The following is a 115,343-nucleotide window of genomic DNA, read 5'->3' as shown; positions in this document are numbered from 1 at the left end:
CAGAATCCATATAAAAAATATAGACTTATGGAGGGACGGACCTTGAAGAGACTATTCGCTTTAAGTTGTGCTTTCTATCTGCTAATCGGCATTACTAGTGTGGTGCTTGGAGCATTACTGCCGGTTCTACTGCCTTACTATGGACGGGGGTACAGCGATGGCGGATTATTGTTGTTCCTTCAGTTTTTCGGATTTCTTGTCGGCGTTCTGTTCTCCCCCTTCATGGCTCTACACATCGGTCGCAAGTCTATGCTGTCCATTGCTCTGGTTAGTATCGTGGCAGGGTATGCCTTCTTGGGTGTACTCCCCTCATGGACCTGGGTTATCGTGATGACCATCTGGGTTGGCTTCGGCTCAGGCATCATTGAGTCGTCCATCGGAGCGTTCACGATTGAGTTCACCGAAGAGCAGAAAGCCGTAGCCATGTCCAAGCTGGATGTCTATTTTGCACTTGGTGCACTGCTCATTCCCGCAGTGGTAAGCCTGTATATCTGGCTTGGAATGTGGTATCTGACCTTCTACACCATCTCCCTTCTGACGTTTATTCTGGGACTGTTCTGGATTACCATGCCTGCTTCCTCCTCTTCCCACCTTATCCAAGCAGATCTCCAAACCTCTGAGCGATCGGTCGAACAAGCCCGGTACTCGGTACAGCACCGTGTGTTACTGGGAATATTCATTGTATTCTTCTTTGTTTACATGGGGCTTGAACTGGGGCTCATGAACTTCCTGCCCTCTATTCTGATCGAGACCCTGCAGATTCGGGAATCCGTAGCCTCGTTGGGTGTTAGCATACTCTGGATTGCGATGATCATCGGCCGCATGTTCTCAGGGAAGATTGCTGAGTCAGCAGGATATATTCCTTTCCTGCTGTGGAGCGGAATCGGAACTTTCTGCTTTCTGGTTGCAATGGCGTTTGTATCCAGTCAGTGGGCTACATACCTTCTGATTTTTGGTGCAGGGTTATTCATGTCCGGTCTCTTCTGTATTGCCCTCGTCTATGCGAACCTGCTGATTCCGGGAATGACCGAGAGAACGACCAGCATTCTGATTGCGTCAGGCGGAATTGGCGGAGCAGTTCTTCAATATGTAACAGGCTGGAGCATGAGCGAATGGTCGGTGACGACTACCCTTTGGATTTTGGCGGCTTTCAGCCTAATTTTACTGCTGGCAGTCATTCTCTCGCATCTGTGGAATGGCAGGAGCAGACGGGTAGTTGACTCCCTTGTCCATCAGGGCAAGGAAGGATGAGATTCTTTATTCTTGAGGGAGGTGAGGCCCGCCGCGTTATGTTGTAGCAGGGCAGTACAATTTTTAAAGAATGTACTTAATGAGAATGTATATTCTGATATGGAGGGAAACATCGTGCATACCTTAACCAAAGAACGCTTCAGATACGGAAAAGGCATTACTCTGATTGACGATTCCGGTAAGGAATATTTGGATGGCGTGTCTGGCACCTTCAATCTATCGCTCGGTTATAATCACCCTCATGTCGTCACCAAGGTACAGGAACAAGTCGCCAATCTTGCCCACATGTCCTCATCCTTTACCGAGCCTTACGTCGAGGAAGTCCTGGATCATCTGATCCAGTATACGCCGAACGGCATCGACGCGGGATGGATGAGAGATATTACCGGCTCCACGGCGAACGAATGCGCTGTGAAGCTAGCCCAGAAATATACAGGAGCGCTCGATATAATCAGCCTGTATTTATCCCATCATGGGCAGACCCAGTTCGCAACAGGCATATCCGGCAACGCCTTCCGGCGGAGGAAATTTCCCAACTCGGCTGCAGCAAATTCCCTGCATGTACCTGCTCCCTACTGCTATCGCTGCCCGTTTAATTCTTCGCCTGACAAGTGTGGTTATCAATGCGTCGAAGCCATATCGGATGCCATTGAGTATGCAAGCTCAGGCTCTGTGGCCTGCATGATTATTGAACCCATCTTGGGCAACGGAGGCAATATCATCCCACCTGCAGGATATTTTAAGCGTCTCCGTCAGCTGTGCAACGAGTATGGGCTGATCCTGATCGCTGATGAGGTGCAGACCGGGATTGGGCGGACAGGCTACATGTTCGCAAGTGAGTTGTTGGATATCCAGCCAGATATCATTACTCTCGCCAAGGGTCTCGGCGGCATTGGTGTACCGGTAGCAGCGGTATTAATGCAGTCTCGTCTTAATGTCTTGGAGAAGCACGAGCACTCCTTCACCTCAGGCAGCAATCTAATCTCGGTTACGGCAGCCAAAGCCACGCTGGAGGTTGTATCTGAGCCCGGTTTTCTGGAAGCCGTTCGGTCCAAAGGAAGCCTGCTCGGAACCCTGCTGACAGAGATGGCCAACAAGCACGATTGCATCATCGGTGAGGCTCGCGGCGTCGGATTGATGTGGGGACTGGAAATTGTCAACGAGGATGATGCCCCAGATGCAGTTAAGAGCAATGCGATTATCGACCGCGCTTTTGCCGAACAGCAGCTAATTCTCAGAGGCTCCCGCTACGGTTATGGCAATGTGGTCAAAGTGAGACCTTCCCTCACGGCTACAGAAGACGAGATTGTAGAAATTGTTAAGCGGCTTGACACTGTTCTGACCACCCTACACTAACCATCTGCCTAACAGGCAAAAGGAGGACTATTTATGCTTGCACTGGTATACAAATCAGCTTGGGATGTCGCACTTGAGGAAAGACCTGTCCCGGAGATTAAAAAAGATAACGATGTACTCGTCCGGATCCGGGCGACAGGCGTATGCGGTACGGATTTAGGCATCATCAGTGGCAAATATCATGCCGTGTCGTCCACTATCCTGGGCCACGAATCAGCGGGGGAAGTAATCGCTGTAGGATCAGCCGTCAGTTCAATGCAGCCCGGGGACCGGGTCGTGATTGATCCAACGTACTACTGTGGTCAATGTGATATGTGCCGGACAGGAAGACAGAATCATTGCACACATAAATCCGTAACCGAGACCGGAGTCAGCGCCGACGGGACGTTCACCGATTATTATGTGACGGAGGATCGTTTTCTGTACAAGCTGAAGGATCATATCAGCTACGAAGAAGCAACACTGACCGAACCGCTGAGCTGTATGCTGACCGGAATCAACCAGATTCACCTGCTGCCGAACTTCACAACCATCATTCTTGGTGCAGGCCCAATTGGAATTCTGTACAGTTATGCTCTTGCTTCCAAAGGTGTCACAGGCTGCCTCGTTGACATCTCGGAGGAACGGCTCGCCATAGCGGATTCCGTGGCCCCTGATCGGTGGTCCGTGCACGCCACACTGGAATCAGCCATTCATGAGCTGGCACCGTTAAAAAATCAGGTAGACATGATTGTGGATACCACAGGCGTGGTCGGTACACAGGTACTGTCCCAGCTTACAAGCGGCGGATATCTGATGCTGGTGGGGCTGAGAGATGGGACAAGCACGTTCAATCCGAAAGAGGTAGTTGACCGTAGCCTCAAAATCATCGGCTCGATTGATTCCCTAGGAACGTTCTCCACGGCTCATTACCTGATTGAGCAGCAGATCGTTCCCGCCAAAAAAATCATTACCCACTCCTATCCGCTGGAAGACTACCGTGAGGCTTTTCTGACCCTCGGATGCAATATCAACGAGCGGACCCTTCAGCCTTCTTCACAGGCAATCAAGGTTGTGCTGCAATCGAACGGCTCCGGTAACTAATCCAGATACGAACAAGGAGGAGAATGGACATGACAACCATTCATCATGATGCGCAGCCAAATAATGAATGCTTGGGAGGCCCATCAGCGTCCGTTCCGGTCAAGGCAGTCATCTTCGACATGGACGGGGTCCTAGTAGACAGCGAACCGATTTATTTTGAGATCGAGCGTAATTCCTTTACCCATTTCGGTGCGTCCATGACGGAAGAAGAGCACCATACCTATGTTGGAGTGACACTCGAATCTATGTGGCGTCAGGTACTGGACAGACATCAGCTCACCAATACGGTAGAAGAGGCCCTGTCCTATCACCGAAAAAATGTGATGCAGACGATGATTGCACACGAGGGCCTTGTGGCGATCGACGGACTGGAACGGTGGCTAGACTGGCTGCAAGAGAAGGGGATTCCGGTCGCGGTAGCCTCTTCCTCTCCACGGGCGCTAATTGATCTCATTATGGAAAAGACAGGACTTGGCCGTTACTTCGACATTCGAATCACCGGTGAAGAGGTATTGCAGGGTAAGCCAGCACCGGACATCTTCTTATACGCCGCCGAACAGCTAGGCATTGCACCGACCCATTGCATCGTTATTGAAGATTCACAGAACGGGGTCCAGGCAGCCAAAAGTGCAGGAATGCACTGCATCGGCTTCCACAACCCCGGCTCCGGCCGGCAGGATCTGTCTAGAGCCGATCGCTGGATTCTCAGCTATGACGACCTGTGGGCGATCAGAGAGAATCTGCCGTTTGATGAGCAGTTGCTTGCTAAGAGCAAGAGCCGAAATGTACCGGAAGACATACCCCCTTTATAATCATATGGAATCGTCCAATCTTTACTATGATTGAGGGTATTAAATAATGCCCCTTGGAATATACACTGGAGAATGTATTTATCCTTCCCTGTGTGTACTCTAAGGGGCGTGCTTTACATCGAAGTGGTCTAGTTGAAACGAGTAATTTTCCCGGTTCAACACACAATCGTCGTAAAAACTGTCTTTTTGACATATAACTGATCTCCTGACGGTTTTAAATCCTCTATTCGTATGCAGCAAAACTTATATAGAAAAATGGGGTGCTGTTAACACCCCAAACTGGATTCATCGATATATATCCTGCTTCATCTGAACAGTAATTTTGCCGTATATTCAGCTCTTTCTGTCTTCTTCGGTAATTAGAGAACTGTAAGCCGGAATTGTAACTGTTCCTTTCTTCACCTTTACATTCTTTGAGGTGGAGAAGACCACTTTCCATTTACCCTTATCGAAATCTTTCATCTGCAGGGTAACCGGCTCTCCAGACAGGTTATGATATACATATAGTGTTTCTTTGCCTGAAGTACGTTTAAATGCGGTCACGCTGGCAGAACCTGCTTGTATAGGTTGCAGACTGTCGCTGCGTAAAGCTTCATGTTCTTCCCTCAGACGGATGAGTGTGCGATAGCTTTCCAGCAGGGAATCATCGTCCCTCAGCTGCGCTTCCACTGATACCTCGCCTGTGTTGTATTTGGGTTTCTCCCACGTCGTTTGACCAGGGCCATCTCCCTTGTACCAGCGCATAGGCTCACGAAGATACTCATCAGGTTTCTCTCCCTTCATACCGATTTCTTCCCCATAATAGAGGAACGGCTGACCCGGAAGCGTCAAAAGAATGGAAGCAGCCAGCTTGGCTTTTCGCACATCTCCGCCCACTTCGCTCATGACACGGGTCTGGTCATGGTTGCTCAGGAACGGAGCATCGAGTGCCGCCTTATTATACGATTTGTACAGTTGCAGCGTTTTCTCGGCGAATGCCGCGATACCCTGATCTCGGCCGTTTTTCACGGAGTTCAAAATCTTTCCACCCAGGTCAAAATTAAACAGGGAATGGAGCGGTCCGTAATAAGGAGCTATGGTCTCCGGTTTGTCCCATACCTCTCCTGCCAGATATACATTTGGATTTACCTTCTCCATCTCGGAACGGAATTCATTCCACCATGCGATGTTCTTATCCGCACCATCCTTCGTCTGTCCTCTAAAAATATGCATCGCCGCGTCAAGCCGGAACCCGTCTGCACCCTGCTGCAGCCAATACTTGCCGACTTTGATCATTTCTTTGCGGACTTCGGGATTGTCAAAGTTCAGATCCGGCATGCCCGACCAGAATGTACTGTAGAAATACCCTTCGCCATTCGGGTTCTTATGCCATACCTGCTGACCCCACGAGCCCTTTTCTTCCAGATCTGTGTTCTCATCCGCCCATACGTAATAGTCGTGGTATTTGCTTTGTGGGTTGGCACTGGCCTCCTTAAACCATGGGTGCTCGCTGCTCGAATGATTGATAACAAGGTCCATGATCACCTTGACGCCCTTTCGGTCCGCTTCTTTCATCAAGGTGCGGAAATCATTTAGACTCCCATACTGCGGGTCCACCTGATAGTAATCAGTTACATCATATTTATGGTAGCTTGGAGATGGATTAAGGGGCATAAGCCAGAGGCCGCTGACCTGCAAATCCTTACCCGAATGGGGTTTGCCATCGTTTAAGTAATCAAGTTTTTGTGTGATTCCTTTCAAATCACCGTGTCCGTCTCCATTCGAATCATAAAAAGAATTGATATAAATTTCATAAAATACGCCGCTTCCAGTAGAAACCGGAGGCTTATGTCCGTTCATTTCCTGCTCTGCCATTGCACCTGAAGCGAACATCGTGAGCATAGGCACCGTTAACATGGCGGTGGACAATCTTCTTAAGCGTTTGTTACGTGTCAAAACAAATCAGCTCCTTTGATTGTTATGGGTGCGTTTTCATTATAAATAGAAACAATCCAAAAAAAGGGGATATTTATTATCTATTATGGTGGAAAATATCGATCTTATTGCTTTATCTCTGTATCGAACGAAAGAGGAGCAGACTCTATGTCTACTCCTCTTTCGGAAATTATTCTTTTTCTTAGATTTAGTACTTTCGATTTGCTGAATAAAAGATTGTCTGCTGTCGTCCAAATCAGTTCAGGAAATATATCTTAATTTAATGCGTTTTGAAGCTCTGTGCAGCGAAGACTTTACTGAATTTTCACTCTTGTTTAAGATTCTAGCCGTTTCTTTTATGGAGTATCCTCGGACTAAACGCAATTCAAGTACCGTCCTTTGCTCGGTATTACTTGCCATCAAAAGAATTCGATTGACCTCCTCCTGAATTTCAAAATCGAGGATATCCCAGTGATAATAAAGCAGTTCCTTGCGTAAGTTGTATTCATCCATCTTTTTTCGTTTTCTGATTAAATCTATAGCTAAATTTTTGGCAATTCTCAAAAGGTAAAACCGAATACGATCTTGAGGCAAGTCAGGTGAAGCTCTTATAAACCGAATAAAGCACTCATGCAACAAATCTTCGGCATCCTGTTTGTTATGCAATATCCTTAATAGATAGCCAAAGAGATCTGATTTGCAAGATAAATATTGATCCTCCACATCTTTAATATCCATATTACTGCTTGTCCCTTCTGTTTTGATTGGAATCGGTAAGTCACTTTATAGTCTTAAATTCATATCCCTGCTTTTTTAAATATGTTATGATTTCAGGCAAGGCTTTGGCAGTTTCTTCTTTCCCATAAGTGTCATGCATGAGTACAACTGCTTTTTCTCTAGTCCCCATGTTCCTTATGAATTCGCGAATTAATTGTTCAGCATTCTTAGGTGCACCTTCTGCATCTTTAGGTAACACATTCCAGTCAATCTGATGGTAATCCTTATCATGTAGAGCTTTGTCCAGCACTTCCATACCATTGGGATCATTTCTCTGCCATGTCATATGGCCACCTGGAAAACGAATTACTCTTGTGGAGAAATTCTGCCCCAATATTTGCTTTAAAACTTGATTTGTTTTTTCAATATCCTTCATAAAAATGCTCGAATTCACAGTTTGATTAGGATATAAATAACTGTAGTCATGTGAGTAGGTATGATTTCCGATAGCATGTCCTTCTTTAACTACTCTTTTTGTTATTTTTTTAGCCACTTCATTTTCTTCTACTGCCTTTCCTACCACAAAAAACGTTGCTTTCACATTTTCTTCTTTAAGAACATCCAATATTCTAGGCGTTACGGCGACCGATGGGCCATCATCAAAAGATAAATAGACTACTTTTTTACCGTCTATCCCCTCAGGCCGATGTCCTTGCATTTGCTGATTCAAGTATTTTTCAACAAATGCTGCATCTTCAACACCCGAAACATTTTTTAGAGGTGATTCGCTCCCTTTGGATTCGTTATTTAATACCGGCTGTTGTTTACTACTAAAGATATCAAAGAGTTTTAAAATAATTAGAACAATACAAATGATAATAATAAACAGTAGTCTTCTTCTATTTCTCTTCATCCGATGAGCTCTGGTTCTATTATGCGTATAGCTTTTTTCCATTAGTATATGTTCCTCCAAAAATCTAGAAGCTGTTTACGTTTCATTTTGCGACCATGTGCCAATTGAAATTATTCGTATCTCAATGCATCTATAGGCTTTAAACTTGCTGCTTTATAAGCCGGGTATACTCCAAATAGGATGCCTGTGCCCGCAGAGCTAAGAAACGAATATATAATAGGCGAGATCGTAAATTCAATGGTCATATGTGTCGTTGCTTCGATTATTTTGGACGCTCCTATGCCTGTTACAACCCCGATTGTACCTCCTAACAGACCAAAGATGACCGCTTCAGATAGAAATTGAATCATAATATCTCTCGGCTTGGCACCAATGGCTTTCCGAATACCGATTTCTCTTGTACGCTCTATAACCGAAACCATCATAATATTCATAATTCCGATTCCCCCTACCACGAGCGATATCGCGGCTACACCACCCAGTAAGCTGGTCATGATATTATCTACACCGGAAGCTGCACCTGCTGCCTCTGACTGACTCATAATTTGAAATTGATCCGGTTCCGAGGGTTTTAGCTGATGCGTCACACGCAAGCTTTCCAATATGTCTAGACGAGCCTGATCCATCAAAGCTGGTGACTTGGCAGACACGTCCAATCCCGTAATGTTTTTCTCACCCAGACGGTTCATCATGGTTGTAGCAGGGATGTAAATTTGTTCATTAGTACTATAGCTTAAGTTCGTAACTGGCTGAGTATTCAATACTCCGATCACCTTGAAAGGAATCTGTTTAATTTGAAACGTTCGTCCCAATACATTTTGGGTATCTCCACCAAAAAGACGTTGAACCGCTTGGCTTTCAAGAATGGCGACATTCATGCGTTTATCCATCTCATCGTTGGTAAATGTTCTGCCCTCAGCAAAGGAAAACTTTTTGACCTTATAGAATGAAGTGGAAGTCCCTACAATAGTAGCGTTATAGTTATATCGCCCCCACGCAGCTTTTGAATTGCTCGATATATTTGGCATCAATGCATCTATAGAATTCTTTTGTTCCAACGCCTCGACATCAGCCCAAGTAAACGAGGGCGTGTTGTCCAAATCTATTTCACCATCGACCATTGTCATAGCTGGAGCAACCATCAATACGTTATTCCCTAATTTATTAATTTCTGCTTTTATGCGGGCTGTAGAGCCGTTTCCGATCGCCATAATGGCAATAACCGCTGCCACCCCGATAATAATACCGAGAATCGTTAAAAAGGAGCGCAGCTTATTGGTCGTTAAACTATTAATTGATACACGGATCGTTTCCATCAAATTCATAGGCTCGCCATCCTTGATGAAATTCTTCTATTGGTAATGCTTTCATCACGCTCAATATCTCCATCCCGAAAGCTGATCAACCGCTTGGCATATTCAGCGATTTCCAGCTCATGAGTAACCAAGACGATGGTTTTCCCCTGCTCATTCAAACCCTGAAATAGCTCCATAATCTCGACGCTCGTCTTCGTATCCAGTGCCCCCGTTGGCTCATCCGCCAGCAGAATAACAGGATTATTCACCAACGCACGCGCAATAGAGACACGTTGCTGCTGACCGCCAGAAAGCTCGTTAGGTTTGTTGTACATCCGTTCTGCAAGGCCTACACTTCGAAGCGCCTCCACGGCTCGTTCCCGGCGTTCCTTGGCAGGTATACCTGCATACATCATAGGTAGCTCTACATTTGCTAATGCTGTAGTTCGGGAAAGTAGATAGAATTTTTGAAACACAAAACCCAGTTTCTGATTTCGAATCTCGGAAAGCTCGTTCTCACGAGCATCCAATATGGAATACCCATCCAGATAATACTTCCCGGTATCAGGATGATCGAGGCAACCAATGACATTCATCATGGTGGACTTACCCGAACCAGAGGGACCCATTATGGCAACAAACTCACCTTCGCTAATAGATAAATTCACACCACGTAGAGCCTGAATCTCCTGTCCGCCTACCTCATATATTTTTTTTAATGCTTTAATTTCAATAACGTTTTTATTTAATTGGACTTCGTTCATTGTGCCTGACCCCCATCAGGGTCCTGGCCCTCTTGACTGCCATTCGAACCAGCACCGTCCTGAGGCGGAATAATAATGGTCTCGCCTTCCTTAACACCGGACTTGATTTCGGCCTGATCCGCTGTATAAACACCCAGCTTCACAGGTCTGAATTCATAATCTGCAGGGTTTGCTGGGTTCTTCGCTACATATACTCCGTCCACTCCACCTTCGGATCTCAATGCAAACAATGGAACGGACAGCGCGTCTTTACGTTCAGCCAAGAGGAGTGATACATCCATGTTCATCCCCGGTTGCAGCCTTATTTTTTGGCTATCCAAAGACAATTCAATTTTGTATGTAGTCACATTCGATTCCGTCACCGGCTCTGGAGAAACGAAGCGTACTTCGCCTTTAAATTGTTTGTCCGGGAATGAATTCGAGTGCATTGTAGCCTGAAGTCCGGTCTTCAATTTAGCAATATCACTTTCGTTAACCTTGGCAAGAACCTTCATAACGCCTGTATTGGAGTTATTCATTACAATAAAAGGTGCAGTAGGACTAGTACCCACATCGCCGTTGACCTTCAAAATGATCCCGTCCCACGGTGCCGTAACCTGTAATTTGCTCAGGACACTTTTCTTCTGCTCTAATGCCGTTTCAGCCTGCTGTAAAGAAGCCTGTGCAGATTGGATGTTGGAAGCTTCAGGCGGGGACTGTGCAGCCTTTAATTGTATTAAAGCTGTTTTAAAGCCCATTTCTGCCTCCTCAATTGCCTCAGTCTGTTTGGTCTGTGCCTTCTTGTACTGCAGCTCCGCATTGCTCATATCCAGTTTTGCCTTATCCAGATTTTGCTTGGCTGTCGCCAGGTCACTTTCTGCTGCCGCATCATTCTGAACCAGATAAGCCTGGTCATCATAATCCTTCTGGGCCTTATCCAAAGTCACCTTGACTGCCACCTTTTGTGCAGCGGCTTCCTCTAACTCCATATCGTTCTTGGCTGTTTTAATCGCCATTTGTGCCTTTAAGACATTGGTTTTCTGGAGCTCGATATCATTGGTTTTGGGTCCGCGCTTGGCTTCCTCCAGCTTGGCCCTTGCAATCGCGACATTGGATTCGGCATCCTTAATTTGCAGCCTGGCATCCGAATCATCTAATCGTGCTAGAACCTGACCTGCTTTGACACTATCTCCTGCTTTGATATTGACAGCGATGAGCTTGGCACCCTCGACATTTGTAAAATTAATATTTACTTCCTTGGAAGCCTGAACGGTCCCAGTCACTTTAAGCGAATCCGTCATGTTTGTTTTCTGTACCTGTACAATCTGGTTCGCAGGACTCTCCACGGGCTTTTCCTGCCCCTTTTTCATATAAACAAAACTTCCAATTCCCGCTATAATGATCAAGACAAGAATACCTATAATCCCTTTCAATCTTTTTTTCCTTCTTAACACTTGCAATGCATCTTTCTTTTCTGTTTCCGACAATGTTATATCCCCTTAAAATGTATTTTTTCTAAACCCTATACGCTCCACGGTTTGTTTAAAGCATGTTGCAGCAGCGTTATTTGAACAATTAGTTCATCCTTATTCCGTTCAATTTGCTTCACTTTTAACTGATTCGTGGCTACCTCCGTACCTGTAGCAAATCCTCGTTCCTTTTTTTTACGAGATATATCTAATACTTTATTGGCGTTCTGTAGATTACTTTGCATTTGTTCGTATTGTTCATAACTCTGCTGTAAGTTAAAGTACATATTCTTCAGTGTTTCTGCTAATTGATCCTTGGTATTTTCCAATCCGCCTTCCGCTGAGTCTACATCAATCTGTTTAATTTCATAATCGTCAGTTCCCGAGTTCCACGTGTAATATTTAATTTCCATCTTTGCCAGCTTGACTGCCTCCTCCTGTCTCCATACCGAAGGACTCGCCGAGATGGCACGCGTCACAAGCGTATCTAAATTCGTGTTATCCATCTTCCGGTAAACAGGTCGATCCACCAGTTCATACACCGTACCTTGAGGTTGGCCCATTTGTGTATTTAGTGAATCGATTGCTTTTCGCAGCGCTGCTTTTGCAATCTCCACATTCTTTTGTGCTTCTATACGAGTCTGAATAATCGTACTTTGATCACCTGGAGAAATTTTCCCACGGTTGGCTTTCGCCTCAGCAGCTTTTTCTTCCAGTAGTGCGAGCGAAAGTGCATCCTCACTGCTCTTCACTTTGTTATCAGCCAGAAGTACATCATAATAGTTTTTCATTGTAATGTAGTCTGTCTGATCTTGGGCAAGCTCGATTTGCTTCTTGGATTCCAGATAAGAAACCGTCGATGAGGCATACCCTTTCCAAGCTGAACTACTAGCCGCATCCTCTTCACCGTTGCCTGCACCTGCTGGGATGAAATCCAAATTCTTACCTGCATTTTTTAGGTTAATCCGGTTACGATCTATCGCTTGCTGAGCCTCCTTCAAGCTAAAGCTATTAGATCGTGCCCATTGCTGTGCTTGACTCAGTGTTATTTTCACACTTGCATTGGAAACCTGCTGCTGCTCTGCATGAACAAAGGACTCTGAAAAAGAACTGGCCGATAAGGCCAACAACAATAAAATGAACATACGTTTTTTCATAGAACCCCCCTCTTTCTAAGTTTCATCAAGTATAATAAATACGTTGTTATATGAATTTTAATTCTTCCTCTTCATTACAATTTCTTTGCACAACTCCCCATCAAGGATGTCGTGAATTGAGAACTGCATCTTCTATCATCCGTGCAGATTCCAGAAGGGAGGTATAATCCTGCCCTCCTGCTATTCTTTCACACACGGCTTATCGCTCTTTACAGCATCTTTAAATCCAATTGACGAAGGTACAGGAAACGTACAATAAGAAAGGAAAAGAATTGGATTGCCCAAAAGCAAAGCATAATCTGAATAAGCGTAAGATGAAAGGGTGCTACATTTATTCCAGATGGTTCTGACATAAATAAACAAAGCACTACTCCTACGGATGATACGACTAATGGCAGAAGAAATAGGAAAGCAATTTGTCTGGATGCAGCTCGTCTCATTTCCCTTGAGTTTAATCCGATTTTCGATAAAGCTCGGTATATTTCCTCATCCCGTTGAAGATCTACATACAATCTGAAATACAACAGACTTACAGTGCTTGCCAACATAATAATGGCGATAAATCCGCCAATAAATTCACTAATATTCAGATCCATCTCCGATGTCAAATAATCCACTGCTCTAGAGTTAAGTACCCCTTTGTTCACCTTGTTGGCCAACACGGAATACAACCATATCTCCTGTTGAGTTTCAGAAGTTTCTAATGAAAGTTGACCATTCTTCCATTTTGGCACAAAATAATAAACAGATTTGTATGCTAATGGAACATTGAAGTACCGTTGTTCAACTAAATGGTCGTAAGTTCGATCTGAAACAACAAGTAACCTTCCTAGTTCAGAGATGATGTTTTCAACAAACTTTATGCTGTGGTCTATCTTCTGAGTATCCATAATCTGAATATTCATAATCTGAGATTTTCCTTGATTGTAAGTTAGCTTTTTTTCAAAAAAGGTTTTCTGTTCTTCTAAAGACATTCCATTAGAATCAAAAATGAAAAAGCCTTGATGATCCCGAAGTGCGGCTGTCTGTTTTAGTTCCTTAAACCTGGAAGTAAGAGCTTCATAGTTGGATTGTTTCATCACAGGTGCGAACTGTTCACGAAAGGGAAAGATCAGTATTTCACTTTTCGAATAATCTACCCCAGCCGTATAAAGATTTTGGTCAATCTCTTTTTCAAGCTCTCTAGAACTTACTACATCAGAAGAAAGTGCAAATGAATAAGATTGCTCCCTTAGAAATCTTTTTTGCTGCTGCATGGAGTCAAAAGTTGACGCTGCTCCTACACAGGAAATGATAGAAATTAAGGTAATCAATGAAAATAACCCAGCATTATTCCTAATTTTGTATGTGATCTCAGATAACCATAACAAACGTGTTCCGCTCCAAGACCATTTCCTGTTAGCTCTAAGCAGTTGAATGAATAGTACACATAATTGAGTATAAAATAAGTAAGTACCAATAAACCCCATTACAATTGTGTATTTAAATGTGTCTCCAACCGAATAGTGCAATATATAAAAAGAAAGAGTCCCTAAACGATACGGTGCCAGATAAATGTATGGTGGAAAATCAAGCTTCATTAAATATACAGCCGCTCCTATTAACGCTATCGCAAGAAAGGAAAGACTCCATGAAGCTTTTAATTCCTTTTTGAGCTGTGGAACCTTGTTAAAAAGCTGCTGTAATTTAAAATGGCGTATGAAGAAAACAGACACAAGTGAGATCAATATAAACAAAAACATAAAGCCAATTCCTGTGAAAGCCAGTGCTTTCCAAGGAAAATAAAACGTTAAATACATTCCTATGACATTGGAGCCCAAAAGCAGAAAGAATTTCGCTGAAATAAATCCTCCGATAATCCCAGTAACCAAGGATAAAAAACCTATAATTAGATTTTCATATGCCACCAAAAAATAAATTTGTCTGTGATGTGTCCCTAAAATGGTCAGTATACCCAATTCTTTCTTACGTGCAGCAACAAAGATATGGTTTGTGTATAATACGAAAAAAAAGGAAAATACAAAAATCAACAGATCAGCAACTTGTAATCCTTTTTTTACATTAGCTGCTGTGATTGCATTTGAGACATCCGGGTGAAAAATAAATATCGCATATACGAAAAAAATCGAAATCATCAATGAACTGCTTAAATAATAAGGTACATAAGCACGTACATTGCGTTTGAGATTATTCCATGCTAACAGACGAAAGCTCATGTGCATGTCTACTTCCCCCCAAAAAGGAGAGCATATCTATGATTTCCTGAAAAAATATTTGCTGACTATGACTACGGTGGATTTCATTATATAACTCACCATCTTTTATAAAAATTACCCGATCACAATAACTGGCTTCCATTGCACCGTGTGTTACCAGCACGATTGTGGAATAATCTACACGGTGGATAAGTCCCAGCATTTCCATCACAACACGTGAAGACTTGGAATCGAGATTTCCAGTGGGTTCATCTGCGAGCAGGAGTGAAGGAGAGTGAATAATAGCCCTACCAATGGCTGCCCGTTGCTTTTGTCCCCCTGACACCTCATAAGGCCGTTTATCCAAAACATCAAAAATATCCAGTTTCTTCGCTACCTCTTCCAGTTTAAGCTCCATTTCCTTTAATCCTTTTTTATTCAGCATCAGAGGAAACAGTATGTTCTCTCCCAAAGTGAGGGTTTCCAGCAAATTAAAGTCCTGAAATACAAGTCCCAGCTCTTTGCGACGAAATAAAGCCAGCTTATCCTTCTTGAGCTGATTTAGATTTTCACCTTTAATGCAAACCTCGCCAGAAGTCGGCATATCAATGGTCGAAATCATGTTTAATAATGTGGTCTTCCCACTACCAGACGGCCCCATAATACCAACAAACTCACCTTGTTTGATCGTTAAATGGATGTTGTTAAGGGCTCGGTAGGGAACCTTGCCATAATATATTTTGGTGACTTGATCCATTCGTACAATCTCCATAATTCATTCCTTTCCTTGTTCTATGTTATGATCATAATCCATCCAGACAAGTGAAGCGATCGATTAACATTACAAAAACCTTAAATGTGTTGTAAGGTTTCTCATTTGTGAATTGAAAACAGGATTTGAACCGTTGTCCCTTCACCAACTGTCGATTTCAGTTGAATATCATGATTCAGTCTTTTGCAGATTTCAGACACCAAATAGAGTCCCATCCCGGTTGATTCACGATACTTCCGCCCATTTTCACCTGTATAATAAGCCTCAAATACCCGTTCTACATCTTTTTTAGGGATACCAATCCCCTCATCCTGTACTTCCAACACAATGACATGCTCTCTTACGTCAGACATTAGTTTCAGACTGTGGGCATGACCTGAAGAGTATTTCACCGCATTGGTCACCAATTGGTTAATTATGAATCTTAGCCACTTGGCATCGGTAATCACACTCAACTGCTCGTCCACTTCATTGGAAGGATAAATTTCGTTGCGAATCAATAATCTTTTGTTATCATAAATCACATCACTAACCAGTTTTCGTAATACAACAGGCTCCACATGAAAGTCAGGTTCAAAGGATTCCAATCGTGACATATACAAAATCATGTCCAGTCCTTTTCCCATTCGATCAATCTCATCGTGAATCTGATCCGATTCGGGATCTATTTTTCCTTTAAGGATTAAATGAATAACAGAAAGAGGAGTTTTCATCTGGTGAACCCACTGATTGATAAACGTAATATGATCGCGCTGCTGATGCTCTAACTGATGAATTCGGGACTGATACAATCGATAATATTGTAAAAGCAAATGTTGCAAAGAAGAGGCTAACGGATTAAGTACCTTCATCTGAATAAGCTCATCTAAATCTCTAATGTTTGCAGTGGATAATATGCGATATAAACCAGAGTACATGACATACCGGAAGAGCAAATAAACCAGCAATATGGAGGCCCCAAAAAAGACGGAATACAGGGCCGTCGACCAGTTACGGTAACCATCCATCCAATAGATACTTAACACAAGAAAAAGTTGAATGATATTAAAAATCACCAGCGAAAAATGGTCACGCCAAAAAAGCTTCACCGTTCTTCCTCCTCAGTCAAGTGAAGCCGATAGCCAGCCCCTCTAACCGTCTCTATGATATCCCCTAGTCCCAGCTCACTCAGCTTTTTGCGGACCCGAGTGACATAAACATTCAGTGTGTTTTCGCCCACATATTGGTGATCATCCCATAAAGCCTCTAAGAGATGAACTCTACCCACAACCTGCTTAGGATACGTCATCAATAGCTCTAGCAGTGCTGCTTCCTTCTGGCTAATTTCTACCTGCTTGTCATGGAATACAAGTTCCATAATATCGGGATATAGCGTCAAATCTGCCACTTTTAAGGAACGTGATTTTGGGGCAACAGCATAAGAGCCATAGGCACGTCGCAGATTGCTTTCTACTTTGGCTAACAGTACTTCGGGATAAAATGGTTTCGTAATGTAATCATCTGCTCCGTTTTGCAAAGCAATGACCTGATCCATTTTATCATCGCGTGCAGACACAAAAAGGATGGGGCATGTAGACTGAGTCCGTATTTGCCTGCACCAATAAAATCCATCAAAGCGAGGTAGATTCACATCAAGTAGTACCAAATCAGGCTTTACCTCTTGAAAGATAGCCAGAACTTGATCAAAATTTGAAACGTTAATCCCTTGATAACCATATTTCTCAAGATAGGATTGGAGCAAGGAACTGATTTGAGGATCATCCTCTACTATTAATATCTTTTGCATCGTGTTTTTTACCTTCTTAGTGCTTGAATTTTTAACAACTGATTTTCTCTATATAATGCCTTTATTTGATCGTTCAAGCAATAACAACAATCTAACCCCCTTGGTTGTAGATTTAGGAGGTTTTCATGGTGGTGTATATTGAATCCCGAATAATATGCATGGTGCCGAGCACCAGAGTAATTAACAATATAATTATAATAACAATAACGGTGACTGTTATAATGGTTCTTTTAGGAATTTTTAATGTTTCATTGAAACTTTGCTTTGGATCTTTCAAAATCTGCTCACTTCTTTCCTTGCCTAGCTGTTTACCAGCATAACAGCTTCTACATAATGAACAACAGTTGAAACTTACAAAAACCTTTATTTTGTTGTAAGGTTTCTGATTAGCCACAAACCATCGTCAGATTAAACTAGCGTATGTACATAACAAAAATGCCCGGCTAGAGAATCTTTTTTCTGATTCTCAAGCCCGGGCATTTTATCCTCTCTATCCTTTTACAGCGGAACCCACCGTCATTGCCCGCTCCACTTGTTCACTCAAGAACAGATAGACTAGTACCATCGGTAGGGAAGCGATAGTCATAACAGCTCCCATGGCCCCCCAATCCGTGCTGTAGGAGCCCTGGAAGAAAAGCAAGCCTAGCGGCAAGGTCTTCATATTCTCATCAGAAATCAGAATATAGGCCAAAGTGAACTCATTCCAGTTGTTCAAGAACTGAAAAATGGCTACAGTTGCAATTGCAGGCATTGCAAGCGGCATAATGATTTTCAGGAACAGTCTATAAATATTAGCTCCATCCATACATGCCGCCTCTTCAATCTCCTTAGGAATTCCTGCCAGGAACCCATAGAAAATCATTGACGAGAAAGGAAGGCCAATTGCGATATAGGGAAGAATAAGAGCTCCATACGTATTCGTAAGATGAAAATCGCGAACCAGAATCGCCAGCGGTATCATAATAACCTGTAGCGGCATAAACATTCCTATGATCATATAAGTTCGGACAGCAGAACGAAACCTCCATCTCATGCGAGCCACTGCAAAGGCAAACATCAGTGCCAATAAAAGGATGAACAGAGTCGAAATCGTTGATACGACCAGACTGTTTAGAAAGTAACGAGGAATATTAAATTGCGTCCAAGCATTGATGTAATTTTCGTAACGAAAATGCGTTGGTAGTCCGAATGGGTTGGTAACAAAGATCTCATCATTGTTCTTCAACGAGTAGGAAACCATCCAGAACAACGGATAAATCGAAACAATCACATACAACCACAGCGGTATCTGCAGGACAGCTTGTCTGAACTTGCTCACAGCGGTTTTACTCATTTCGTTCTCCTTTTCAATACGCACCTCATCAGGCGGTTTGTCCGCGATCGAACAGCTTATTGATAACTAAAGTTGCCAGCAGCGAGATCAGTACAAGCAGCACAGATACAGCACACGCATAGCCATAGTTGCTCTCCATAAAAGCATAGCGGTAAATCATGAATGTCATTGTATAATTTGTAGTACCAGGTCCCCCGTTAGTCATAATCAGCATCTGCACAAAGGCGCCTATCCCAGAGGTAATCGCGATAATAAAGCAGAATTTGTACGTTTCCCTCATCAGAGGAAGTGTAACATGCAGATGCGCTCTCCATTTGCTGCAACCGTCAATCGTGGCGGCTTCAAAATAGTCCTCAGGTACTGACTTAACCCCTGCATATAGCAGCGCGAATTGATACCCCATAAACTGCCAGGCATTAACGAAGGCGATGGCAATAATTGATGCTGTCGGGGAGCTCAGCCAATTTTGCTGATACGGGATATTCAAAAGATCGAACAGCCGGTTGATCAGTCCGTTGGTCGGGTCGTAAATGGCGATCCACAGCTGGCACACCACAGTTACCGACAGAACAACCGGAATAAAATAAGCCGTTTTCAGTATTTTCCGCCCGCGTGTACGCGGGTCTGCACAAATCAGCGCCAATAGCGTTCCCAGTCCAATCTGAAAGACCACCAGTACAATTGCAAATATCAATCCGTTCTTAAGCGAAGTGGAAAGTAAAGGATCGGAAAAGAGCTCCTGGTAATTACTCAATCCCGAAAAGATCGGCGTACTAAGGCCATCCCATTCATAAAAGCTACGAAGAACGGTCTGCAGAACAGGATAAATCAGGATCACACTGTACAGGATCAAAGCAGGGAGCAGAAACAGTGCCAGCGCCGGTTTGTTCCCCAAATATTTATTCATGTGTTGCTTCCACCCCTTATTTTCGGGACGGCTCCCCCCCAGCGACTTATGTCGCCAGAGGTTGCTTGTCCCTGGATTATCAGTTTTCTTTCTCCAATGTACTGTTCAGATTGTTCACAAAACCCTCTACCAAAAAGTTGTCCACCATCAGATTCTGGGTATTGTCATTGATTGTGTTCTGAATTTTGGTATTGCTCAGAAGCTGAGCATATTCCTTGGCGTTTGGCAGCAACTCTTTGGCGACTCGCTGCATCATTGCTGGAACATTGGAGGCGATTTGCTTATCCACTTTCGGCGAAACGATAGGACTTCCGAGTTGGGTATATTTGTACTCGGCTGACTTTGTCGCAAGGAATGCTGCTACCTTTACGGCAGTTTCCTTGTTCTCGCTACTCGACGATACTGCGTAACCCTGTGGCGAACCTGCACCGTCGATAAAATATTTGGACTTCTCGTAGGTTGCTTCATCCTTTGCTGGCCAGTACATCCAGTCGACCTGGTCGCCCAGCTTTTCCTGTGAACTGTAAATTTCCCATTGTCCGTTCACAAACATGGCAGCCTTTCCCTGATAGAACAGGGACGATGCCTGATCATAATTGGTGTTCGTGGCATTTGCGTCGAACAATCCGGCTTGCTGCAATTGCTTCATCTGCTGTGCTGCCGTTACAAACGCTTCTGGCAATGCTTTTACACCTTTCTGATCAAGTGCTCCGAATCCTTGTGGCTGCTCTCTTGTGACCAGCCCATTATAAAAAGCAGTCGTAATCCACTTTTCCTTGGCAAAGATCGACATGGGCACATAACCTGCAGCTTTCAACTTTTTAGCTGCTTCGCCCATTTGATCAATCGTCCTAATCGGCGTTTCGATCCCCGCCTTCTCAAAAATCGACTTGTTGTAATAGATAAGCTGGAATTCAATGCCTGTATCCGGATAAGCGTACACATGATTATCTGGAGCTACTAAACGAGATTCAACACCCGGATTAAGATTCTCCTTGAATTTAGCCGTTGTCTCATAGTTGTCCAGCACCTCGACATTTTTGGATTTTGCTAAAGTTTGCAGAGTTGGCCAATCCGTGAAATAAATATCCGGCATGTTTCCTGTCGCTGCATAAGTCTTCAGCTTCTGGTACCCGTCCTGAACGGCAGGATCCAGTTCAATCTCAACGTTTGGCATGTCCTTTTTGAGTTCTTCCACCGCATAATCGAACGGCTTGGTGGTATCGGCGTCAAAATGCTGCGCATATACCTTCAATTTGATCTTTGTGTCTCCCGTCCCGCCCTGGGAGGAAGCTGATTTATCTCCACCACAAGCGACCAATCCAATAGACATGGTGAGCACTAGCAAAGCTGCACCCCAACTTCTGTAAGTTTTTTTCATTTGTTTAATCCCCCTTATGCAGTGTGTTTTATGTTTGCGCTTTCATTTTCATAACTACAGTATACTCCCGCTTCTTTTCTTGATTAAGGAATAAAACGGGCATAATCAGTAAAAAACGGGACAAATAGAGCAGCGGTTCTCCATATAGGAAAACCGCCAGGCTTAAATCGATGTTGTTCTGCCTCGCAGGACAAGAGCTACCTTTTTTGGAGTTGCTCATATTCAGTCGGTGTCATGCCAAAGCGTTTCTTGAAGCATTTGCTGAAATAATTGGGGTCACTGTATCCAACACTTTCAGCGATTTCCGCCAACTTCCGATTTCTGTTCAGTAAGAGCTCCTTAGCCTTCTTCATCCGAATATGTGTAATATGATCCACTATGGAGAAGCCGGACTCCTTGCGGAAGACGCGCCGCAGATAGCTGGGATCGACGAAAACCCCGCACGAAACCTGCTCAGCAGACAACTCTGTGTCTGCATAATGCTCCTCGATATAGGTGATCGCCGCAGCAAAAAGATTGGAAGCCTTCGTAGAGTGCATATTCTCCATCAATTGGATCAGCCTGCGGTACAAAGCGAGCATCCATCCTTCAGCAGCCTCCCAGGAATCTAACTCCCGAAGCCGGTCATAAGGAGACTTGTTCAAACCTTCATCCCATAGCCGATCATAAGGAATGCCGCGTTCACTTGCAAAGGAAAGTGCTAGAGATACGATTCCCATAAGCATCGCGTCCGCGTATTCGTCCCCCCACTTATATATACTAAGCTGCTGGATTGCCTTACGGACTTCCTCTAACGTTTCACTGTCTTTCAATCGAAGGTCTAGCACGACTGCATCACGCAGATGGCCCAAATCAGGCATACTTGCTCTGCCGTGCAACGCTTCGCTACCATGACCCCACTCGGTACTTTCGCTCTCCTGCAGAAACACCGGTAGTTTCGGCTTAATACGTTCCAACATCGAGAGCATTTCTTCTGCATTGAATGGCTTCAACAAATAATCCTGCACTCCGGTTCGAACCGCCTTCTGTAGGTATTCAAATTCGTTATGTCCAGATATGAATACAATAACGATGCGTTCGAACTTGACTTTCAACCTCTCGGCTAATTCAATTCCATCAATGAAGGGCATATTGATATCTACGAGGGCGAGATGCGGCTGATGCCGCTCGGCTTCTTGAAGTGCTTCCTGTCCGTTCCTTGCTTCGCAGCAAACCCGAAAGCCATGACTTTCCCAATCTATCTTTATACGCAGAAAGTCTCGGAACAGCGGCTCATCATCGACAATCATCACTTTATACATCTTGGTGTTCACTCCCCTTTGGCAGCATCGGCAACGACAGGTCAACAGTTGTTCCCTCCGCGAGAATACTTTGAACGGATATCCCATACTCCTCGCCAAAATACAGACTCAGTCGTTGCTGAACACTGTAGGTACCGATTGATCGTATTCCTTCTTTCGGTAAATGTCTGGACATAATAGTCTGAACTTGGAATTCATCCATCCCCACACCGTTGTCCTCCACCCGAACGATCACCTTATCACCCTGTTTAAAGGCAAAAATACGGATAAAACCTTTTGTTCCTTTCTTCTTAAGACCATGGTAAATCGAATTCTCGACAAGCGGCTGAAGCGAGAGCTTCGGGATAGGTGTACCTGCAAGCTCGGCAGGGATATCCACTTCATAGCGAAACACATCGGGATAACGGATTTGCAAAATCGTCAGGTAATCATCAGTAATCTGAGCTTCCTTTTCTAAAGTAATTAATTCCCGTCCCTTGTTCAGCACCATTCGATAAAAATCTGCTAGCGCTTTTGTAGTATCTCTAGCCTCATCATTACGATCTAACTCATTGAGTGCATAAATGGTATCCAAAGTGTTGTACAGAAAATGCGGTTTAATTTGGGCGCTTATCAGTGCGAGCTCATATTCACGCTTACGGTTCTGTTCCTGCCTTACCTCATCCAGCAGCTCCCGAACTCTTCTTACCATAAAGTTAAACGCTTCAGCAATCGTACCGATCTCATCCTCTGTGCGGACTGTCGTAACCGCTTGCAAGTCACCAGTTACTACTTTTCGCATGGCCCTAGTCAGATGTTCGAGAGGGCTAACGACCATTTTGGATAGAAAGCTAGCGCCCAGCCAGGAAAAAACAAGGCACAATACGCCGATTAAGAGCGACAATCTAACATTTTGCCGGACATCAGCCGTAAGCAGGCTAAGAGATACGATATTGACCAACTTCCAATCCATCCGGGTATAATCAGTGACCGTTACCAGATTGCCCTCATCCTCGAATGAGCACGTTCCTTGGGATGCATTAGGCGCACAACGTTGGATGGCCTCACCTAGCTGTGGATTCACCGGATTCATAAGCATCTCATTGTCTTCTGCCACCGCCACGCGCATTCCGTTATCTAAAAAATAATAAGATTTGGGCGCATCCGGATCGCTGGAACGGAAGTAATCGGACAAACCTTCTTCCTTCACTAACAGAAAAAGGGTTCCATAGGGTTCGCCCGTGTCTATATTAATGACCGTCTTCCCCAACGTCAAAACCGGAGAGTTCGGATCTGGTGTTAGGAAATCCCTCTTCTCCATATCAAACCAGAGTGCCTGTCCATAACTTTCGGATTCCCTTACCCGCTTAAGCATGCTATAGATCTTGCGATCATCCCCGCTTTCGGTATAAGAGGCGAAAATTGTCCCTTCATTATCAATAAATACAGCGGCATCCACCTCACGAAAGATTGACAAATCAATGGATAGGCGGCTCTGCATCAAGTTTCCAAACTGAATAGACTCCATCGCAGTACCAGGTTTGGCACCGTATGAATCATACATCCGGTTAATATTCGTCACCATAATATTGGCCGCTGTTTCCACGCTGCTGAATATGTAATCGGTCCGAGACAAGATAAGCTGAGACTCATCGACCACGTTGCTGGTGGTTCGGTCTATCAAAGAACGGCTGAAAAGCTGGTTGGACAACAGTCCAAGAGTAAGCAGAGAAACAATAATTAGCGGAAGAAATACCGTTATAACCTTGCTTTTAAAGCGAAGTCGACCAAACCACTTACGAGCTAGTGACAGAATATTCAACTAGGACCCCTCCGTCATCAAGAGAATATTCATCATGTTAACACAAACAATCTCTACAGTAGTAGATCAAAAATAATGTTAAAAAAATTCAACCGTCCATCTTGAAAGTGCTTTAAAGATGTGTTAGGATAAAGTCGATTTTTAGTAAAATTATTAACTAAAAAGGTGTGAGCTCTTTTGGCAACCATTAAAGACATTGCCCGCGAAGCGGGTGTGTCTGCCGCAACCGTTTCAAGGGTTTTAAATAACGATCTGTCACTGTCCGTAAGCCCAGACACCAAAAGCAGAATTTTTTTGGTTGCCGAGCAACTCGGGTATAAGCCTACCCGGCTGAGGCAATTAAAGCAGAATACGGAACGTGCCGGGAAAACCGTCTCCCTCCTGCTGTGGTGTTCTATTGAGGAGGAAAGAGACGATCCGTATTACGCCTCGATCCGCCGTGGAATCGAACTGCGCTGTGAAGAGCTTGGACTGACGTTGGGCCAGACCTTGCGAGGCCGCTCATCCATCGGCACCCTGCAGAAGGCGGACGGTCTGATTGTTGTGGGCGGCGTTGATCCTGAAGAGGTATTCAAACTTCATCCTGACAAGAACACCATTGTCCTTGTCGACCAGTACCATGAACAGCTGGAGTATGATTCTGTACGACTTCATTTCCGGCAAGCTGTTGATCAGGCACTCGGACATCTACTTGAGCTTGGCCACCGACAAATCGGATTTATCGGCGGTAAGAGCGACGGTGAGCGAAGAGCGCATTATTTTGAACGATTCATGCGGGAACAGGGGTTGTACAATCCTCAATTCGTCCGTATAGGTGCCTGGAGTACCGCGGATGGTTATCTCATGATGAACGAGCTTCTAACCCAACAGGAACGACCGACGGCCTGCTTCGCTGCAAGCGATCCGCTCGCTATTGGTGCCCTCCGCGCCCTTCATGGACATGGAGTCAAGGTACCAGAGGATATGGCTGTTGTCGGCTTCGACGACATTGAGATGGCAGCCTTCGTGCAGCCTCCGCTAACCACCGTCCGTGCCTATCCTGAACAGATGGGAAAGGCTGCCGTGCAACTGCTCTCTGAACGGTTTGAGGGGCGTGAACCACCTGCGTATAGCGTGATCGGGACTAAGCTTGTCATTCGGGAGAGTTCATGCAAAAAAGGCTAAAATCAGTACTTGAGAGCCTTATTGTCATTGATCAGTATCCTTACGTAAAACAATAATGATAACCCCCTAAGGAGTGAATATCATGAACATTCATGTTAACGAGGCGCTTGGTTTGTTTCATTTGCAGTCCAAGGATTGCAGCTATATTATCCAGCTTGTAGAAGGATATCCCGCACATGTCTATTGGGGAGCTCAACTTCATCATGACCAAAGTCTCGCAAGTATATTGGAGCTTAGGGAGCGTTGCTCCTTCTCTCCCACTCCCGTTTCTTCCAGCCGTACAATTTCTTTGGACACGCTTCCACAGGAATACCCCCAGTATGGAACAAGCGACTTTCGTCAACCAGCTTACCAGGTTGCACTTGCGGACGGGACTCGGACTACGGAGCTGAAATATAGTGGTTACCGTATTGAACCGGGTAAACCAAAGCTCGAAGGACTTCCTTCCGTCTATACCGAATCGGATGATGAAGCCACAACCCTCTTTTTGATCCTTGAGGATCCATACTCTGGGCTTAAGACTACACTGCTCTATACTGTATTTGCGAATCACAGTGCCATTGCGAGGTCTACTCTTTTTGAACAAAAGGGAAGCGCTACCATGAATATTGAACACGCCATGAGCGCCTCTGTCGACTTCGCCGATTCCAACTACCAAGCTCTCTACTTACCTGGAGCCTGGGTTCGGGAAAGACATATCCAACGCCGCGATCTCGGACCCGGCTCCCTTCGGCTCGAGAGCCGAAGGGGTTCCAGCAGTCACCAAATGAATCCATTTCTGGCACTGCTTCGTCCTGATGCGACTGAAGATCGTGGGGATGTGTACGGTTTCAGTCTAATCTACAGCAGCAACTTCGTCGCACAGGCAGAAGTAGAGCAGTTCAACCAGACTCGTGTAAGTGTCGGAATCAATCCTTTTGACTTCTCCTGGCGGCTTGAGCCGGGTCAGTCATTCCAGACCCCTGAAGCCATATTGGTCTTTTCTGAAGAAGGTCTTGGGGGCATGTCACGCACCTATCACCGACTCTATCGCACACGCCTGTGCCGGGGGGCTTACCGTGACAAAGAGCGTCCTATTCTCGTGAACAATTGGGAAGCCACGTATTTCGACTTCGACGCCGATAAAATCGAAGCGATTGCCAAGGAAGCAGGGCCCCTTGGAATTGAGCTCTTTGTTCTAGATGACGGTTGGTTTGGTAAGCGCGACAACGACGACAATTCGCTTGGGGACTGGTTTGAAGACCGTCGCAAGTTGCCTGGTGGCCTTGCCGACCTGGCCAAACGGGTTAATGAACAAGGATTACAGTTTGGCTTGTGGGTTGAGCCGGAAATGGTATCACCTGATAGTGAACTGTACCGCAACCATCCCGACTGGTGCCTACATGCGGAAGGTCGGCGGCGGACGGAAGGCCGATCCCAACTGGTGCTCGATCTTTCCCGCAAGGAAGTATGCGACTACTTGTACGAGACGCTTAGCTCCGTATTCTCGATCGCTCCGATTACTTATGTCAAGTGGGACATGAACCGTAATATGACGGAGATTGCTTCGGCTACAGCTCCTAGCAAGCGACAAAAGGAAACTGCGCACCGTTATATGCTCGGACTTTACGATCTTCTGGAACGTCTGACTTCCCAGTTCCCGGACATCTTGTTCGAAAGCTGTTCCGGAGGCGGTGGACGATTCGATCCAGGAATGCTCTACTATATGCCGCAGACATGGACCAGTGACGATACTGATGCCATTGAAAGATTGGCTATCCAGTATGGCACAAGCATCGTGTATCCGGCCAGTACCATGGGCGCACACGTATCGAATGTACCGAATCACCAGGTGGGGCGAATCACCTCCCTCGCTATACGCGGCGACGTGGCAATGAGCGGGAATTTTGGCTACGAACTTGACCTAACTGCCTTTACAAATGAAGAAAAGGAGCTCGCTGCCAAACAAATCGCCCAGTATAAGGAAATTCGTTCCCTTGTACAGCAAGGAGATATGTATCGACTCCTTAGTCCATTTGAGGGCCGAGGCGACACGGCCTGGATGTTCGTTAGCGAGGACCAGTCCGAAGCTTTTGTCGCTTACTTCCGTGTACTAGCTGAACCAAATGGGCCCATCCGGCGACTAACTCTAAAAGGACTTGATCCAAATAAAAAGTATATAATCGAACACGGGGCGACGGGCAACACTGAAGTCCATACGGGTAATACCTTAGTGGAAGATAGCGGTTCCCCCTTCCGTGCAGCGTTCGATGGAGAAATTTTCGGAGGTGACCGCCTAATGAGAATTGGGCTTGTGGTCTCCGATCTCACTGGAGATTTCGCCAGCTCTACCTTCCGCCTTAAAGCTGTCTCCTGCTAATCATGGACCAGCCAGTGACGATAAAAAAATTAAAACAAGGCAGGCCGATTTTCCGGCCTGCCTTGTTTTATAACTTTGGTCCTTGTAGATTAAAGACACACAAGAGATTGCCAAGCAATTGATCATTTAATAGCATCCTTGACTTTGATTCTCCATATCATTTGATCAGAGCCTGCTCCCCAATAATCTTTTAATAAATAATCAGGAGTTCCAAATTTCTTTTTCCATATTTTCTGCGCAATACGATATCTACTATCTGTAGTCAGGGTGAACAAGTACAGTTCCTACCTCGCACAAATTTTTAAATGTAGCATTGGTAGATTTACTTATTAGTTCACTTACTGGTCCATATTCAATAGAACCTATTATATGATTCCCATCTACAGCGATTAAGAAGTATCGTTGTTCACCGTGACTCTCAAAGTCACGTTCCAAATATACCCTCTTAGTCTCAATTTCCTCATCTATGTCTTCCAGCATATGACCAATGCCTTCTTTAGCAAACGTGTCTATAATCACAATTCTAAACAATTCATTTATCTTTTCGATGTCCTTAATTTCTGGCCTTCTGATTTCGACATTATTCATCTAATTTCAGCCGATGTACGATTCAGTACGAGACGCTTTGAAAGCACACGATTCGATAACTCCATCAGGCTTTTTATTTCATAAGTGGGTTGAATACCAGACGCGTTTGTTTTCCCAGCAGGGTTGAACCAGCAGGTATCGATTCCGTATTGGTTCCCTCCTTGAATATCCGAGGTCAAAGAATCACCGACCATGAGAACCTTACTTTTATCTGAAATGGCTAGCTTAGTAAATGCGTAATCAAAAATCCCAGCTTGTGGCTTTTGGCAACCCACTTCCTCTGAAATAATTACCTGCTCAAATACATCACGCAGCGGTGAAAGCTGAATTCTGGAGGTTTGCACCTCTTTGATTCCATTCGTAATGATCGCCAAACGACAATCAGACAGCATATCACATAATTCAACCGCTCCGTCCATCAAAAAAGCACCTTCACCCAAATAACGTAAATATGCAGCACTAAAGGCATCTGGATTGAAGTCTAGATCATAAACAGTAAATAATCGCTTAAACCGTTCCACACGCAGTTGCGCTGAGGTAATGTGTCCTTCCTCTGCCTCTCGCCACAACGCGCCGTTGATTTCATCGTAACTGGATTTATACTCCGTGGCCCCTTGCGGCAATCCAAATTGGGTAAACGTATTATGTAGCGCATGACTTTCTGCCTTTTTAAAATCAAACAGCGTATCATCGACATCAAATAAAATAATTTCGTATTTCATAACGACCTCCGTATCATTGCTTTACTAAATTGTTCAGTTCTATGAGTCTTAGAGTTGTTTCTGATAGGGCATAAAAAACGGGAATTAGACTATCAATGTAACATGATCTCCCGGTTATTATACAGATCCTAGTTAAGCCGTCAAGTCACGACAACCAGGATGAAGTAATATTACCCAACAGTTTATTTACATTGTTTGTTTTATCAGATAAATCGAGATCGTATCTTTCTTCTAATATTTTGTCAATCTTGTTTATTGTTTATCATCTTCTATATGTTTTTGATTTTCTGGCTGTCCTAATTGAAATTAAAAGATTACCGTTGGAACCTATGATAACAATATTTCGCTAAAGTTGGATATTGGTGACGAACATGAACTGATTGACGATTTGAGCTAGTGAGAAGCGCATGCGTTTTGCCAAGCCGCTGACATATCGATTTATAAAAAGAGGAGAATGCTTCCTCAAGCTGCCCCTGATGAGACAAGCCTATAGGTAACCATTCTCCTTTTAAAAATTTAGTCTAATTGTTCTCCATTCGTAGCAATAACATTTTTATACCAATAAAATGATTTTTTCTTTATGCGACGTTTTGTACCTCTGCCCATATCGTCCTGATCTACATAAATATATCCATAGCGTTTTGACATTTGATTAGTTCCGGCGCTAATCATATCGATACAGCCCCAGCTCGTGTAGCCAAATATATCTACACCATCTGCAATTGCTTCTTTTACTTGTTTAATATGTTCTTTTAAATAAGAAATACGATAATCATCCTCAATTTTATCGCCCTCCTCTAATACATCTAAAGCGCCATATCCATTTTCAGCAACAAATAATGGTTTTTGATAAAGATCATACAATTGGTTTAAAGCAGTTCGTAGACCTTTAGGGTCAACCTGCCATCCCCAATCACTTGTTGGCAAATAAGGATTTTTAACTCCTCCTGTAAGTAGATTTCCTACCGCCCCTTCGATTCTTTCTGGATGTGCGCTGACTGCGCTAGACATATAGTAGCTAAAGGACACGTAATCAACCGGATAATCTCTCATAATTTGTTCATCTTCGGGTTCTGTTTCCAGTACTACATTCTTTTCTGCAAGCATTTTAGCTGTGTAAGCAGGATAATAGCCTCTCGCCTGAACATCTGTAAAGAACAATGAGGTACGCTGTTTATCTACTGTAGCTTGAACATCATCTGGATCACAGCTATAAGGAACAAGCAACTGATAACTAACCATGCATCCTACCATTGCTTTAGGATTACTCTCTTTGCATGCTTTGGTTGCAAGAGCACTTGCTACAAATTGATGATGAGCGCCTTGAAATTTTGCTTGTTCAATATTAGGGTGATTTTCCTCAATAACCCCTAAACTTACATATGGATGATGGGTCACACAGTTAATTTCATTAAAAGTCATCCAATATTTCACTTTGTTTTTATATCTGTCAAATACAGTTGAAGCAAAACGAACAAAGAAATCTATTAGTTTACGATTCACCCAGCCACCATACTTTGTTGAAAGATGTAGTGGCATTTCATAATGAGATAAAGAAACAACAGGCTCTATTCCATACTTATTCAATTCATCAAAAACACGATCATAAAACGCCAATCCTTCCTCATTGGGTACTAACTCATCACCATTCGGAAAAATACGAGTCCAAGCAATTGACATGCGATAAGCTTTAAAGCCCATTTCTGCAAATAATGCGATATCTTCTTTATAATGATGATAAAAGTCTATCCCATGTCTTTTGGGATAATATTTTTTACTTGCAGGATCTTGAGCTTCTTCTATTTGCTTATGAGTCATTAAATGCCACTGATCTGACCATTGCTCTTTCGGCATCTTTTCATCAAACGTATATACATCAGCCAGAGAAAGTCCCTTGCCGCCAACATCACTTGCTCCTTCTAGTTGATTTGCAGCCGTTGCTCCACCCCACAAAAAATCTTCTGGAAATTTTGTTTTCATTTGAAACATGATAACCCTCCTATTAGTACATAGATCCTATGTCAACAAACTATTATTTTTATGAACAGAAATGCATTAAGAAACTCTAACAGGCTTTAATTGATGATCTCATCTTAGCTTGCAAGCGCCTTCTGTTCTTCTTTATATTTCTGATTGTCCATGATCTTAAAGAACGGGAAGTAAATAACAAAGGATACAGCAAACAAAATAAGTTGTAAGACGATCCCCGAGACACTGCCAGTCATCAGATATCCGCCTATAAGTATTGGCATTGTCCCAGGAGGCAACACACCAATGGGGCTCGCTACCCATCCATAATACATAGATAGATAGGTTATCAACACGCTAATAACTGGTGTTATAAGAAACGGAATCAAAATGATTGGGTTTAATACGATTGGCATACCGAAGATTAACGGTTCATTGATATTAAATAGTCCGGGTCCAATGGCTAGTCGTCCCATTTGCTTCAATTGTTTACTCTTAGAAAAGAAAAACATTGCGAGCACAAGACCAAGTGTTGCACCGGATCCACCGATAAAGATAAGATATCTAAATTCTGCCGTAACAATATTATCGACGGGTAATCCTGCTGCGTAGGCAGCTGCGTTCTCTGATGTCAACTGTAACCAGATAGGTAACATGACAGAACCTACAATTGTAGAACCATGTAACCCAATCGCCCATAACAAATTGATTAATAAGAATACAAAGATTGTACCAACTAGGCTTGTACCAACATTGGTTAAAGGTTGTTGTAGAAGTTTTGCGACGATAGTGTGAACGTTTTCAAAATGAGTAAAGTTTTCAACAAGTAAACGTATAACCCATACACTCACGATGACAATAAAACCTGGAATAATTGCTGTAAAGGATTTTGCAACAGTGGGCGGAACTCCATCTGGCATTTTGATAACAATATTCTTTTGAACGACCCTACGGTAAATTTCTGTCGAGAATATTGCAATAAGCAATCCTACGAATAAGCCTTGACTCGAAAAGTAATTAACATTCATTGCTGTTGTGACCACTTTATCTACCGTAAAAGTTGTATTAGGCGTGACAACAAAATACGAACATAATGCTACAGCCCCTGAAGCAAGTGGGTCCACTTTATAACTCTCAGCTAGCCTATATCCGACAGCAAAGGTAGCAATTAATGCGACCAGATTAAATGTACCATTGTAAGGATAAAGTAAGGTTGCTTTGATATCTGGATGAGCTTTTAAGAAGTTTATATAAGCTGGAATTGGCAGATTTGCTAAGATTAGAAACACGGAACCGATAATAATAAATGGGATTGTTAGAACCATTGCATCGCGAAGTACTTGTAAATGCCGTTGACCAGCAATTTTGCCTGCAATTGGCATTACCTTTTCTTCTAAAAACTCAGTTATTTTACCCATAACATCGTGTCCTCTCCCGAAGATGTAATTTCTTGTAGCGATGCCACTTCTATTTGGCTTGAACAATCTCTATTTTGAACGCTTATATAGCTCGATCATTTCTGTAACAAGCAGTGAAATGGTTTCTACACTCATGAGTTGGTCTTCTGCATGCATTAATATCAGTGAGAAATCAAGTTGCTCTCCATTTGCTTCTCTTTTTACTAATGAAGAATGCGCTCTATGTCCTTCTCTAAAAAATTGCTTTGACTCTTCTAACTTTCCTTCTGCTAATTGAAATTCTCCTTCTTTTGCCGCATAAAGTGCCTCAATTACTAAGCTTTTAGCTGTACCTACGTTACTAATAATGTTAAACGCCACCGTATAGTATTCTTCTTTTACCATAACTTCTCCCCTCTTATCTTTTATTGTTTAGTAACAAATTCTTAATTCAAATCCTTTGTTATTTGCTTTTTATTAACTGTAATGCATCTTCTAACACTTTTTCACCGTTCATCATACCGTAATGTTGCATATTAATAGCTTCAATAAAAATATTTTTATCTGCCAATTTAGTTTCTAATTGCTTTTTCAAATATTTCACCTGAGGCCCTAATAATATGACGTCTACATTTCTCTCTTTCAAAGTAAATTCAATTTCAGAAGCCGATTTGGCAAAAATATCTACTTTTATGCCTTTTTCCTCAGCTGTTTTTTGCATTTTCGTTACTAATAAACTTGTACTCATTCCTGCTGCACATACTAACATAATTGTATTCATAATCTTTTCCCCCTTAAATTCCTTCATTTACTGAACAACTTAAGTTTACAATTAAATCGCTTTCTTTTTAACCGAACCTTTTTCCAAAAACAATAGGAAACGTTTGTGGTGTAAAAAACGGCTCCTTGTTGTTTCAGTTTAGTAACTGCATGATTTCTTCCACGGAGTCTTTGGCAAGAATTCGTTGGACGATCTCCTTATTTTCTATAAGCGAACCGAGTTTCTTATACATGTTTTCTAAATCGACATTGTTTCCTTCTTTAATGTTTAACAAACAAATCAACTGTACCATTTGCTTATCGTTCCATCGAATTGGGCGTTTTAACGTACATATGGTCCAGAAAGTTTCTGTCGTAACGGGAAGAGTCGGATGTGGAATGGCTACTAGATTACCAAAACTTGTTGGAGCCAATGCCTCCCTTTCTAATACTAAAGATACATAATCATCAGGTACAAGACCTTGTTTAACCAACTTACTACTTAAAAAATGAATAACGCTTTCCTTTGTTGTTAATTCTTTTTTCACAAACACCCGGGATGGATCAAGATAAGTATGAGCTTCTCTTTGCTGTTCTGAAGAGGATAAGAGGTTCCTGATTCGATTTAGATCCTTATCATCTAAAAAGGTATTTACTACATAGACGGGTATCCCTATATCCTCTTTGATCGGAACTGTACTGATTATAAAATCTATAGAGGATAAATCGGCTTCTGCTAATTTATAATAACTGATTGTATTTACAATTTGTAACTTATTTTCAAATGAATTAATTAATCGATAATACAGTAATTTTGCGCTTCCGACACCTGAAGCACATACAATAATCACTTTTTTTATCTTGTTGTTTTTATTTTTCATTCTTTCTAAAGCAACTCCAATGTGTAAAGCTATAAAAGCTACCTCATGTTCTCCAACTTCTAAATTCAAAAAATTATTAATACACTTGCTGGCTATAAGAGCTCCTTCAAATGCCGCTGGATAATTTACTTTAATTTCATTTAATAAGGGGTTTCTAATATTCATTTTGTACCTAAGTCTGTTCATTGCAGGCCTAATGTGAAGTGTGAGTGCTTGAATGAATTCAACGTCATGATTGAAATCCCAATTTAATTCTTTCTGTAATTTATTCAGAATACAACTCACAATGGATCCGACTTCATCCAACTTACTGTACTCTGACAAACTTTCTTTTGGAAGCAATTTAGTACCTACCAAATGGGTAATAACATAATTGATCTCCGAATCAGGAAATAGCAATCCTGTAATGTCTTCTATTTCTTTGACAATTTCATGGGCCACTATTTCTTCGAAAGGGTAGTCTTTTTGTAAATATACCGACGGATTATCAATTAAAAATCCCTCTTCGATTCTCTTACAAGCAATAATTAAATGAATAGCAAGGTTTTCTAAAGAAATATCTGATATTTCAATTTTGTATTTGTTTACTTTTTCGATTATTACTTCTTTAATTTTCTTGTATTCCTTTTTATCAAATAAAGGAAAGTCCTCATGAGATTGATCGAAGTTTTCTTCTCTTTTGTATAAATAATTTGATAAACATGTTCGTTTCATAAATTCATCACCCTCTATATACAAGCCGTAGTGGGGGCGATTTACTAAATTCAGGTTGTACTTTTCCAGTATTTTTCGCACTTCTTTTAAATCGTTTTGTATTGTAGATTTAGATACAAACATTTCTTCTTCAATAGTCACTAATTTTATATAGCTATTTTCTAACAAGAAACGGCTCAACAAATAAATAACTCGGTTATCTTGTTCAGAAAAGTCAATTGTAGAATGACTGAGTTTATCATTAGTTAAGTCATTGAAATTTTGATTAAACAAATCTTTATCGGTAATTTTTATGTCGTATCCTTTTCCCCTAATCAATTCTAAATTTAGACCCATTGGAGCAGACTTAATTTGTATATACTTCAAATCATTACGTATGGTTCGATCACTAACATTTAATTCTTTAGAAATCCATGCAGCAGTAACAGGATGATTTGAACTAATTAAGTATAAGAGTATTTCTTTTTGCCGTTTTGAAAACAATCTTATCCCTCTTTCTTTAAACTTACTTATTAAATTTAAGTCATGGAAATGACAGACGGAGTGTCATTTAGAATTCACAGTATTACTAATTTTATTCTCTGTCAAACAAATCACCGAACATGGCAGTGACATCCGAAGAAAACACTCGATATAAGCTCTGTTTGGGCGCAGCATGAAGTCAATTGCTAATGACCTTATTAAACGTGATTACAAGTTTCGTCAACTCCATGTTATACGCCTTTCCTAAGCTCAGTTATGATCTTTGTTAACATCAAAAAAGTCGACTCCTTATTAAATAGGAATCGACCGTTTAAAATCCTAGTGATCTTCATTAATCCATTTGGCTAATGTTTGATCAAAATAATGTGGTTCTTCAAACATCGGGTTATGCCCACTATGTTCAAAAATCACCTTTTTCACGTTCTCGTAGGTGTCATCGACCCTATCCCATAATGAAACAGGTGCAACCAAATAATCATACCTTCCCAAACCAATAAATACGGGTTTATGGATATCCGCCAGGGATTGTATCAAATTCATGTTACCGAAAGCTTCTCCCCATAAGTAATCAATGATAGGCATGTTCGTGTACACATCATTCCACGTGTAAGCCGCGTCATAGGCATAATCATAAAAGCTTTGGGCTCCCATTCGTATACACATGTGAACAAACCTTCTATCAGGGTCTCTTTTGATATCTTCCTCTAATAAAACAATGTCCTTTTCAAAACGTTCCTTTCTTTCTGGACTGGCCGTTTCATAAAAGAATGAAGCGCTTTGCCGCTGTCTTTCCTGGCTGTTCGTAGGTACTGAATTTAAAAGCACCACTTTTTGAACATAGTCCGGGTATTGTTTAGCATATTCCAAAGCCATAAAGGCATGCCCGGAATGTCCTAATATGATAAATTCGTTTAGATGAAGGCATTGTCTTGCTGTTTCTATATCATTAATAACTTTATCCAAAGTATAGTCTTCTGGTTTTAAAGCTCGAGTCGGTTTTGCAAACCCTCTATGATCCAGAAAAATAAACTGAAACTTTTTATATAAATGGTCTGAAAATAAGCGAGGATAATATACACTACTGCCGATCACCAATATCGGCCTTCCGTTACCTGTTATAGCATATTTCAACTCAAATCCATCACTAATAACTGTTTGATAAGTGCTCATTTATAATCTCCTTTTCTTTTTTAAATCACTCCCTTTCCTTTGTGTAATTCCCTTGTATTCTCCATAGAACGTTCCAACACTTCAACTCACCTCAGAAAGTACATTTATTTTTATGAGAAAAGTTTAACATGTTTTTTTCAAAAACAAAACTGGTTTACTCTTGTCTTACTTGTCTTTACTTATGGGATTCATACTTCATTTTTGACAAGCACATCTTTTTGGAAACAAAAAAACCGCGATAATCGCGGTTTTTTATGTAGAGGTCATACTTTTATTTGCTTGGCGACGTCCTACTCTCCCAGGACCCTGCGGTCCAAGTACCATCGGCGCTGGAGGGCTTAACGGTCGTGTTCGGGATGGGTACGTGTGGAACCCCTCCGCTATCGCCACCAAACATGAATTTACATCGTAAATTCTTCCGTATGGTTATTCGGTTCATCACTTATCGTGTGAATGAATAGCCATGCGCTTATCATATGTCACTTGTACATACTTTCAAGGTTACACCCTGAAAACTGGATCCGAAACTCATTGCGTTTTATTCTTAGGATAAGCCCTCGACCGATTAGTATTGGTCAGCTCCATGCATTACTGCACTTCCACCCCCAACCTATCTACCTCGTCGTCTTCAAGGGGTCTTACTAATTGGGAAATCTCATCTTGAGGGGGGCTTCACGCTTAGATGCTTTCAGCGCTTATCCCTTCCGTACATAGCTACCCAGCGGTGCTCCTGGCGGAACAACTGGTACACCAGCGGTACGTCCATCCCGGTCCTCTCGTACTAAGGACAGCTCCTCTCAAATTTCCTACGCCCACGACAGATAGGGACCGAACTGTCTCACGACGTTCTGAACCCAGCTCGCGTACCGCTTTAATGGGCGAACAGCCCAACCCTTGGGACCTACTTCAGCCCCAGGATGCGATGAGCCGACATCGAGGTGCCAAACCTCCCCGTCGATGTGGACTCTTGGGGGAGATAAGCCTGTTATCCCCAGGGTAGCTTTTATCCGTTGAGCGATGGCCCTTCCATGCGGTACCACCGGATCACTAAGCCCGACTTTCGTCCCTGCTCGACTTGTAGGTCTCGCAGTCAAGCTCCCTTCTGCCTTTGCACTCTTCGAATGATTTCCAACCATTCTGAGGGAACCTTGGGGCGCCTCCGTTACTCTTTAGGAGGCGACCGCCCCAGTCAAACTGCCCACCTGACACTGTCCTCGCACCGGATCACGGTACCAAGTTAGAACCTAGATACGATCAGGGTGGTATCCCAAGGATGCCTCCCTTCAAGCTGGCGCTCAAAGTTCTACGGCTCCCACCTATCCTGTACAGATCGTACCCAAATTCAATATCAAGCTGCAGTAAAGCTCCATGGGGTCTTTCCGTCTTGTCGCGGGTAACCTGCATCTTCACAGGTATTAAAATTTCACCGGATCTCTCGTTGAGACAGCGCCCAAGTCGTTACGCCATTCGTGCGGGTCAGAATTTACCTGACAAGGAATTTCGCTACCTTAGGACCGTTATAGTTACGGCCGCCGTTTACTGGGGCTTCGGTTCATAGCTTCGCCCGAAGGCTTACCACTCCCCTTAACCTTCCAGCACCGGGCAGGCGTCAGCCCGTATACTTCGCCTTGCGGCTTCGCACAGACCTGTGTTTTTGCTAAACAGTCGCTTGGGCCTTTTCACTGCGGCCCCCTCGGGCTATTCACCCTACCGAGGCACCCCTTCTCCCGAAGTTACGGGGTCATTTTGCCGAGTTCCTTAACGAGAGTTCTTCCGCGCGCCTTAGAATTCTCTTCTCGCCTACCTGTGTCGGTTTGCGGTACGGGCACCTTCTCCTGGCTAGAGGCTTTTCTTGGCAGTCTGAGATCATGACCTTCGCTACTACAATTTTCGCTCCCCATCACAGCCCAGCCTTAACGATGTGCGGATTTGCCTACACACCAGCCTCACTGCTTAGACGGACATCCATCAGTCCGCGTCACTACCCTACTGCGTCACCCCATCGCTCATAACGGATTACGGTGGTACAGGAATTTCGACCTGTTGTCCTTCGACTACGCCTATCGGCCTCGCCTTAGGTCCCGACTTACCCTGAGCGGACGAACCTTCCTCAGGAACCCTTAGGCTTTCGGCGGATCTGATTCTCACAGATCTTTTCGTTACTCATACCGGCATTCTCACTTGAATGCAGTCCAGCGCTCCTTACGGTACACCTTCAACCCGCATTCAACGCTCCCCTACCCCTGATGCAAGCATCAAGCCATAGCTTCGGTGGTGTGTTTAGCCCCGTTACATTTTCGGCGCAGAGTCACTCGACCAGTGAGCTATTACGCACTCTTTCAATGGTGGCTGCTTCTAAGCCAACATCCTGGTTGTCTGTGCAACTCCACATCCTTTCCCACTTAACACACACTTGGGGACCTTAGCTGATGGTCTGGGCTGTTTCCCTTTCGACAATGGATCTTAGCACTCACTGTCTGACTCCCGGAACTAAATCTATGGCATTCGGAGTTTGACTGAGCTTGGTAACCCTTGCGGGCCCCGCACCCAATCAGTGCTCTACCTCCACGATTCTTTTTTCCGAGGCTAGCCCTAAAGCTATTTCGGGGAGAACCAGCTATCTCCGGGTTCGATTGGAATTTCTCCGCTACCCCCACCTCATCCCCGCATTTTTCAACATGCGTGGGTTCGGGCCTCCAGTGCGTGTTACCGCACCTTCACCCTGGACAGGGGTAGATCACCCGGTTTCGGGTCTACGTCCACGTACTCATTCGCCCTATTCAGACTCGCTTTCGCTGCGGCTTCAGCTCTTCACCTTAACCTTGCACGGGAACGTAACTCGCCGGTTCATTCTACAAAAGGCACGCCATCACCCATAGATCGGGCTCTGACTTCTTGTAAGCACACGGTTTCAGGATCTATTTCACTCCCCTTCCGGGGTGCTTTTCACCTTTCCCTCACGGTACTGCTTCACTATCGGTCGCCAGGGAGTATTTAGCCTTGGCAGATGGTCCTGCCGGATTCATACGGGGTTTCACGTGCCCCGCACTACTCGGGATCCGTCTCGGAGAGAACAAGTTTTGAACTACAGGGCTTTTACCTTCTCTGGCGGGCCTTTCCAGACCTCTTCATCTAACCGGTTCCTTTGTAACTCCATGTGAGACGTCCCACAACCCCAAGGAGCAAGCTCCTTGGTTTGGGCTAATCCGCGTTCGCTCGCCGCTACTGACGGAATCACTATTGTTTTCTCTTCCTCAGGGTACTTAGATGTTTCAGTTCCCCTGGTCTGCCTCTATTCTGCCTATGTATTCAGCAGAAAGTGACTGTCGATGAAGACAGCCGGGTTTCCCCATTCGGACATCCCCGGATCAAAGCTTGCTTACAGCTCCCCGAGGCCTTATCGTTGTTCGCCACGTCCTTCGTCGGCTCCTGGCGCCTAGGCATCCTCCGTGTGCTCTTTGTAGCTTAACCTAGACTTTTCTTTCAAAGAAAGAAAATGTCGATGTTCGATAAAGAATGATTTTTGCCAAAGGCAAAAGATCTTTCCTTACCTGCTACCTTTATTTCACTTGTTTACACAAGATCAGCTTAAAGGAATATTCTAAAACGCAATTTCGTTTCGGTATCCAGTTTTCAAGGTGCAATTCGCCTCTTCGAAGCGAAATCCGATGAATATTTCGATTCCACACGGATGTGTGAATGAAACATTCGTCGAAGCTTGAGAGTTTGAGCTCTCAAAACTGAGCAACGAGTGAGTAAGTTAAGGATATTCATTTCATTCACACAAACGTGATGAACCGAATTGAATATCCAGTCGCAGGTACATTGTACCTACTTATTTGAATGTTTCCATTTCAGGAAACGATTCTCCATAGAAAGGAGGTGATCCAGCCGCACCTTCCGATACGGCTACCTTGTTACGACTTCACCCCAATCATCTACCCCACCTTCGGCGGCTGGCTCCCTTGCGGGTTACCCCACCGACTTCGGGTGTTGTAAACTCTCGTGGTGTGACGGGCGGTGTGTACAAGACCCGGGAACGTATTCACCGCGGCATGCTGATCCGCGATTACTAGCAATTCCGACTTCATGTAGGCGAGTTGCAGCCTACAATCCGAACTGAGACCGGCTTTTCTAGGATTGGCTCCACCTCGCGATTTCGCTTCCCGTTGTACCGGCCATTGTAGTACGTGTGTAGCCCAGGTCATAAGGGGCATGATGATTTGACGTCATCCCCACCTTCCTCCGGTTTGTCACCGGCAGTCTGCTTAGAGTGCCCAGCTTGACCTGCTGGCAACTAAGCATAAGGGTTGCGCTCGTTGCGGGACTTAACCCAACATCTCACGACACGAGCTGACGACAACCATGCACCACCTGTCTCCTCTGTCCCGAAGGAAAGGTCTATCTCTAGACCGGTCAGAGGGATGTCAAGACCTGGTAAGGTTCTTCGCGTTGCTTCGAATTAAACCACATACTCCACTGCTTGTGCGGGTCCCCGTCAATTCCTTTGAGTTTCAGTCTTGCGACCGTACTCCCCAGGCGGAATGCTTAATGTGTTAACTTCGGCACCAAGGGTATCGAAACCCCTAACACCTAGCATTCATCGTTTACGGCGTGGACTACCAGGGTATCTAATCCTGTTTGCTCCCCACGCTTTCGCGCCTCAGCGTCAGTTACAGCCCAGAGAGTCGCCTTCGCCACTGGTGTTCCTCCACATATCTACGCATTTCACCGCTACACGTGGAATTCCACTCTCCTCTTCTGCACTCAAGCTCCCCAGTTTCCAGTGCGACCCGAAGTTGAGCCTCGGGATTAAACACCAGACTTAAAGAGCCGCCTGCGCGCGCTTTACGCCCAATAATTCCGGACAACGCTTGCCCCCTACGTATTACCGCGGCTGCTGGCACGTAGTTAGCCGGGGCTTTCTTCTCAGGTACCGTCACTCTTGTAGCAGTTACTCTACAAGACGTTCTTCCCTGGCAACAGAGCTTTACGATCCGAAAACCTTCATCACTCACGCGGCGTTGCTCCGTCAGGCTTTCGCCCATTGCGGAAGATTCCCTACTGCTGCCTCCCGTAGGAGTCTGGGCCGTGTCTCAGTCCCAGTGTGGCCGATCACCCTCTCAGGTCGGCTACGCATCGTCGCCTTGGTAGGCCTTTACCCCACCAACTAGCTAATGCGCCGCAGGCCCATCCACAAGTGACAGATTGCTCCGTCTTTCCTCCTTCTCCCATGCAGGAAAAGGATGTATCGGGTATTAGCTACCGTTTCCGGTAGTTATCCCTGTCTTGTGGGCAGGTTGCCTACGTGTTACTCACCCGTCCGCCGCTAGGTTGTTTAGAAGCAAGCTTCTAAACAACCCCGCTCGACTTGCATGTATTAGGCACGCCGCCAGCGTTCGTCCTGAGCCAGGATCAAACTCTCCATTAAAGACCAACCGAAGTTGGTTTATAGAAAAGAGCGATAAGCTCATTTTGAAACTGACGAGATAAAAATATCTCTTGTTTGCTTCCATTTTATACAGCCCGATGGCATGTACCAAAATTTCAGCGTTGGATTTTGTAAACAAAATCCGTACTCACTCGTTGCTCAGTTTTCAAAGATCAAATCAACAGCCGTTTAACTGGCTGGATATATAATTTATCACGTGTATACCTATCAGGCAAGTTGTAATATTTCCCAGTTTGCTAATTTGTATTTCTACACGTTGTAGTTTTTATTAAAACACTCCAACACACGGTAATTTACCTGGAGCAACCAATGCTCTCTTATCTCCTACTTAAACTGCAAAGTTGATCAGGTATAAACGTCATAAATCAGAAAAGCAGGTGCTCTTTATGTATTGGAGGAGCCGCTGCTTTCGCTTTTTTAGATAAAATACTGAAATGTTCGCTTAGCTTAAAGCTGTAGCCAAATCCTGTATCAAAAGTTCAGCAGGCTCATGCCCTACAGCCAGGCGGATAAGCGATTCAGGCATGTGTTGTTTTTTTAGACTCTGCTTATTGAAGCCGTAGTTTGGTGAGATCACCTGGCTCTCCATAGACCCCCAAGATACACCGATCCGGATCAGTCGCAGTTTATTGATCACTCTACATATATCCTCATAAGTCGAATCCTTTAGTTCAAAACTGAATAATCCAGCATACCCTTTGAGCTGTCTACATGCCAGCTTATGTTGTGGATGAGAAGGAAGTCCGGGATGATTCACTTTGGAAATGGACGGATGATCTGATAGAAAACGAGCAACCAACAGAGCATTCCTTTGATGGGCTTCCATACGGAGCGGGAGTGTTCTTAGACCCCGAATGAGTAGCCAGGCTTCAAAAGGAGCTAACGAGCCGCCAATCAACTCATACTCTTCAGCATACATACGGTATATTATCTCTTTAGAAGCGATCACTGCCCCTGCAATTAAATCATTATGACCACCCAAGTACTTGGATGCGGAGTGAACAACGATATCTACGCCCCATTCCAATGGTTTTTGGAAAAGGGGTGTAGCCCATGAATTATCTATGATTGTACGTATACCCTTTGCTTTGGAAAGCGAAGTTACCTCCTGAATATTTACCATATCGAATGTGAATGAGGTAGGAGACTCCATAAGAATAGCACGGGTCTGCGATTTGATGGCATCAGCAACTGCTTCCGTAGAAGTCGAATGTACGATTGTATAGTCTATATGGAACCTCTTTAAATATTGGGCTAGGCTGACGGAGGTTTCATATATGTGTCCGACCAGAATCAGATGGTCCCCTGCGGATAAGCTACACATTAGAGAGGCACTGATAGCAGCCATTCCGGAAGCAAAGCACTTGCAATCCGCCCCACCTTCCAGCGCAGCAATCATTTGCTCTGCAATCTGAACGGTAGGATTGGTTCCCCTCGAATAGACATAATGCTCCTTTTCATTATTAGCCGCTTCAGCATAATCTTCGTAAGTATCAAAGAAAAATGGAGCAGTCTCATAAATAGGAGGAGCAGCAGCCTTAGCAAAATACCCTAGTTCGTCCTCAAATCGGAGACAGATAAGCTGATCATCCGAGAAACTCAAACCTGATCACCACTTTCTAAAAAATTTCAAACCTATAAGAGGTAGTCTCCTCAATCCGGGACTCAAATATTCTATACGTCAAACTCTTCTAGACCCTATGCTGGTTGATTTGCGAAATTCGGATAATTATGAGGCTTCCAAATGTCTTTCACTAAGTATCCAATTCATAAAAATAGCGTATATTTTTGGGGTGCAGGGCAAAGATATACTTTATCAATAAAGAGGGGGTTCACTTGTGTTGACACGTTGGATTAGAAATGTTCTGAAACCTGGAAAAAGGTACACACAGGATATCGAAAAATCTAAACAGCAGGCCTCTTCAGAACCCATAAATCCATCATTAGCACATACTCTATCAATACTTAAATTAAAACTCGGACAAAGCTCTGATTTTATCATTCGTGATTTTTCCGAAAGTCCTGTCCATGCTGGACATCTCGCCGTTTGTTATATCGAGGGGCTGATTGACCAAAACTTGCTTTCCGATTTAATGGAGGGCTTAATTACAGAGCCGGTCTTCGCAGCTTCTTTTAAGCTTGAAGAAAATACCGCAGTTTCGCTAATAAAGAGAACAATCCCGTCAGGAAATATTCAAATGATACACTCGCAAAATGAAATTTATCAATCCATCCTCTCCGGTAATGCTGTCATTGCTATCGATGGAAGTACATATGCCCTGACAGTTTCCATCGCCGGCGGAGTAAGACGAGCTATTCAGGAACCCAGTACTCAAACCGTAGTTCGGGGTCCTAAAGAAGGATTTACGGAGGATGTCTCAACCAACATCACACTGATTAGAAGAAAATTGCGGACACCTGACCTTAAGTTTGAAAGTCATATTATTGGGCGATATACACAAACTAAAGTTATATTAGCTTACATTGAAGGTGTCGCTAATCCAGAAGTCGTGCATGAAATTACTAAACGGCTTCAATCCATTGATACAGACAGTATACTTGAAAGTGGCTACATAGAAGAATTCATACAGGATGAACCACTTAGTCTCTTTCCCACCATGCTGAACTCAGAGCGTCCGGATACAGTCGCAGGAAGCCTTTTAGACGGACAAGTAGCTGTTCTGATTGATGGGACGCCATTTGCTCTGATTGCACCTGTAACCTTCTTTAATTTCTTTCAGACGGCTGAAGACTACTACCAGAGATATGACATTTCATCTTTTTTAAGGGCTCTTCGTGTGGTATCTTTTTTAATCACTTTGTTGCTCCCTTCTCTATTTATAGCCCTGACGACTTTTCAACAGGAAATGATCCCTACCACGCTGTTAATTACACTGATGGCTCAACGGGAAGGAACTCCTTTTCCCGCATTATTGGAAGCATTAATGATGGAATTGATGTTTGAAGTAATTCGTGAAGCCGGTGTGCGAATGCCTAGGGTCATCGGGCCAGCCGTTTCCATCGTAGGAGCTCTAGTTATCGGGCAGGCAGCGGTGCAAGCCGGACTGGTCTCAGGTGCAATGGTAATCGTTGTTGCCTTCACAGCTATATCGAACTTTGTGATCCCATATGTCACCTTGGCTTCAGCAGTCCGATTGTTGCGGTTTGCTCTTATGCTAATAGCGGGGGCTCTGGGCTTATTCGGTATTCTGATAGCACTTATCCCCCTTTTAGTTCATCTTGTATCACTCAAATCATTTGGAGTTGATTATTTTATGCCCTACAGCCCCTCCTTTAAGTCCAATATGAAGGATCTTGTCATTAGAGTACCGTGGTGGGCTATGAAAACAAGACCAAATGGAAAATCAGCTTCCAACAAAACCAGACAGGCAACTCACCAATACCCTGCCATTTCAGATGAAATTAGAAATGATGACAAGTCTGATACCGAAAAATAGGAGAGATCAATGGTGAGCCAATTTAGAGTTAGTTACGTTCTGTGTATTGCAGGATTATTACTTACAGGGTGCGTGGATCGAACAGAATTGAATGAATTAGGCATCACAACAGCAACTGGAATTGATGGACATCAAGGCGACTGGATCAATACTTATCAAATCATCATTCCATCAGCTATGACGACTGGCTCAGGTGGTTCTTCCACGGGGGCATCGCAAAGCGCTGTACATACTTTTTCTACACATGGAAAAACACTAAGAGAGACCGTTACGAAGAGTAGTCTGGAATACCCACGTAAATTGTATTTTGCTCAAAATAATGTAATCGTTATTGGAAAAAAAGCAGCAGAACAAGGCATTGAAGAAATTATTGATATTTACCTCCGTAACCTTGATTCACGGGAAACTGTAAAAGTATTTATTGCCAACGGAGAGGCTCGTGATTATTTAAAAAAGCTTGTACCACCAGAGAAAATTCCCGGTCAAGCTTTAGAAAATATTATAGAAAAAAACAGAAGATATGGATCGATTTATCCATCCGTATCTATGTATGAATTTATTTCGAAAATTAGCTCCGATAGTGGTGCAGCCGGAGTTCCAGAAATATCTCTTGAGGGCTCCGAGCCGGAGAAACTAGATTCTGTTGATGTGTTCAAGGAAACATCCGCTAAAAGTAAACTTAAGTTGTCGGGCCTAAGCATTTTCCGGAAAGACAAGAGAGTCGGACACCTAAATGAAAAGGAAAGTATAGGGGTTTCATGGTTAAACAACCAGATTAAAAACACCACTATAAACTATGTGGATGGGAATGCTACGGCTGCTTTCCTCATCCGGAAGGCCAAGGTTAAGATTACGCCAATAAAGAACTTAAATCATTTTTACCTAAACGTTGACGTTAAAACTACCGGAGATCTTTTGTCAGCCTCTTCGCAAAGAGAAATGAAAAATATGCAAAGTATAGACCAATTGCAGAAGCAAGCAGCAGAAATTATCGAGTTGCAAATCCGGGAAGGCTGGAAAGCCTTACAGCAAAATAATATCGACCTTATTGGTATTGGGAATAAAATTCATCAGAAGAACCCAAAAGACTGGAAAAAAATAAAGGAAACGTGGCCTAAGGAGTTAGCAAACATGGATATAAAAATAAATGTAAAAATGAAACTTGCACGTCCAGGATTATTTGGAGAGTCTTTTAACGAGCTATTGAAATGAATGGAATAAACAGGCAGAGGTGAATTGAAGCAATGCGTCAAAATTCAATCCGAGTATCAGAGCTGATCATTTGTATGTCTTTGTTTGAAGTTGGAAGTACAACTTTGTTTTTAATGGGAGCTGAAGCAAAGCAAGATGCTTGGTTAGTCATGTTGATAGGCGCCTTAGCAGGACTACTTCTGTTAATGCTCCATCTTGCTATCCATCATCAAGACCCTGAATTAGATTTGTTCATGTTGTTTCGCCGTTACATAGGAAAATATGTGGGTACAACGATTAACCTGCTTTTTGTGATGTACTTCACATATGAAGCTTCTCGGAGCTTACGCGATTTAGGCGAGGTGACAGTCCTGGCTTTGCTACGCCAAACCCCCTTGTGGCTCATCATGTTGATCACAATCATGGTTGTATCCAATACGATTCGTTACGGATACAAAGTATTGTTCCTATTTTCCTTATTCCTTTTCCCTTTTTTTGTACTTGGATATACTATAATTACTATACTAATTCCGGCAACCGGTCTCTTTCACTTTGAAAATTCTCTTCCGATTCTAGAGGAAGGATGGAAACCCATTTTTAAAGCCGCTATTCCTGAGCTTATCTCCTTTCCATTCGGACAGATTGTATTATTTCTTGTATTTTATCCGCTTGTACATAAAGACCGGAATCTCACAAAAACTGTGATCTTTGCCTATAGTATTACCGCCCTTTCTCTGATATTTATCAATCAATTGAATATTTTTGTTCTCGGACCTAAGATCGCCGTAGATAGTACACTTCCTCTGTTGGAAGCCGTTCAGTTGATTGAATTGGCGGATGTGTTCGAACGAATGGATGCCCTTTTCACCTTGCTTCTTTTTCTTGGATTGATCATCAAAATGTCCTTATTTTTTAATGGCGCCGTGATAGGACTTGAAAAAATAACTGGAGTCGGATTTAAAAAGTGGATTTTCCCCCTTGCAGCACTTATTTATGGGCTTTCTTCTTTGTCCCCTAACTTTACTCATCACATGGTAATCGGTCGAAAAATTGTAATTAATACTTGGTTCCCTATTTTTCAGATTGTACTCCCTTTGTTTCTGTTTACAGTTATTATTATTAAAAGAAGAAAAAAGACAAATAAACAGTCCTCTTCATGAGAAGATGGTAGTTCAATACCCCAAAGTTCTGCCTCTATCTCAGTAGCTACACCATACACGGTAAGAAGCGCAGAACTGTAGTAGCCTATCATTCAAATTTTATGATGCTTTTTCTCTTTCATCGGCACGATGTGAAGTGTTCCATCCTCGCTAAACTCTGCGTAGGCGATTTCGTCGATACTATCATATCCCTGCTCGCGCACCTTTACTTTAATCTCTTCAATATCGATTGACTTCCCACGCATAGATTCGTGCAGGAGCTTTCCTTTATCAATGACTGTAACAGAAAAAAGGTCAGGCTGTGCATCTATTCCCATATCCTGAGCGGCGGGTGGCTCGTATTCGGGTTTGCGCATGACTGACAATGAACCATTCGTTTCTAACGTGGCGTACCAGACCTCACGAAGAGAAAAAATATTTTGCTGGCGTAGCATGGAGAGCAGCTGGGTAAATTCTATATCATATTTTTCAAGCATCTCTTGATTGACCTGGCCCTTATCCACGAGTAGCACTGTTCGACCTTCTGCCATATATCCAAATTTCACAAAACGGGTCGTCGCCTTTTCAAAAAAGTAGGCCAGCGCGCACCATAGTGCCAAAGCAAATAAAAGCTGCCCAATGGTCACCTTATCGTCATATAACGTATTTCCCACAATTTCGCTTAACACCAATGATGTTAGGAAATCGAGTGGTGTTAACTGACTGAGTGTTTTTCGACCTGTAATAAAAGTAATGATCCACAAGCCAAAAAAGCTGATGATCAATTTGACACCAATCGTAACAAATACCTCCATAAATAGGCCTCCCGGAAGAAGTTGTTTTCCTTATGTGTTATTTACACCTGTCTACCTCAGCATAAACAGAGGGTTATTCCTAAAATGTCCGATTAAAAAAGCCCGCTACCAACTAGAGGCAGCGAACTTTAATTATGGCTAGTATATAATCTTAATCTTTCAGATGTTTATCAAAAAACTTCTTAACAACGTCCAATATATGTGGCTGGGTAAAGGCAATATGCCAGCCCCCATAATTTTGTACATAGTAACATCATTGCCCGCTAGCATGGACTCTGGAGACATGATTATCTACTTTTCACAAGAAGCTGAATCGCTTCTTTAACCAGCTTATCCGTGTCTCCTCCTGCCTCTTGCTCTTCCAATATACATCGTTGCAGATTCTCTGCTACAATTTGGGCAATCGCTTTATCTGATGCGTTACGTACGGCAGATAACTGGCTAACGACGTCTTTGCACGATTTACCTTCATCCATTAAACGAAGTACCCCACGTACCTGTCCCTCAATCCTCCTCAGGCGCGTTTTCAGTTCATCACTGTAATTGTAATCCATAAGTAATGCACTCCTTTTTTGACTTACCATATACACGTATAGGTATATTATAAACCAAAAAAATAAATAGGATACCCTAAATAAATAGATTCACCTTCCCCTGCGAAGCATCCCCCAAGTAGGCGGCTACTCCAGCATATTCCAAACCGTCGATTAGCTCTTCTTGCTGCAGTCCTAACAAATCCATGGTCATGGTACAGGCGACGAGCTTGATCCCCTGCTCTCGTGCCAACTCTATAAGCTGCGGCAAGGAAAGCGCATTGTGCTTTTTCATGACATGCTTGATCATCTGTGGACCGAGTCCGGCAAAATTCATTTTGGATAGTGCAAGCTTTTTGGGTCCACGAGGCATGATCCAGCCAAAGGCTTTTTCGAGCATTCCCTTATTGGTGCTCACGATTTCATCCTTGCGCAGCGTATTTAGCCCCCAAAAAGTAAAGAAAATAGTTACTTCATGATCATATGCTGCCGCTCCATTCGCAATAATGAATGCAGCAATCGCCTTATCCAGCTCCCCGCTGAATAATACAATCGTTGTTTTGGACTGAACATGTTCTTGATTATTTGTATAAATTCCTGCTGTCGTACTCATATGGATTCGCTTCCCTTAGTTTCTCCAGCCCATTCGGATATGCCTGAAAGCACAGATTTGACTTTTTTAGCGCCTTTGGAAACTAAGAACTGACAAGCCATTTCACTGCGTGCTCCAGCTTGGCAAATCACTGCGATCTCTTCTTCCAAGTTCAGCTCAGAAAGTCTGTTCTCCAGTTCGCCAAGAGGGATGTGCTTAGATCCAGGGATATGTTTAAGCGCAAATTCAGCGGGTTCACGAACATCAAGCAAAATGAAGTTCTCTTTTCCAGAACATTTTGCTTGTAGCTCTTCATGGCTTATCGTAGAAGAAAATATTTGCTCCTTCTTCACTTCAGCCGGATTTGCTTTGCGTAAATAATGTCGCATTACATCTCCTTCTTGGAGGGTGCCCAAATATTGATGTCCGGTGTTTTTAGCCCAGCTCTGAAAATCGGCTAATGAACCTTTGTCAGTCGCCTGAACCTCTATAATCTTTCCGGGAACGAGCTCATTCATAGCCTTTTTTGTTTTTACAATAGGCATAGGACAAGCTAGCCCTTTGCAATCAAGAATATGATCTGCTTGGATATTGTTAGTTGATGACATTCTATAACCTCCGTCTTTTTTTTGAGGGGACTTAGTTTAGTTAAACCTCTTTATACATATACCCCTATGGGTATTAGAATAACGAGACTCGCTTCTCTTGTCAACTTATTTGGCCGTTTTTTCTCAGAAGCAAATGAAATCATGTCTTGAACAAAATAAAATTAAAAGCAAAAAAAGCCGCGCAAAAACGCGACTCTAATGCATAAACCAAAATTAATCGTCTTTTTTCATCAGTTCTGGTAGATCCAGCGACATCGAAATATTACACAGCATACCTCTGGAGAGAAAAAGCATCGTTCTTTCCATTGCTTGTTCAATACCTGCCCGTCGGAAAGCATCATAAACCGTCGTATGAATTTCACGGAATCCTTGCTGCATCACGCTTACAACCTCATCCTCGCGGATCGTCTGCGCCTGCATTTGCAAAAGTGTTTCATTGCGGTATTCCATCATAATTTGCGAATAGGCTGCAATTAGCTCTTGCTCGAGCTGTTCAGATGAGGCCGAATGAATAACTCTGTGAAAAGAGTCTATGATACGTGCAAATGAAACCTTCAAGGCTTCAACAAGCAACGCTTCCTTGGTAGCGAAAAAACGAAAGACATAGGGCTGAGAAATATTGGCCCGTTCCGCAACTTTGGCTGTTGTAGCTCGGTAGTAGCCCATCTCTGCAAACACTTCAATGGCAGCAGATATGATTTCCTTTTGGCGATTTATAGATGTTGACGTAGCTTTAGCCATATTTTTTTCATCCTTTAATTTAGCACAGTTTTCTGATTAGTGATTAATCAATTACAAATCAGTATAAACGACATAACCTAAAAATGCAATGAGTTTGAACAAAGTCGCCTCCGCAATTCTGACGGAAACGACTCTGTTATATACATCCAATTATGGCGTCTTAGAGTTAAAATATAATCGGATATAATTGACCTTTTGCGTTTTGGTTTGATAGGAAAATACTAAATAATAACTAAGTCCTGATGTGTTATTGATCGTATAATTAGCTTCTGCTGTGTCAGGTATGTCTCTAGAGGTGTCAACGGTTTCCGTAGGTTGGCCCAATTCGTCAACAACTTGTTTGATAAGCAACTTCTTATAGTCTGGATCGGAAGATGTGATTTCTGTAACTTTATCGCTTCCATCCAGCACGATGTCTGTATGATACTTAGCGTAGCTTCTCATAGGACCTGTAGAACCTGACTCAGATTTCCCCCACAGCTCAAATAACAGATCGCTGCTAGTTCCCAAGCCAAGACCTTTAGGCAAATTCGGTAAGGTCCCCTGCTTGGCTGCGCTGAATAAAGCGGCTGCGGAGCTGTGTTTACTGTGAGATGAAGCTGTACTACTGGCAGGTTCTTGATGGGTAGAGGTTGTGCCTTGCCCATTAGTATTGGGATCCGTGTTTTGATCTGTAGAACTAGCAGGCGGTGTGACTGTTTCTGCTTTAGTAGGAGCAGTTGATTTTGCTTCCCCGCTATTGCTGCATCCTGTCATCACAGCAAAACCTATAGCCAAGAAAGCACTAGTGGTGATTAGCTTGCAAGCCAATTTTTTACGATCATAAGATTGATGTGTATGCTTCATTATAAGATCACTCTTTCCTTGTTCATGGGTACAAAGCAAGTGTAACCGAACCTCGTTTCCAGAATACCTCTACTTGTATCCAACTTGTAAACAAGGATATTGATGATTTTCTAACATACCCTATTTACGACCGTAAGCTCCCAGCTGTTGTTTAGAAAAGGAGTAAGGAGAGTCACTCTTCTTCAACCATATATTTCCTTTAATGATGAAAATGTATACAGCAAAAACAAAGTAGATCGTACCCGCAATCCAGTCTATTGCCGTTGGGATGTCTCGCTGTACTATTTCATGAATATACCAGATTCCGACTGGAACATGCAGGAGAAGTGCCGTAAACAAGCCAGGATTATATAAGGTTTTTGCTTTAATATTGACAACGATACCGTGCCAAACGACCTGAAAGAATCCCATAAAAATTGGTGCGAGTCCAAGCCAGACTACTTGCGGGAACCATACGGGGAGCAGATAAAACACGTAGGCAATTGCCACATTGATAATCATCGCTGATTGAGTGTTTAAGGGGTAATGATCCGGTGTATCACTTTTAAACATAACATTGTTAAATAAACCAGCAAAATATCCAGGCCAGCGGTACTCCTCAAATTGATGAAATAATATAGCTACAAAACTCAACCATAACATGCCTGTTATATCCGAAAGGATAGCTGGATTCATAAGTAAAACAATACATACAACCACACCGATTATAGCCCCTGCATCTTGCCAATATTTTCTTAAAAAATTCATATTAGTCACCCCTATGATTTATTTTGATCAAAATATCTTTCGAACAGCAGATTTAATTGTTCCTCTATTGAAGGTATTTCCACAACTGCCCCTGATTCAAGAATCGGACTCATCAGTGCAGGCAGAAAAATAGCTCCAAATATTTGCAGCATCATCGCTAACAAGCGCTCCGGCTGTTGCTCACCTGTCAGCTCCTTGATCGTGCTCTGAACCTTTGGAAATCCCATGATGTTTAAAAACCTTCCGTATTCCTGTTGAGATGTAAAGGGCGTGCTGCCCATGGCAATAATTCGCGAAAGAAGCTCTGGATATTGACGAATGACCTGTAGATAGTTAAGTAAAAATTGTTTCAGTCTATCTTGGGGGGGCATCGCTGTATTGTCCAAAATAGAAAAGGTGTGCTGAAAGCCATTTAATATCACTTCAATAGCTTCACTGAGCAGATTTTCCTTGGAGCCAAAATAATAATTAACTAAAGAAATATTAGTAGCAGATAGGTCGGCAATTTTTCTGATTGTAACCGCTTCAAAACCTTCCTTTTGAATAAATTCCAGCGTAGCGTCTAAGATTTTTTCTTTGGTTTGTTGTTTTTTGTCTGGGTGATTCATGTTTTTCCTCCTCCTGTTTCGTCCAATCATAACGGATGAATGAAATGGGACGATTTTATGTAAATGACTTTTCAAACAATAATTAAAACGTTGTTTAAATTACTGTTTGAACTCAGTTTAGCACTTTATATTTCACAAAACAAGGAGCAATTTGAGATTTAGGGAATAGAAAAACCCGCATAACGAATGAGATCGTTTGCGGGTCGATTGAATGGAGATTGAAAAAAGGCCTAAATAGCCCAATTTCCTTTGCGGAACACGGCTTCTTTGCTTCCGTCTTGCAATTCGCCGTCAATATCCAGTTCAGCTGAGCCGATCATGAAGTCCACATGAGTCAGGCTGACATTGGCACCGTTCTGGAGCAGCTCCTCCCGGTTCATTTGTGTCCCATTTTCCATATTAAATGGATACGCACTGCCTAGAGCCAAGTGGCAGGAGGCATTTTCGTCGATACCTGTATTGTAAAAAATGCGATTGAGATTGGAAATCGGTGAATCGTGCGGCACCAGTGCAACTTCTCCCAAATAGCTGGCCCCTTCATCCGTAGTGAGCAAATGAGTCAGATGCTGCTCGCCGGATTCTGCTGTATATTCAGTGACTTTACCGTCCTTAAAGGTAAACGTTATGCGATCCACCAGTTGTCCATTTAAATTGAGTGGCATGGTACTTGTGACATGACCATTCACACCTGTACGCTTAGGCATCGTGAACACTTCTTCTGTCGGCATATTCGCGACAAAATAATCTCCGTGCTCGTTCTCACCACCACCGCTGCGCCAAATATGACCGTCAGCCAGTTCAATTCTCAAATCTGTTCCTGGTGCACGATAATGGAGGCTTTTATACTTTTTATGATTCAGCTTGTCTTGTACCTGTTCAAGGTTTTTCAAATGTTTCTGCCAATTCTGAATAGGATCAGAGCCATCTACACGATTCATTTGGAAGATTGTATCCCACATGACACGTATACGATCCTCTTCTGCTACATCGGCAAATACTTTATCGGCCCAAGCCTTCGTCGGCGCTTTAATCAAACACCAGCTAATTTTATGATTTCGGGTATATTTGGAAAAACCTTCTCTCGCCGTAGCAGCCGCCTTGGTCGCACTGGAAACCTTTTGTGGATCAATGCCTTGATATAAATCCGGGTTCGGCACTTTAATCGTTAGTGTGGCTCCTCCCTCTTCGGCAAATTTCTCCATCATTTCTGCCTTCCAAGCAGGATAGTAATCAAAGCTGGCTTCGTCACCATGTTCAAAACGACTACGTGTAATGGAATCATCCTCAAACTCTACCTGTACATATTTAGCGCCTGCTTCATAGGCTTTACTGACAATCAGGCGTGTAAACTCAACAGTTTCCAGTGGTGCAGTTACCAAAAACACCTGTCCAGGCTGAATGTTAACCCCTACTCTTACGACCAGTTCTGCGTATTGCTCCAACAATGATTCAAATGTACTCATTTTTCCACGCTCCTGTTCCGTTTTGATTATATTGAATGATTTCATCACTACAGTACGGATTGCTTCTCCAGTTCACGCAGCTCCACTCTTCGTATTTTGCCCGAGCTAGTTTTAGGAAGCTCTTGAATAAACTCTATTTTTCGTGGATATTTATAAGGCGCCGTCCATGTTTTCACATGATGTTGCAGTTCCTTCACTAACGCCGGTGATCCTTCTACCCCAGCTTTGAGTACGACAAAAGCCTTTACAACATGTCCACGGATTTCGTCAGGGCTGGCTACGGCAGCACATTCCTGCACGGAGTCATGCTTCATAAGCGCTTCCTCTACTTCAAAAGGACCAATAGTATAGCCAGAACTGATAATGATATCATCACCACGTCCTTCGAACCAGAAATATCCATCCTCGTCTTTGCGAGCCCGGTCTCCCGTAACAAAATAATCTCCGTGGACACTAGCTAATTTGCGTTCTGGATCATGGTAATACGTATGGAATAATGCCGGCAGATCGGCACGCACTGCAATATCTCCCACTTGCCCCGGAGCCAGCGGAATGCCATCCTCGTCTACGACCTCAACGAGTCCCGGTGCAATGGATTTGCCCATCGAGCCTGTACGCAGAGGTGCATCCTTTAAATTACCAATAATTAATGTGCTCTCCGTTTGACCATAGCCGTCACGAATCGTAATGTTGAATTGCTCCTGAAACTTGTTAATGACCTCCTGATTGAGAGGCTCTCCCGCAGAAACTGCGCTGCGCAATTGGGATAGATCATATTGATCCAAACCATCCGTTTTCGCCATAATCCGATATTCTGTCGGCGTACAGCACAACACTTGGATTCCATACTGCTGCATAAACTGCAAATACCGACCTGGACGAAACGGACCATTATATACGAATCCGGTCGCTCCATTTCCTAGTACGGATAAAAACGGACTCCAAATCCACTTTTGCCATCCCGGTGCAGCTGTAGCCCATACTATATCTGAAGCTTGAATATCCAACCATGGTGATGTTATCCGCAGATGAGCATATCCCCAGCCATGGCTATGTACAACACCTTTAGGATTTCCTGTGGTGCCGGAAGTATAGGCCAGAATGGCCATGTCGTCACGGTGCGTCTTCACAGCTTCAAAAGTATCTTCCTGTCCATCCATCAGCTCATTCAGCACGAGCCAGCCAGATACATCTGCCGTGTCGTCCCCGGAGACCACGATGCGATAATCCAGAGCAGGCAAATCATCATTTATTTTGTCCACTTCGCTTGTTACTCCGGTCCAGGCAATGACTGCGCGCGCTTCTGAATGGCGAAGACGAAATGCAATATCCTTGGCACGTAGCATTTCTGAAGATGGAATGACAGCAAGCCCAAGTTTCAAGCAGGCCAGATAAATTACATACGCAATAATACGCCGTGGTACTACGACCAGAACTCTGTCACCTTTGTTAAATCCCAGATTTGCGAGTCCTCCAGCCAGTCGGTTAGCCTTTTTCAACAGCTCTCCATAGGTGATTTCTTCGTATTCTCCTGTCTCACTCAGCCACTTGAGTGCGGTTTTACCAGCATCATGGTGTTCCATTTCCGAAGTCATATTGTAATATTCAGGCGCAAGCCATTGTTGTTGATCTGTCAAATTATACCTTCCCCTTTATACATAAGATGAGATCCACTTTCTTACTGTAGTATAACACGTCTTAGTACCAGGTTCTAATACCAGAATCATTTTTTTGGAAAAAAATAAATTTGGTAAAGCGAACGACAAAAAGAAAGAGCCTAATTACAGACTCTTTTTCTTCACTACTATCGTGATTTACAACTGGAGTTCTACCACTGTAGAAGCCGCTTCCTGACCGTTTACGAGCAGTGCAATCCGGTGCGCTCCCGCATAATGGCGACGAGTGGTCAGGTCTGCAAAACGGTGTGTCCGTGTACCTGTAAGATGGGTTCCTCCAGGGACCGTTTTGTCAGATAGCAAAAACAGTTTACGTGAGACTTGTCCTCTCGCCTTCACAAAGTCGATGCCGTACTCGATGCGGACTCGTACCGGGTCACCTTCACGAAGCTGAAGCGCGTAGCTTAACTCACAGCTATCACCAAGCTTTAGCATGGCAGGGTCTGTGGTGAAAGAGGCTCCCGTGACTAACGGCGCCCCGTCTGTTACATCCGCATAGCCGAACATTGCCATCACTTCGGGGATGGATTTGCGAATCAGGGTCCGACAGCCATGACGCACAATCCAGTCGGTGTCAGGATGTGTTCCTTTCCACCGTTGAGCCGTAGCAATGACCACATCAGGATGATCCTTGGCAATATCGTTCAGGTTGTTGGCTACACTTTTACGTACATATAGTGATGGATCGGCCTTCAGTAGTTCCAATACGGCCAATACTGGAGCAGGATCGCGTTTAAACACAGGCAACGCCTGTCCCCAGGGTAGCCGTGGACGACAGCCTTCGCTGGCAAGTCGGCGGACGTGTTCACTTTGTTGTCCGGCCCAGGTCGTCATCTGCCGCATCATCCGTTCCGGTTCACGCAGAAGGAAGGGTCTCACGGCGAACTCCGCAGAGGACTTAGAGGTGAATCGCTCCAGTGCCTTCATGGACAGTTCCCAATGCTCTTCTCCCTGCCCATACACCTCCACAAAATCGGGGAAAAACAAGTATGGAAAACCACTGCAATGCTCGTCTATAGCAAAAAGAATATCCAGAGCTTCTTCATATTTACTGGGCAAAAATGCCCCTAATGTTAACGAAATACGTCGTATTCGTTCTTTTAGCTCCAGTTCATCCCATTTTTCATCCATCACTTGATGGATGAATCCGTTGGTATCGAACGGCCTGTACGCAGACTGTACTTTTTCACCGAATAGTTGAAGAAAATTCTCCGTGTACATATTTTTTAAGGGCTCGGCCATTATATATCTCCTTTTGTATGAGGTTGAGAGAATTGTAGCAAGGCATACTAAAAATGCCAAGTCCTATGGTTAGGACCTGACATTTTTACATTAATACAAGAAATCGATTTACTTATAATTCGTGTTGGGCAAACCAATTGGTAATACGTTGCAGTCGTTCCACGCGAAGCTGCGGGTGCCCTTTTCGTGAAAGCTCGTGACTTGAAGCTGGAAAACGGACAAATTGCGTAGGTTTCCCCAAGCGACGTAATGCTGTAAACAGCTGCTCTCCCTGCTCTATAGGACATCGCAGATCCTGCTCCCCGTGTAATATGAGCAGCGGTGTGTTGATTTGCTGCACATAAGCCAGCGGAGATTGCCTCCACAAAAGCTCGCAATCCTCCCACGGATTCCCGCCGACTTCATCTTCAGTAAACGAGTACCCTATGTCACTCACTCCATACATGGACAGCCAGTTAGATATGGAGCGCTGGGTCACAGCTGCGCGGAAACGATCGGTATGGCCGACAATCCAGTTTGTCATAAAGCCACCATAGCTGCCTCCTGTTACACCCAGCCTTTCCGGATGAATGAATGGAAATTGACGTATAGCCTCGTCCACTGCGCTCAGCAGATCGGTGTAATCGCGTCCGCCGTAATCTCCAAGGACGACATTGGTGAAAGACTGTCCATACCCTCGGCTTCCTCCCGGATTCGTGTAGATGACTGTATACCCCTGAGCGGCCAGCAACTGAAATTCATGAAAAAAAGAATTGGAATACATGGCATGAGGACCACCGTGAATCTCCAAAATAGCAGGATAGGATACCCCCTCCTTAAACCCAGCAGGCTTCATCACCCATCCCTGCACCCGTCGTCCATCCTCAACCTCAGTCCAGAAGCTCTCAGGCACACTGATCTCAATCTCATCAAACAGAGAGTCATTCACTCGTGTCAGCCGTTCCTCAGTTCCTGAATGGATCGCAATCCGGAACAAATCGCCTGGTAAAGAAACATCGGTGGAAGCCGCAATGATATGCCGCTCATCCGAAGTAAGCTCGAATTGGTAAATTTCCCGTTCTCCTTGCGTTAAAATTTTAAAAGTCCTATCAAGCGCAAACTGATATACGTGCACATTTCCTTCATGGGTAACCAGCGTATACAGAGATTGGCCGTCCGCACTGAAGCGTGGTGGTCCTACATGAAGATGTGAACGCATGTCGCTCATACCCGCATTACCGAGGTGAGCGTCAAGCGTCTCACTAACGCATACTGCCGTCCCCCCACTGGAAGGAACCGTGTACAGTCGGGTCTGAGTAGCGCCTTTGGCATGTCGATCATGACCGTAAAAGGCAATCGTTGAACCGTCAGGAGAATAAGCAGCACTCTCGATGTGCAGTTCAGAATGGGTCAGCTTAAGCGGTGCTGCTGCATCACCATTTGAAGTTGCAGGAGCTATCGTAAACAAATCATTCTGCTTACGTAAATCCGTATCCTCTTTCGAATGCTCTGCTATTCTGGCGACGAATAAAATACGTTGACCATCCGGTGACCACACAGGCTCCGCCACATCATAAGCGCCGGAAGTCAGTTGAACTGTGTGCCCCGAAGTCACATCAGTTACATACAAGTGATCACGAGTATCATCCCACAGTCCATATCCGTCGGATTTAGCTTTCGTTCGATTAACGACTCGTCCCTTAAGTTGTGCCTCCTGAGTTCCTCCATCGGATGTAGGGCTTGACGGGTTCTCGGCCGTTTTAGCTACAAACGATATGCAAGTCCCATCAGGAGACCAGGCTAATGAACGAACATTGTTCTCTACGTGTGTAAGCTGTCGTGCCTCCCCTCCGCGTTCTGGAATAATCCACACCTGGCGCTTGCCGTCTGTTGTACGGAGAAAAGCTAGTTGTGATCCATCTGGTGACCAGACAGGCGTTTCATCTTTCGGTCCGTATGTAAAGGGTAATGCGCTAGCGCCTTCGGACGATAATAGCCAAATTCCTGAGTTATAATCTGTCCACTCTTTATTAATATACTGTTCTACGTAAGCGATTTCACCACTAATAGGATGAATAGCTGGATCGCTAACCCAGTGAAGTCGATATAAATCCTCGGCTGTTATACAGCGCTTGGTCGTACTAGATTGTGAGTCGCTCAAAAAAATTCCTCCTTTATATCATTAGATTCCACATCTTTAAATTTTAATTAATCCGATTAATTTTATGCGATTTAAATGAATATACAATTACGTTACTCTTTTTATTTATCTCTGTCAATTTGTCTAAAACTAAAAAGACCCTCTCTCAGTCGCTATCGACCCGAAAACACCGCTACTTCGGTTGCTTTCATGAGAGAGGGTAACGTTATTCATCAATCACAATTGGAAAATAGGAGAAATGGAGGGAGCCCCATTAGGAATAGCAGCCAGTGATCCATTTTCTTTGTGTAGGTTCGGCACCTGCTGCCAAATAGTGCTGGGAATCTCTCGCCGCAGCACAGGAATGATATCCTCGGCAAACCGATGCAGCTGTTCAAGCTGCTCCTGCTCTCCCAGCCCATCCACGCTTATGCTGAGTACCTGATGGCCGAACGCAGTATAATAGTTCCGTATTTTTTCGAGAACGCTGTCCGCAGAACCAATCAGAACTGGACCGTTGCGGATGTTATCCTCCAAACTTGTAAACGGGGATTGATTATGCTGAGCCGCCGCCGTCGAGTGGTAAGCATCATAATACGGGCGATAGCGTCTGATCGCTTCCTCGTCTGTATCCGCCAGATACAAGCTCCCGGCTCCGGCACCAATTACAGCCTGAGCCGGGTCATGACCGTAATAAGCGAGCCGTTCACGGTAATGATCAATTAAGCCTTTATACTTGGCCTGAGGATGGAAAGAATTTGAGGAAAATAACGGCTCTCCATATTGTGCAGCCAGCTCCGTCGATAATGTACTGGAGGCACTTCCATGCCATATCGGAATTTGCTGTTGATACGGGCGTGGCTGTGTCGTGACCTGATACAGCGGGGGCCGATAGTTGCCCTTCCACGTAACCTCTTCCTCGCTCCATAGCCGTTTGAGCAGACGATAGCGTTCTGCTAACGATTCCCACTGCTCTTCCTCCGTAATTCCAAACAACGGATAATGGCGTGGATCATTGCCTTTTCCGATAATCAGTTCTAATCTTCCGCCCGATAAATGATCCAATGTCGCATAATCCTCAGCTACGCGTACCGGGTCAAGTATACTAAGCACCGTTACCATCGTCAGCAGACGAATCCGTTCAGTTCTCGCTGCTATAGCGGTCAGAACGAGTGGAGGTGAAGACGACAAAAAAGGCGTACCATGCCGCTCCCCCACACCATACGCATCAAAACCAAGCTCCTCTGCGAGCACAGCCTGCTTAATTACATTTTGGAATTTTTGCTGCGAACTCCAGGCTTCTCCGGTAATCGCATTAGGCAGATTAGCCATTAGGCTGAACAATACAAACTTCATTCGCTCCTGCCCCCCTTCTGCGAACGAATCGGCTTCGTCCGTTCCCTATAGTCGCGTCTAATTTCGGTTAGCTGTCTCAGCTTCATTTTTTTCACGAATGTAGGTGGAGAATAATTCAGGATTCACCACTTTACGCAGTAAATGCATCGTCCCGTCCCCTGTTCCATGGTCAAAAGCATGGATACGTTCATACCCCCAACGCTCGTACATGGATAGCAAATAGGGATGCTTTTCCGCAGTCGCCAGTGTCACAGCAGGAGCACCGACCTTGTCACGAATAATCGTTTGCTCTACCCAATTCAGCAGTTTTTTCCCATATCCTTTGCCCTGGGCAGCCGGGTCTACAGCAAACCACATCACAAACGGTAGATCGGTTATAAAATTAAGGGCTCTATTTTTGAGATGGCTAACGGTAGCCTGAATGACACCGTCTACTTCCAGCACATAGCAATCATTATTTTTAATGTTTTCTTGAATGAGAGCAACATCTGCCTGAGCGGCAGGCCATCGAAGCTCCAACTGCCGAATTGTTTCATACGCCTCATACGTCACATACTGCAATCTTTCTGCATCCTCTTGGAGTGCCAGACGATAGATTTCACTCATACTAACCCGCCTCCCTATAGTGTTATTATAATGCTCGTGAATCATCAAAATAATTAATCCTATCTACTTAATGAGATATAAAAGTTAACATAACTGTAGCATGCTCACCATCCAGCGACAAATTAATTTTTTCTATAACTTCATTTAAAATAACAATAGCCCCTAGAAAGATGGGAATTCGTTAATTAAAGTCAACGCAAAAAAGCCCGAAAATCGGGCTTTTTTACTTTCTAGACGAATAAAATGCTGGCCATATCTCCGGCATTCAAAACACACCATGTATGCTGTATTACTCCGCAGGGGCAGTAAAGCTGCGTTTGGCAAACTCGCTGTCCAGCATATAAAAGGCGTTGCTGTCTCTTTCAATGCGCTTAAGCTTCTGGATAACACTGTCGAACAGAGCTTCCTCTTCGACTTGCTCATCAATAAACCATTTCAGGAAATGGATCGTTGCATGCTCGCGTCCATCGAGGGCCAAGTCAGCCAGATGATAAAATTTTTGCGTGTTTTGCTGCTCATGCTTGTAGCCATGCTCAAATACGTCCAGCATGGAATCGTAGCTGTTTTTTGGCTCCGGCAATGCAGCCAATGTGGCGCGTCCTCTACGGTCATTAATGTATTTATACAGTTTCATGGCATGAAACCGTTCCTCCTCAGCTTGTACCAGGAAGAAGTTTGCAAACCCATCCAGACTTTCACTGGAGCAATAAGCAGCCATCGCCAGATATACGTGAGCGGAGTAAAATTCAAAGTTCATTTGCTCATTCAGAGCCTGTGCCAAATTGTCATTCATGTCTCAGGTCACCTCGGTCATGTATGTAATAATGTAACGATCATAGTGTACCACGAATCCGATCACAAAAAAACGGACGGAAGTGAATTAAATGATCTCACATTCCGCCCGTAATCTCTACAATTAGTTTACAATCAAGGCTCCAGACCCCAGACACGTTTGTCATTTATATACAATGGTGCTTTGCCCCAATCCGTATAAGATGTCTTGGTTGGATCATAGGAAAAATCATCACTTTCGTTATAGTTGCTCCAGTCCGTCTTGTTCATGCGAATCTGAATGTCCCCTGTGTTTTCCCCTGCTGCCAGACTTCCCGCACCAGCTCCAAAGGAGATTTCCAGATAATAATCTGCGCCTGTAACGGCCTTATCCAGTTTCACAAAACGTCCCTGAACGTTACTACTGCCCAACTGTGCATAGTCACAATGGAATTCCTGTGACTTGTCGCCATCTACGGTGTAGTAGTATCGCAGCTTGACATTTTTCAGATCAACTGCCTCTTTACCCTTGTTTACAACACGGAACAGTGGCCGAATCTGGTTATCTCCCGGGTTGGTGTCGCCCACGCGGTATTGGGCAATCACATCTCCCGTTGCTGGAATGGGTGCTGCCGTAGGCTTGGCACTGACCTCGGCAGAATCCGGGCTGGTTCCTAAAGAATTTGTTGCACTTGCCACATAATAATAAGTGGTTTCATTCACCACTCCTGTATCCTTGTAAGTGCTGTCTGTTACTGTTGCTACTGTAGTATATGGGCCACCACTGGTTGTGGAGCGCTTGACCGTATAGCTATCGGCACCCGTCGCTTTGCTCCAGGTCAGTGTAACCTGAGCATCCCCTGCGTTTGCCTTCACATTTGCCGGAGCTTTGGGAGCTGTAGGCTCGGTTGGTCCACTACCGTTAATGAGACGGTCATACTCGGCATAAGCCGTTGCCATATCAACTTGGGACCAGAAACGGTGATACGTAAATTCTGGAGCGCCTTTATCCCATTTTTTGGTCTGCTTGTTCCATGAAGTCGTGTATTTATCTTTAAGATAGGACCATTGCGGATCTTTGGTGATATTAGGGCGGATATCGCTGTAGCTGGAATACGTACCATTACCACCTTTAGACGGATCAGACGGTGTAGCGTCGGTGCCAGGGATCGTGTTGCCTTGCCCAGTCTTACCACTCCAGCCGCTCGGGATATACACTTCTTTGGTAAAATAACGATAATAATCTTCGCGCGCTTCCTTCGTTGTAATGCCTATACCATCGTTATAACCCCATGCAGCATCAAGCAAAGCTTTAGACAGATCCTTAGCTTCCTTGCCTAACTCGGAATAGTCTCCTTTTTCAGCTTTCGTTCCAGCAGCAAAGAAAGTAAGTGCTTTAACATAGCTGCCCAGCACTCCGGCATCCTGCCCCGGATTCTTTGTTACCACATGGAGATTGGTATTCCCTTTATGATTGGCAAATCCGCTCCAGGTTTCAGGCTTTCCGCTCCATTCCAGATTGCTCGGTAGCCAGAACTCACCTTTAGCCACTGTAGTAGCCACTTTCGGATTCTTGCCACCCAGAATACGCTTACCTTGAGCGTCCAAATAGTATCCCTGTGCATCAGTCACAGGCCGTTCGTTGGCAAATACATAGCTCTTGGACCACGCTATCCAGTTTTCCGTCACTTGTTTAGCCATTTTAAACTGCTCGGACGAAGTATCCCCTTTCTTGGCTAAAATGTAGTACAGCTCGGCAACCCGCTCGACAGGCCAAGCCTGCATCCCGAACCAGTTGTTCGACGGTGGATCGTTATATACAGGAGCCCCTGTATAAGCCATGCCATAAAAGGTACTTGTGCCAGATGGATAAGCCTTGTAGGCACCATCCCAGCTATTCGTCGCTCCACCTGCAATGGCCCCCTCATCGGATTGCAGCCAAGTATAAAACTCCAGTTGGCGCTTCAGCGAGGTCGCCCAGTCCTGTCCCGCCGTTGGTGAATTCGGTATTAATCCACCATCTTGATCGGACAACGCATACGCTGCGACGACATTTTGGTAGCCCTGATGTGCATGGCTGGCACCAATACGCCAAGCCCAGTTGCCGCTTTGGCCAAGTCCGCCGCCCCAGGCTGTATACCATGCCATCAGATAAAGACTGGCATCCTTGCCCGTACCAGCAATTGGACTTCCATTGGAAGCGCTTCCGGTTTTCTGGAAGTATTTATCGTACATGCCGTAACGCAAAAAGTCTCCCATCTTTTTGGCTTTATCCAAATATACGGAGTTGTCATATCCTAATTCCTTAGCCCAGTACATTGCTTGAACTGCCCGTGCATCTGCATCGGTGGCATTCGTGTAACGCCATTGCTGTGCAGGGGCATTATTTTCCTTGGTAAACAAGCTCATAAAGCCTTCATTAGGCTTGCCAAACTTTTGATTGTCTTGCGATGGGTGTGGTACAGCCTCCCAGACCGATTCCTGTTCCCCGCGCTGGAAGGTGTTTACATAGGCTGCTGTATGCGACGGATTCAGAAGATTTCCGAAGCCGTACCAATTATCCACGTCCAACAACCAGTGCATCAGATAAGTCTGGTTGTTGCCATAGGTTGCCTTCAGCTCAGAGTCCAGTGGATCCTTGCCACCACCATACTGTCCACTCAGACGGCTTGGGTATTGATCCGGCTGTGAGTATTCTGCGGCATAGGTGGCGGGGCTGTTCGGGTTGTAGTTACTCATTGTCGGCTGCTCTTCCTTACCGTCGCCTTCATTAACAGGAATGATATATTTCTCCATGTTGTCCCATGCGGATTCCAAATGCCCCCAATCCCCGGTATAATGACCATACAGCACTTCCAGCCACATCCAGTAGCTGTACGCTTCCGAAGTCGTTAAGTGTCCGTAATCTGGAGCCTCGCTCATAAGCGTTTCAACGGAATGATAAGGGATGCCTTCTTTTGAAAAGTATCCGCTAGCCGGATCCTTCAGCTGTTTATACAATTGTAAAAAGCGTGTCGATTCCGGTGTTGCGGCTGATGCACGGTCGGGTCCTGCCTGAAATAAGCCCAAGGTTAACGGAAGTACCAAAATGGCTGACATGACCATAGAGACAGATTTCCTGAACACTGATTTTCTGCTGATCACTTTTGCATTCATCCTCTCCATTATCAATTTTGGCTTTACACAAGATTTTATTCCGAAAAACGACAGCACAAAAAGACAGCATCATCACCTCACTTTCCCATAAAAAAGGTGGAGGACACGCTGTCTATTGCTCCAAATGCTTCGCATTGGCCCTGGAAAAAATATACCACACTAGGCGCCAAATGAGAGTCGAAAAATTCTATAAGTTTAGAGATTCACAAGGAAAATTGACGAAATCGATTGGAATCGGTACTATTTCACAGGGAGGCGTTAAAACATGAAAATTTTGCTATTGCTTGGTTGTATCGTGATGTTTTTAGCCGTAGCTCTGGGAGCGTTCGGCGCACACGCATTGAAAAAGAGACTTTCCGTAGACATGATGAGCATATTCCAGACAGGAATTCAATATCAAATCGCTCACGGACTGGGTTTGCTGCTGCTTGGAGTTCTTGCTGACAGCCTTGTCCATTCTTCTCTCATCGTTACCGCAGGCTGGGTTATGCTGGTGGGTATTCTCCTGTTCTCCGGCAGTCTGTATGCCCTTAGTATATCCGGTGTGAAAAAGCTTGGGGCAATCACCCCCATTGGCGGGTTGGCTTTTTTGGCAAGCTGGGTCATTGTGATCGTGGCGGTTGTGCAAGGTTAAACAAGGATAAAGGAACAGAGACTTGGAAAAGGAGGCGCTTCCAAGTCTCTCGAATTATTGACGTAGCATTCCTGAGTATATGAAAGAATACATTATTTCGTCTGCACTTGTTGCGCCTTCTGAGCGGCTATCCGATGACCTTCGATATAACGTCTGGATTCTGCCATCTCATGCTCCTGAGCAGCTTCCATAATAATATGAACCCCCGGCTTGTACTGCTCCAGCAGTTCCATGTAGAGGGCATAGTTCATGTCACCAAAACCTGGCGGCACCGTCTCAATTTCACCTGACGATGACAACCGCCGGTCTTTGGCATGTGCTGCGATAATCCGAGGGCCCAGCAGTTGGAAAGCTTCGCGGATGATCTCATCCTGCTGCGCCAGATTTTCCGTTTTCAGCAGATTACCAGGATCAATCACAACACCGATGTGTGAAGAAGGTACTTCCTCCAGAAAGGCAGCCAACTCTACGGCAGTTCCGACCAAGTGATCGTTTGCAGCTTCCAATCCTACGAATACGCCCCACTTCTCCGCTTCATCTGCTAATTCACGCACTACTTCCCTTACAACTCTCCAGTCACGTTCCGTATAGGCGGTACCATCCTCATTACGTCCGACTTCGGCTGCAACCATTGGTGCTCCTAACAGACCCGCATATCGTATCAGCTCTTTGAAGCGCTCTACATTTTCACGCAGCAATTCCTCATCCTGTATAAAAAAATGTAAATAGCACCCGAGCACCGATATGGATACACCATGCTTACGAAATTCTTCTGCGATAGACAGTGCCAATCCCGGATTGAACTTACCCGGTTTATTAAAATCCACATCACTGATCGCTCTCCACGGAGCCAGCTGAACATGAGTAAAGCCCGCTGCGCCTACCTTTGCAGCCAATTCACGATAAGGCAACTTGCCAAACAAATGTGCCAATACACCTACTGTCACTAAAAATCACCTCTTATTTTTATTGTTGTATGCTACTTGTTACCGTACTCTGCTCCAAGGTCTCATTGATGATGTGCGTAATCCGTTCCACTTCATCATGAATAAAAAAGTGTCCTCCCTCAAAGGTAAACATACGAAATTGCTGATCCGTATGGTGTGCCCATGCCTCCGCATCTTGTAAGGTCACCGTGTTATCGGTCATTCCTGTCAAAGCGGTGATAGGACAATGTAAAGGTGCGGCTTTAGCCATGTACCTATACAACTCGACAGCTTTGAAATCCGCTCTTAACACCGGCATAAAATAGTCGTATAATTCCCGATTGTCAAAAATCGCTTCCGAAAGCTGACCGTACCGCTGCAAATGCGTCCTGAACTGATCTGCGGGCAGATCGTGTAACCACGGGGAATTTCTTGGGACATGCGGTGCCCGTCCACCCGAAACGAACAGATGAGCAGGCTTGCCATATCCACCGTCCACCAGCTTGTAGTACAGCTCGAATGAGATCATCGTCCCCATACTGTGGCCGTATATGGCATAAGGATCGCCGGGGGCTATCTCTTCGCTGATCTTGTGCAACAGATCCTCGCTCATCTCCTCAATGCTTTCCTTTAGCGGTTCCCCAGAACGAATACCTCTGCCCGCTAATTCCAGTGGAACAAGCTTGATCTGCGGAAGCAGCAACTTTTTCCATTTGAAGCTGACCGACGCCGATCCGCCTGCATACGGGATGAAAAATAATGTGATAGGTGCCATTCTTGCAACCTCCTGCCTTGCTAAGTTCTAACTTTTTCATTTTAGCATAAAAAGGTATATTTACCCATTTCAAATATTTTGCAAATTCCAGAAGATAGGTTGAGAAAATCAAGCACATTTTATATAAGGCAGGAAATGTCTTTCTAAAGAAAGAACGGCTTTATGTTTGAATATAATCATGTGTTGGGTCTTTTATTTTTTCAAATCGAAAGGAGTTCTGCGCCATGAAGTACGGTTTTTTCGATGATGTCAATCAAGAATATATCATCCACACCCCTCAAACCCCTTATCCCTGGATTAATTATTTAGGTAATGAACGATTTTTTGGACTAATCTCCAATACAAGTGGCGGCTATGCATTTTACCGGGATGCTCGCTTACGTCGCTTAACACGTTACCGGTACAACAATATTCCTGTCGATAACGGTGGTCGATATTTTTATATTTATGATGATGGGGATTATTGGACTCCAGGTTGGATGCCAGTCAAACGGGAGCTGGAGCAGTATGAATGTCGCCATGGACTTGGCTATACCTCAATTATGGGAGAACGCAGCGGTATTCGGGCCACCCAGCTGGCTTTTGTGCCCCTTTCCTTTGACGGCGAGGTCCATCAGGTAAAGCTTCAGAACACATCGTTACAAACCAAAAAGATCAAACTCTTTTCATTCGTGGAATTTTGTCTGTGGAACGCCTATGACGATATGACCAATTATCAGCGCAACTTGAACACCGGCGAGGTTGAAATACAAGACTCTGTCATTTATCACAAAACGGAATACCGTGAACGTCGCAATCACTATGCTTTTTTCTCTGCTAATCGTCCGCTAGCGGGTTATGATACAGACCGTGAAGCTTTTCTGGGGCTCTACAACGGATTAGATCAGCCTCAAACGGTCGCCGCTGGGCAAGCCTCGAACTCTATTGCCAGCGGATGGTCCCCTGTCGGATCACATTGCATTGAGGTAACGCTGGAGCCAGGCGAAGAAACAAGCTGTAACTTTATACTCGGTTATGTGGAAAATCCCGAGGAAGAAAAATGGGAGTCGCCCGGTGTTATTAATAAAAAACAAGCACATGCCATGATTAAGCAGTTTGCGGATGAAGCTGATGTAGAACGAGCGTTGAGTGAGCTGCGGACCTATTGGAATAATCTGCTGTCCAAGTATACCCTTCAAAGCCACGACGACAAGCTGAACCGAATGGTAAACATATGGAACCCTTATCAGTGTATGGTTACGTTCAATATGTCGCGTTCCGCCTCGTATTTTGAATCTGGTATCGGGCGTGGAATGGGCTTCCGGGATTCGAATCAGGACTTGCTCGGCTTCGTCCACCAAATACCGGAGCGGGCAAGAGAACGGATTATCGACATCGCCTCTACTCAATTTGAAAACGGCGGAGCTTATCATCAGTACCAACCGTTAACCAAAAAAGGAAATCACGAGGTTGGCGGTGGCTTTAACGACGATCCGTTGTGGCTTATTGTCGGTACCGCAGCGTACATCAAAGAAACGGGAGACTTTGGCATACTGGATGAACAAGTGCCCTTTGACGGAAATGTAGAGCGTACGGCTACGCTGTTTGAACATTTGAAGCGTTCTTTTTACCACGTTGTGGGTAATCTGGGCCCGCATGGTCTTCCACTCATTGGCCGGGCTGACTGGAACGACTGTCTGAATCTCAACTGTTTTTCTGCTACACCAGATGAGTCCTATCAGACAACTCAGAATCTGGAGGGTCGAATAGCCGAATCCGTGTTCATCGCCGGACTATTTGTATATACGGGACCGGATTTTATTGAGCTTTGCAAGCGCAGAGGACTGGATGAAGAAGCAGCAACCGCTCAGGCATATGTGGATCGTATGCGAACAGCCACATTGGAGCATGGTTTTGACGGGGAATGGTTCTTACGTGCTTATGACCATTATGGAGACAAAATAGGGAGCAAGGATTGTGAGGAAGGCCAAATTTTCATTGAACCTCAAGGCTTCTGTGTCATGGCAGGAATTGGTGTTGAAGAAGGTCTAGCTCAAAAAGCTCTCGATTCTACACGTGATCGGTTAGAAACTCCCTACGGCATTGTGCTGCAAAATCCACCGTATTCTCGCTACTACATCAATCTGGGCGAAATCTCATCTTACCCTCCCGGTTATAAGGAAAATGCCGGTATTTTCTGTCACAATAACCCGTGGATTATGATGGCGGAAGCCGGAATAGGACGTGGGGATCGCGCTTTCGAGCTGTATAGCAAAATCGCGCCTGCCTATCTGGAGGACATCAGCGACATTCACCGCACTGAGCCGTATGTGTACGCTCAAATGATTGCGGGCAAGGATGCTGTTCATGCAGGCGAAGCCAAAAATTCCTGGCTGACGGGTACAGCGGCATGGAACTTTATAGCTATTACTCAATCCATTCTCGGTATTCAGCCCGAATGGGATGGTCTGCGTATTGATCCGTGCATTCCTACAGCCTGGGACGAATTCACAGTCACCCGTGTCTTCCGCGGTGATACCTACGTGATTCATATCACGAATCCACAGCATGTCTCCAAGGGTGTAGTCACAGTTACCTTAGATGGCACCGTCCTTACGAATAATATTCTGCCGGTTGCAGGGGACGGGGCTATCCACCAAGTAAAAGTGTTGCTAGGCTAACAAGTTCATGGCCTTCAAAAAAATTAGCTTCAACTTCATCACATAGTATCTTATAATACGAGAATGGCTAAAGATACATTAAGTGTGGTGACATCATGAACAAGACAAAACGGCTTACTCAAACCATGGATTACAAAACAAAGCAAGCCCGCTGGGTACGCAAAATGTTATTACTGTATTGGATGATTATAGCTGTACATTTTATCGTCCAGCTGGGCAGCTACTTATTTCTTGATTACCACGCTTCGCCTTATGAATTTTACGTCGGAACCCTTATTGTTCCCACGCTAATCATGAGTGGTTCCAACTTACTGGCAGAGTTGGCTCATTTTAAATTTAACAGGTATTCTTTTGTGATCCTGTTTATGGCAAGTACCGTCATTTGCTGGATGATTATTCGCCTAAACTATGATATCCGGATTATTACAGCGTTGTGCTTGTTGCCTATTTTCTCTTCTATCCTGTTCTTCAATCGCCGCTTAATATGGCTTTCCTTTGTATTACAAGTAGTCGTCTTTTTTCTGTTGCTGGCAGTGGATGCATCATTTCGTACCTATTTGTCAGACTTTGATATCGTGGCGATTCCAACCTTTTTGATTATGTCCACCTTTATTGCTCTCATTATTCAGGCCAGCGGCCGCGATTTGTTAGTGGATTTGTATAAAACAAAGCGCGCGCAACAGGAATTAATGATCAGTAACGCGATTATCAGCAAAATGTCAATGACTGATGGTTTGACAAAGCTGTACAATCATTTGTCCTTTCAAAACTTTTATGAAAAAGCACTCGAATATGCCGAACAAGGCGCGATCATCCATCTGGCGTTAGTGGATATTGATAATTTCAAGAAGATCAATGATACTTACGGACACCAGTTCGGAGATAAAATTTTGGAAGGCATCTCGCAAATCATTACAGAACAGATTACCGCAAATGACATTCCGGCTCGCTATGGCGGTGAGGAATTTGCTATTTTGATGTTCGAGCATACTTTCGAAGAAGCTTATCAGATCGTCGAAAACATCCGTCGTGAAGTGGAGAAAATGACCTTTCAGGAGAAATTGCAACTCGTTTCTGTAACCGTAAGCATTGGACTGAAAAGCTATACAGAGGAAATGAACAAAGATAAAGATGTATTTTTTCAGCAAGCAGATGACTATCTGTATCAAGCTAAGCGCTCCGGGAAAAACAAAATTGTTGCTCTTAATCATATCGCTTAATGTAAAAACACTTCATTTGATGAGACTCCGGCATGAGCTTGCCGGAGTCTTTTGAATATAGAACTTAAAATGTAATAGAGTTGACAATTCCATAAGTTGAAACTAAAATAGTTACATATGTATTGGTTATTTACTAACAATAAATAAGTTCGAAGGAGATGGTTTTTTAAATGTCAACCCTCGTTATTGTCGTTCACCCTGATCTTGCGGAATCTCGCATTAACAAAAGATGGGTGCAAGAACTCAAGAAACAATCCGGCGTGACCGTTCACAACCTGTATGAAGTATATCCTGATGAGCAAATCAATGTCGCCCAGGAGCAGGAACTGCTAGAGCAGCATGACCGTATCGTTCTGCAATTCCCTTTTTACTGGTACAGCACTCCTTCCCTACTGAAAAAATGGCTGGATAAGGTTCTAACCTACGGCTGGGCTTATGGAAGCGAAGGTGGCAAGCTACAGGGCAAAGAGTTGTTGATCGCCTTGTCTGCTGCCAGCGTTGAGGAAAATTACCAACATGACGGACGGAACAGGTATACGATCGAAGAGCTGTTGAGACCTCTGGAAGCTACAGGCCATATGATTGGTGTCAAATTGCTCCCTTATTTCGTACAATATGGTGCTGCAGTTTTGACCGATGAGCAACTAGAGCAATCCGCACAAAAATACGCGCAAACGGTTATTTCTTAATTTTTTACTAGAAAGCCCCTTGGACGGCGCCTGCCATACCTGCTTTACAGCAGACGGCAGCTCCAGCCAAGGGGCTTTACTGATCGATTTACATCGTAACCAACGTACTGGTTACCTGTGCCATACTTTCTTTAATAATGTCGCAGCCCTTACGCAAGTTTTCCAAGCTTATCGTTAACGCTGGCATGATTTTAATTACCGTATCGTTACGCCCAGCACGTTCAATAATGAGTCCCCTACTAAAGCAGAGAGTCGCTACCTCCTTGGCGAACGCTTCTCCCAGATGGGATACATCAATTCCCCAGATTAGTCCCATGCCGCGAATTTCAATTAGAGGATCTATCGATTGGATATGTTCACGCAAGAACTGCTGAACAAAAGCCTCTTTTTCCTTCACTTGTGCTTCCAGCTCTACCGTATCTCTGAACTCCAGCGCAGCCTTTGCCCCGACAAAAGCAAGCTGATTTCCACGGAAGGTGCCGTTATGCTCACCTGGACTCCATATATCCAATTCTGGCTTGAGTAGCAACAGAGACATTGGCAAACCGTATCCACTGATCGATTTGGACAAAACAACCATATCAGGAACAATTCCCGCCCGCTCGAATGAGAAGAACGAACCAACTCGACCGCAACCGACTTGAATATCGTCAACAATGAGCAAAATATCATGGTCATCGCACAGCTGTCGCAAATCACGCAGCCATTCGGTATCTGCAATATGAATACCGCCTTCAGCCTGTACCGTTTCCAAAATGATCGCGGCAGGCTTTTCCACACCCGAGTGGGTGTCTGTTAAAAGCTGCTCCATATACAAAATGGTATCCATTCCGTTAAATGTGCTGTTATAAGGTATGAAGGTAACATTGTTCAGGGGAACCCCTGCGCTCTCTCGCATGGAGTTGTTGCTGGTAATAGATAAACTACCCAGCGACATTCCGTGGAACGCGCCCATAAAAGCGAAAATACCATTTCTGTTTTTCACCTTGCGTGCAAGTTTCAGTGCTGCTTCCACCGCATTGGTTCCGGTCGGTCCGCAAAATTGCAGCTTATAATTCAAGCCCTTGGGCTGGAGAATACGCTCTGAAAAAGACTCAATAAACTCTTGCTTAGCTGTCGTGTACATATCCAGACCATGCATAATCCGATCGGAACTTAAATAATCCAATATCCGGTTTTTCATAAAATCATTATTATGCCCATAGTTCAAAGCCCCTGCCCCAGCAAAAAAGTCAATATAACCCTTGCCTGCCTCCGTGTACAGTACATCGTTTTTAGCTTTGTTGAAAACAACTGGAAAACTTCTGCAATAGGATCTTACATTGGACTCCAGCGCTTCGAATGTGTTCATGATCTCTCGTCCTCCCGCTGACCTGATTTTAAAAAATACAAGCATGGAAAGCAAAAAAAATGTAAATATGTAATCTAAATGAGTAGACAGTCTGAATTCACACTGGGATATCCACACCAAAGAATCATAAGTATGATCACAAGAACAATTAAAGTACGAAAATTAAATACAGAGATAGCACATGAGAGTATGTTAGTAGAAGATTAAATAGTGGGTTTTTCTAAGAGGCCTATCAGAGGATGTCAACTCCTATGTAATAAAATACCATAATTTTCATTTAAGTCAATGCATGTTTCTGATGTGTTTTGTTAAATTTTTGTAATTTATCATCAATGGCTTGTAGTATATTGTTAAAAGAAAACGAAAAATGTCGTATTATAGTAATAAATCTCAAAAATAGTACATTTCCATATCAAATAGATATACATCTGGACTAATTGTCCACAGGATTGTCACAACAAACCTGATCTTTTGACAGACTGTCCAAAGGAGTTTACTCTATCAACAGGACCTGCCAAAAACTTGTTGTAAACATTGCAGTTATCCTAACTATTTGGCTCGAATTTGATAGAAAGATAAGGAAATATGATCATGTCTAATGTTTTAATTATTGAAGATGACAATATGTTGGGAGAGACCCTTTCCTTGTATTTAACAGGAGAAGACTACAACGTTACTCGAGTGGAACAAGCGTCTGAGGGTATTGCCCGGCTTGAGATCGTACAGCCCGATATTATTTTGCTGGATCTGCTGCTTCCAGATTTGGATGGGGTAAATCCCTGCCCACTCATACGCAAGCATACGGACGTGCCCATCATCGTGATTTCTACAGAAAACAACATATCAGAGCGTATTCGTACACTTACGTTGGGAGCAGATGATTATATTTGCAAGCCTTTTAGTATGCAAGAGCTAAAAGCACGGATGGAGGCTCTTTTCCGTCGTATTGAAATCACGCGCTTGCAAGGAAGAGGCAGAGCACCTGAACCTGAAACCGGCATTACTTTGGATCTAGCGAGAAGAATGATTACCGTTAACGGACAGAATGTGGAGACAACATATTCAGAATTTGAGCTCATGAAGCTTTTTTATTTGAACCGGGGAATTGTATTCAGCAGGTATGCTTTGATTCAGGCTCTCCGTGGCACAGACTCCTTTATTAATGAAAGGGCTGTGGACGTACATATTAACCATTTACGCAGAAAAATCGAAAAAGACCCTAAGAAACCGCAATTAATCAAGACCATCTGGGGAATCGGCTACAAATTTATGCAATAACACGGTCAGCTCCAGGGAAGTGATGACTTGATTTGGTTAATATCCTTCTGAACCGTGCTCAGATGCTTTTTCCAGTCTGGATACAGTGCTCCTGTTGAGGTTTCATTGCTGCGCTTCAATGCCTTTTCCAGCTCTATTACCTTTGCCAGCAACTCAGGCGCGCACAGGTTCCCCGTTCCTCCCTTAAGTGAGTGGATTAATCGAAGAGCAGAAGATAACTGCCCATTGTCCATTTTTCTCACAACTCTTTTATCGAGATACTGGTATTCCTGTATCCATTTATAAAGGGCAAATTGAAAAATATACACCTTGCCATCCATGCCTGCTATCGACTGCTCAGCGTGAATACCATGTAAATCTTGCAGCCACGCTAAATTAATCCAGCTAGTTAATACTCTAGCAGCGGTCAGTTCATGGACAGGCTTGAACAACACGGCATTAATACCAGCACGAAGACAAACTTCCTGTTCATGCTGCACAGCATCAGCGGTAAAAGCGATAATGGGAAGCCTGTTAAAAGCTTTGTTTCTCCGAATATGCCTCGCCGTCTCAAAACCATCCATCTCTGGCATATGCAAATCAAGCAGCACCATATCCCAGTAACGCAGTTCCAGTAACGCTATTAGTTCTCTTCCGTTCGTGACCATCGTTACCTCAAAGTTACGCTCTGCTAAAAACTCGGTAATCACCACCTGGTTAATTTCGTTATCCTCTGCTATGAGAATTTGATACTTCTGTGTTGTATCCCCTATCTCATTGTGGGAACTCATCGTCGCATGAGTCTCCAGAGTATTACCATCTGCTGGCACTGACTGTTCCTTCTTCCAGCAGAGAACCTCCAGCAGAGCGTTTCGGGTAACGGGCTTGGACAAAAAGGCATCCACACTATGATTCATGTCCCCTGCAGCTATTGTTTCCATCTGAAACACGGTTGTAAGTCCAATAATCTGAGTTATCTGCCTATCCAGCATTTGAAGCCACTGCCTCCGGGAGTCCAGTTCTCTCAAACCTTCCATCCCCATATCGATGATAACATAATCAAAATGCTCACCCTTTTGAAAAGCGTCCACACTTTCTTGGAAGGATGAATTAGTGAATGTTTTTAATCCCAAGTCTTGCAGTAGTTCGTTCAAGCTGTATCTCACCAGTTCATGCTGCGCAACAATTAAGGCTTTGCCTTTGATTTGTTTTTCTATTCGTGTGCTTCCTGCATTCAATTCCCCATTTTCCAGCTCGACATTAAAGTAAAATTGACTGTACTCTCCTAATCGACTTTTCACCTCTACTTTCCCGCCCATAGCTTCAGCCAAATGCTTGCTAATGGCCAAACCCAGCCCAGAGCCCCCATATCTGCGGCTGGTTGATGTACTCGCCTGGATAAAAGGGACGAATAGCTTGTCTATACACGTCTCGGAAATTCCTATGCCCGTATCTTCTACCATAAAAGAAACGCCTACTCGCCCTTCCTGCTGACTTAGCATTTTTACCTGTAACAATACATGTCCCTGATCCGTAAACTTGATGGCGTTGGTCAGAAGATTTGAAAGCACCTGCTCCATTCGAAGCGGGTCTCCCTTAAAGCTTTTCGGTAACGCCGGGTCCGTTATAAATACGACCTCTATTTCCTTATCTTCAAGTAAAGTTCCAACGGTATCTGCGAGATGCCGAAGCATTTTTTCCGGCTCGAATTCTACCTTTTCCAGTTCCAGACTGCCGGCTTCCATTTTGGAAAAGTCCAATACGTTACTGAGCATGGATGAAAGGGTACGAGAGGAAGCGAGAAGCTTGTGGAGGTAATCTCTTTGAACGGCAGTCAGTTCAGTCTTATTTAACAGCTTTGACAGACCGATGATTCCATTCAGCGGGGTGCGAATTTCGTGACTCATATGAGCCAAAAAAGTGCTTTTCGCACGGTTAGCCTCGTCCATCTCCTTTCGCTTCTGCTCAGAGGCTTTATACTCTGTAATATCCAACACGTGACCGATAACATGCCTGGTATTCCCGTCCTCCCTAACCGGATGTAAGGTAATGAGAGCCGAATATTCCCAAAACTCCAATTCAAATACGGTCCGATCACCGAACCAGGCCTGTTTGTAGTATTGACTTAGCTGCTCCATCGTTTCAGAGGAAAGCTCCAAAATGTCCCCGAGACGCTTCACATGCTCCCTTTTATTGTAGTTGACTTGTAGATTCAGACCCACGCGCTCCAGCAATTCACCTTCAAGCAGCCTATAATAAAATTCATCACCACTTTTCTCCAGCCTAAAGGTAAAGCCAGGTTGAACCCGAAGTAAATTCAGCAGGTCACGATCTTTGTCTAACAAACGTTGTCCATATGAATACTTAGCGGTGGTTAAAGCGTGCACAAACAGCGTCATGAACATTAGACCCATCCCCAGCTCCAGCACGCAGGTCAGCAGTGTTTTATCACTTATGCCAAAATATAAGAACAGAATTCCTGCCACTCCATAAAAAACACCTGTAATCGCCTGACGAACAAGCTGCCGCTGAAAAATCAAAACTAACAATAATATCAAGATAGCATATAGCACTAAATCTCGAACCAAGTGTTCGCCCCCTTATAATCTTCCATGTTTTGTGAGATATCGAAAATATAAAAAAACTCAGGACAGATTCCTTATGCCATAAGGCTTAAAGAACTGTCCCGAGCATTCATTGTACTATACATTCCATAGGGTTCAAGTTCATTTTAATATTTGAAACGACTGATCATTACCTTCAAATCAGCAGCCATGGTTGAAAGCAACTGTGCAGAAGCTGATATTTCCTCCATGGAAGCCAGTTGCTCTTGTGAGGAGGCAGCAACTTCCTCAGATGTGGCGGCATTACCGGTTGCAATCGTCGCCAGCTCGTTGGCTGTCGCTGCAATTTCTTGTACACTGGCTGATATTTGCTCTGCAATCGCAGCGACCTCCTCTACCTGAGGCGTTGTCTCTCGAATGCCTTCCATCGCATGACCTAGCTTGACAATGGTTGCTTTGGAAATCTGCAGTCCATCCTGCACCTCAGTCGTGACCCTGTCCATCGTCTTCACTGTTGTTTCGGTTTCATGCTGAATTTCGGCAATCAAGGTGGCAATCTGTGTGGCGGATGTCTGAGACTGCTCTGCCAGCTTACGCACCTCATCAGCAACGACGGCAAAGCCTTTTCCATGATCACCCGCTCTGGCTGCCTCAATAGCTGCATTCAATGCCAGCAGGTTTGTCTGATTGGAGATATCACCGATAACCTTCGTAATTTCACCGATTTCATGAGAGCGGGCTTGCAAGGTTTGAATCATCTGGTTGGAACGCTCTACTGATTGATGAATGGAATTCATTTGCTCGCCTGTCTGCTCAACAGACTTTCGTCCTTCCTCGGCTTGCAAGGCAGATCGTTTGGCCAAATCAGCTACCAAAATCGATCGTTCAGCAATTTGGGTGATCCCTTGTGCAATTTCATCCAGGGCCACCGAATTATTTTCCAGCCCTGTAGTCTGCTTCTCTGCACCACTGGCAATTTCTTGCACAGCCTGGGACACCTGCTCACTTGCAGCACTGGTTTGTTCCGCGCTTATTGTGAGTTCATTCGAAGAAATTGCGACATGATCTGCACTGTTCCCTACGTTCTGAATGACAGATCGCAGGTTATTCTGCATATTTTGAAAAGCCACTCCTAATTCTCCGATCTCGTCCTCGCTCTTTACTTGAATGTCCTGTGTTAGATCTCCGGCGCTCACATTTACCGCTTGTTCTTTTAACTTTAAAATCGGTTTGATGATGGAACGAATCAGGAAATAAACAATGATAATACCAATCACAAGACAACCGACGATGGTTAGTAAAGTGCTGATCAAAATCGGTCCTGCTGCTTCATCGACTTCAGACAAATACAGCGTTCCGCCTATCTTCCAGCCAGTCAGCTTGTTAGTCGCATAGTTCATATATTTGGGCTGGCCTTCATACTCATACTCGTATTCACCAGTATCGCTCTGAAACATGCGTGATTCAATATCTGTAATTTTGGTGCCTGCTTCCTTCGTCGGATGTACAATGTAGGTATGGTTGCTGTCCAGCAATATGGCATAACCTTCATGACCTACTTTAATATTGTTCAACGTCTCTTTAATACCACTAATTTTCAGGTCAATGCCAATAACACCCGATCCATCTGACGTTGCCCGGGACACCGTAACCGTCATTTGCTTCGAGCTTGCCGAAAGATAGGGAGAACTAATCGCTGTCTTTGCTTGCTCTTTTATCGCTTCATCGTACCAAGGTCTGACCCGTGGATCATAATTGTCCGGTAATTGCTTCTGTGGATAGGTTATAAATTTACCATCCTTCGTACCATAAGAGATGGATTCTGCTTCAGGATGAAGTGCAGCATATTGTTTGAAAAATTCTTCCAGTTTGGCCGCTTGTTCCTCCGTCTCTACCCGATTGCCTTTTAGTCTTTCTGCAAAATATTCTGCGTCATGTACCTTGGGTTCGATAGTACTATCAATAATAAAATTAGTGCGGATGATAGCCTGCTCGGCACTTTCTTCAATCTGGTTTCGAATCTGCTGACTGGCGCTCACAAACGACAAAGCCCCCACGATCATGGACGGTAAAATCAGAAAGGCAATAAAGGCGACCATTAGCTTCGTTTTAAAATTTTTGCTGAGCATCCTTGCGACTAGCCACTTTTTTCCCGATAACTTCTTCATTAATAAACATCTCCATTTCATTACCTAGATTTCCTAACCTATGGTGAACCTCTTCGTCTTGCCGATGATGACAATCACCCGACAGACTCTCTTTCACATTTTTCACATCTGCTGCTAAAACGCTTGGACATAAAAGATATAAACACGCTAGTTAAATAGGTATATGTACTTATTTTCGAAAACAGCAAGGCTGGTCGGAACCGGTTCTTTGATATAATATACCTAAAAAATATTAAAAAAAATGCGTAGCACATGTTAAGAAAATATTAGTTTCATTTCACTATACCTACCTCTTAACATGAAAATAATCCCCTTGAATGTAGCAAACATAGGGTCATTTTCGATAATCACCATATGCTTACTACCCCCAAGGGGATTAAGTTTGATCGCTTTATTCAGTTCAATCCAACAACACCTTCAGATCTTCAAGCCTGGTAACAGGTGCCTGACAGGTAAAATGCTCACACACATATACGGCTGGTTTGCCTTCCACAAGATTGTAATCACGGATATAAGAAACCGTCTCTGCAATCTCCGACTGTCCTTCATCCTTCAAAATAACGACCGTATTCGGCCTGAACCCAGCTCGAACTGCCTGAATGAACTGTACGGTCTGCAGATCGTCCCTATGACCTACAATCACAATCTCCTTCGTCGTTCCCGTCGCATACAACAACGCGCTGAGCAACGCGGAGTGGCCTGACGGGTAATGAGCAACCATACCGCCAAAAGCCTTAAACTGCTTGGCTGCATAGTTCTCTAATTGAGATTCACCCGTTAGCCGCGCAAGCCTCACAAAATTATAGGCCGCGATGCTGTTACCCGACGGAATCGCACCGTCATAGATTTCTTTAGGCTTGGCAATTAGCTGCTCACTATCTGACCCATAAAAGAATAATCCGTCCCGTTCCTCATCCCAGAACAAATCGATCATATTTTGATTGAGCGTCAACGCCCGTTGCAGATACTCTATATCGAAGGTCGCCTGGTATAACTCGATCAAGCCCCACACATAAAAAGCATAATCATCTACATAACCGGGATAAGCTGCTTCTCCGTCCCGATAACGTGCCAACAGCCGTCCGTTCTCCTGTCTCAAATGGTTCCACAAAAACGTCTCAGCCTTCCGAGCTTGCTCTGTATATCTCGTGTCTCCAAAAGCTTGTCCCGCCTTCGCCAGAGCAGCAATCATCAACCCGTTCCACGAGGTCAAAATCTTGTCATCCTTGTGAGGATGAACACGTTGCTCTCTGGCAGCAAACAGCTTGGCGCGTAGCTCACTAACCCGCTGCTCCAGTTCCTGCTCAGTCAAGTCATGCTTGATCCCATAGGCTTCCAGATTGATATCAATCAGGTTTGGAATGTTGTGGCCTTCAAAATTTCCGTAAGGTGTAATTCCATACAAATCGTTGAAAAAGGCGGCATCCTTATCGCCCAATACAGCCCTTACCTCGGAATCGTCCCAGACGTAGAATCTCCCCTCTTCTCCTTCGGAATCTGCATCTTCCGCCGAATAAAAGGCACCACCTGCATCCGTCATGTCTCTTGTGATATATGTAAAGATTTGTTCTGTAATCCGTCGGTACAGTTCCTTGCCTGTCACCTGCCAAGCCTCTGTATACGCGATGGCCAACAGAGCATTGTCATACAGCATTTTTTCAAAATGCGGCACCAACCATTTCTCGTCCACGGAGTATCGTGAGAACCCCATGCCTATATGGTCGTAGATTCCGCCCCGGGACATCGCATCCAGCGTCTTCTCTGCCATTTCCAGTGCCTCTTGATTCCCCGTATGCTGTGCATATCGCAGCAAAAAAGACAGGTTATGCGGAGAAGGAAACTTAGGAGCTTCCCCGAAGCCGCCATATTCCTTATCGAAGGTGTGGCTGTATTCATGGAAAGCTTTATTCAAGCTCTGTTCATCCAGTTCACCGCGATAACCTGCAAGCAAGTCCTGCCGCTCATGCTCGGTAAGCACCTGCTCACTCAGCTCCACCAGCTCTTCGGGCTGTTCTTTCCACCGGGTACCCACCTTGTCCAGCAGCTCCAACAGTCCGACACGGCCAAATTTCTGCTCCTTGGGCAAATACGTCCCCGCAAAAAAAGGCTTCTGATCCGGCGTCATCAATATCGTCAGTGGCCAGCCTCCATGCCCCGTCATCGTCTGGCAGATGGACATATAGATATGATCCACATCTGGACGTTCTTCACGATCCACCTTAATGGATACGTAATCCCTGTTTAATACCTCAGCTACTTCTTCATCCTCGAAAGATTCTCTCCCCATTACATGGCACCAATGGCAAGTGGAATAGCCGACAGATAGGAAAATAGGCTTGTTATTACGCTTAGCAGTTTCAAAAGCCTCATCTGACCAAGGGAACCAATTTACTGGATTGTGAGCATGCTGTAGCAAATAAGGTGATTTTTCCTTGGCTAGTCTATTCGGTTTGCTGCTCGTTGTCATGGGACATCACCACTTCCGTAGTTGGATTTTATGCTTGGTACTATTTTACCCTAAATGAATGGTAAAAGTCGGAAGGGATGAAAAAAGATAATATCAGATTAGAATATATCAGTATCCCTCTCCCTCACCGGCTCATCCAGCACGATCAACTTGAGTTTTAACGCAATCACCTTGGCGACATTGACACGCTGAGGTCGGAGCTTATTAGAGGAGTTTAACATTATACTCATTAGAACATCTCCAGAGCTTTCAGTAAGGCATATTCACTTGTTCTAGCCCCTTCTTTTGAAAAATGCGCATCCGGAAACGCGGGAGACATATGATGGTACCCGGGATAGACATGTAATTCCACTAAGACACCATCAATGGCCAGTTGTTTTGCAAAAACTAAGACCTCATCAATGAATAAATCAAGGGTACCTATATTTATATAAGTCGGTGGTAATCCGGCCAATGACTTAGCACGGGCCGGCACATAATACTCACTTACCTCCTCCTGACCCGGTTCATCCCCCAATACAGATTTCCAGCCAAAATAGTTGCTTTGTTTTGTCCAAATAAACTCTCCTGCGTATGGATGCTCTGGTGCGGTGCTTGTGCGATCATCTAGCATTGGCCTCATTAATCTTAGATGATGGATTTCGAATTCCTTCTGATCACGAATGTACAAGGCTAGGCCAGCCGCCAATCCGCCGCCAGCGCTGCTGCCCCCTACGGCAACTTTCTGAGTATCTATCCCTAACTCTTCCGCATGTTCAATACACCATTTTAGGCCCGAATAACAATCCTGTAACTGACTTGGCTGTACATGCTCTGGTGCTAGGCGATAGTACACAGATACACAACAAAAACCATGTTGTGAAGCAAGAGATGCATTAGCAGGACGATCCACGACTGGACTTCCTAAGACCATCCCGCCTCCGTGTATCGAATAATATAGAGGCATCTTATGATGCTTTGATTGTGAGGGCTTAATGATTTCTATTTGAATATCTGGACCCCTAAAATAGCTTGGCACAACCTTTTTTTCTAATGTAATAGGGAACATCTGCGTTACATCTATTTGTTGCATCATTTGAGATTGATTTTTACGTGCTTCCATTAGTGTAGATTCGGTAAGGTCGGTTATTGGTATTAAATCAACTGCACTGATAATTTCTGGATCAATCAGATGTCTACTTCTACTTCTTTGCTCCCCCATAGTAATCGTTTCCCCGCTTTCTTGTTTTAAAGACAATGAATCAATACATATTTCAATTGTTGCTGTCGTTTATATTCATATTTTAAAGATTAAAATAAGCTTTATAAATGAAAACAACGATTTAGAATCATTTTTGGCATAAAAACAATAATAAAAAAATGAAGTACAGCCTTTGAAATAGAATGGGTCTGTTGGATCATTGAGGGAGAGTGAGCGGAATTTTGGGATCAAGAACGGTATGTAAAAAGTTCAAGAGAGAAAATGAAATGCCAAAAACGTATTTCGGAATCTGGATGTGGGAGATAATGCGAGAACACACATCAAACCTTTTGCCAAATAAAAAAGACGTGACCGGATTGGTCGTTCACAGCGATCATCCGATCACGCCCTAAGCTCACCACGTTATGAGGCCAAAATTAAATTCATTTATGCGGGTAGAGTACCACGCCACTTTACAAACTAGGTATTTTTATGTGAATAAACAATTTTCTTAATGGTTTCGGTAGAGAGGAAAAACTCCTTAGCTAATTGCTCGATACTGCTGCTATTTTGAAAAGCATTTCTGATTGCGGCATTTCGCTGTTCAAGCAACCTTCTCCCGCCACTCAAACTGCCCCAATTCATATATTCCGTTTTTGGCTTGGGAATATACAGAGTCTCTCCTTGAACATATTTTTGAATTTCCATAATTAGTTTTTTAGGTAAAATTTTTGTAGCATTCGTATATCTCAATTTTGCTCGCCCCTTATTTTGATTCTTTAAAATAAGGTGCAAAGCCAAAAATATTAAAAAAGCTTGTTCAGCGTTAAAAATTGTTTCGCCCCATACAAAGTAACGCTTTCCTAATAATTGGCTTTGCATGAGTGTAAGAAGTCACAGACAATCCCAATAGATTCTCCATCAGTAGGCACCCCCTTTTACTTCGCAAGTATAGCATAACTTCTGCTCACCTGGGACCAGCTAAATGATATCAGTACAATCCAACCATTAAAATTGAGCTGATATATAACTGATCTTCATTCGTTTATGAGGTGTTGCCGGGACTTTTGTTTGCCCGACTCTTGTTATTTGCAAGCCGATGTTTTATATTGACATAAGAGCAGGTCAAAAATAAAAGAGGTGACGGACGAGATGTCTCCACGCACGAAGGAACAAAACGAAGAGATCCGGCTGCGGCGTCTGGCGCAAATCCGGAAAGCCGCTGCCGATGTGTTTTTGAATAAAGGGCCTTTACTGGAAATCCGCGATGTGGCCGTCCAAGCGGGACTCGGCTATGGCACGGTATACCATTATTACAGTAATAAGGGCAATTTGCTCCACGATCTGCTATGGGACGCGTTGGAGCGGGCCGGGGGATGGCTGGAGGCCCCGCGCGCTTCGGCTTCGGGGGAGGCGCCGGCGGGCGGGCATTTCGGCTTGGCTGCTGCGGCGGACACCGGGAACTCGGCTGCCGCGGATTCCCAAAGCGGAAGCCGCGAAACGGCCGCTGCCGCAGAGCTTGGCCCCGCCGCCGCCGCCGGCATTCGGCTGCTACAGCTTTGGGCGGAGGACCACGCCCTGTACCTGCTGCATAAGCTGGCCGGTGAGGGCTTTGCCTCGCTGCCTGAAGCGCGCTCGGCCCCGCTCTCGGCCGCCTTTCGCCGGGAGGTGCTCGCGCCGCTTGCCGCGCTGCTGGAAACCGGTCATGCGGTGGACGGGACTGCCGCTTCCGGCGGAAACGCGGCGGAGCCGCCGTATCCGCTACAGCGCGCGGAAATGCTGCTGGCCGCCTTGGTCGGCTGCGCCTCGCTTTCGCTTCGCCGCGGAAAGCTGCACGAGGAGGCCAAAGATATCGTCCGGTTTTTAAAATTATAGAATTGATAAGGAGCGAATAGACAAAAATGATCATTCTAAAATCACCTAGGGAAATCGAAGAGATGAAGCCGGCGAGCCAAATCGTTGCGGACTGCTACCGCGAGGTGGCCAAACTGATCGGGCCTGGGATCACCACCCGGGAAATCAATGACTTTGTTGCCAGACACATCACCAAGCTGGGCGGCAAGCAGTTTACGAAAGGGTACAACGGTTTCCCCGCCGAAACCTGCATTTCGGTCAACGATGTGGTGGCCCACGGCATTCCTTCGAACCAGGCGCTTATGGACGGCGACTTGCTGAAGCTCGACATCGTCGTGGAATACGGCGGATGGTTTGGCGATTCGTGCTGGTGCTATGCGGTGGGCAATATCCGGCCGGAAGCGCAAAAATTAATGAAGGTGACAAAGGAATGCTTGGATCTGGGGATCGCCCGGGCACTCCCGGGGGGCCGGCTCGGCGACATAACGTCGGCGATTCAACAGCATGCGGAATCAAACGGGTTTTCGGTCGTACGCGATCTGCTGGCGCATGGGATCGGGCGGAGCCTGCACGAGGAGCCAAGCTACGAGCATATCGGCGTAGCCGGCAAAGGCATTCGGTTAAAGGAAGGCATGGTGTTTACGATTGAACCGATGATCAACCAAGGTACGTTCCGTATCACGATCGACGACGATCAGTGGACGGCGAGAACGGCCGACGGCAAGTTGTCAGCGCAATATGAGCATACGATCGCAGTTACGTCGGACGGACCACTGATTTTAACGGCCCAGTAAGAATAGAGGCGAACGGACGGCAATGCGTCATTTTAGGAAATAAGTCGCCAACCCGGCCTGCCTGGCTTGACGAAAGTTCGTAATCTGAAACGCGAAAAAGCGCTGGTTCCAGCCTGGGACCAGCGCTTTTTTTATATGGTTTGTAACTTTACCGATTTACGAAAAACCACATTGTTATGCGGTTTTTTATTATGACTTTGGTATCGTGTTACGGATTTACACTCTCTCTTGGCTAGCCTGTCTTGCGTGTATTTTTTTCATTGCAAATCTTGCTATTGGCTGAGCAATCAATAGCTCAATCCAAAATGCTACACCAAAATTTCTAAACCAACTATGAAAGAAGTTCTGAAAAGGTTCTAGGCTTATTTGTTTCGTACCAACCCAAGTTCCTATAATGGTTAGAAGAACAGATAAGACCGTAACATTCAATAAAGTATTCAATAAAACTCTAGCATTAAATCCATCTGTTTGTCCTGCGAATTTGGGTATCACTTTACCCACTAACGGTCCCGCAACCAATCTTACTAACAAAACAACGATAATCCACATAAACGGAATAATCTTTAGCGTTTCTAAATAATTTTCTTTACTAAAGCCGCGCTCCAATCCCATAATAATTGGGGCGATCGTGTTTACTGAAATAATTGAAATAATCAATAAAAATAATATACCTTCTTTTGCGTTTTGAGGCAGTCTTTCTTCCTTATACATATTGTTTCCCTCCGAAATAAAAATATTTCAGATGGTAGACGTATCATGCGACATATATTTTTGGTCATTAAAACTAGTACCAATATCTCTACACACTGATCTAACAATTATAACAACTTTTTTTAAACAAATAAAAGGGTTCCTAAAACATTTTTTTCAGTTAATTGAACAAACTCCAGCTAACTTTAATTAGAGAAATCTGATAATCTAAGTTTATCAAAAGAGACATTAAGGAGTATATGAATCAGATGAGCAATTTTCTAAGTGAATTTGAGGAAAGATTTAGGGCAGGATTTTTGGATGATCTTAAAAGCATACTGGAAGAAGTGAAGAATGAGCGGGTTTACGCTTGTGCTTTTGGCACAGACAGCGATTTTATCACCTTGTTTCTTGCTGTTAATACGGAGGAATCACTTGTTAGACATATCACAAACATGAAAGCCCAAGGCCTGTGCAACAGCAAGGAAGATGAAAATTATTATAGATGGGGATTAAGCGAATATCAATATGGCGATACAACACATCTCAATCATATTAGCAAATTTCTGTATGCAACCGAAAATGTGTTTGACTATAAAGATGAAGTGATAAAAATTATGGCCAAGGTAGTTAAGGAAACAGACGATGTACTTTTTAATCAATTCGGCCAATCCAAAGAAGATATTATTTTTTTCGTGTCCATGACGGATGATGATATGGCCGAGGAACTGGAAAATCAGTCTGTAATTCAGATGACAAACGCCAAATTAGTTGATGACTTCTTGCATCGTTATCAATAGAAGTACAGTTTGAAATATTACAGGTAGATTGTTTTACCAGACAAATTCGCAATGTGCTTGTCCAATGCACCGATAGTATCCTCTTGATCTACACGGGGGAGTACTAGCTAAGCCGACACTTCCCCAATATAACTTTAAAATCTACATATCAATTCATTTTAAATGGGACCTCTATATCCTCGCCTATCTCGTTAATTGTATCCTCGATAATTTCTCGGATTTCTTCATTTAGATCTCTTTCTAAAGAGTCTTTCATTAAGTTGTAACTCATTTTTAAATTTAGATTAACAACAACGGATGAATAAACATCGACTATCTCCGAAGATGTATCATTCCATAATTTAAGTACAAAACGATCTACTCTTTTTCTGAACGAATCACTTAACAATTCATAGGTGTTAGCTCTCCTATCAGCAAATTCTGAAAAACATTCTAACATTTCAAGCGTATTAATCTTCTCTACATTTTCAATCGAATCCAAATAATGAATAAGATAGGATTCTAATTGTTCTTTAGACATATTATCTGGCAACTTTTTAATTTCATTCAAATTCATTGTTTACCTCCCAAAATCAACGGGTACCTGAAGTTAAAATTTGCCCGTTTAGCTTGTACTAGTCAGAAAACGGGCTGGTCGTCATGCGCAATGTTTGTTGGCAGGTCTAACTTTTTCACTGCATCAAGCAAAGGCTATTCTATAAAACACTGCTCCTTCACGTTAAAAGGGTTAGCTCTCAGGGTTCACTTTCTAATATAAAAAATTAAATATTATTCCTGAATGATAAACCCGATATTTCCGCACAGCCACCATGGACTCTTTGCCATTATTGGCTGTGCGCTGCCTCTGTTACTGCCCCGCATGATTTCACCCTGCTGCCTGTAATCCCGAACAATCTGTTCGTAAATTGGATTGGCTGAAACTTGTTTCATCAGAAACAACCACTATGATCAGCTCTGCATTTCTTTTCGCAAACTACGCCGCTATCATACTCATGGTATGGGAATCCGTTTGTTTTATTGTAGCGAGACTCCGGTGCAGCTTATGATTGACGATTCCGATCACCACGTCCGGCTCCATTTCATCCTGGTGGGAGAGCATAACCATTGCTGCAATATCTCCCATCTGATATGCCGCCGTCAACGCTCTCAGAAAAGTTTTCGAGTTTTCACTTTCCGGTAAGGATAACTCTCCTTTCAGAAGATCCTCCCTGACTGCTCCAAGCGATTTTCGTGCCCGGTGGAGTGCAACTTTTACCGCTCCCTCCGTTGTTTCAAGCATGTCGGATGTCTCACGAATCGAATATCCAAACACATCTCGCAGCAAAAAAACAGTTCTCTGAAGCGGAGATAAATGATTCATTAAGGATTGCAACGCTATCTCGATTTCAAAAGATCCATGATCGGGTACAGTTACTTTCGCTTGGTCCCTATTCAATATCCGAGTGTAGACTGCTTTTCTCCGTATATCATCAATCCAGGTGTTCTTAGCAATCCGTAGCAAAAGCGCTTCGGGATTTGTATGCTCGAAGCTATTTAACTTACCTAATGCTTTTATCCAAGTGTCCTGAGCCAGTTCTTCCGCATCCCAATTTGATTTCGTAAGCGACAGACAGTAACGTTTCAGGACCGCCTGTAATTCCTCCAAGTTCTCGATGTTTATTATATTATCTGTCATTTGTATAGAATCATCTATGCGCATAGGTCCTCTCCTCCACGGTCTTATTCTGCCCTTTCCTAGAGCAAAGCCATTTGCTACCTCCAATGTAAACGAACCAGTGGTTGTAAAAGTTACACCATTTACGCAAATCGTTTTCCCATTAAAGCCTCCGTATCTTTTTACGGCCTCGGTTCGTTTACAAGGAGAAATCAACTGGAAACAGGAAATTGGGGGTATAAAAAATGAGTGTTTATGTTCCTTATGTTGTCGAGCAAACCGCTCAAGGTGAAAGATCGTACGATATCTATTCCAGACTCTTAAAGGATCGTATTGTGTTTGTCGGGGCAGCCATCGATGATCATTTGGCTAACAGTATTATTGCTCAATTATTGTTCCTGGCGGCAGAAGATCCGGAAAAAGAAATTTACATGTATATCAACAGCCCGGGTGGCTCTACTTCCGCAGGATTTGCCATTTATGATACGATGCAGTACATCAAACCCGATGTGCACACGATATGTACGGGATTTGCTGCTTCGTTTGGCGCGATCCTTTTGCTGGCGGGCGCCAAAGGGAAACGTTCGGCGTTGCCGAACAGTGAAATCATGATCCATCAGCCGCACGGCGGCGCACAAGGTCAAGCTAGCGATATTGCGATCAGCGCAAAACGAATTTTATGGACTCGTGAAAAGGCAACCCGTATCACAGCTGAACGGACCGGGCAATCTTTTGAAAAAGTCGAAAAAGATATGGACCGGGATTTTTACATGTCCGCTCAGGAGGCACTGGAATATGGGGTTATTGATCAAGTGATAACTTCTTTGTAAAGTATGCTCAAAACCTAATGATCTTCAAGAAACTTCAAGAAATAATACGAGGTGATATCATGTTAGCAAACTTACAAGGCAAGGAAGTAACTATTCATTTTATAGATGGGACAAATGTATGCGACGGGATATTGGATCAGATTGACGACAAGTTCGTTAAATACCTTACGCAATATCAGACGCTTGTTATTCCTATTACATCCATTCGCACCGTATCCATTGACATTAAGGAACGGCAACGCTATAGAGTTGGATTCGCCCCATGAACCTATTCTAGCATGGGTGGCAATTACATTGTACGGAGGCCCGATATTATGGAAATTTCACAGGGGGTAGAAATGCTTCAGCTAGATTTTCATGGGAATATGATTCACCCTATTCTTTTGTGGGATCAAGAAATGGCTGTTTTAATAGACACAGGACTCCCTGGGCAAATGGAAGATTTACGCGTGGCTATGGAAAAGGTAGGCGTGTCGTTTGACCAACTAAAAGTTGTGATTTTGACGCATCAAGATGTGGATCATATAGGTTGTCTTCCTGAGATTTTGCAGGAGTGTGGCCATCATATTAAAGTCTATGCACACGAACTGGATAAGCCGTATATTCAGGGGGATATCCCTCTTTTAAAAGATGGTCACCTTGTGAATCCCCCGAAGGGCAAAGTGGACGATACCTTAATAGATGGTCAGGAACTGCCGTTTTGCGGCAGGATTCGCGTCATCCATACGCCTGGGCATACTCCGGGTCATATCAGCCTTTATTTAAGGCAAAGTAAAACTCTTATTGCCGGGGATTCGATGTACAGTGTAAACGGGATTCTCGCGGGAATTCATGTCCCGACCACACCCGATATAAAAGTAGCTCATCTCTCATTAAAAAAGTATTTGGATCTCGACATTGCATCCGTAGTTTGTTATCACGGGGGATTAAGTAATGTACATGTGAATGATCAGATATTAGGACTTACCCAAGGATTATAAAGTTAAAGTTCCGGTAAGTTACCTTTGGTGAAACAATGTTGTGAACGAGAAGATTATTTAAAATAACACTTTGTTAATTCGTGATTGAACTTTAACAAAGTGTTATTTTGCATTTTACAAAATAGATCTTCATTGTTTATTCCTGCAATCCAACTAACTGAGATGAACGATAATTTTCATTAAGTTGCATTCTCTGAGCGTATGAGTCATTATTCCATCCTGGCTAAACCTTGCTAACTGCGAATTCGAGGAATATCCACCTTTGCGTCCCTCCCCGTTTGGCTTTTAGGGTATGATCTTAATTAAATCGCTAACCGATTATTTGCTCCGTCTCTGCTACGTCCCCTGCCTCAACCATATCATCCAGTTAGGCCTTCCGAATCGCCTGTTCCAGATCCTCCTACATATCCTCGGGAGCTTCAATGCCGATCGACAGCCAAATCAGGTCGGGGGTAATTCCTCCCTCTGGTCTGCCACTGCTTGTATCATGCAGGAGATGTTATAAGAATTAATGAAGTGTCTTTAGTGCCTCCGCCGTAAAAGGAATTAGCTCATCTGTCCGGCCGTCACGAATTTTGGCTACCCACTCAGGATCAACCAACAGGGAACGGCCTATGGCCACCAAATCAAACTCCTCACGTTCGAGCTTTTGGATTAATCCATCAATCCCAACATGATTTGCTCCCTTTCCTTCGGTGAAAACACTCATAAATTCACCGTCAAGGCCAACGGACCCAACCGTAATGGTCGGTTTACCTGTTAGTTTTTTGGTCCAGCCGGCAAGATTCAGCTCAGAGCCCTCGAATTCAGGCTCCCAGAAACGGCGAGTAGAACAGTGGAAAATATCCACGCCCGCATCAACCAGTTGCGCCAAGAACTGCTCCAGCAGTGCCGGCGTTTCAGCCAACTTCGCTGTATAATCGCTTCCTTTCCATTGTGATAAACGCAGTACAACTGGGAATTCTGGTCCAACGGCCTGACGGCAGGCCTTGATGACCTCCACTGCAAAGCGTGTGCGTGCAATTATATCACCGCCATAACGATCGGTACGTTGATTGGTTTTTTCCCAGAAGAATTGATCGATCAAAAATCCATGAGCACCATGCAGCTCAATACCATCGAACCCAAGTCGCTTGGCTTCCGCTGCTGCCTGTGCGAAGGCTTGGATGATCTCTGCAATTTCTGCTTCCGAATAATCGTTAACTTGGCCTCGTGCTCCCATATGCCAGAATTGCGGGATGATCTTTCCGCCTGCCTTATGTACCTCAGCCACCACATTTGCCCAACCGTTTAGTGCAGCTTCACCATAAAAGTGCGGAACATCGGCTTGATTGGACGCGTCCAGGTGATTGATCACCGTTCCTTCGGTCACAATAAGTCCCACACCATTCTCAGCTCTGCGGCGGTAGTAGGCAGCTGAATTTGCACCAGGCACACCGTCCGGAGAAAATTGACGGGTCATCGGTGCCATCACGATACGATTAGATAATTTCAAGTTGCCTAATTCAAAAGATTTAAACAAGGGTTCTACGGATTGAGTATGGTTCATAATTGCCTCCAAATTTGATATTTATTTAAAAAGCTTAAGAAGTATCACAGACCGTTCCTTTAATGTAATAAAAGTGATCTACTCTTCCCAGTGATGACGTATTATTGACTACAAAGTCAATAACTTGACAAAAAAAGATCAAGGCAAGATCATTGAAAAAGACACGCGTAAGATTGCCTTGATCTGTTCCCTGGACGCACCTGATTTCTCCTGAATTCGCGCGCCGAGAATAGCGTTGTTCAGATAAGATGCAAGCTCTTCGCTGGAAAAACGCGTCGTAATCAACTGCTGTTCCTGGCCACTGATGACGATTTTCTCCAGTATTTGTTCGGCTTCAGTGAACATCAACTCTATTTCGCGTGTGACCTGATCATCTTCTGTTCCGAATTCCAGAGCGGAATTTACCATCAGACAACCTCGGGAAGTGGCTTCTTCGTCCAGCAGAGAGTCGCGTAACGATTCCAGCTTGTTCACTGGAGACATTTCCTGCGCTTCCAACTTTTCAAGTATCTCTATATATTGTTCACGATAGTGTACTAACGCCTTCAGGAACAACGATCGCTTGTCGTTAAATACACCATACAAACTTTGCTTCTTAACCCCCGTAGTGCGAGTTAGATCCTCATAGGAGGTTGACTTGAATCCCTTGTTCCAGAATACTTCCATAGTCTGTTGCAACACACGATCAACATCAAATTCTCTTGGTCTGCTCATGGACTCACTTTATCACTTATTGACTATGCAGTCAATAATCTTTTATTGGTAAAATTATAAAAAAAGACGGTGAAGACGTTAATTCGCGGTTAGCTTTCCCCCTTTTGAACAAAGAAATACGAAAAAGAGCCGTGCGTCAACACGACCCATGATAATAGATAATGTATTCTCCTAATGATTTATCGGTCATAAAAACATCACTCCACGTGTGCTAACTTGTATATAGATCAGACTTTAACTGATTAAAAATATATTCTTGCATTTGATCTAAAAGAAGAATGATGTTAGCATCTTTGCCATTTTTCAAAACCCACTGAATAGACATCATTGAGTTAGCAGCATATAGTTCTGCTAAATACTCTAATGCGATCGAAGTTGAAGAATTCTGTTGCTTTAAATAATCTAAGCAAGTCCTAAACAAAATTTGTTCAAATTCCTTACGTAGATCTGCTGTTACTTCATGAACGGCTAACAATGTTGAAATTTCGAGCTTATTCTTAATCATATTATCGGTTACAAGTTCTATGGCGTTTGCCACCTTGCCATCTTCCGTGGAATCAAAACGCTGCTCAATTTCAACTTTAAAATCAGAAGCATACTGTTTAACTATTTTTTCTAGTAAGTCGTACTTATCCAAATAATGACTATAAAAGGTAGAACGTCCGATAAGAGATTGATCACAGATTTTTTTGATCGTAATATCTTTAAAATCATGTTGTTGGAGTAATTCTATTAAAGCTCGCTCAATAGCTATTTTTGTTTTATAAATTCTGATATCTTCATTCATTCAACCACTTGCTCCTTATGTGTAAGTTTTCGAACAATTCATATATAACATGTAAGACATCTTACAGATTATGCGATACTAATTATTTTTTATGTAGTAACTATACTCTATAGTAAGCACATACCCAAATTGAAGGAGGAAAATATATGTTTAAATCATATGTCAATAATAAACAATTCAATCTTCAAATTAATCGTTTTATCAATGATTATTATCAAGAAGATGATCAATACGTACCTATTAGCCGACTCGCACAAATCCAACAAGAATTAATCAATGCTGCGTCCATTACACCAAAGTATTTACTAAAGAAACAGGTGGTAGCAGGTCACAGGGAGTTAGCATTTAATGAAATGAAGAAATTCATATAACAACTGTAAAAATATATTGTTCGTACGCAACATGCCCATCAAAATCGTAGTTCCATAGCTTCAATCGTTATTATCCAATCAAAGCAGATGTTTTTTCAACAACGTCCATTCGCTCTCATTAATGCCCGATCCTTTTCTTTTAATCGCGGACATGCGTAACAGTAACCAAATTCACGATCCAAGCAATAAGCCAGGCAACAAGCTGTTTTCACTAACATTTTTTGATCAGGGATATTTGGGTGTTCAATGAAATTTGGTTTAATATTAAACGGGTTATTACGGAGTCCGAACGCACTAGCATCGACATCGTGTGTGAGCAATTTGAAAAAAGAAATGATCCTGGTTCTACTTTCTTCATCAGACGCTTCGGCCAACTCTTCTTCCATTTGAGCATACAACGCATTAACGATTTGTCCCCATAATGGAATAGCGTTTATGGGGGCCAGTTGGGACAAAAGTTGGATTATAGGCGTTACCTGTTCCCTGTAAAAGGAATCAAGCGATTTCTTCTCCCCCTCATCCCAGTCCATTATCGAAATTTGGTTAAATCGCACTTCGTTGATTTTAAATGAAAAAAGCGGATAGCCGTCAACTACATATAATTGTACGGATAAATTAGATAATGATAAATCCAACAGCAACACGTTGCCTTGATACAGCATGTGCTGCATCGCACCGCATACCCCGGCGTACCAGCTAATAAAAAAAGCTGCTGCTGCTGAACGTTCTTTAGCTTTGATGAGCGTGCCGTATGTGTCGATTAAGTGATTCATATTTTCAACTTTTAATAGATCAAATGCAGGGATGGTAAGCACGGTTTTATCGAGCTCATTCAAAGTAAGGAAAAATTTTTCTTCCAAATGTTGAAAATCAACCGTGCCCATAGCATACACTCCCATTATTGTTCTCTATTTTTCAAAAGCATGAACGACATCGTTAATAGCATGAAGATCTGCCAATGGAGACATGCCAAGACTAAACCATTCCTTGCCTCCCATCATGTGAACCTGTTTTTTTTTCACGGCTGTCATGTTTTTCCATAAAGAGCTGTTCAGCATTTCCTCATATCTATTCCGAACTTCTTGACTGGAGTCATCATCTAACTGCAAAATGATATGGTCAGGATTATATTCCGGTATTTTTTCCAATGAAATGGATAGACTTAGCTCACCCTGTGGATATTCTTTAATCGGCTTTAGACCTAATGTCTTATGGATGAAGATTCCCCGATCACTATTTTCTCCGTAAATAACGATCTCCTTCGCCATAATCATCATGTACATGACTGTCTCGTCACCAACTAGAGAATGAAGTTTCTCCTTCGCTTCAGTTTCTTTCGTTTGCAAATCCTGAATGACCTTTTCAGCCTGTTCCACTTTGCCTAGAACCTTGCCAATATCCCGTAACTCATCACGCCAATCATCCCGCTGCGGTAAAAGCACCGTTGGTGCAATTTTGGAAAGCTGAGCATAATCCTTATCGGACCACCACGTAGGGGCAATAATTAAATCCGGCTTAGAGGCCAGAATAGCTTCAAAATTAGGAGTTTGGGCAATTCCCATCTTCAGTGTATCTTTAAACGGTTCCTTTAAATAGGATGGGAAATCCGGATGATAGTTTTGTACCGCAACAGGCGTAACGCCAAGTGCATATAACAACTCTGGGTAAACAACAGAGAGTCCAATGACCCTTTTGGGCTCCGTTGGAATACTAAGGTCCCCTTTTAAAGTTGAAATAACGTGCTGCTCAGCAGTGGCTCCTTTATTCGCTTTTTCAGAATTGCTAGCTGTGTTTCCTGCATTATTGGCTCCACAAGCAGTACTTACAATGACGAACAATACGATAATTAAACCTGCGATTATATGTCGTTGTTGCTTCATTCTTCGGTGGTCCTCCTGATCATTTGATTTATTTATGACAACCTCTAATTAAAATTGATTATCATTATCATATATTAGGAGTATAGATGAATTTATAATTTCGGAATATTGACGATAGCGACTTTTTTTCATGCACGATCCCGCCAAATCTTTAAAACTTCATCCAGCATAAGCTCATGAGTGAAAGCCGTATATTCTACCCAAGGATATGAGGGAAGGAAGTCCACCCGGCTGTTCCTGACAGCTTTCAAATCACTCCATAGCTTAGAATTCATGAGTGTTTGCCAACTTAATTGTGACTGAATGTCCTCGTCTACGATGAGCAATAAACGATCTGGATCAAAATTCGCTAGTTGGTCAGGCGTTATCTGCTGATTTTGACTCAAAAGATCGACGCCTTGCACAGGCAGAACATGCAGATCATCGTAAAATACTGTGCCTAGGCTTCTACTGCCCAAAACATTGTAACGATCACCGGTGATTCTCAGAATGAGGAGACGATCATCCTTGAATACATGTTTCACTTGCTCTCTTACAAAAAGAGCCCTTCGATCATATTTTTCAAGCCAAGTCTCGGCTGCTACGGTCTTGTCCAGAAATTTCCCAATTAAGCGCAAATGCGTACGCCAATCGTTCTTCACCCAGGGTACAAAAAATGCAGGTGCAATTTTCCTCAGCATTTCCTGTTCCTCAGGAGATACCAGAGTGTCGATACCAACAATAAAATCGGGTTCAGCAAGTCGAATTTCTTCTCTCTTGATCCATTGATTTGAACTTAGAGGAAGCACGGCATCCATGTGATACTTTCGCTTGTAATAACCAGTCCATGGGTGATCGGCTGGTGCGGCGAAAGGATTAATTTGAAGCGCAATCAATTGTCCAATGTTGGGGAAATCGTAGGCGACTATTTTTTTTCTGCTGTTCTGCATAAATGCCGCTGGAGGCACGCCCGATACCTGTTTAAATTTGCGCCGAAAATAAGTATCGTCATGGTAACCTACATGTCGTGCAATATCTCGAAGACGATTTTGCCCACCCGACCTCATCAGCTGTTGTGCCTGCTCGATTCGGAACACTGCCAAATAGTCGATCGCGCTGCAGCCATACCTTTTTTTGAATAATCGCATAAAATGACGGGTACTCATTCCCCCCACCTTGGCCAAGTGATCGATTGTCAGTTCTTTCTGGTAATGCTGCTCTATATAGCCTTTGATATAGTCTAGGGCTGTTTCCGAATCGTTTCCTTGTTCAAGATGGGCATCTTGCAAGATGGTATGCAGCAGTTCTTGAAAGAGAATTTGCCCGCGAAATCGTTTTAAATGATCCTCATCCTGCAAGTATTGGTTAATGGTATCGCACAACGTATTAACAGAAACAGGCGACGTAACGATAACTTCCCCTTTAGCCGGAAACGGGCTGTTCTTCTTAATAATCTGCATCGAATGGGCTGAAGATACCTCATCGTCCATAACATCAAATCGAAGATAATAAAACCCTCGTTCATCAAAGGAGTGCGCGGCTGCTTCAATGAGTTCTCCTGGCGTACACACGTAAACGCTGCCCTGTCGAAGTTCGGTGAATTGCCCATCAATCGTTAGCCAGCCTTGACCGCTTGCCGCAACAAGAATCGTGTGGGATTCGATAAACTGAAGTCTTAGCTCCCAATCATTTGCTTGATTCTTGATATGCTCAATTTCTCGTAGCTTGAAACACATCCCTTCGAGGGGTGCATATTTTTTATGTTTAAAGTTCTTTTCTATATCAACCAAGTAATCTCACCGCCCTCATACTAGCTAAAACATTTAACCTTGATACAAGTCAGACTTTAACTGATTAATAATATATTCTTGCATTTGATCTAAAAGAAAAATGATGTTCGCATCTTTGCCATTTTTCAAAACCCACTGAATAGACATCAAGCATACTGTTTAACTATTTTTTCTAGCAAGTCGTACTTATCTAAATAATGACTATAAAAGGTAGAACGTCCGATAAGAGATTGATCACAGATTTTTTTGATCGTAATATCTTTAAAATCATGTTGTTGGAGTAATTCTATTAAAGCTCGCTCAATAGCTATTTTTGTTTATAAATTCTGATATCTTCATTCATTTAACCACTTGCTCCTTATGTGTAAGTTTTCGAACAATTCATATATAACATGTAAGATATCTTACAGATTATGCGATACTAATTATTTTTTATGTAGTAACTATACTCTATAGTAAGCACATACCCAAATTGAAGGAGGACAATATATGTTTAAATCCTATGTCAATAACGAACAGTTCAATCTTCAAATTAATCGTTTTATCAATGATTATTATCAAGAAGATGATCGAGCACAAGCTGACTTGGAAAAGATGATTCCGAAATTAAAAGACACCCATAGCTGGTATGAAGCTTGGCTCAATTTTGCAAAGAAACGCGAAGACAGCAAGGACTTTGACTTAGCCTCAGTCTACTATCAAGCTGCAGAATTTTATCTTGCAACCACAGACCCCAATAAAGAAAAAATGTATCGAAAATATAGAGAAATGTTCTATAAAGGCTTTCATGATTTTGATTATGAATCCTACAAGATTCCCTATGAAGACTCGTATCTTCCTGCTGTAAAATTATTGACACCTGGAGCTACGAAGACATTACTTGTCTTTGGTGGCTATGATTCTTACATGGAAGAGATGCTTAAAATGATGAGATTTATGAAGGGAATTGATTACAATATTATTGTATTCGATGGCCCTGGCCAAGGAACTGCTTTAAAAAACGGCCTAAAATTCATTCATAACTGGGAAAAGCCCATATCAACGGTGATTGATTATTTCAAATTAGATCGTGTTAGTCTCGTAGGTGCTTCTTGGGGAGGATATTTAGCAATGCGTGCGGCAGCCTTCGAAAAGAGAATCGATAAAGTAGTTGCTTTTAACATTTTCTATTGTGGTTTAGATGCCTTAAAAATGGGAATGTCAGAAGAGACTTACCAGAGCATAGTGCAGCTAGTCGATCGTAATGAAGTAGATCAAGTGAATTCATTATTCGAACAGATGATGACTCACAATATTGATTTGCATTGGAAGATTACCAAAGGGATGGAAAACACCGGTGTAGCAACGCCTTTTGATCTCATTAAAAATTTCGAAAAGCACACGATGCAAGGCTTTGGAGCATTCATTAATCAAGATGTTCTTTTATTAGCTGGAGAAGATGATCAATACGTACCTATTAGCCGACTCGCACAAATCCAACAAGAATTAATCAATGCTGCGTCCATTACAACCAAAGTATTTACTAAAGAAACAGGTGGTGAGCAACACTGCCAAGCAGGCCACAGGGAGTTAGCATTTAATGAAATGAAGAAGTTCCTATAACAAAGAGATATAAATACTATAATTTCTCGCATAAAAAATTCAGAGTATTGTTAATGCGGATATTAAGTAAATATTTAAAAGAATTATGTATAACGAATGGTTTCCCCAAAAGGGGAAACCGCCTTTTTTACGTCTCATTTTGATCTGCGTATTTAATAAGAATTTTATCCCCTATGATTTTTTTTATTTCTGGGTAGGTTAAATGATCTAATCCTTTATTTGTTCCTACAATAATTATACCTTCATCATCAGATCCGCTAAATTAGCGGCTTTTTTGTTTTAAAAGTGCTGGCGCGTCAGTCCTTTTTTTATAAAACATCAACGTGGTTTCCATATATCGCAAAACCGAGAATGGATGGTATAATGAAGGATGATTTAAAGGAATCTGTAGTGTAGTGAAGGGATGATTCATATTGATAAATCACGATAATCTTGAAGAGTATCGAGACCCGATTAATTATGATCTTGAATTTGGCGGTGAGACTAATAAATACAATTTCTATCTTGATATGGCTAGATTGAACCCAGGCGAGGTTCTGGAACTTGCATGTGGTACAGGATTGACAACCATTCATTTATCAAAATCGGGGATACATATAACAGGTGTTGACATTTCTTCATCGATGCTTGAATATGCGCGGGTTAAAGCTCAAGGTTTGCCTGTGGATTTTATTGAAGCTGATGCTCGTACATTCGATTCCGAAAAGCGTTTTTCCATGATTTATTTGACAGGAAATGCATTCCAGGCATTTTTGAGCGATGACGATCAACGAGCCTTACTCGAAACCGTCTACAAGCACCTAGAATCAAATGGGATATTTGTTTTTGAAACACGAAATCCCTTGGGAACCGATTTATCCAACCAAGAGGAAAGCATCTGGGGAAATTTTATCGATAAAGATGGAATTAAAGTCAAGATATCTGGGACACAGTCGTATGATTCAAGTAACCAGATCATGCACTGGGTCACGTTCCGTGATTGGGGATCGGAGAAAACAATTTCTCGAATTGCATGTCGCTTTACTGATAATGACACGCTTCAGCGTTTATTAACGAGCCGCGGCTTTTGTATCGAAAATCAATATTCGGACTGGGATAAAACACCGTTCACCCCTTTATCTCCTTCCATCATTACTGTTTGTCGAAAACATGGAGCCTAAAACGAATAATCCCGGAATGTTCATCCCAAGTGTTTGACGACCGCGCGTAAGATATCCATGTCATTCGCATGTTTTTGAAGGAACAATAAGCTATTCCAGTGATTCCCGGAAAGAAAAATCGCCGAGTCACCCTAAAATATGATCAGGACGTTTACAAAAAAAACGTTATTTACCTCGGTTGAGTTCATTAAGACATAATAACATTATTCAAATTTATGGAAAACCATCTTTATTACTAATTGTTATATGAATTAGAAGACTTAATACCTATGACCTCTGACTTATATTTATTAAATTCAGCTCCCCCTTCATTATAAATAAGTACCTTTTTAATGCCTCATCTTCTTCTGAATAATCTTGAAAATATATCTTATTTCAGTTATATGATCATAAGATTAACAGCCATCTCATATTAAATAAGCCAGTACGCTATAGCGTCCGGCCCTTGCCTTTTAACTCTATTCTGTATAAGTTTTCTTTCCCTTTACTTTACAAAGGTATACCTTAGTTTCGATAATTTTTCCCATCAAATATTTCTAACATCATCAAAACTCCCGTTTTGTACCCAGAAATATAATCCGAGGCAGATAATATAGAAATTAGGACATCATTTAAATCAGATAGTTCTTCAATTAACTTATAATCTTGTTCTGGCAATCTTGCTTTTAGAGTTTCCATAGAAGCGGATATTTTCTGATGGGTTAGTTCAAGTTCAGGGTTCTTCGGTTTGATTCGTTCACTTGGATACCATTTGCCGTAATATAAATCCTCCAAGATACTCATTTCATCTTCTCCTTCTTGATACAGACTTTGCGTAAATTTCGGATCCGTAGATGAGTTTTGTTCCCCAAAAATAAGAATATCCTATTGGAAATATCAATATTGAATTTTAGCGAATATTTCACTAGGAATAATTGAAGGACTATTGGCAAATTTCCACCAAACAAGCACAGACTATTTATTAAATAGAACAAACCAAAAGAAGCCCTACCCCTTAGGATAGAGTTCCTAAAATCATCAAGCCATCTCACATATGAGCATTTTCCGCTACAAAATTGTCTGATCCTATTGTTCGATCGGCATCTTCCGTTCAAGAAACATTTCATCTTGATATCCAATGGGTAGTACATTAATTAATCTAACTCATAGCCTAACGACTTAATCTGCAATGAAACGGTTAAAAGAGCCAATCTAATTCATCTAAAGTAGGCTTTAAAGAATAAGGAACCTCCATAAATGGAGATCCCTTTTTTTAATAAAATAACATAAATATTTAAAATTTCTCACTTATTAAGCAATTTTTTTGTTACCCAGGTTATAGCTGCATTATTGACATCTTCACCCTGGCCACCGTGGGGAGCTTTAGAGTTAGACATAAAAATATTTTCTACTCCTGCATGGTTAAGAGTATCTCTAAGTCTCAAACTTTGTTGAATAGATACTAAACTGTCACTTCCTCCATGTGCAATAAACATGGGTGGATCATCTGAAGATACATAATTTATAGGACTTGCCAATTCTGCCAACTTTACTTTTTCCCAATAAGGAGAATTGGTTTGTTTTTTATCCCGAATATCTCTCAGGACTGCCACACCTTGTCCTTCTTTATCAAATCCAAGAAGTTTGGCTTCAGCTGCTCGTGGAGAGTCATGTGTTTCGGCTGCCTCCTCAGGAGATTGCAGGGTTGGGTCCATCTCAGGGCCCATGGTAAACATATCTGTTGGACCGTAAAAATCAACTGCAGCCATTACTTTGCTTGAATACTCAAGATTGCCCCCAACATCACCTTCAAGCTCTTTTATATCACTAGTAACAGCGAGTTCGGTAGCCAGATGTCCACCTGCAGAATTTCCTGCTACTGCAATTTTTTCTGGATCAATACCGTATTCCTTGGCATGTGCACGCAGATATCTGATACTGCCCTTAACATCATAAATGGGAGCCGGAAAAATAGCTTCGCCACTTAGCCGATAATCTATGGAAACGAAAGCAATTTTATCTTCTAATACTTTTTTGAAAACTTGATATGCTGAATCTGTAGCCACTTGATCTGTAGCTCTACCTGTCATTTGTGCTGGTCGATTTGGTGGCGCGGCTGTTTCCTTCTTTGCATCTTTAGGCGCATCATCGCCCTGATAGTCCCCTATAGCCCATCCTCCACCATGAATATATACCAAGACAGGAGTTGCTTCGGTTACACCCTCCGGCTTAAAGATGTTCATTTTTAACTCTTTTTTCTTTCCATCGTCATTAGTTACGGTTGCATACACCACATCTTTATAGGTAGGAGCCATACTAATCACATCTGTAGGAGGACTTTCAGCAGCTACGAAACTTTCCTTTTGTGTGGCAAAAGCCAATGTTGCTAAAAGTACGAAGGATACCATTCTTAGTTTTTTATTCATACTCTCTCTCCTCACTTTTTTTCATTCTCGCATTCTATCAGGTTATCTAAAGTTCTTATTAAGAAACTTTGATACAATGCTATTTCTTCCTCGCTAAATCCCTTGTAAAAAATCTCTCCGACTTCATCAATAATCTTTTTGTTCAATTCCACTAATTTTTCATTTCTGTTCACTACTTTAATTATTGTTTTCCGTTTGTCTGTTTGGCAAGGCATAAAACTGATATGTCCTGCTTTTTCCAACTTAGCTAATATACTCGTTAAAGTTGACTTTTGAAGATTGGTAACCCTTGAGATTTCATGTATAGGTATTTCGTCTTTCGTCCAAAGATAAAACAAAATCCTTGCTTGAGTTGCTGTTAAAGTATCAACCTCAGATTCCCTGTGTTTTCTTGAAACTATTCTAGCCAGCAATGCATCTATGGATGCTGATAAAAAAACAGATCTTCCTTTTATAATTCCCATGTGCACCTCCATTTTCTCAAAAAAAGTACCATATCGTACTAATATTATAGTTCGATATGGTACTATTTTCAACCTGTATTTTTTGAATGTTTGCATTCATTATCTCTTGCGATCTGTAGATCACCCCAATTAATAGTAGTAAGTACGGCTCAACAGACATTAGGCATTCACTACAGCGAGGAAAATGTTTTATTGGGATGCATGGATGTTTAACCAGCAGGAAAGTTTGATTTGCCGTGAGTATTATATACAGTAAAGTAGAGAAATGGGTTCTCTTTGTTGTCTAAACTACATCTCTAAGATTTGAACAGAGATCTTAATTAAATACTCTTCATAACCTCTAACTGAAAGATCATCTAACAAAACATCCTCATAAAAAAATCCCTGTAATTCTATGCTCTTATCTTTAGCATAATTTATTATTCGATCATAAGTGTCACATACGCTTGAGTATCCCTCTGTATGGTACGCGATTAAATATGTTCCTTTTTCTCGCTTGAAATTTGAATAATTTGATTTTTTACTAACTCTAGTAAAAAGATAATCATAATTGAATGTTTCATTTGTTAAGACTCTTTTAGTATCTCTCATCCAGCCTACTGTATGGGAAGCATCAATACTATAAATGTTCAAGTACTTTTCGTGTTTTATCATAGAATCGTAAATGCTTTTATCATTTGTGTAAGGATCAGCCTCTGTTACTACCAAAAACTCCTCCTTTTTTTCCTCAATAATAATATCAGTTGTAACGATCTCAGTTGCTGCTTGGGTAATTCGTTTCTTCTCTGATATTATATTTTTCATTTTTTGCAGTTGTTTAATTTTAGAATTCAGCATTGCCTCTTCTTTCTCAAGTAGGACAATGAGCTCCTGAGGTGACCTTTTATTTAAATACTCTTTTATCTCTTTTAATGGCATTTCTAATTCTTTAAGTATTGAGATCACTTTAAAAACATCCATTTGATTAATTGAATAATATCTATACCCATTTTCAGCTTTAAATTCAGGAGAAAGAATTCCAAGTCGATCATAGTGAAATAAAGTATCCTTGCTAATACCCATCACTTTTGCAAATTGTCCTGACGTTAAATGAGTGTGAACATTATTCTCCATGAATTCCCTCCTTGACTATGGTGTTACACCACACTTTATTATAACCAAGTAACCTTCAAATAGCAGTAGACCATGAGGAGTATCTAATCGAAAGTAATACCTAAATAATTAATCTTGGGAGGATATAAGGAATGAAAGTTCTAGTTACAGGAGCAACAGGAAGTGTGGGAAGTCATATTGTTGAACAACTACTTGCAAAAGATATAGAAGTAAAGGCATTGTCAAGGAAGGAAAGCAACTTACCTAAAGGAGCACAAGTAGTTCTAGGGGATCTTGATATTCCCGAAACTATAAAAGCACATCTCCATACTATAGATAGCTTGTTTCTGATCACTCAGAGTGAACAAACGGACGAAAAATTTATAAAAAACAAAAGAATTATTCAGATGGCAAAACAAGCTAATGTTGCAAGAATTGTAGCCCTGTTAGATTTTGAAGGGAACCCAATTGAGGACGTTATTAAAAATAGCGGAATGGAATGGACTTTACTAAAGCCAGTGGAATTTATGAAAAATGCACTTTACAGTGGTTGGACAGAATCAATCCAAAAAGAAGGACTTATTCGTACGGCTTTCCCCGATAGTTTAAGCGCTAGAATTCATGAAGCTGATATCGCTGATGTCGCAGTAAAGGCACTAACAGAAGAAGGCCATGATAAGCGGACATATGATTTGACAGGACCAGAAGCATTGTCTCCAAAAAGTATGATTAAACAAATTTCTGTAGTTATAGATAAATACATTGATCTTGTTGAAATTACAGAAGAACAAGTAAAACAAGATTGGAAAAGCAAAGGCTATGACAATGAATTTATTGAATACTTTATTATAGGGATTGGGAAAAACCCTCCTAAAGGAGCCTATACCGTTCTACCGACAGTAGAACAAGTTACAGGCAAGCCAGCCAGAACATTTACTCAATGGGTTAATGAAAACAAGCATTATTTTGTATAACCCCTTATTTTCTTTTACTAATTACCTAACGGAAAACGTTAGCTGAACGAGGAATGGCAAAGAGTAAAACGATACTACATTAGACTGATGATCCAAGTAATAGAAACAGCGGCAGCCATGGACGGAAAAATAAAGTCCTAGACTGCCGCTGTTTTATTGAACTCAGTAAAACCGCACCTGTAATTTCGTTAGCCAAATTTTTTCCATGTTCATAAGGGATAATCGCATCTTCAGTACCGTGAATCACCAGCCTTACCTCCATAAAGTACTTTCAGTTCCTCTTCCTTCATCGTAAAAGTATGTTTTTCTTCAGGAAACCGTTTATTCTTCACATCAGCAGTATAAGCTTGAATGGACTCCAATATAAACGGATTCAGCGAATGGTATTGTTTTACAAACTTAGGAACACGTTCAACACCATAGCCTAAAATATCATGATATACGAGAACCTGGGCATCCACATCCAATCCAGCACCAATTCCAATCACCGGAATCGAAAGGGCTTTGGTTACTTCTTCTGCAAGTTGTCTTGGAACACATTCCAAAAGAAGAGCAAATGCTCCAGCCGCTTCACATTTCTTAGCATCTTCCAGCAATTTTTTAGCGGCTAATGCATCTTTTCCCTGCACCTTATATCCGCCTAAAACTCCAACAGTTTGCGGAGTCAGTCCCAGGTGGGAGCAGACAGGAATTCCTGCTCTTGTCAGGGCGGCGATATGTTCGACGACTTCATCGGCACCTTCCAGCTTCACCGCATGGGCACCGGCATCTTGAACTAATTCCCCAGCATTGATTAATGTATCTCTAACAGACAAATGATAGGTTAAAAACGGCATATCCGTAATGATAAATGTATCCTTCGCTCCTCGTTTAACAGCTTTCGTGTGGTGAATCATGTCTTCGATTGTAACTGGAATTGTTGAATCGTAACCCAGAACAACCATTCCAAGCGAATCACCAACCAATATGACGTCAACGCCCCCTTGTTCTGCAAGCTTTGCAGAAGGATAGTCATAGGCTGTTAACATGACAATCTTTTCATTGTTTTGCTTCATTTTCAGCAAATCTGTAGTTTGTTTCAACGTATTCCCTCCTCCTCAATTTAAATGTGACATATATTCAAATGCTGTTGTTCCATATACACTTTTAAAGTGTTTATTTAAATGGGTTAAATCAACAAAACCACATTCTGCTACTGCTGAATAAATATCTCTATTTTTTTCTATTAACTGCTTTGCACGTTCGATCTTGCAGTTAAGAAAGTATTGGTATGGTGAAATTCCAGTATGAGCATTGAATAATCGGATAAACTGAAATTTCGATAAATTAAGCTCTTTACATATCTCGTCAAGTTTAAGTACATGTTCTAAGTTGGTATGAATCATATCCTTCGCTATTCGAATTAAAACGTTCTCTTTCTTATTGTCTGTAGAAAGATTGGTTTGAAAAAGGCTATCCGTCAAGGATAAAAGTAATTCGCTACACAAAGCCTCATCTTTTTCGCTTAAGATAGCCTTAGAAAGACTTAATATTTTTTGTTCAAGGCTATAGTCATACACAATTGGCGTTGAAAACCGTACGATATCCTTGTGCTCAATAATCTCTAAAAGCAATTGTGGCTCAATATATAGCATGACATAATCAAGCCCCACCTTATTATGTGCCATTCCGTCATGCGCCTGTTCTGGATTAAAAAGCATCACACCATTTTGATAGGATAACTGTAAGCTGCCATCCAAGGTATACTCTTGAATTCCACGCAATGTTACGCCTATTGCATATTCCATGTGAGAGTGCTTCTTATACTTAAATTCAGAAAGACTTGCTGATAATGCAGTAATACCTGCTGATTTCTTATAGATAAATTTGTCCATTTCAATCACCCCTAACAAGCTTACCTACATCCATATCATTATGGCCGCATAGGCTAAAAATAAGGCCATCATTATATTAACAGTCTTTTTATGCTTCTGTAAAAACTCCTTGAAGATTGCACCGAAAAGAACCCATGTCACAAATGCTAAAAAACCAATAAGCGTTATAGCGACAATACTTATCGTCACCGCAGGTATTGCGATATAGTGGGGCATAATAAAACTAGGAATTACAGTCATTGTAAATAGTACTACCTTTGGATTTAGAAACTGCATAAGGAAGCCTGACATAAAGGTAGCTGATTGGTTTACGGTTGGATTGGATGTATCCATTTTGTAAACTTGATAGGCGAGATAGAACATATAACAGCTTCCAATTATCTGCATAACAATTAAAATCTTCGGTATGATCGTTATAAGCATTGTATTCAATATAGCAGAAATAACAAGTAATAAACCAAAAGCTAGAGTTGCTCCATACGTATATTTCATTGCTTTTTTTGCCCCAAAATTATGGACTGTAGATAGTATAACGATATTAGTTGGACCTGGTGTAAAAGTGGCAATAAAACAGTAAATTAAAACAGATGTAATATTCATGAGGAAAACTCCTTTAACGTATTCTCATGAAATAATACATCTTAAGATAAATGGCATATAGTATATTATTGCAGGTATTGTACCCTTCGTAGTCCCACTTCTTCTACGCTGTTTGCTATATCAAAATTTCCCTTATCCAAGAGTTGCATCGTCAGTTCCTTGTTGTCCGTAGCTGTCTTCAAAAATTACTTAGCCCGAATCCTCTACCGTTAAAGATGTTTTTAACCTTACCGACAACAAACATAATCATGGATTATTGTGGTATTATTTCGGATTATTGTTAATACTACGTATCTGAGGAGGGTGAAAATGAAGTTACATACCAAATTTTCAAGACAATTATGCCAGAATATCGATCTCATTTGTGACTTCATGGGAAACAGTTCGGATTTTATTGTTCGTGAGATCACGACTGGCCATAAACACGCCGCTCTTTTTTATTTGGATGGAATGACTGACATGCAAAAGGTACAGGACAACGTGATCCGTCCGTTGCATGATCGTGTTTCCTCTGACGAGATCACTTTACCGTTATTGAAAAACGCAATTTTGGACATTGGTGAAGCAAGCTTTACTCAAAACTTTGAAGATGCCTTGGAACAGATCCTCTCAGGTGGTCTTCTCCTACTACTGAACGATACGGATGAAGGATTGGTCATTTCTTTGCCTGGATGGGAAGAACGCAGCATTACGGACTCGAAGACGCAGCCTGTGGTCAGAGGTCCGCAAGAGTCGTTTACAGAAACTTTACGTACGAATACGACTATGGTTCGTCGAAGGGTGAAGGATACAAGAGTACGTCTAACTACCATAAAAGTTGGCGAAAAAACCAAGACCGATATATCGGTCATGTATTTACATGAGGTGGCTGACCTAAAAAAGGTGCAGGACATGATATCCAAGTTAAAGGACATGCATGTAGAAGGTGTGCTTGAAAGCGAATATTTGGAAGAATGTCTCCAAGAAGATAAACAACTCACGATATTTCCGCTCTTTTATAATTCTGATCGCCCAGACTCTATTGCAGCAGGAATTATGGAGGGGAAAATTGCGATATTTGTGGATGGATCTCCCTTCGCCATCCTTGCACCTGCGGTGTTTGTAGATTTCCTTCAATCCGCAGAAGATTATTATCAATCCTTTATTTACAGTAGTATCATTCGAATATTAAGGTATATCTGCCTGGCAATCTGTATGTTGGCTCCCTCCATTTATGTCGCATTAACGACATTCCATCAGGATATGATTCCAACAGTTTTGTTATTAAGCTTATCCGCGCAACGTGAAGGAGTTCCGTTTCCAGCATTTATTGAGGCGATGATCATGGAAGTGGTTTTTGAAATTCTAAGGGAGGCAGGTCTTCGTATGCCACGGACGGTCGGTCAAGCCGTTTCTATTGTCGGGTCAATAGTAATTGGCCAAGCAGCTGTAGAAGCAAACATCGTTTCGGCTGTTATGGTCATTGTTGTTGCAATAACTGCCATTTCGAGCTTTGTCATTCCCTCGTACACCTTTGCCATTCCTATCCGTATATTACGTTTCGCTTTCATAGGAATAGCCGCTATGTTTGGTGTGTACGGATTGACTGTTGGTATCCTCATGCTCTTTGTGCATCTGAATGGGCTTCATTCATTCGGTGTACCGTATTTGAGCCCCTTTGCCAATTACAAATCGTCGGAGCAGAAGGACGCAATATTGCGTTTTCCATATAGAACTAAAAAAAAACATCGCAAAAACTAAAGGAGTAGACCATCATGAACTCGTACCGATCCACCATTTTGTTACTGTTAATGTGCACCTGGCTAATGGTGTTTCTTACGGGTTGCTGGAACAATAAGGAATTGAGCGCAATTTCCGTCGTGATGGCTATGGGTATTGATGCAGTGGATGACCAATATGAAGTCAGTCTACAAGTGGTTGACCCATCGCAAATGTCTCGGAATTCCCCCATGGAACGGACGCCAACGATCGTTTTTTCCAAACGCGCCGATACCATATTTGAAGCTATTCGAAAATTAACAACGGAATCCTCCCGAAAATTGTATATGTCTCACTTAAAGTTTGTAATTTTCGATGAAAAAACAGCAAAAAAAGGAATCAAGGAGCCGCTGGACTTTCTATTCCGTGATCATGAAGTTCGGCCTGATTTCTATTTGGCGGTTGTCAGAGAAAACTCGGCAAAGGAGGCCGTTACTTTTGTAGCTCCAACCGAGATCTTGCCTGCAATGGATATGTATAAGGCATTAAGGCTTTCTGAAAAAGCCTGGGCTCCCACTTCCGCGGTCAATGTAAAAGATCTTTTGCAGAAATTTACGGAGGATGGCATTGAACCAGTCCTCACCGGTATTCGACTGACAAACCTAGAAAAAGGTCTAACTATTGATAATGTGACAAAGTCGCCCCAACATGTTAAATATTTTTTCACTGGAATTGGTGTTTTCAAGGGCGATCGACTTCTCAATTGGATGGATGATTCACAAAGTAAAGCCTTTACCTATATATCCAACCGTGTTTCCAGCACCGTAGCTTCCATCGATTGTCCGTATTCCAATGGAAAATTTGTTGTTGAAGTAATCCGTTCCAAAGTAAAAATGCGTCCAGAAATAATAGACCATGAGCCGCACATTTCTCTTATTGTGGATACAGAATCCAATGTCGGAACGGTCTCGTGCAAGGCCAACCTTAAGAATGAAGAGACATTTAGAGATCTTCAAAAATCAGCTAAAGAGCATCTGGAACAGTCTTTGAAGGAAGGCATTCGAAATGCACAACACATCGGTTCCGATATATTCGGGTTTGGAGAAGCTTTTCACCGCAAGTTCCCGCGTGAATGGCATAGCTGGAAAGAGGATTGGTCACAAAAATTCCAAACGCTTAAAGTGGATATTCAGCTCAATTATCGTTTGATCCGGTTCGGAGAAATCACCAGTCCAATCGATATGGGACTACACAATCAGGAGTGAATACATATGCTTTATGTGATTCTCGTAAGTTCCATTTTAACATCGCTGTATGAGTTTAAAAAATTCAAGAAGAAACAATATGTGCGTGAAATTGTATTCAGCTCGGTATTGTTGACTATAGGCGTTATATTGATTATCCTACGGATTGCCAACATTGAACTGCCGACTCCACTGACGGGCATTCGAATCCTATTCCAACCAGTAAGCCGGTTACTTATAGAAATGTTATCTTAAGGGGGCATTGGAATGAATTCCAACTTGACCGTTCGACAAGCTATTATGTGGTTTACATTATATCAAATAGGAAGCGCATATCTGGTGCTCCCAGCGGCAATTACTGCTGCCGCTAAACAAGATGCCTGGCTCTCCATCCCAGTCTCCTTAGGTTTCCATCTGTTATTGATACCTTTATATGCCTCCATCGCTAGGCAAATACAGGGGAAATCTTTCGTAGAGCATATCCGTTGCCTCTTCGGTCCCTTGGGCGGGACGATTAGCATCGTTTTCATTTTTTTCTTTCCCTTTCTTGTGTTCATCATGACGCTTCGAAATCTAGGCGACTTTATCACAATAGATATTATGCCGGAAACTCCCTCCGACGCGATATATTTCATCATGCTTATAGTCATTTATTTCGCCGTTCGATCAGGCCCTGCTGTAATTGGCCGTTGTGCGGAAATCCTGTTTTTTTTCCTTCTGGTTCTATATCTTTTGGTCAGGATTACCCTTCTTCCTGAGACCAACATAAATAATGTGCTCCCTATTTTTGAGTATGGTTTGAACCCTATCGTTCTCGCTTCGTTCAATTTGTTTGCCTTTCCCTACCTTGAAGCAATTCTGTATCTTTTTTTTGCACAGTACATTCCCGATCCAAAGAAGTGGAGAAAGACAGTGATTACATGTGCTTTGATTAGCGGCGGCATGTATTTTTTCATGGTTCTACAAATAATCGCCGTGATGAGTGAAGGTGTTGTATCTAATTTGACGTTTCCTACTTATTTTATTAGCCGAACAATCAGTAACGGGGAGTTTCTTCAACGGTTTGAAATTGTCGTTGCAGTGTTCTGGTTTGTTACCATTTTTTTCCGACTCGCACTGCTTTTATATGTTTCAGCGCAAGGGCTTGCAGATGCTTTTCGTCTTCGAAGCGCTAACTCTCTCTTAGTTCCTCTGATCCTAATCGCAATGGCAATGGTTCATTCTATTTGGCCAAATATGCAATTTTTAATCAAGTTTTTTTCAGTATGGCCTTTTTACGCCATGATTTTCGGTATCGTGTTTCCTATTGTGCTATGGCTGGTGGGTAAGGTAGGCGGCTCGTTGAAATTCCGTAAAAAGTATCACTAAAGTTGCATTGACCGTATGAACATACTGTCCAATTCCAGCCTCTCCACCACGTCCAAATGACATGGAAGACGCCTATTGGGCTAGGGGACTTGCTCTTGTTGTAATCATTATTGCAATTTAGCAAGAAGTAACTCCAGTTCCTCCCTCTCCAGATGTCTCCATTGCCCACGTTCCAGATGATCCAAGGTAATATTCATAATTCGAATACGTTCCAACTTTAGCACCCTGTAGCCCAAGGCCTTGCACATTCTGCGAATTTGCAAGTTCAGACCCTGCGTCAAAATAATGCGGAACTCGTATTCGCTCGTACGATCAACTTTGCACGGTTTGGTAATGACGTTCAATATTTCAACGCCACGAGACATGGCCTGCGTAAACTCGTTTGTAACAGGTTTGTCTACAGTCACTATATATTCCTTCTCATGACCATGCTCGGAACGCATCATTTGATTGACAATGCTTCCATCGTTGGTTAATAGAATGAGTCCCTCTGACGCTTTATCCAGCCTGCCAATGGCAAAGATACGTGAAGGATAATTGACATAACTAATAATATTGCCAGCCACTTGCTCCGCTGCGGTACAAACAATGCCTATAGGCTTATTCAGAGCCAAATATACAGGTTCAATGGAATTAAGCGGAATAGCTTTTCCATCAATCAGCACGATATCCTGTGGCTCTACTTCTGTGCCCGCTTCACAAACATTTCCATTAATCGTAATTCGTCCTGCTGCAATCAACCTATTGGTTTCCCGACGTGAGCAAAATCCTGTCTCACTTATGTACTTGTTAATTCTCACGATTCACCTGCTTCTGATTATAATATGCGAGTATAAGTAAAATAATTAAAAAAACACCTGATTGTTCTTGCTTAATCAGATGTTCGCCGTTTACGACAACTTATACTTTCCCGGCTTATTTGCTACTGCTGCCGCCGCTTTTATTCCTTGTTGGTTTGGCAGTGCCGCCTTTTGTGCCACCTGCCGCTTTGCTTCCCGGTGCGCTTGTAGAAGCGCTTTTTGTCCTTACTGGCTTCGCAGTTTTGTTCCAGCGTGTCCAGCCCTTACTACCTGTACCTCTGCCGGTCCCGCCGCCCTTGCTTTTTCCACCCATATGATCACTCCATTACTAGTCGTTCAGATTTAACTAAGCTATCATACCATTACTTTGATCATAATGCCCATTTGTTTTAAAAAATTGAAGCATAAACTGTGCCAAATAAAGGAGCACATAATCATGTGAAAGCTCACACATGTTATTGTAGGCCGCGAAAAAAGCTTTCTTTTCCCCCACTTAAATGGCTAATTTTCTCTAGAAAAGAAGGATACAGGATGAATAATGACGTAAGGCTGTTTGTGGTTCGTCACGGTATTGGGACTGGTAATGAGCCGGATGCTCCGCTCAGAGTTCCAGAGGGCTTCGAGCAAGCCAAGCAGTTGGCGGATTTTCTACTGCATATGGATGGTTTGCATGTAGACCGTTTGATTTCCAGTCCGTATAAACGAGCTTGGCAGACAGCGGAAATCATTGAAGAACGATTAAACATCAAACTTGATCCACCTGAAGATCGTCTTAGAGAACGAGGGGTGCCCGAAGTTACGGCTGAAGAGTCTGAAAAAATGGTTAACACCCGGGTCACTGCCTTAACGGAAGAATTGCTGGAGAGCGGTCGACACACCTTTCTGTTAGTCACCCATCGCTTGATCATAACACTCCTGCTGCATCATTATGCTCCAGATTTTATTCTGGAGGAAATCACGAATCCGGATCTCTATCTTTTAACTTTTAGTGATGGAAAATGTCAGGCGAAGCATTTGTGGAGTACAGAGTAAACTGTTGTAGTTTAATTCAAAAAAAACTGGGAGGTCATCTAATTATGCAAGGAATGCTCGAAAGAAATCGCATCACCGCTGTTACCAAACCCGACGTATCCAACATGTCTGTTTGTATCGAAAATGTGAAAAAGGCGGTTCTCTCCAATCTTCAGGGGCCGGCAGCCCCTACGGATTATCACCAATTGATGGGAAGACTCCATGCGGCAAAAGCCAAACTACCGAAAATATATCAGGAAACGGTCGCGATTCCGTTTATTAAGGAATTGGACAAGCTTGGGCAACAGGGCTTCACTGAAATTTTGATTCAGGACCCAAGTAGAACTAGAGCTGCCGGACTCATGCTGGATATCGCTCAGAGCATTCTGCAAAACGGAGAAGGCTACAATGCACTTGCGACCGATGCTTTTCAGGAGATTGTGAGTGACCTGTATGACGGTTTTCTTAGCGCAGAAGATCGTGAAGGAATAAAAGAACCGGATCTCAGTATTATTCCAGCACTTGTTAAATGGGGAGAGCCGGAAAATGGCCCGTACACATGGCCCGCTGATGCCACAGCAGTATTTAAAGTGCAAGCAGCGATTGTCAGTCTTCCTCCTGCGCATGCGACAAATGGACTGCTGGCTTGGTCCAGTATCCCGCATGAAGTATGTGGTCATGACATTTTGCATGCTGATCTGGGTCTAATTCAAGAGTTGGCCAATGTCGTTAGAAACAGATTAAACAGCGAAAACATCGGACAAGGACTACCGGACTACTGGGCTTCCCGCATCGATGAAACCGCCTCGGATGTATTGGGTGTCCTTAATCTGGGACCAGCAGCTGCCATTGGCTTAATCGGTTATTTCCGGGGTATGAATGCCGCCTTTTCGGGAAGAGCTCAACTTCGAAATGAAGGACCTACCCGTGATCCACATGCTGCAGATATTTTACGGGGATATTTGGGTGCCTACGCCA

99 protein-coding genes, 3 rRNA genes and 2 pseudogenes (1 of these 104 running past the window's edge) are annotated in these 115,343 nt (G+C 43.1%); 30 read left to right on the top strand and 74 right to left on the bottom strand.

The annotated features are described in order from the left end of the window. The first annotated feature begins 42 nt into the window (after positions 1-42). From NSQ58_RS25945 to NSQ58_RS25930, 4 genes are all read left to right on the top strand, one after another. Positions 43-1,251, top strand: coding sequence for an MFS transporter (locus NSQ58_RS25945; RefSeq protein WP_028541303.1), 1,209 nt, complete (start codon positions 43-45; stop codon positions 1,249-1,251). Positions 1,252-1,365: 114 nt separating this feature from the next. After that, positions 1,366-2,607, top strand: coding sequence for an aspartate aminotransferase family protein (locus tag NSQ58_RS25940; RefSeq protein ID WP_341058486.1), 1,242 nt, complete (start codon positions 1,366-1,368; stop codon positions 2,605-2,607). A 33-nt stretch (positions 2,608-2,640) separates the two neighbouring features. Then, a complete protein-coding gene (locus tag NSQ58_RS25935) occupies positions 2,641-3,690 on the top strand; it encodes a zinc-dependent alcohol dehydrogenase (RefSeq protein WP_071558755.1) in 1,050 nt (349 codons plus the stop codon). Positions 3,691-3,719: 29 nt separating this feature from the next. Then, positions 3,720-4,502, top strand: a complete 783-nt coding sequence (locus NSQ58_RS25930) for an HAD family hydrolase (protein WP_341058484.1) — start codon at positions 3,720-3,722, stop codon at positions 4,500-4,502. A 333-nt stretch (positions 4,503-4,835) separates the two neighbouring features. On the opposite strand, the gene NSQ58_RS25925 is transcribed toward NSQ58_RS25930, so the two are convergent. From NSQ58_RS25925 to NSQ58_RS25850, 16 genes are all read right to left on the bottom strand, one after another. After that, a complete protein-coding gene (locus NSQ58_RS25925) occupies positions 4,836-6,437 on the bottom strand; it encodes an alpha-amylase family glycosyl hydrolase (protein WP_053325426.1) in 1,602 nt (533 codons plus the stop codon). Between the two features lie 240 nt (positions 6,438-6,677). Next, positions 6,678-7,154 (bottom strand): RNA polymerase sigma factor, encoded by a 477-nt coding sequence (locus tag NSQ58_RS25920; RefSeq protein WP_023988580.1) that lies wholly within the window; start codon positions 7,152-7,154, stop codon positions 6,678-6,680. Between the two features lie 40 nt (positions 7,155-7,194). Further along, positions 7,195-8,088 (bottom strand): polysaccharide deacetylase family protein, encoded by an 894-nt coding sequence (locus tag NSQ58_RS25915; RefSeq protein WP_341058482.1) that lies wholly within the window; start codon positions 8,086-8,088, stop codon positions 7,195-7,197. 68 nt (positions 8,089-8,156) lie between these two features. After that, positions 8,157-9,371, bottom strand: a complete 1,215-nt coding sequence (locus tag NSQ58_RS25910; protein ID WP_028541307.1) for an ABC transporter permease — start codon at positions 9,369-9,371, stop codon at positions 8,157-8,159. Next, positions 9,368-10,105 (bottom strand): ABC transporter ATP-binding protein, encoded by a 738-nt coding sequence (locus NSQ58_RS25905; RefSeq protein ID WP_025723380.1) that lies wholly within the window; start codon positions 10,103-10,105, stop codon positions 9,368-9,370. Before NSQ58_RS25905 ends, NSQ58_RS25910 begins: the two co-directional genes overlap by 4 nt. After that, positions 10,102-11,571: an efflux RND transporter periplasmic adaptor subunit gene (locus tag NSQ58_RS25900; protein WP_339202137.1), complete on the bottom strand. Its 1,470-nt coding sequence runs from the start codon at positions 11,569-11,571 to the stop codon at positions 10,102-10,104. The genes NSQ58_RS25905 and NSQ58_RS25900 overlap by 4 nt, the downstream gene beginning before the upstream one ends. A gap of 35 nt (positions 11,572-11,606) precedes the next feature. Further along, entirely contained in the window at positions 11,607-12,710 is a 1,104-nt protein-coding gene (locus tag NSQ58_RS25895) for a TolC family protein (protein ID WP_341058481.1), read from the bottom strand. Positions 12,711-12,919: 209 nt separating this feature from the next. Beyond that, on the bottom strand, positions 12,920-14,932 hold the full coding sequence (locus tag NSQ58_RS25890; RefSeq protein ID WP_341058480.1) for an ABC transporter permease: 2,013 nt from the start codon (positions 14,930-14,932) through the stop codon (positions 12,920-12,922). Continuing rightward, positions 14,898-15,677: an ABC transporter ATP-binding protein gene (locus tag NSQ58_RS25885; protein WP_023988573.1), complete on the bottom strand. Its 780-nt coding sequence runs from the start codon at positions 15,675-15,677 to the stop codon at positions 14,898-14,900. The genes NSQ58_RS25890 and NSQ58_RS25885 overlap by 35 nt, the downstream gene beginning before the upstream one ends. Positions 15,678-15,778: 101 nt before the next feature. Further along, entirely contained in the window at positions 15,779-16,765 is a 987-nt protein-coding gene (locus NSQ58_RS25880) for a sensor histidine kinase (protein WP_023988572.1), read from the bottom strand. Further along, positions 16,762-17,463 (bottom strand): response regulator transcription factor, encoded by a 702-nt coding sequence (locus NSQ58_RS25875; protein WP_076160469.1) that lies wholly within the window; start codon positions 17,461-17,463, stop codon positions 16,762-16,764. Before NSQ58_RS25875 ends, NSQ58_RS25880 begins: the two co-directional genes overlap by 4 nt. Positions 17,464-17,953: 490 nt before the next feature. Next, entirely contained in the window at positions 17,954-18,796 is an 843-nt protein-coding gene (locus NSQ58_RS25870) for a carbohydrate ABC transporter permease (RefSeq protein ID WP_025723644.1), read from the bottom strand. A 28-nt stretch (positions 18,797-18,824) separates the two neighbouring features. After that, positions 18,825-19,703 (bottom strand): carbohydrate ABC transporter permease, encoded by an 879-nt coding sequence (locus NSQ58_RS25865; RefSeq protein ID WP_316243682.1) that lies wholly within the window; start codon positions 19,701-19,703, stop codon positions 18,825-18,827. Positions 19,704-19,782: 79 nt separating this feature from the next. Beyond that, complete coding sequence (locus NSQ58_RS25860) at positions 19,783-21,084, bottom strand: ABC transporter substrate-binding protein (protein ID WP_023988568.1); 1,302 nt, start codon at positions 21,082-21,084, stop codon at positions 19,783-19,785. A gap of 197 nt (positions 21,085-21,281) precedes the next feature. Further along, positions 21,282-22,385, bottom strand: coding sequence for a response regulator transcription factor (locus tag NSQ58_RS25855; RefSeq protein WP_028541314.1), 1,104 nt, complete (start codon positions 22,383-22,385; stop codon positions 21,282-21,284). Beyond that, positions 22,378-24,186, bottom strand: coding sequence for a cache domain-containing sensor histidine kinase (locus NSQ58_RS25850; RefSeq protein ID WP_076160483.1), 1,809 nt, complete (start codon positions 24,184-24,186; stop codon positions 22,378-22,380). Before NSQ58_RS25850 ends, NSQ58_RS25855 begins: the two co-directional genes overlap by 8 nt. A gap of 177 nt (positions 24,187-24,363) precedes the next feature. Here NSQ58_RS25850 and NSQ58_RS25845 point away from each other — a divergent pair, with 177 nt between their 5' ends. Both NSQ58_RS25845 and NSQ58_RS25840 read left to right on the top strand, forming a co-directional pair. Continuing rightward, entirely contained in the window at positions 24,364-25,350 is a 987-nt protein-coding gene (locus NSQ58_RS25845; RefSeq protein ID WP_025723649.1) for a LacI family DNA-binding transcriptional regulator, read from the top strand. 82 nt (positions 25,351-25,432) lie between these two features. Further along, entirely contained in the window at positions 25,433-27,709 is a 2,277-nt protein-coding gene (locus NSQ58_RS25840) for an alpha-galactosidase (protein ID WP_341058478.1), read from the top strand. A 122-nt stretch (positions 27,710-27,831) separates the two neighbouring features. On the opposite strand, the pseudogene NSQ58_RS25835 reads toward NSQ58_RS25840, so the two are convergent. From NSQ58_RS25835 to NSQ58_RS25780, 12 genes and pseudogenes are all read right to left on the bottom strand, one after another. Further along, positions 27,832-28,297, bottom strand: a pseudogene (locus tag NSQ58_RS25835) (GNAT family N-acetyltransferase). Further along, positions 28,294-29,019, bottom strand: coding sequence for a YjjG family noncanonical pyrimidine nucleotidase (locus tag NSQ58_RS25830; protein WP_341058477.1), 726 nt, complete (start codon positions 29,017-29,019; stop codon positions 28,294-28,296). The pseudogene NSQ58_RS25835 and the gene NSQ58_RS25830 overlap by 4 nt, the downstream one beginning before the upstream one ends. Before the next feature lie 516 nt (positions 29,020-29,535). Then, positions 29,536-31,008: a glycoside hydrolase family 1 protein gene (locus NSQ58_RS25825; RefSeq protein ID WP_279836341.1), complete on the bottom strand. Its 1,473-nt coding sequence runs from the start codon at positions 31,006-31,008 to the stop codon at positions 29,536-29,538. Between the two features lie 104 nt (positions 31,009-31,112). Continuing rightward, positions 31,113-32,405, bottom strand: a complete 1,293-nt coding sequence (gene celB / locus NSQ58_RS25820) for a PTS cellobiose transporter subunit IIC (RefSeq protein ID WP_023988562.1) — start codon at positions 32,403-32,405, stop codon at positions 31,113-31,115. A 69-nt stretch (positions 32,406-32,474) separates the two neighbouring features. Then, positions 32,475-32,789, bottom strand: coding sequence for a PTS lactose/cellobiose transporter subunit IIA (locus tag NSQ58_RS25815; RefSeq protein WP_023988561.1), 315 nt, complete (start codon positions 32,787-32,789; stop codon positions 32,475-32,477). A gap of 58 nt (positions 32,790-32,847) precedes the next feature. After that, complete coding sequence (locus NSQ58_RS25810; RefSeq protein ID WP_023988560.1) at positions 32,848-33,165, bottom strand: PTS sugar transporter subunit IIB; 318 nt, start codon at positions 33,163-33,165, stop codon at positions 32,848-32,850. A gap of 133 nt (positions 33,166-33,298) precedes the next feature. Then, the gene (locus NSQ58_RS25805; protein ID WP_339202114.1) at positions 33,299-35,221 is read right to left on the bottom strand and encodes a BglG family transcription antiterminator; all 1,923 of its coding nucleotides are present in this window, start codon (positions 35,219-35,221) and stop codon (positions 33,299-33,301) included. Positions 35,222-35,539: 318 nt separating this feature from the next. Further along, positions 35,540-36,391, bottom strand: coding sequence for an alpha/beta fold hydrolase (locus NSQ58_RS25800; RefSeq protein ID WP_341058472.1), 852 nt, complete (start codon positions 36,389-36,391; stop codon positions 35,540-35,542). Positions 36,392-36,668: 277 nt separating this feature from the next. Next, a 5S ribosomal RNA gene (gene rrf / locus NSQ58_RS25795) occupies positions 36,669-36,785 on the bottom strand. A gap of 151 nt (positions 36,786-36,936) precedes the next feature. After that, positions 36,937-39,862, bottom strand: a 23S ribosomal RNA gene (locus tag NSQ58_RS25790). A 404-nt stretch (positions 39,863-40,266) separates the two neighbouring features. Beyond that, a 16S ribosomal RNA gene (locus tag NSQ58_RS25785) occupies positions 40,267-41,822 on the bottom strand. The 16S, 23S and 5S rRNA genes sit together here, the layout of an rRNA operon. 463 nt (positions 41,823-42,285) lie before the next feature. Continuing rightward, positions 42,286-43,446 (bottom strand): trans-sulfuration enzyme family protein, encoded by a 1,161-nt coding sequence (locus NSQ58_RS25780; RefSeq protein ID WP_341058470.1) that lies wholly within the window; start codon positions 43,444-43,446, stop codon positions 42,286-42,288. A gap of 235 nt (positions 43,447-43,681) precedes the next feature. Here NSQ58_RS25780 and NSQ58_RS25775 point away from each other — a divergent pair, with 235 nt between their 5' ends. From NSQ58_RS25775 to NSQ58_RS25765, 3 genes are read left to right on the top strand one after another with little or no spacing between them, the layout of a single operon-like run. After that, positions 43,682-45,301: a spore germination protein gene (locus NSQ58_RS25775; RefSeq protein WP_023988556.1), complete on the top strand. Its 1,620-nt coding sequence runs from the start codon at positions 43,682-43,684 to the stop codon at positions 45,299-45,301. Positions 45,302-45,310: 9 nt separating this feature from the next. Further along, the gene (locus NSQ58_RS25770; protein WP_023988555.1) at positions 45,311-46,513 is read left to right on the top strand and encodes a Ger(x)C family spore germination protein; all 1,203 of its coding nucleotides are present in this window, start codon (positions 45,311-45,313) and stop codon (positions 46,511-46,513) included. Between the two features lie 32 nt (positions 46,514-46,545). Further along, a complete protein-coding gene (locus NSQ58_RS25765) occupies positions 46,546-47,652 on the top strand; it encodes a GerAB/ArcD/ProY family transporter (protein WP_053325413.1) in 1,107 nt (368 codons plus the stop codon). A 92-nt stretch (positions 47,653-47,744) separates the two neighbouring features. Here the strand turns inward: NSQ58_RS25765 and NSQ58_RS25760 are convergent, their stop codons facing one another. The 16 genes from NSQ58_RS25760 to NSQ58_RS25685 all read right to left on the bottom strand — a co-directional run bounded on the left by NSQ58_RS25760 (position 47,745) and on the right by NSQ58_RS25685 (position 65,459). Then, complete coding sequence (locus NSQ58_RS25760; protein ID WP_076295946.1) at positions 47,745-48,446, bottom strand: YetF domain-containing protein; 702 nt, start codon at positions 48,444-48,446, stop codon at positions 47,745-47,747. Positions 48,447-48,733: 287 nt separating this feature from the next. Next, entirely contained in the window at positions 48,734-49,000 is a 267-nt protein-coding gene (locus NSQ58_RS25755; protein WP_013310304.1) for a metal-sensitive transcriptional regulator, read from the bottom strand. Between the two features lie 76 nt (positions 49,001-49,076). Then, positions 49,077-49,592, bottom strand: coding sequence for a DsrE/DsrF/DrsH-like family protein (locus NSQ58_RS25750; protein ID WP_049828400.1), 516 nt, complete (start codon positions 49,590-49,592; stop codon positions 49,077-49,079). After that, on the bottom strand, positions 49,589-50,179 hold the full coding sequence (locus NSQ58_RS25745; protein WP_023988551.1) for a sulfurtransferase TusA family protein: 591 nt from the start codon (positions 50,177-50,179) through the stop codon (positions 49,589-49,591). Before NSQ58_RS25745 ends, NSQ58_RS25750 begins: the two co-directional genes overlap by 4 nt. A 213-nt stretch (positions 50,180-50,392) precedes the next feature. After that, on the bottom strand, positions 50,393-50,920 hold the full coding sequence (locus NSQ58_RS25740; RefSeq protein ID WP_076161218.1) for a TetR/AcrR family transcriptional regulator: 528 nt from the start codon (positions 50,918-50,920) through the stop codon (positions 50,393-50,395). A 150-nt stretch (positions 50,921-51,070) separates the two neighbouring features. Continuing rightward, positions 51,071-51,766 (bottom strand): DUF4309 domain-containing protein, encoded by a 696-nt coding sequence (locus tag NSQ58_RS25735; RefSeq protein ID WP_341058467.1) that lies wholly within the window; start codon positions 51,764-51,766, stop codon positions 51,071-51,073. Positions 51,767-51,886: 120 nt separating this feature from the next. After that, positions 51,887-52,513 carry an HXXEE domain-containing protein gene (locus NSQ58_RS25730; protein WP_023988548.1) on the bottom strand — a complete coding sequence of 209 codons (627 nt, stop codon included), beginning with the start codon at positions 52,511-52,513 and terminating at the stop codon, positions 51,887-51,889. A gap of 11 nt (positions 52,514-52,524) precedes the next feature. Continuing rightward, positions 52,525-53,121, bottom strand: coding sequence for a TetR/AcrR family transcriptional regulator (locus NSQ58_RS25725; protein WP_341058466.1), 597 nt, complete (start codon positions 53,119-53,121; stop codon positions 52,525-52,527). A gap of 230 nt (positions 53,122-53,351) precedes the next feature. Continuing rightward, entirely contained in the window at positions 53,352-54,584 is a 1,233-nt protein-coding gene (locus NSQ58_RS25720; protein WP_341058464.1) for an aminopeptidase, read from the bottom strand. Positions 54,585-54,631: 47 nt separating this feature from the next. Continuing rightward, on the bottom strand, positions 54,632-56,221 hold the full coding sequence (locus NSQ58_RS25715; RefSeq protein WP_071558766.1) for an acyl-CoA synthetase: 1,590 nt from the start codon (positions 56,219-56,221) through the stop codon (positions 54,632-54,634). Between the two features lie 177 nt (positions 56,222-56,398). Then, positions 56,399-57,502: a hypothetical protein gene (locus tag NSQ58_RS25710; protein WP_341058462.1), complete on the bottom strand. Its 1,104-nt coding sequence runs from the start codon at positions 57,500-57,502 to the stop codon at positions 56,399-56,401. A gap of 112 nt (positions 57,503-57,614) precedes the next feature. Further along, positions 57,615-59,642, bottom strand: coding sequence for a S9 family peptidase (locus tag NSQ58_RS25705; RefSeq protein ID WP_341058461.1), 2,028 nt, complete (start codon positions 59,640-59,642; stop codon positions 57,615-57,617). Positions 59,643-59,858: 216 nt separating this feature from the next. Then, the gene (locus tag NSQ58_RS25700) at positions 59,859-60,977 is read right to left on the bottom strand and encodes an LLM class flavin-dependent oxidoreductase (protein WP_338533567.1); all 1,119 of its coding nucleotides are present in this window, start codon (positions 60,975-60,977) and stop codon (positions 59,859-59,861) included. Positions 60,978-61,034: 57 nt separating this feature from the next. Next, positions 61,035-61,583, bottom strand: coding sequence for a GNAT family N-acetyltransferase (locus tag NSQ58_RS25695; protein WP_023988541.1), 549 nt, complete (start codon positions 61,581-61,583; stop codon positions 61,035-61,037). A gap of 289 nt (positions 61,584-61,872) precedes the next feature. After that, positions 61,873-62,376: a ferritin gene (locus NSQ58_RS25690; protein WP_013310291.1), complete on the bottom strand. Its 504-nt coding sequence runs from the start codon at positions 62,374-62,376 to the stop codon at positions 61,873-61,875. A 134-nt stretch (positions 62,377-62,510) separates the two neighbouring features. Next, entirely contained in the window at positions 62,511-65,459 is a 2,949-nt protein-coding gene (locus tag NSQ58_RS25685; RefSeq protein WP_341058574.1) for a glycoside hydrolase family 48 protein, read from the bottom strand. Between the two features lie 316 nt (positions 65,460-65,775). Between NSQ58_RS25685 and NSQ58_RS25680 the strand changes: the two genes are divergently transcribed. Continuing rightward, positions 65,776-66,144, top strand: a complete 369-nt coding sequence (locus NSQ58_RS25680; RefSeq protein ID WP_013310289.1) for a DUF423 domain-containing protein — start codon at positions 65,776-65,778, stop codon at positions 66,142-66,144. Positions 66,145-66,236: 92 nt separating this feature from the next. Here NSQ58_RS25680 and NSQ58_RS25675 read toward each other — a convergent pair whose 3' ends face one another. Both NSQ58_RS25675 and NSQ58_RS25670 read right to left on the bottom strand, forming a co-directional pair. After that, a complete protein-coding gene (locus NSQ58_RS25675; protein WP_068939447.1) occupies positions 66,237-67,091 on the bottom strand; it encodes a sugar phosphate isomerase/epimerase family protein in 855 nt (284 codons plus the stop codon). A 19-nt stretch (positions 67,092-67,110) separates the two neighbouring features. Continuing rightward, on the bottom strand, positions 67,111-67,845 hold the full coding sequence (locus tag NSQ58_RS25670; protein ID WP_071558772.1) for a thioesterase II family protein: 735 nt from the start codon (positions 67,843-67,845) through the stop codon (positions 67,111-67,113). A gap of 224 nt (positions 67,846-68,069) precedes the next feature. Here NSQ58_RS25670 and NSQ58_RS25665 point away from each other — a divergent pair, with 224 nt between their 5' ends. The 3 genes from NSQ58_RS25665 (at position 68,070) to NSQ58_RS25655 (ending at position 72,414) form a co-directional block, all read left to right on the top strand. Beyond that, positions 68,070-70,505, top strand: coding sequence for a GH36-type glycosyl hydrolase domain-containing protein (locus NSQ58_RS25665; protein WP_076265422.1), 2,436 nt, complete (start codon positions 68,070-68,072; stop codon positions 70,503-70,505). Positions 70,506-70,600: 95 nt separating this feature from the next. Then, positions 70,601-71,725 carry a GGDEF domain-containing protein gene (locus NSQ58_RS25660; protein WP_028541333.1) on the top strand — a complete coding sequence of 375 codons (1,125 nt, stop codon included), beginning with the start codon at positions 70,601-70,603 and terminating at the stop codon, positions 71,723-71,725. 170 nt (positions 71,726-71,895) lie between these two features. Next, the gene (locus NSQ58_RS25655) at positions 71,896-72,414 is read left to right on the top strand and encodes an NAD(P)H-dependent oxidoreductase (RefSeq protein ID WP_028541334.1); all 519 of its coding nucleotides are present in this window, start codon (positions 71,896-71,898) and stop codon (positions 72,412-72,414) included. 88 nt (positions 72,415-72,502) lie between these two features. Here the strand turns inward: NSQ58_RS25655 and ectB are convergent, their stop codons facing one another. Continuing rightward, a complete protein-coding gene (gene ectB / locus NSQ58_RS25650; RefSeq protein WP_023988535.1) occupies positions 72,503-73,765 on the bottom strand; it encodes a diaminobutyrate--2-oxoglutarate transaminase in 1,263 nt (420 codons plus the stop codon). Positions 73,766-74,356: 591 nt separating this feature from the next. Between ectB and NSQ58_RS25645 the strand changes: the two genes are divergently transcribed. Next, positions 74,357-75,043, top strand: a complete 687-nt coding sequence (locus tag NSQ58_RS25645) for a response regulator transcription factor (RefSeq protein ID WP_023988534.1) — start codon at positions 74,357-74,359, stop codon at positions 75,041-75,043. A 5-nt stretch (positions 75,044-75,048) separates the two neighbouring features. Here NSQ58_RS25645 and NSQ58_RS25640 read toward each other — a convergent pair whose 3' ends face one another. The 6 genes from NSQ58_RS25640 to NSQ58_RS25615 form a co-directional block, all read right to left on the bottom strand. Beyond that, a complete protein-coding gene (locus NSQ58_RS25640) occupies positions 75,049-77,610 on the bottom strand; it encodes a hybrid sensor histidine kinase/response regulator (RefSeq protein WP_023988533.1) in 2,562 nt (853 codons plus the stop codon). A 143-nt stretch (positions 77,611-77,753) separates the two neighbouring features. Then, on the bottom strand, positions 77,754-79,754 hold the full coding sequence (locus NSQ58_RS25635; RefSeq protein WP_023988532.1) for a methyl-accepting chemotaxis protein: 2,001 nt from the start codon (positions 79,752-79,754) through the stop codon (positions 77,754-77,756). A 400-nt stretch (positions 79,755-80,154) separates the two neighbouring features. Beyond that, complete coding sequence (locus NSQ58_RS25630; protein ID WP_071558773.1) at positions 80,155-82,221, bottom strand: thioredoxin domain-containing protein; 2,067 nt, start codon at positions 82,219-82,221, stop codon at positions 80,155-80,157. A gap of 98 nt (positions 82,222-82,319) precedes the next feature. After that, positions 82,320-82,451, bottom strand: a complete 132-nt coding sequence (locus NSQ58_RS25625; RefSeq protein WP_256253353.1) for a hypothetical protein — start codon at positions 82,449-82,451, stop codon at positions 82,320-82,322. After that, positions 82,451-83,422, bottom strand: a complete 972-nt coding sequence (locus NSQ58_RS25620) for an alpha/beta hydrolase fold domain-containing protein (protein WP_068939455.1) — start codon at positions 83,420-83,422, stop codon at positions 82,451-82,453. The genes NSQ58_RS25625 and NSQ58_RS25620 overlap by 1 nt, the downstream gene beginning before the upstream one ends. Before the next feature lie 459 nt (positions 83,423-83,881). Further along, a complete protein-coding gene (locus NSQ58_RS25615) occupies positions 83,882-84,154 on the bottom strand; it encodes a CD3324 family protein (protein WP_068939476.1) in 273 nt (90 codons plus the stop codon). A gap of 399 nt (positions 84,155-84,553) precedes the next feature. Between NSQ58_RS25615 and NSQ58_RS25610 the strand changes: the two genes are divergently transcribed. Then, entirely contained in the window at positions 84,554-85,276 is a 723-nt protein-coding gene (locus NSQ58_RS25610) for a TetR/AcrR family transcriptional regulator (RefSeq protein ID WP_068939457.1), read from the top strand. A gap of 26 nt (positions 85,277-85,302) precedes the next feature. Then, a complete protein-coding gene (gene map, locus NSQ58_RS25605; RefSeq protein ID WP_068939459.1) occupies positions 85,303-86,049 on the top strand; it encodes a type I methionyl aminopeptidase in 747 nt (248 codons plus the stop codon). Positions 86,050-86,265: 216 nt separating this feature from the next. Here map and NSQ58_RS25600 read toward each other — a convergent pair whose 3' ends face one another. Then, positions 86,266-86,760 (bottom strand): hypothetical protein, encoded by a 495-nt coding sequence (locus NSQ58_RS25600; RefSeq protein ID WP_068939461.1) that lies wholly within the window; start codon positions 86,758-86,760, stop codon positions 86,266-86,268. Between the two features lie 248 nt (positions 86,761-87,008). On the opposite strand from NSQ58_RS25600, the gene NSQ58_RS25595 reads away from it, so the two are divergent. Further along, positions 87,009-87,539: a DUF4303 domain-containing protein gene (locus NSQ58_RS25595; RefSeq protein WP_068939463.1), complete on the top strand. Its 531-nt coding sequence runs from the start codon at positions 87,009-87,011 to the stop codon at positions 87,537-87,539. Positions 87,540-87,687: 148 nt separating this feature from the next. Here NSQ58_RS25595 and NSQ58_RS25590 read toward each other — a convergent pair whose 3' ends face one another. From NSQ58_RS25590 to NSQ58_RS25580, 3 genes are all read right to left on the bottom strand, one after another. Next, positions 87,688-88,095 (bottom strand): hypothetical protein, encoded by a 408-nt coding sequence (locus NSQ58_RS25590; RefSeq protein WP_316243672.1) that lies wholly within the window; start codon positions 88,093-88,095, stop codon positions 87,688-87,690. Positions 88,096-88,307: 212 nt separating this feature from the next. Next, positions 88,308-88,469 carry a hypothetical protein gene (locus NSQ58_RS25585; protein ID WP_155252341.1) on the bottom strand — a complete coding sequence of 54 codons (162 nt, stop codon included), beginning with the start codon at positions 88,467-88,469 and terminating at the stop codon, positions 88,308-88,310. A gap of 43 nt (positions 88,470-88,512) precedes the next feature. After that, entirely contained in the window at positions 88,513-89,238 is a 726-nt protein-coding gene (locus tag NSQ58_RS25580; RefSeq protein ID WP_028541343.1) for an RNA polymerase sigma factor, read from the bottom strand. A 200-nt stretch (positions 89,239-89,438) separates the two neighbouring features. Between NSQ58_RS25580 and clpP the strand changes: the two genes are divergently transcribed. From clpP to NSQ58_RS25565, 3 genes are read left to right on the top strand one after another with little or no spacing between them, the layout of a single operon-like run. Further along, positions 89,439-90,023 (top strand): ATP-dependent Clp endopeptidase proteolytic subunit ClpP, encoded by a 585-nt coding sequence (clpP, locus tag NSQ58_RS25575; RefSeq protein WP_013310269.1) that lies wholly within the window; start codon positions 89,439-89,441, stop codon positions 90,021-90,023. A 59-nt stretch (positions 90,024-90,082) separates the two neighbouring features. Next, a complete protein-coding gene (locus NSQ58_RS25570; protein ID WP_028541345.1) occupies positions 90,083-90,289 on the top strand; it encodes a hypothetical protein in 207 nt (68 codons plus the stop codon). A 48-nt stretch (positions 90,290-90,337) separates the two neighbouring features. After that, positions 90,338-91,003 (top strand): MBL fold metallo-hydrolase, encoded by a 666-nt coding sequence (locus NSQ58_RS25565; protein WP_341058452.1) that lies wholly within the window; start codon positions 90,338-90,340, stop codon positions 91,001-91,003. Between the two features lie 508 nt (positions 91,004-91,511). On the opposite strand, the gene NSQ58_RS25560 is transcribed toward NSQ58_RS25565, so the two are convergent. The 3 genes from NSQ58_RS25560 to NSQ58_RS25550 all read right to left on the bottom strand — a co-directional run bounded on the left by NSQ58_RS25560 (position 91,512) and on the right by NSQ58_RS25550 (position 94,053). Continuing rightward, the gene (locus NSQ58_RS25560; protein ID WP_179086222.1) at positions 91,512-92,552 is read right to left on the bottom strand and encodes an NADH:flavin oxidoreductase; all 1,041 of its coding nucleotides are present in this window, start codon (positions 92,550-92,552) and stop codon (positions 91,512-91,514) included. Positions 92,553-92,690: 138 nt separating this feature from the next. Further along, positions 92,691-93,266: a TetR/AcrR family transcriptional regulator gene (locus NSQ58_RS25555; protein WP_076295931.1), complete on the bottom strand. Its 576-nt coding sequence runs from the start codon at positions 93,264-93,266 to the stop codon at positions 92,691-92,693. A 211-nt stretch (positions 93,267-93,477) separates the two neighbouring features. Continuing rightward, entirely contained in the window at positions 93,478-94,053 is a 576-nt protein-coding gene (locus NSQ58_RS25550) for a TetR/AcrR family transcriptional regulator (RefSeq protein ID WP_316243670.1), read from the bottom strand. A gap of 146 nt (positions 94,054-94,199) precedes the next feature. On the opposite strand from NSQ58_RS25550, the gene NSQ58_RS25545 reads away from it, so the two are divergent. Then, entirely contained in the window at positions 94,200-94,424 is a 225-nt protein-coding gene (locus NSQ58_RS25545) for a hypothetical protein (RefSeq protein WP_445671682.1), read from the top strand. Positions 94,425-94,519: 95 nt separating this feature from the next. Here the strand turns inward: NSQ58_RS25545 and NSQ58_RS25540 are convergent, their stop codons facing one another. The 4 genes from NSQ58_RS25540 to NSQ58_RS25525 form a co-directional block, all read right to left on the bottom strand. Then, positions 94,520-95,308 (bottom strand): hypothetical protein, encoded by a 789-nt coding sequence (locus NSQ58_RS25540; protein ID WP_068940986.1) that lies wholly within the window; start codon positions 95,306-95,308, stop codon positions 94,520-94,522. Positions 95,309-95,332: 24 nt separating this feature from the next. Continuing rightward, entirely contained in the window at positions 95,333-96,304 is a 972-nt protein-coding gene (locus tag NSQ58_RS25535) for an ABC transporter substrate-binding protein (protein ID WP_023988518.1), read from the bottom strand. Between the two features lie 128 nt (positions 96,305-96,432). Continuing rightward, positions 96,433-98,073, bottom strand: a complete 1,641-nt coding sequence (locus NSQ58_RS25530) for a helix-turn-helix domain-containing protein (protein WP_341058445.1) — start codon at positions 98,071-98,073, stop codon at positions 96,433-96,435. Between the two features lie 146 nt (positions 98,074-98,219). Further along, positions 98,220-98,315, bottom strand: a complete 96-nt coding sequence (locus tag NSQ58_RS25525; protein ID WP_233903895.1) for a hypothetical protein — start codon at positions 98,313-98,315, stop codon at positions 98,220-98,222. Between the two features lie 247 nt (positions 98,316-98,562). Between NSQ58_RS25525 and NSQ58_RS25520 the strand changes: the two genes are divergently transcribed. Then, positions 98,563-99,675, top strand: coding sequence for an alpha/beta fold hydrolase (locus tag NSQ58_RS25520; protein ID WP_341058443.1), 1,113 nt, complete (start codon positions 98,563-98,565; stop codon positions 99,673-99,675). Positions 99,676-100,088: 413 nt separating this feature from the next. Further along, on the top strand, positions 100,089-100,835 hold the full coding sequence (locus NSQ58_RS25515) for a class I SAM-dependent DNA methyltransferase (protein ID WP_076160960.1): 747 nt from the start codon (positions 100,089-100,091) through the stop codon (positions 100,833-100,835). Between the two features lie 504 nt (positions 100,836-101,339). Here NSQ58_RS25515 and NSQ58_RS25510 read toward each other — a convergent pair. The 4 genes from NSQ58_RS25510 to NSQ58_RS25495 all read right to left on the bottom strand — a co-directional run bounded on the left by NSQ58_RS25510 (position 101,340) and on the right by NSQ58_RS25495 (position 104,817). Next, on the bottom strand, positions 101,340-101,618 hold the full coding sequence (locus tag NSQ58_RS25510; protein WP_023988514.1) for a DUF6809 family protein: 279 nt from the start codon (positions 101,616-101,618) through the stop codon (positions 101,340-101,342). Between the two features lie 500 nt (positions 101,619-102,118). Continuing rightward, a complete protein-coding gene (locus NSQ58_RS25505) occupies positions 102,119-103,240 on the bottom strand; it encodes an alpha/beta hydrolase (RefSeq protein WP_023988513.1) in 1,122 nt (373 codons plus the stop codon). Positions 103,241-103,251: 11 nt separating this feature from the next. Beyond that, positions 103,252-103,704 carry a MarR family winged helix-turn-helix transcriptional regulator gene (locus tag NSQ58_RS25500; RefSeq protein ID WP_023988512.1) on the bottom strand — a complete coding sequence of 151 codons (453 nt, stop codon included), beginning with the start codon at positions 103,702-103,704 and terminating at the stop codon, positions 103,252-103,254. Positions 103,705-103,992: 288 nt separating this feature from the next. Continuing rightward, entirely contained in the window at positions 103,993-104,817 is an 825-nt protein-coding gene (locus tag NSQ58_RS25495) for a MerR family transcriptional regulator (RefSeq protein WP_341058440.1), read from the bottom strand. Positions 104,818-104,948: 131 nt separating this feature from the next. Here NSQ58_RS25495 and NSQ58_RS25490 point away from each other — a divergent pair, with 131 nt between their 5' ends. Continuing rightward, entirely contained in the window at positions 104,949-105,770 is an 822-nt protein-coding gene (locus tag NSQ58_RS25490) for an NAD(P)H-binding protein (protein ID WP_341058437.1), read from the top strand. Between the two features lie 160 nt (positions 105,771-105,930). Here NSQ58_RS25490 and NSQ58_RS25485 read toward each other — a convergent pair. The 4 genes and pseudogenes from NSQ58_RS25485 to NSQ58_RS25470 form a co-directional block, all read right to left on the bottom strand. Continuing rightward, positions 105,931-106,020, bottom strand: a pseudogene (locus NSQ58_RS25485) (alpha/beta hydrolase); the annotation flags it as partial. Next, a complete protein-coding gene (gene panB, locus NSQ58_RS25480) occupies positions 106,001-106,852 on the bottom strand; it encodes a 3-methyl-2-oxobutanoate hydroxymethyltransferase (RefSeq protein ID WP_023988508.1) in 852 nt (283 codons plus the stop codon). The pseudogene NSQ58_RS25485 and the gene panB, both read right to left, overlap by 20 nt. Before the next feature lie 15 nt (positions 106,853-106,867). Continuing rightward, positions 106,868-107,644, bottom strand: a complete 777-nt coding sequence (locus NSQ58_RS25475; RefSeq protein ID WP_023988507.1) for an AraC family transcriptional regulator — start codon at positions 107,642-107,644, stop codon at positions 106,868-106,870. Between the two features lie 24 nt (positions 107,645-107,668). After that, positions 107,669-108,244 (bottom strand): LysE family translocator, encoded by a 576-nt coding sequence (locus NSQ58_RS25470; RefSeq protein WP_023988506.1) that lies wholly within the window; start codon positions 108,242-108,244, stop codon positions 107,669-107,671. 309 nt (positions 108,245-108,553) lie between these two features. On the opposite strand from NSQ58_RS25470, the gene NSQ58_RS25465 reads away from it, so the two are divergent. Genes NSQ58_RS25465 through NSQ58_RS25450 form a run of 4 tightly spaced genes read left to right on the top strand, consistent with a single transcriptional unit; the run spans position 108,554 to position 112,554 of the window. Continuing rightward, positions 108,554-109,984, top strand: coding sequence for a spore germination protein (locus tag NSQ58_RS25465; protein WP_340858523.1), 1,431 nt, complete (start codon positions 108,554-108,556; stop codon positions 109,982-109,984). Between the two features lie 14 nt (positions 109,985-109,998). Then, positions 109,999-111,207 (top strand): Ger(x)C family spore germination protein, encoded by a 1,209-nt coding sequence (locus tag NSQ58_RS25460; protein ID WP_316243664.1) that lies wholly within the window; start codon positions 109,999-110,001, stop codon positions 111,205-111,207. A 6-nt stretch (positions 111,208-111,213) separates the two neighbouring features. Continuing rightward, positions 111,214-111,441, top strand: a complete 228-nt coding sequence (locus NSQ58_RS25455; RefSeq protein ID WP_023988503.1) for a hypothetical protein — start codon at positions 111,214-111,216, stop codon at positions 111,439-111,441. Positions 111,442-111,453: 12 nt separating this feature from the next. Beyond that, positions 111,454-112,554 carry a GerAB/ArcD/ProY family transporter gene (locus NSQ58_RS25450; protein WP_341058435.1) on the top strand — a complete coding sequence of 367 codons (1,101 nt, stop codon included), beginning with the start codon at positions 111,454-111,456 and terminating at the stop codon, positions 112,552-112,554. 107 nt (positions 112,555-112,661) lie between these two features. On the opposite strand, the gene NSQ58_RS25445 is transcribed toward NSQ58_RS25450, so the two are convergent. After that, positions 112,662-113,354 carry a pseudouridine synthase gene (locus NSQ58_RS25445; RefSeq protein ID WP_075154171.1) on the bottom strand — a complete coding sequence of 231 codons (693 nt, stop codon included), beginning with the start codon at positions 113,352-113,354 and terminating at the stop codon, positions 112,662-112,664. A gap of 115 nt (positions 113,355-113,469) precedes the next feature. After that, positions 113,470-113,667 carry a DUF3934 family protein gene (locus NSQ58_RS25440; RefSeq protein WP_023988500.1) on the bottom strand — a complete coding sequence of 66 codons (198 nt, stop codon included), beginning with the start codon at positions 113,665-113,667 and terminating at the stop codon, positions 113,470-113,472. Between the two features lie 218 nt (positions 113,668-113,885). Here NSQ58_RS25440 and NSQ58_RS25435 point away from each other — a divergent pair, with 218 nt between their 5' ends. Both NSQ58_RS25435 and NSQ58_RS25430 read left to right on the top strand, forming a co-directional pair. Continuing rightward, complete coding sequence (locus NSQ58_RS25435) at positions 113,886-114,386, top strand: histidine phosphatase family protein (protein WP_264453811.1); 501 nt, start codon at positions 113,886-113,888, stop codon at positions 114,384-114,386. Positions 114,387-114,430: 44 nt separating this feature from the next. Beyond that, positions 114,431-115,343 carry the 5' portion of a hypothetical protein gene (locus NSQ58_RS25430; protein WP_053325381.1) on the top strand. The gene runs 500 nt beyond the window's last position, so 913 of the gene's 1,413 nt are visible here — the first part of the coding sequence; it begins with the start codon at positions 114,431-114,433; its stop codon lies beyond the right edge, outside the window.

Source organism: Paenibacillus sp. FSL M7-0134 (assembly GCF_038007865.1).
Lineage (GTDB): Bacteria > Bacillota > Bacilli > Paenibacillales > Paenibacillaceae > Paenibacillus > Paenibacillus polymyxa_B.
This window is presented reverse-complemented; position numbering and strand designations above follow the sequence as displayed.

Excerpts from the sequence above, each read along its gene's own strand:
- NSQ58_RS25935 (WP_071558755.1), top strand. The coding sequence starts at position 2,641 with ATGCTTGCACTGGTATACAAATCAGCTTGGGATGTCGCACTTGAGGAA.
- NSQ58_RS25930 (WP_341058484.1), top strand. The coding sequence starts at position 3,720 with ATGACAACCATTCATCATGATGCGCAGCCAAATAATGAATGCTTGGGA.
- NSQ58_RS25920 (WP_023988580.1), bottom strand. The coding sequence starts at position 7,154 with ATGGATATTAAAGATGTGGAGGATCAATATTTATCTTGCAAATCAGAT.
- NSQ58_RS25915 (WP_341058482.1), bottom strand. The coding sequence starts at position 8,088 with ATGGAAAAAAGCTATACGCATAATAGAACCAGAGCTCATCGGATGAAG.
- NSQ58_RS25910 (WP_028541307.1), bottom strand. The coding sequence starts at position 9,371 with ATGAATTTGATGGAAACGATCCGTGTATCAATTAATAGTTTAACGACC.
- NSQ58_RS25905 (WP_025723380.1), bottom strand. The coding sequence starts at position 10,105 with ATGAACGAAGTCCAATTAAATAAAAACGTTATTGAAATTAAAGCATTA.
- NSQ58_RS25895 (WP_341058481.1), bottom strand. The coding sequence starts at position 12,710 with ATGAAAAAACGTATGTTCATTTTATTGTTGTTGGCCTTATCGGCCAGT.
- NSQ58_RS25890 (WP_341058480.1), bottom strand. The coding sequence starts at position 14,932 with ATGCACATGAGCTTTCGTCTGTTAGCATGGAATAATCTCAAACGCAAT.
- NSQ58_RS25885 (WP_023988573.1), bottom strand. The coding sequence starts at position 15,677 with ATGGAGATTGTACGAATGGATCAAGTCACCAAAATATATTATGGCAAG.
- NSQ58_RS25875 (WP_076160469.1), bottom strand. The coding sequence starts at position 17,463 with ATGCAAAAGATATTAATAGTAGAGGATGATCCTCAAATCAGTTCCTTG.
- NSQ58_RS25870 (WP_025723644.1), bottom strand. The coding sequence starts at position 18,796 with ATGAGTAAAACCGCTGTGAGCAAGTTCAGACAAGCTGTCCTGCAGATA.
- NSQ58_RS25865 (WP_316243682.1), bottom strand. The coding sequence starts at position 19,703 with ATGAATAAATATTTGGGGAACAAACCGGCGCTGGCACTGTTTCTGCTC.
- NSQ58_RS25860 (WP_023988568.1), bottom strand. The coding sequence starts at position 21,084 with ATGAAAAAAACTTACAGAAGTTGGGGTGCAGCTTTGCTAGTGCTCACC.
- NSQ58_RS25855 (WP_028541314.1), bottom strand. The coding sequence starts at position 22,385 with ATGTATAAAGTGATGATTGTCGATGATGAGCCGCTGTTCCGAGACTTT.
- NSQ58_RS25840 (WP_341058478.1), top strand. The coding sequence starts at position 25,433 with ATGAACATTCATGTTAACGAGGCGCTTGGTTTGTTTCATTTGCAGTCC.
- NSQ58_RS25830 (WP_341058477.1), bottom strand. The coding sequence starts at position 29,019 with ATGAAATACGAAATTATTTTATTTGATGTCGATGATACGCTGTTTGAT.
- NSQ58_RS25825 (WP_279836341.1), bottom strand. The coding sequence starts at position 31,008 with ATGTTTCAAATGAAAACAAAATTTCCAGAAGATTTTTTGTGGGGTGGA.
- celB (WP_023988562.1), bottom strand. The coding sequence starts at position 32,405 with ATGGGTAAAATAACTGAGTTTTTAGAAGAAAAGGTAATGCCAATTGCA.
- NSQ58_RS25815 (WP_023988561.1), bottom strand. The coding sequence starts at position 32,789 with ATGGTAAAAGAAGAATACTATACGGTGGCGTTTAACATTATTAGTAAC.
- NSQ58_RS25810 (WP_023988560.1), bottom strand. The coding sequence starts at position 33,165 with ATGAATACAATTATGTTAGTATGTGCAGCAGGAATGAGTACAAGTTTA.
- NSQ58_RS25800 (WP_341058472.1), bottom strand. The coding sequence starts at position 36,391 with ATGAGCACTTATCAAACAGTTATTAGTGATGGATTTGAGTTGAAATAT.
- NSQ58_RS25770 (WP_023988555.1), top strand. The coding sequence starts at position 45,311 with ATGGTGAGCCAATTTAGAGTTAGTTACGTTCTGTGTATTGCAGGATTA.
- NSQ58_RS25765 (WP_053325413.1), top strand. The coding sequence starts at position 46,546 with ATGCGTCAAAATTCAATCCGAGTATCAGAGCTGATCATTTGTATGTCT.
- NSQ58_RS25760 (WP_076295946.1), bottom strand. The coding sequence starts at position 48,446 with ATGGAGGTATTTGTTACGATTGGTGTCAAATTGATCATCAGCTTTTTT.
- NSQ58_RS25755 (WP_013310304.1), bottom strand. The coding sequence starts at position 49,000 with ATGGATTACAATTACAGTGATGAACTGAAAACGCGCCTGAGGAGGATT.
- NSQ58_RS25750 (WP_049828400.1), bottom strand. The coding sequence starts at position 49,592 with ATGAGTACGACAGCAGGAATTTATACAAATAATCAAGAACATGTTCAG.
- NSQ58_RS25745 (WP_023988551.1), bottom strand. The coding sequence starts at position 50,179 with ATGTCATCAACTAACAATATCCAAGCAGATCATATTCTTGATTGCAAA.
- NSQ58_RS25740 (WP_076161218.1), bottom strand. The coding sequence starts at position 50,920 with ATGGCTAAAGCTACGTCAACATCTATAAATCGCCAAAAGGAAATCATA.
- NSQ58_RS25735 (WP_341058467.1), bottom strand. The coding sequence starts at position 51,766 with ATGAAGCATACACATCAATCTTATGATCGTAAAAAATTGGCTTGCAAG.
- NSQ58_RS25730 (WP_023988548.1), bottom strand. The coding sequence starts at position 52,513 with ATGAATTTTTTAAGAAAATATTGGCAAGATGCAGGGGCTATAATCGGT.
- NSQ58_RS25725 (WP_341058466.1), bottom strand. The coding sequence starts at position 53,121 with ATGAATCACCCAGACAAAAAACAACAAACCAAAGAAAAAATCTTAGAC.
- NSQ58_RS25720 (WP_341058464.1), bottom strand. The coding sequence starts at position 54,584 with ATGAGTACATTTGAATCATTGTTGGAGCAATACGCAGAACTGGTCGTA.
- NSQ58_RS25710 (WP_341058462.1), bottom strand. The coding sequence starts at position 57,502 with ATGGCCGAGCCCTTAAAAAATATGTACACGGAGAATTTTCTTCAACTA.
- NSQ58_RS25700 (WP_338533567.1), bottom strand. The coding sequence starts at position 60,977 with ATGAAGTTTGTATTGTTCAGCCTAATGGCTAATCTGCCTAATGCGATT.
- NSQ58_RS25695 (WP_023988541.1), bottom strand. The coding sequence starts at position 61,583 with ATGAGTGAAATCTATCGTCTGGCACTCCAAGAGGATGCAGAAAGATTG.
- NSQ58_RS25690 (WP_013310291.1), bottom strand. The coding sequence starts at position 62,376 with ATGAATGACAATTTGGCACAGGCTCTGAATGAGCAAATGAACTTTGAA.
- NSQ58_RS25685 (WP_341058574.1), bottom strand. The coding sequence starts at position 65,459 with ATGGTCATGTCAGCCATTTTGGTACTTCCGTTAACCTTGGGCTTATTT.
- NSQ58_RS25680 (WP_013310289.1), top strand. The coding sequence starts at position 65,776 with ATGAAAATTTTGCTATTGCTTGGTTGTATCGTGATGTTTTTAGCCGTA.
- NSQ58_RS25670 (WP_071558772.1), bottom strand. The coding sequence starts at position 67,845 with ATGGCACCTATCACATTATTTTTCATCCCGTATGCAGGCGGATCGGCG.
- NSQ58_RS25665 (WP_076265422.1), top strand. The coding sequence starts at position 68,070 with ATGAAGTACGGTTTTTTCGATGATGTCAATCAAGAATATATCATCCAC.
- NSQ58_RS25660 (WP_028541333.1), top strand. The coding sequence starts at position 70,601 with ATGAACAAGACAAAACGGCTTACTCAAACCATGGATTACAAAACAAAG.
- NSQ58_RS25655 (WP_028541334.1), top strand. The coding sequence starts at position 71,896 with ATGTCAACCCTCGTTATTGTCGTTCACCCTGATCTTGCGGAATCTCGC.
- ectB (WP_023988535.1), bottom strand. The coding sequence starts at position 73,765 with ATGAACACATTCGAAGCGCTGGAGTCCAATGTAAGATCCTATTGCAGA.
- NSQ58_RS25645 (WP_023988534.1), top strand. The coding sequence starts at position 74,357 with ATGTCTAATGTTTTAATTATTGAAGATGACAATATGTTGGGAGAGACC.
- NSQ58_RS25635 (WP_023988532.1), bottom strand. The coding sequence starts at position 79,754 with ATGAAGAAGTTATCGGGAAAAAAGTGGCTAGTCGCAAGGATGCTCAGC.
- NSQ58_RS25630 (WP_071558773.1), bottom strand. The coding sequence starts at position 82,221 with ATGACAACGAGCAGCAAACCGAATAGACTAGCCAAGGAAAAATCACCT.
- NSQ58_RS25625 (WP_256253353.1), bottom strand. The coding sequence starts at position 82,451 with ATGAGTATAATGTTAAACTCCTCTAATAAGCTCCGACCTCAGCGTGTC.
- NSQ58_RS25620 (WP_068939455.1), bottom strand. The coding sequence starts at position 83,422 with ATGGGGGAGCAAAGAAGTAGAAGTAGACATCTGATTGATCCAGAAATT.
- NSQ58_RS25610 (WP_068939457.1), top strand. The coding sequence starts at position 84,554 with ATGTCTCCACGCACGAAGGAACAAAACGAAGAGATCCGGCTGCGGCGT.
- map (WP_068939459.1), top strand. The coding sequence starts at position 85,303 with ATGATCATTCTAAAATCACCTAGGGAAATCGAAGAGATGAAGCCGGCG.
- NSQ58_RS25600 (WP_068939461.1), bottom strand. The coding sequence starts at position 86,760 with ATGTATAAGGAAGAAAGACTGCCTCAAAACGCAAAAGAAGGTATATTA.
- NSQ58_RS25595 (WP_068939463.1), top strand. The coding sequence starts at position 87,009 with ATGAGCAATTTTCTAAGTGAATTTGAGGAAAGATTTAGGGCAGGATTT.
- NSQ58_RS25590 (WP_316243672.1), bottom strand. The coding sequence starts at position 88,095 with ATGAATTTGAATGAAATTAAAAAGTTGCCAGATAATATGTCTAAAGAA.
- NSQ58_RS25585 (WP_155252341.1), bottom strand. The coding sequence starts at position 88,469 with ATGAAACAAGTTTCAGCCAATCCAATTTACGAACAGATTGTTCGGGAT.
- NSQ58_RS25580 (WP_028541343.1), bottom strand. The coding sequence starts at position 89,238 with ATGCGCATAGATGATTCTATACAAATGACAGATAATATAATAAACATC.
- clpP (WP_013310269.1), top strand. The coding sequence starts at position 89,439 with ATGAGTGTTTATGTTCCTTATGTTGTCGAGCAAACCGCTCAAGGTGAA.
- NSQ58_RS25570 (WP_028541345.1), top strand. The coding sequence starts at position 90,083 with ATGTTAGCAAACTTACAAGGCAAGGAAGTAACTATTCATTTTATAGAT.
- NSQ58_RS25565 (WP_341058452.1), top strand. The coding sequence starts at position 90,338 with ATGGAAATTTCACAGGGGGTAGAAATGCTTCAGCTAGATTTTCATGGG.
- NSQ58_RS25560 (WP_179086222.1), bottom strand. The coding sequence starts at position 92,552 with ATGAACCATACTCAATCCGTAGAACCCTTGTTTAAATCTTTTGAATTA.
- NSQ58_RS25555 (WP_076295931.1), bottom strand. The coding sequence starts at position 93,266 with ATGAGCAGACCAAGAGAATTTGATGTTGATCGTGTGTTGCAACAGACT.
- NSQ58_RS25550 (WP_316243670.1), bottom strand. The coding sequence starts at position 94,053 with ATGAATGAAGATATCAGAATTTATAAAACAAAAATAGCTATTGAGCGA.
- NSQ58_RS25545 (WP_445671682.1), top strand. The coding sequence starts at position 94,200 with ATGTTTAAATCATATGTCAATAATAAACAATTCAATCTTCAAATTAAT.
- NSQ58_RS25540 (WP_068940986.1), bottom strand. The coding sequence starts at position 95,308 with ATGGGCACGGTTGATTTTCAACATTTGGAAGAAAAATTTTTCCTTACT.
- NSQ58_RS25535 (WP_023988518.1), bottom strand. The coding sequence starts at position 96,304 with ATGAAGCAACAACGACATATAATCGCAGGTTTAATTATCGTATTGTTC.
- NSQ58_RS25520 (WP_341058443.1), top strand. The coding sequence starts at position 98,563 with ATGTTTAAATCCTATGTCAATAACGAACAGTTCAATCTTCAAATTAAT.
- NSQ58_RS25510 (WP_023988514.1), bottom strand. The coding sequence starts at position 101,618 with ATGAGTATCTTGGAGGATTTATATTACGGCAAATGGTATCCAAGTGAA.
- NSQ58_RS25505 (WP_023988513.1), bottom strand. The coding sequence starts at position 103,240 with ATGAATAAAAAACTAAGAATGGTATCCTTCGTACTTTTAGCAACATTG.
- NSQ58_RS25500 (WP_023988512.1), bottom strand. The coding sequence starts at position 103,704 with ATGGGAATTATAAAAGGAAGATCTGTTTTTTTATCAGCATCCATAGAT.
- NSQ58_RS25495 (WP_341058440.1), bottom strand. The coding sequence starts at position 104,817 with ATGGAGAATAATGTTCACACTCATTTAACGTCAGGACAATTTGCAAAA.
- NSQ58_RS25490 (WP_341058437.1), top strand. The coding sequence starts at position 104,949 with ATGAAAGTTCTAGTTACAGGAGCAACAGGAAGTGTGGGAAGTCATATT.
- NSQ58_RS25475 (WP_023988507.1), bottom strand. The coding sequence starts at position 107,644 with ATGGACAAATTTATCTATAAGAAATCAGCAGGTATTACTGCATTATCA.
- NSQ58_RS25470 (WP_023988506.1), bottom strand. The coding sequence starts at position 108,244 with ATGAATATTACATCTGTTTTAATTTACTGTTTTATTGCCACTTTTACA.
- NSQ58_RS25465 (WP_340858523.1), top strand. The coding sequence starts at position 108,554 with ATGAAGTTACATACCAAATTTTCAAGACAATTATGCCAGAATATCGAT.
- NSQ58_RS25460 (WP_316243664.1), top strand. The coding sequence starts at position 109,999 with ATGAACTCGTACCGATCCACCATTTTGTTACTGTTAATGTGCACCTGG.
- NSQ58_RS25455 (WP_023988503.1), top strand. The coding sequence starts at position 111,214 with ATGCTTTATGTGATTCTCGTAAGTTCCATTTTAACATCGCTGTATGAG.
- NSQ58_RS25450 (WP_341058435.1), top strand. The coding sequence starts at position 111,454 with ATGAATTCCAACTTGACCGTTCGACAAGCTATTATGTGGTTTACATTA.
- NSQ58_RS25440 (WP_023988500.1), bottom strand. The coding sequence starts at position 113,667 with ATGGGTGGAAAAAGCAAGGGCGGCGGGACCGGCAGAGGTACAGGTAGT.
- NSQ58_RS25435 (WP_264453811.1), top strand. The coding sequence starts at position 113,886 with ATGAATAATGACGTAAGGCTGTTTGTGGTTCGTCACGGTATTGGGACT.